This window comes from Nonomuraea sp. NPDC026600 (genome assembly GCF_040638335.1).
GTDB lineage: Bacteria > Actinomycetota > Actinomycetes > Streptosporangiales > Streptosporangiaceae > Nonomuraea.
Map to the genome: position 1 here is coordinate 498,419 of NZ_JBEZYD010000003.1, position 115,343 is coordinate 613,761.

General features: G+C 70.5%; 98 protein-coding genes, 1 tRNA gene and 1 riboswitch (2 of these 100 running past the window's edge). Of the genes, 26 read left to right on the forward strand and 73 right to left on the reverse strand.

Annotation, left to right across the window (positions count from 1 at the left end; genetic code table 11):
- From AB0F17_RS09425 to mraZ, 18 genes are all read right to left on the reverse strand, one after another.
- A protein-coding gene (locus tag AB0F17_RS09425) for a hypothetical protein (RefSeq protein ID WP_358018881.1) crosses the window boundary here: on the reverse strand, positions 1-1,074 show its beginning. It extends 1,272 nt beyond the left edge of the window; the window shows 1,074 of its 2,346 coding nt (coding positions 1-1,074); it begins with the start codon at positions 1,072-1,074; its stop codon lies off the left edge, out of view.
- Between the two features lie 41 nt (positions 1,075-1,115).
- Positions 1,116-1,988: a DivIVA domain-containing protein gene (locus AB0F17_RS09430; RefSeq protein WP_358018883.1), complete on the reverse strand. Its 873-nt coding sequence runs from the start codon at positions 1,986-1,988 to the stop codon at positions 1,116-1,118.
- A gap of 107 nt (positions 1,989-2,095) precedes the next feature.
- The gene (locus tag AB0F17_RS09435; RefSeq protein ID WP_214637662.1) at positions 2,096-2,389 is read right to left on the reverse strand and encodes a YggT family protein; all 294 of its coding nucleotides are present in this window, start codon (positions 2,387-2,389) and stop codon (positions 2,096-2,098) included.
- A gap of 80 nt (positions 2,390-2,469) precedes the next feature.
- A complete protein-coding gene (sepF, locus tag AB0F17_RS09440; protein ID WP_358018886.1) occupies positions 2,470-2,970 on the reverse strand; it encodes a cell division protein SepF in 501 nt (166 codons plus the stop codon).
- A gap of 142 nt (positions 2,971-3,112) precedes the next feature.
- Positions 3,113-3,829: a YggS family pyridoxal phosphate-dependent enzyme gene (locus tag AB0F17_RS09445; RefSeq protein WP_358018889.1), complete on the reverse strand. Its 717-nt coding sequence runs from the start codon at positions 3,827-3,829 to the stop codon at positions 3,113-3,115.
- Positions 3,830-4,147: 318 nt separating this feature from the next.
- A complete protein-coding gene (gene ftsZ, locus AB0F17_RS09450) occupies positions 4,148-5,560 on the reverse strand; it encodes a cell division protein FtsZ (protein WP_358018892.1) in 1,413 nt (470 codons plus the stop codon).
- 446 nt (positions 5,561-6,006) lie between these two features.
- On the reverse strand, positions 6,007-6,669 hold the full coding sequence (locus AB0F17_RS09455) for an FtsQ-type POTRA domain-containing protein (RefSeq protein WP_358018895.1): 663 nt from the start codon (positions 6,667-6,669) through the stop codon (positions 6,007-6,009).
- Between the two features lie 178 nt (positions 6,670-6,847).
- Positions 6,848-8,248 (reverse strand): UDP-N-acetylmuramate--L-alanine ligase, encoded by a 1,401-nt coding sequence (murC, locus tag AB0F17_RS09460; protein ID WP_358018898.1) that lies wholly within the window; start codon positions 8,246-8,248, stop codon positions 6,848-6,850.
- Positions 8,245-9,321 (reverse strand): undecaprenyldiphospho-muramoylpentapeptide beta-N-acetylglucosaminyltransferase, encoded by a 1,077-nt coding sequence (gene murG, locus AB0F17_RS09465; protein ID WP_358018901.1) that lies wholly within the window; start codon positions 9,319-9,321, stop codon positions 8,245-8,247. The genes murC and murG overlap by 4 nt, the downstream gene beginning before the upstream one ends.
- Before the next feature lie 12 nt (positions 9,322-9,333).
- A complete protein-coding gene (gene ftsW / locus AB0F17_RS09470; RefSeq protein WP_358019308.1) occupies positions 9,334-10,566 on the reverse strand; it encodes a putative lipid II flippase FtsW in 1,233 nt (410 codons plus the stop codon).
- A 59-nt stretch (positions 10,567-10,625) separates the two neighbouring features.
- Positions 10,626-11,990 (reverse strand): UDP-N-acetylmuramoyl-L-alanine--D-glutamate ligase, encoded by a 1,365-nt coding sequence (gene murD, locus AB0F17_RS09475; RefSeq protein WP_358018904.1) that lies wholly within the window; start codon positions 11,988-11,990, stop codon positions 10,626-10,628.
- Positions 11,990-13,048: a phospho-N-acetylmuramoyl-pentapeptide-transferase gene (gene mraY / locus AB0F17_RS09480; RefSeq protein WP_358018907.1), complete on the reverse strand. Its 1,059-nt coding sequence runs from the start codon at positions 13,046-13,048 to the stop codon at positions 11,990-11,992. The genes murD and mraY overlap by 1 nt, the downstream gene beginning before the upstream one ends.
- Complete coding sequence (gene murF / locus AB0F17_RS09485) at positions 13,045-14,529, reverse strand: UDP-N-acetylmuramoyl-tripeptide--D-alanyl-D-alanine ligase (protein ID WP_358018910.1); 1,485 nt, start codon at positions 14,527-14,529, stop codon at positions 13,045-13,047. The genes mraY and murF overlap by 4 nt, the downstream gene beginning before the upstream one ends.
- The gene (locus tag AB0F17_RS09490; protein ID WP_358018913.1) at positions 14,526-16,058 is read right to left on the reverse strand and encodes a UDP-N-acetylmuramoyl-L-alanyl-D-glutamate--2,6-diaminopimelate ligase; all 1,533 of its coding nucleotides are present in this window, start codon (positions 16,056-16,058) and stop codon (positions 14,526-14,528) included. The genes murF and AB0F17_RS09490 overlap by 4 nt, the downstream gene beginning before the upstream one ends.
- Positions 16,059-16,098: 40 nt before the next feature.
- Positions 16,099-18,456 (reverse strand): penicillin-binding transpeptidase domain-containing protein, encoded by a 2,358-nt coding sequence (locus AB0F17_RS09495; RefSeq protein WP_358018916.1) that lies wholly within the window; start codon positions 18,454-18,456, stop codon positions 16,099-16,101.
- 185 nt (positions 18,457-18,641) lie between these two features.
- Complete coding sequence (locus tag AB0F17_RS09500) at positions 18,642-19,166, reverse strand: hypothetical protein (RefSeq protein ID WP_358018919.1); 525 nt, start codon at positions 19,164-19,166, stop codon at positions 18,642-18,644.
- Positions 19,150-20,121 (reverse strand): 16S rRNA (cytosine(1402)-N(4))-methyltransferase RsmH, encoded by a 972-nt coding sequence (gene rsmH, locus AB0F17_RS09505; RefSeq protein WP_358018922.1) that lies wholly within the window; start codon positions 20,119-20,121, stop codon positions 19,150-19,152. The genes AB0F17_RS09500 and rsmH overlap by 17 nt, the downstream gene beginning before the upstream one ends.
- A 214-nt stretch (positions 20,122-20,335) precedes the next feature.
- On the reverse strand, positions 20,336-20,767 hold the full coding sequence (gene mraZ / locus AB0F17_RS09510) for a division/cell wall cluster transcriptional repressor MraZ (protein ID WP_358018925.1): 432 nt from the start codon (positions 20,765-20,767) through the stop codon (positions 20,336-20,338).
- Between the two features lie 474 nt (positions 20,768-21,241).
- Between mraZ and AB0F17_RS09515 the strand changes: the two genes are divergently transcribed.
- From AB0F17_RS09515 to AB0F17_RS09525, 3 genes are read left to right on the forward strand one after another with little or no spacing between them, the layout of a single operon-like run.
- Positions 21,242-22,219: a MoxR family ATPase gene (locus AB0F17_RS09515; RefSeq protein ID WP_358018928.1), complete on the forward strand. Its 978-nt coding sequence runs from the start codon at positions 21,242-21,244 to the stop codon at positions 22,217-22,219.
- Entirely contained in the window at positions 22,216-23,478 is a 1,263-nt protein-coding gene (locus AB0F17_RS09520; protein ID WP_358018931.1) for a DUF58 domain-containing protein, read from the forward strand. The genes AB0F17_RS09515 and AB0F17_RS09520 overlap by 4 nt, the downstream gene beginning before the upstream one ends.
- Entirely contained in the window at positions 23,475-25,904 is a 2,430-nt protein-coding gene (locus AB0F17_RS09525; RefSeq protein ID WP_358018934.1) for a DUF3488 and transglutaminase-like domain-containing protein, read from the forward strand. Before AB0F17_RS09520 ends, AB0F17_RS09525 begins: the two co-directional genes overlap by 4 nt.
- A 74-nt stretch (positions 25,905-25,978) precedes the next feature.
- Here AB0F17_RS09525 and AB0F17_RS09530 read toward each other — a convergent pair whose 3' ends face one another.
- From AB0F17_RS09530 to AB0F17_RS09540, 3 genes are all read right to left on the reverse strand, one after another.
- Entirely contained in the window at positions 25,979-26,374 is a 396-nt protein-coding gene (locus tag AB0F17_RS09530) for a DUF3040 domain-containing protein (RefSeq protein WP_358018937.1), read from the reverse strand.
- 203 nt (positions 26,375-26,577) lie between these two features.
- Complete coding sequence (gene dinB / locus AB0F17_RS09535) at positions 26,578-27,819, reverse strand: DNA polymerase IV (protein ID WP_358018940.1); 1,242 nt, start codon at positions 27,817-27,819, stop codon at positions 26,578-26,580.
- Between the two features lie 42 nt (positions 27,820-27,861).
- Complete coding sequence (locus tag AB0F17_RS09540) at positions 27,862-28,581, reverse strand: methyltransferase domain-containing protein (RefSeq protein WP_358018943.1); 720 nt, start codon at positions 28,579-28,581, stop codon at positions 27,862-27,864.
- A gap of 231 nt (positions 28,582-28,812) precedes the next feature.
- Here AB0F17_RS09540 and AB0F17_RS09545 point away from each other — a divergent pair, with 231 nt between their 5' ends.
- Positions 28,813-29,526, forward strand: a complete 714-nt coding sequence (locus AB0F17_RS09545) for a hypothetical protein (protein ID WP_358018946.1) — start codon at positions 28,813-28,815, stop codon at positions 29,524-29,526.
- 325 nt (positions 29,527-29,851) lie between these two features.
- On the opposite strand, the gene nusB is transcribed toward AB0F17_RS09545, so the two are convergent.
- From nusB to AB0F17_RS09560, 3 genes are read right to left on the reverse strand one after another with little or no spacing between them, the layout of a single operon-like run.
- Entirely contained in the window at positions 29,852-30,262 is a 411-nt protein-coding gene (gene nusB, locus AB0F17_RS09550) for a transcription antitermination factor NusB (protein WP_358018949.1), read from the reverse strand.
- A 1-nt stretch (position 30,263) separates the two neighbouring features.
- Positions 30,264-30,824, reverse strand: coding sequence for an elongation factor P (efp, locus tag AB0F17_RS09555; protein ID WP_358018951.1), 561 nt, complete (start codon positions 30,822-30,824; stop codon positions 30,264-30,266).
- A gap of 24 nt (positions 30,825-30,848) precedes the next feature.
- Positions 30,849-31,898, reverse strand: coding sequence for a Xaa-Pro peptidase family protein (locus AB0F17_RS09560; protein WP_358018953.1), 1,050 nt, complete (start codon positions 31,896-31,898; stop codon positions 30,849-30,851).
- A 144-nt stretch (positions 31,899-32,042) separates the two neighbouring features.
- Between AB0F17_RS09560 and AB0F17_RS09565 the strand changes: the two genes are divergently transcribed.
- Complete coding sequence (locus tag AB0F17_RS09565) at positions 32,043-33,878, forward strand: glycoside hydrolase family 9 protein (RefSeq protein WP_358018956.1); 1,836 nt, start codon at positions 32,043-32,045, stop codon at positions 33,876-33,878.
- A gap of 29 nt (positions 33,879-33,907) precedes the next feature.
- Here AB0F17_RS09565 and AB0F17_RS09570 read toward each other — a convergent pair whose 3' ends face one another.
- The 4 genes from AB0F17_RS09570 to AB0F17_RS09585 form a co-directional block, all read right to left on the reverse strand.
- Positions 33,908-35,584: a protein kinase gene (locus tag AB0F17_RS09570; RefSeq protein ID WP_358018959.1), complete on the reverse strand. Its 1,677-nt coding sequence runs from the start codon at positions 35,582-35,584 to the stop codon at positions 33,908-33,910.
- 264 nt (positions 35,585-35,848) lie between these two features.
- Complete coding sequence (locus AB0F17_RS09575) at positions 35,849-36,154, reverse strand: hypothetical protein (RefSeq protein WP_358018962.1); 306 nt, start codon at positions 36,152-36,154, stop codon at positions 35,849-35,851.
- Positions 36,155-37,617: 1,463 nt separating this feature from the next.
- Positions 37,618-37,694: transfer RNA gene (locus AB0F17_RS09580), tRNA-Met, on the reverse strand.
- A gap of 53 nt (positions 37,695-37,747) precedes the next feature.
- Complete coding sequence (locus tag AB0F17_RS09585; RefSeq protein WP_358018965.1) at positions 37,748-38,788, reverse strand: LLM class F420-dependent oxidoreductase; 1,041 nt, start codon at positions 38,786-38,788, stop codon at positions 37,748-37,750.
- Positions 38,789-38,892: 104 nt separating this feature from the next.
- On the opposite strand from AB0F17_RS09585, the gene AB0F17_RS09590 reads away from it, so the two are divergent.
- On the forward strand, positions 38,893-39,780 hold the full coding sequence (locus AB0F17_RS09590; protein WP_358018968.1) for an endonuclease/exonuclease/phosphatase family protein: 888 nt from the start codon (positions 38,893-38,895) through the stop codon (positions 39,778-39,780).
- 49 nt (positions 39,781-39,829) lie between these two features.
- On the opposite strand, the gene AB0F17_RS09595 is transcribed toward AB0F17_RS09590, so the two are convergent.
- The 11 genes from AB0F17_RS09595 to AB0F17_RS09645 form a co-directional block, all read right to left on the reverse strand.
- Positions 39,830-40,408, reverse strand: a complete 579-nt coding sequence (locus AB0F17_RS09595; protein ID WP_358018971.1) for a nucleotidyltransferase family protein — start codon at positions 40,406-40,408, stop codon at positions 39,830-39,832.
- The gene (locus AB0F17_RS09600) at positions 40,405-41,496 is read right to left on the reverse strand and encodes an XdhC/CoxI family protein (RefSeq protein ID WP_358018974.1); all 1,092 of its coding nucleotides are present in this window, start codon (positions 41,494-41,496) and stop codon (positions 40,405-40,407) included. Before AB0F17_RS09600 ends, AB0F17_RS09595 begins: the two co-directional genes overlap by 4 nt.
- Positions 41,489-42,559 carry a VWA domain-containing protein gene (locus AB0F17_RS09605; RefSeq protein WP_358018977.1) on the reverse strand — a complete coding sequence of 357 codons (1,071 nt, stop codon included), beginning with the start codon at positions 42,557-42,559 and terminating at the stop codon, positions 41,489-41,491. The genes AB0F17_RS09600 and AB0F17_RS09605 overlap by 8 nt, the downstream gene beginning before the upstream one ends.
- A complete protein-coding gene (locus AB0F17_RS09610; RefSeq protein ID WP_358018980.1) occupies positions 42,552-43,418 on the reverse strand; it encodes a MoxR family ATPase in 867 nt (288 codons plus the stop codon). Before AB0F17_RS09610 ends, AB0F17_RS09605 begins: the two co-directional genes overlap by 8 nt.
- A 93-nt stretch (positions 43,419-43,511) precedes the next feature.
- Positions 43,512-43,964, reverse strand: a complete 453-nt coding sequence (locus tag AB0F17_RS09615; RefSeq protein WP_358018983.1) for a PH domain-containing protein — start codon at positions 43,962-43,964, stop codon at positions 43,512-43,514.
- A 20-nt stretch (positions 43,965-43,984) separates the two neighbouring features.
- Positions 43,985-44,455, reverse strand: coding sequence for a 6,7-dimethyl-8-ribityllumazine synthase (gene ribH, locus AB0F17_RS09620; RefSeq protein WP_358018986.1), 471 nt, complete (start codon positions 44,453-44,455; stop codon positions 43,985-43,987).
- Positions 44,452-45,669, reverse strand: a complete 1,218-nt coding sequence (locus tag AB0F17_RS09625; RefSeq protein WP_358018989.1) for a bifunctional 3,4-dihydroxy-2-butanone-4-phosphate synthase/GTP cyclohydrolase II — start codon at positions 45,667-45,669, stop codon at positions 44,452-44,454. Before AB0F17_RS09625 ends, ribH begins: the two co-directional genes overlap by 4 nt.
- A complete protein-coding gene (locus AB0F17_RS09630; RefSeq protein WP_358018992.1) occupies positions 45,666-46,325 on the reverse strand; it encodes a nicotinamide mononucleotide transporter family protein in 660 nt (219 codons plus the stop codon). The genes AB0F17_RS09625 and AB0F17_RS09630 overlap by 4 nt, the downstream gene beginning before the upstream one ends.
- Positions 46,322-46,912, reverse strand: a complete 591-nt coding sequence (locus AB0F17_RS09635; protein ID WP_358018995.1) for a riboflavin synthase — start codon at positions 46,910-46,912, stop codon at positions 46,322-46,324. Before AB0F17_RS09635 ends, AB0F17_RS09630 begins: the two co-directional genes overlap by 4 nt.
- Complete coding sequence (ribD, locus tag AB0F17_RS09640; protein WP_358018998.1) at positions 46,912-48,342, reverse strand: bifunctional diaminohydroxyphosphoribosylaminopyrimidine deaminase/5-amino-6-(5-phosphoribosylamino)uracil reductase RibD; 1,431 nt, start codon at positions 48,340-48,342, stop codon at positions 46,912-46,914. The genes AB0F17_RS09635 and ribD overlap by 1 nt, the downstream gene beginning before the upstream one ends.
- A gap of 102 nt (positions 48,343-48,444) precedes the next feature.
- Positions 48,445-48,575: riboswitch (FMN riboswitch) on the reverse strand.
- Between the two features lie 114 nt (positions 48,576-48,689).
- On the reverse strand, positions 48,690-49,499 hold the full coding sequence (locus AB0F17_RS09645; protein ID WP_358019000.1) for an oxygenase MpaB family protein: 810 nt from the start codon (positions 49,497-49,499) through the stop codon (positions 48,690-48,692).
- Positions 49,500-49,768: 269 nt separating this feature from the next.
- Between AB0F17_RS09645 and AB0F17_RS09650 the strand changes: the two genes are divergently transcribed.
- Genes AB0F17_RS09650 through AB0F17_RS09670 form a run of 5 tightly spaced genes read left to right on the forward strand, consistent with a single transcriptional unit; the run spans position 49,769 to position 55,636 of the window.
- Positions 49,769-50,770, forward strand: a complete 1,002-nt coding sequence (locus tag AB0F17_RS09650) for an ABC transporter permease (RefSeq protein ID WP_358019003.1) — start codon at positions 49,769-49,771, stop codon at positions 50,768-50,770.
- Positions 50,771-50,779: 9 nt separating this feature from the next.
- Positions 50,780-52,564 (forward strand): ABC transporter substrate-binding protein, encoded by a 1,785-nt coding sequence (locus AB0F17_RS09655; RefSeq protein ID WP_358019006.1) that lies wholly within the window; start codon positions 50,780-50,782, stop codon positions 52,562-52,564.
- A 53-nt stretch (positions 52,565-52,617) separates the two neighbouring features.
- Positions 52,618-53,598: an ABC transporter permease gene (locus tag AB0F17_RS09660; RefSeq protein ID WP_358019009.1), complete on the forward strand. Its 981-nt coding sequence runs from the start codon at positions 52,618-52,620 to the stop codon at positions 53,596-53,598.
- Positions 53,598-54,611 carry an ABC transporter ATP-binding protein gene (locus AB0F17_RS09665; RefSeq protein ID WP_358019012.1) on the forward strand — a complete coding sequence of 338 codons (1,014 nt, stop codon included), beginning with the start codon at positions 53,598-53,600 and terminating at the stop codon, positions 54,609-54,611. The genes AB0F17_RS09660 and AB0F17_RS09665 overlap by 1 nt, the downstream gene beginning before the upstream one ends.
- A complete protein-coding gene (locus AB0F17_RS09670) occupies positions 54,608-55,636 on the forward strand; it encodes a dipeptide ABC transporter ATP-binding protein (RefSeq protein WP_358019015.1) in 1,029 nt (342 codons plus the stop codon). The genes AB0F17_RS09665 and AB0F17_RS09670 overlap by 4 nt, the downstream gene beginning before the upstream one ends.
- A 338-nt stretch (positions 55,637-55,974) precedes the next feature.
- Here the strand turns inward: AB0F17_RS09670 and rpe are convergent, their stop codons facing one another.
- The 22 genes from rpe to pyrR all read right to left on the reverse strand — a co-directional run bounded on the left by rpe (position 55,975) and on the right by pyrR (position 83,109).
- Complete coding sequence (rpe, locus tag AB0F17_RS09675) at positions 55,975-56,643, reverse strand: ribulose-phosphate 3-epimerase (RefSeq protein ID WP_358019018.1); 669 nt, start codon at positions 56,641-56,643, stop codon at positions 55,975-55,977.
- A 196-nt stretch (positions 56,644-56,839) separates the two neighbouring features.
- On the reverse strand, positions 56,840-58,657 hold the full coding sequence (locus AB0F17_RS09680; protein WP_358019021.1) for a transcription antitermination factor NusB: 1,818 nt from the start codon (positions 58,655-58,657) through the stop codon (positions 56,840-56,842).
- A gap of 8 nt (positions 58,658-58,665) precedes the next feature.
- Positions 58,666-59,595, reverse strand: coding sequence for a methionyl-tRNA formyltransferase (gene fmt / locus AB0F17_RS09685; protein ID WP_358019024.1), 930 nt, complete (start codon positions 59,593-59,595; stop codon positions 58,666-58,668).
- 2 nt (positions 59,596-59,597) lie between these two features.
- Positions 59,598-60,146: a peptide deformylase gene (def, locus tag AB0F17_RS09690; protein WP_358019026.1), complete on the reverse strand. Its 549-nt coding sequence runs from the start codon at positions 60,144-60,146 to the stop codon at positions 59,598-59,600.
- Between the two features lie 26 nt (positions 60,147-60,172).
- Complete coding sequence (locus AB0F17_RS09695; protein ID WP_358019029.1) at positions 60,173-61,510, reverse strand: hypothetical protein; 1,338 nt, start codon at positions 61,508-61,510, stop codon at positions 60,173-60,175.
- A gap of 38 nt (positions 61,511-61,548) precedes the next feature.
- On the reverse strand, positions 61,549-63,054 hold the full coding sequence (locus tag AB0F17_RS09700) for a hypothetical protein (RefSeq protein WP_358019032.1): 1,506 nt from the start codon (positions 63,052-63,054) through the stop codon (positions 61,549-61,551).
- A gap of 49 nt (positions 63,055-63,103) precedes the next feature.
- Complete coding sequence (locus tag AB0F17_RS09705; RefSeq protein WP_358019311.1) at positions 63,104-65,407, reverse strand: primosomal protein N'; 2,304 nt, start codon at positions 65,405-65,407, stop codon at positions 63,104-63,106.
- Positions 65,408-65,511: 104 nt separating this feature from the next.
- Positions 65,512-67,710, reverse strand: a complete 2,199-nt coding sequence (locus AB0F17_RS09710) for a LuxR C-terminal-related transcriptional regulator (protein ID WP_358019035.1) — start codon at positions 67,708-67,710, stop codon at positions 65,512-65,514.
- Positions 67,711-67,847: 137 nt separating this feature from the next.
- The gene (gene metK, locus AB0F17_RS09715) at positions 67,848-69,035 is read right to left on the reverse strand and encodes a methionine adenosyltransferase (RefSeq protein WP_214637707.1); all 1,188 of its coding nucleotides are present in this window, start codon (positions 69,033-69,035) and stop codon (positions 67,848-67,850) included.
- Between the two features lie 119 nt (positions 69,036-69,154).
- On the reverse strand, positions 69,155-69,547 hold the full coding sequence (locus AB0F17_RS09720; protein WP_358019038.1) for a hypothetical protein: 393 nt from the start codon (positions 69,545-69,547) through the stop codon (positions 69,155-69,157).
- Positions 69,548-69,573: 26 nt separating this feature from the next.
- Positions 69,574-70,791 (reverse strand): bifunctional phosphopantothenoylcysteine decarboxylase/phosphopantothenate--cysteine ligase CoaBC, encoded by a 1,218-nt coding sequence (gene coaBC / locus AB0F17_RS09725; protein WP_358019041.1) that lies wholly within the window; start codon positions 70,789-70,791, stop codon positions 69,574-69,576.
- 8 nt (positions 70,792-70,799) lie between these two features.
- Complete coding sequence (gene rpoZ / locus AB0F17_RS09730; protein WP_214637710.1) at positions 70,800-71,069, reverse strand: DNA-directed RNA polymerase subunit omega; 270 nt, start codon at positions 71,067-71,069, stop codon at positions 70,800-70,802.
- 5 nt (positions 71,070-71,074) lie between these two features.
- A complete protein-coding gene (gmk, locus tag AB0F17_RS09735) occupies positions 71,075-71,647 on the reverse strand; it encodes a guanylate kinase (protein ID WP_358019314.1) in 573 nt (190 codons plus the stop codon).
- Positions 71,648-71,786: 139 nt separating this feature from the next.
- A complete protein-coding gene (mihF, locus tag AB0F17_RS09740) occupies positions 71,787-72,110 on the reverse strand; it encodes an integration host factor, actinobacterial type (RefSeq protein ID WP_214637712.1) in 324 nt (107 codons plus the stop codon).
- 1,123 nt (positions 72,111-73,233) lie between these two features.
- Positions 73,234-73,932 carry an orotidine-5'-phosphate decarboxylase gene (gene pyrF / locus AB0F17_RS09745; protein ID WP_358019044.1) on the reverse strand — a complete coding sequence of 233 codons (699 nt, stop codon included), beginning with the start codon at positions 73,930-73,932 and terminating at the stop codon, positions 73,234-73,236.
- Positions 73,929-74,906, reverse strand: coding sequence for a dihydroorotate dehydrogenase (locus AB0F17_RS09750; RefSeq protein ID WP_308127197.1), 978 nt, complete (start codon positions 74,904-74,906; stop codon positions 73,929-73,931). Before AB0F17_RS09750 ends, pyrF begins: the two co-directional genes overlap by 4 nt.
- Positions 74,907-75,049: 143 nt before the next feature.
- Positions 75,050-75,901 (reverse strand): dihydroorotate dehydrogenase electron transfer subunit, encoded by an 852-nt coding sequence (locus AB0F17_RS09755; protein ID WP_214637714.1) that lies wholly within the window; start codon positions 75,899-75,901, stop codon positions 75,050-75,052.
- A 55-nt stretch (positions 75,902-75,956) separates the two neighbouring features.
- A complete protein-coding gene (gene carB / locus AB0F17_RS09760) occupies positions 75,957-79,253 on the reverse strand; it encodes a carbamoyl-phosphate synthase large subunit (protein ID WP_358019048.1) in 3,297 nt (1,098 codons plus the stop codon).
- Complete coding sequence (carA, locus tag AB0F17_RS09765) at positions 79,240-80,346, reverse strand: glutamine-hydrolyzing carbamoyl-phosphate synthase small subunit (protein WP_358019051.1); 1,107 nt, start codon at positions 80,344-80,346, stop codon at positions 79,240-79,242. The genes carB and carA overlap by 14 nt, the downstream gene beginning before the upstream one ends.
- Entirely contained in the window at positions 80,343-81,629 is a 1,287-nt protein-coding gene (locus AB0F17_RS09770) for a dihydroorotase (RefSeq protein WP_358019054.1), read from the reverse strand. Before AB0F17_RS09770 ends, carA begins: the two co-directional genes overlap by 4 nt.
- Positions 81,626-82,543: an aspartate carbamoyltransferase catalytic subunit gene (locus AB0F17_RS09775; protein ID WP_358019057.1), complete on the reverse strand. Its 918-nt coding sequence runs from the start codon at positions 82,541-82,543 to the stop codon at positions 81,626-81,628. Before AB0F17_RS09775 ends, AB0F17_RS09770 begins: the two co-directional genes overlap by 4 nt.
- Positions 82,540-83,109 (reverse strand): bifunctional pyr operon transcriptional regulator/uracil phosphoribosyltransferase PyrR, encoded by a 570-nt coding sequence (pyrR, locus tag AB0F17_RS09780; RefSeq protein WP_358019060.1) that lies wholly within the window; start codon positions 83,107-83,109, stop codon positions 82,540-82,542. Before pyrR ends, AB0F17_RS09775 begins: the two co-directional genes overlap by 4 nt.
- A 237-nt stretch (positions 83,110-83,346) precedes the next feature.
- Between pyrR and AB0F17_RS09785 the strand changes: the two genes are divergently transcribed.
- The 5 genes from AB0F17_RS09785 to AB0F17_RS09805 all read left to right on the forward strand — a co-directional run bounded on the left by AB0F17_RS09785 (position 83,347) and on the right by AB0F17_RS09805 (position 88,866).
- Positions 83,347-84,591: an arginine deiminase gene (locus tag AB0F17_RS09785; protein ID WP_358019064.1), complete on the forward strand. Its 1,245-nt coding sequence runs from the start codon at positions 83,347-83,349 to the stop codon at positions 84,589-84,591.
- A gap of 3 nt (positions 84,592-84,594) precedes the next feature.
- Positions 84,595-85,530 carry a carbamate kinase gene (gene arcC / locus AB0F17_RS09790; protein ID WP_358019067.1) on the forward strand — a complete coding sequence of 312 codons (936 nt, stop codon included), beginning with the start codon at positions 84,595-84,597 and terminating at the stop codon, positions 85,528-85,530.
- Positions 85,531-85,548: 18 nt separating this feature from the next.
- Positions 85,549-86,973, forward strand: a complete 1,425-nt coding sequence (locus AB0F17_RS09795) for an amino acid permease (RefSeq protein WP_358019070.1) — start codon at positions 85,549-85,551, stop codon at positions 86,971-86,973.
- On the forward strand, positions 86,970-87,836 hold the full coding sequence (locus tag AB0F17_RS09800) for a universal stress protein (RefSeq protein ID WP_358019073.1): 867 nt from the start codon (positions 86,970-86,972) through the stop codon (positions 87,834-87,836). The genes AB0F17_RS09795 and AB0F17_RS09800 overlap by 4 nt, the downstream gene beginning before the upstream one ends.
- A gap of 535 nt (positions 87,837-88,371) precedes the next feature.
- On the forward strand, positions 88,372-88,866 hold the full coding sequence (locus AB0F17_RS09805; RefSeq protein ID WP_026214021.1) for a transcriptional regulator: 495 nt from the start codon (positions 88,372-88,374) through the stop codon (positions 88,864-88,866).
- A gap of 538 nt (positions 88,867-89,404) precedes the next feature.
- Here the strand turns inward: AB0F17_RS09805 and AB0F17_RS09810 are convergent.
- Complete coding sequence (locus AB0F17_RS09810; protein WP_358019076.1) at positions 89,405-89,932, reverse strand: hypothetical protein; 528 nt, start codon at positions 89,930-89,932, stop codon at positions 89,405-89,407.
- A 186-nt stretch (positions 89,933-90,118) separates the two neighbouring features.
- Between AB0F17_RS09810 and AB0F17_RS09815 the strand changes: the two genes are divergently transcribed.
- Entirely contained in the window at positions 90,119-90,400 is a 282-nt protein-coding gene (locus AB0F17_RS09815) for a hypothetical protein (RefSeq protein ID WP_358019079.1), read from the forward strand.
- 589 nt (positions 90,401-90,989) lie between these two features.
- On the opposite strand, the gene AB0F17_RS09820 is transcribed toward AB0F17_RS09815, so the two are convergent.
- From AB0F17_RS09820 to AB0F17_RS09830, 3 genes are all read right to left on the reverse strand, one after another.
- Complete coding sequence (locus tag AB0F17_RS09820) at positions 90,990-91,436, reverse strand: SAV_6107 family HEPN domain-containing protein (RefSeq protein ID WP_214637724.1); 447 nt, start codon at positions 91,434-91,436, stop codon at positions 90,990-90,992.
- 1,025 nt (positions 91,437-92,461) lie between these two features.
- The gene (locus AB0F17_RS09825; protein ID WP_214638051.1) at positions 92,462-92,653 is read right to left on the reverse strand and encodes a ferredoxin; all 192 of its coding nucleotides are present in this window, start codon (positions 92,651-92,653) and stop codon (positions 92,462-92,464) included.
- A 7-nt stretch (positions 92,654-92,660) separates the two neighbouring features.
- Complete coding sequence (locus AB0F17_RS09830; RefSeq protein WP_358019082.1) at positions 92,661-93,851, reverse strand: cytochrome P450; 1,191 nt, start codon at positions 93,849-93,851, stop codon at positions 92,661-92,663.
- A gap of 101 nt (positions 93,852-93,952) precedes the next feature.
- Here AB0F17_RS09830 and AB0F17_RS09835 point away from each other — a divergent pair, with 101 nt between their 5' ends.
- Positions 93,953-94,561 (forward strand): helix-turn-helix domain-containing protein, encoded by a 609-nt coding sequence (locus tag AB0F17_RS09835; protein WP_358019084.1) that lies wholly within the window; start codon positions 93,953-93,955, stop codon positions 94,559-94,561.
- 24 nt (positions 94,562-94,585) lie between these two features.
- On the opposite strand, the gene AB0F17_RS09840 is transcribed toward AB0F17_RS09835, so the two are convergent.
- Positions 94,586-96,664 carry an alpha-galactosidase gene (locus AB0F17_RS09840; protein ID WP_358019087.1) on the reverse strand — a complete coding sequence of 693 codons (2,079 nt, stop codon included), beginning with the start codon at positions 96,662-96,664 and terminating at the stop codon, positions 94,586-94,588.
- A 71-nt stretch (positions 96,665-96,735) separates the two neighbouring features.
- Between AB0F17_RS09840 and AB0F17_RS09845 the strand changes: the two genes are divergently transcribed.
- Together AB0F17_RS09845 and AB0F17_RS09850 are read left to right on the forward strand one after the other, a co-directional pair.
- The gene (locus tag AB0F17_RS09845) at positions 96,736-97,899 is read left to right on the forward strand and encodes an ROK family transcriptional regulator (RefSeq protein WP_358019090.1); all 1,164 of its coding nucleotides are present in this window, start codon (positions 96,736-96,738) and stop codon (positions 97,897-97,899) included.
- Positions 97,899-99,656, forward strand: a complete 1,758-nt coding sequence (locus AB0F17_RS09850; protein WP_358019093.1) for a glycoside hydrolase family 36 protein — start codon at positions 97,899-97,901, stop codon at positions 99,654-99,656. The genes AB0F17_RS09845 and AB0F17_RS09850 overlap by 1 nt, the downstream gene beginning before the upstream one ends.
- On the opposite strand, the gene AB0F17_RS09855 is transcribed toward AB0F17_RS09850, so the two are convergent.
- Genes AB0F17_RS09855 through AB0F17_RS09870 form a run of 4 tightly spaced genes read right to left on the reverse strand, consistent with a single transcriptional unit; the run spans position 99,639 to position 105,014 of the window.
- Positions 99,639-101,222 carry a hypothetical protein gene (locus tag AB0F17_RS09855; RefSeq protein ID WP_358019096.1) on the reverse strand — a complete coding sequence of 528 codons (1,584 nt, stop codon included), beginning with the start codon at positions 101,220-101,222 and terminating at the stop codon, positions 99,639-99,641. The two genes, AB0F17_RS09850 and AB0F17_RS09855, sit on opposite strands and share 18 nt — an antisense overlap.
- A gap of 59 nt (positions 101,223-101,281) precedes the next feature.
- On the reverse strand, positions 101,282-102,481 hold the full coding sequence (locus AB0F17_RS09860; protein WP_358019099.1) for a hypothetical protein: 1,200 nt from the start codon (positions 102,479-102,481) through the stop codon (positions 101,282-101,284).
- A complete protein-coding gene (locus tag AB0F17_RS09865; RefSeq protein ID WP_358019102.1) occupies positions 102,478-103,284 on the reverse strand; it encodes a hypothetical protein in 807 nt (268 codons plus the stop codon). The genes AB0F17_RS09860 and AB0F17_RS09865 overlap by 4 nt, the downstream gene beginning before the upstream one ends.
- Positions 103,281-105,014, reverse strand: coding sequence for a glycoside hydrolase family 97 catalytic domain-containing protein (locus AB0F17_RS09870; RefSeq protein ID WP_358019105.1), 1,734 nt, complete (start codon positions 105,012-105,014; stop codon positions 103,281-103,283). Before AB0F17_RS09870 ends, AB0F17_RS09865 begins: the two co-directional genes overlap by 4 nt.
- A gap of 310 nt (positions 105,015-105,324) precedes the next feature.
- Here AB0F17_RS09870 and AB0F17_RS09875 point away from each other — a divergent pair, with 310 nt between their 5' ends.
- Genes AB0F17_RS09875 through AB0F17_RS09895 form a run of 5 tightly spaced genes read left to right on the forward strand, consistent with a single transcriptional unit; the run spans position 105,325 to position 110,528 of the window.
- Positions 105,325-106,746 carry a sugar ABC transporter substrate-binding protein gene (locus AB0F17_RS09875; RefSeq protein WP_358019108.1) on the forward strand — a complete coding sequence of 474 codons (1,422 nt, stop codon included), beginning with the start codon at positions 105,325-105,327 and terminating at the stop codon, positions 106,744-106,746.
- Positions 106,743-107,642 (forward strand): sugar ABC transporter permease, encoded by a 900-nt coding sequence (locus AB0F17_RS09880; protein WP_358019111.1) that lies wholly within the window; start codon positions 106,743-106,745, stop codon positions 107,640-107,642. Before AB0F17_RS09875 ends, AB0F17_RS09880 begins: the two co-directional genes overlap by 4 nt.
- Before the next feature lie 9 nt (positions 107,643-107,651).
- Positions 107,652-108,554 carry a carbohydrate ABC transporter permease gene (locus AB0F17_RS09885; RefSeq protein WP_358019113.1) on the forward strand — a complete coding sequence of 301 codons (903 nt, stop codon included), beginning with the start codon at positions 107,652-107,654 and terminating at the stop codon, positions 108,552-108,554.
- Between the two features lie 3 nt (positions 108,555-108,557).
- Positions 108,558-109,541, forward strand: a complete 984-nt coding sequence (locus AB0F17_RS09890; RefSeq protein WP_358019115.1) for an aldo/keto reductase — start codon at positions 108,558-108,560, stop codon at positions 109,539-109,541.
- A 9-nt stretch (positions 109,542-109,550) separates the two neighbouring features.
- Complete coding sequence (locus tag AB0F17_RS09895; RefSeq protein ID WP_358019118.1) at positions 109,551-110,528, forward strand: aldo/keto reductase; 978 nt, start codon at positions 109,551-109,553, stop codon at positions 110,526-110,528.
- Here the strand turns inward: AB0F17_RS09895 and AB0F17_RS09900 are convergent.
- The 3 genes from AB0F17_RS09900 to AB0F17_RS09910 all read right to left on the reverse strand — a co-directional run bounded on the left by AB0F17_RS09900 (position 110,431) and on the right by AB0F17_RS09910 (position 114,850).
- Positions 110,431-111,018 carry a class I SAM-dependent methyltransferase gene (locus tag AB0F17_RS09900; protein ID WP_358019121.1) on the reverse strand — a complete coding sequence of 196 codons (588 nt, stop codon included), beginning with the start codon at positions 111,016-111,018 and terminating at the stop codon, positions 110,431-110,433. The genes AB0F17_RS09895 and AB0F17_RS09900 overlap by 98 nt on opposite strands.
- Before the next feature lie 11 nt (positions 111,019-111,029).
- Complete coding sequence (locus tag AB0F17_RS09905) at positions 111,030-113,384, reverse strand: penicillin acylase family protein (protein WP_358019124.1); 2,355 nt, start codon at positions 113,382-113,384, stop codon at positions 111,030-111,032.
- A 191-nt stretch (positions 113,385-113,575) separates the two neighbouring features.
- Positions 113,576-114,850, reverse strand: coding sequence for an alpha/beta hydrolase (locus AB0F17_RS09910; protein WP_358019127.1), 1,275 nt, complete (start codon positions 114,848-114,850; stop codon positions 113,576-113,578).
- 238 nt (positions 114,851-115,088) lie between these two features.
- Between AB0F17_RS09910 and AB0F17_RS09915 the strand changes: the two genes are divergently transcribed.
- Positions 115,089-115,343, forward strand: the 5' end (the start) of a protein-coding gene (locus tag AB0F17_RS09915; protein WP_358019130.1) for a histidine kinase. It continues 1,107 nt past the right edge of the window; 255 of the gene's 1,362 nt are visible here — the first part of the coding sequence; its start codon is at positions 115,089-115,091; the stop codon falls past the right edge of the window.

Here is a 115,343-nt window from a genome sequence, read left to right on the forward strand (position 1 = left end):
CCCCGCCCCGGACCGGCTCGACGATGGCTGGCCGCCTCTGGACGGACCGGAACCGGGCTGCCCGGACGACGGCTGACCGCCCCTCGACGGACTCGCCCCGGACTGGCCGGACGATGGGTGGTCGCCCCTGGACGGGCCGGACGGCGGCCGATCGGACCCGGGCTGGCCGGACGGCGGCATGGTGGTGATGTAAGGGGCGAGCCTCGGGCCTGCGGAAGGGTCGGCGGCCGGGGGTTCCGTGCCGGGCCCCGGAGTGGCGGGCTTTCGCGTGCCGCTCGACGGGGCGGGCTCCGCCGGGGGGCGGGCGAACCATCCGGTCGGCTCGGCCGGGTCCGGGGCGGGGGTGGAAGCCTTCGAGTCGGGCTTCGGCTGGGCCGCACCGGCGGACACCGGGGGGCGCAGGTCGCGTGTGGGCCCGGGCGCCTCGGCCCGGAGGTCCGCGGGGACCCTGGGAGCCGGCGAAGGCTCGGAGCCGGGCTTGGGGGTGACGGCGGGCTCAGGGCCGCCGGGCTTGGGGGTGGCAGCGGGCTCGGGGCCGGCGGCAGGCGGCAGCTGCCGTCCGCCGAGCGCTGCGTCCGGCAGGCACGCCGTGCAGGGCGTGAAGCCCTCCTCGCGCGCCTCCTCGTACGTGAGCTCCTCTTGATCCCGTCCGATCAGCTGGCGGCAACCCGGGACGTGGTAGCGCTTGCGCCCGGGGATCACCAGGACCAGCGCGTCCGGGGAGATGCCGCGCACCGCGGGACGGCGTTGCGCCGGTGCGGTGACCGTCTGCTGGAGCGTCGGTGGACGCGGCGACGGCGGCGCTCCCAGGGGGGCACCCATGGGGCCCTGCTGGGTCTGGCCGTGCGGCAGGCCGACAGGCGTGAGCCCCACCGGCGGGGTGGCCGGCGCAGCGGCCCGCCCACCACCGGGAAACAGCTCGTGACGCCGCAGCAGCGCCCCGATCACCAGGAACAGCGCGGACAGCACGCTGACCACGATGGACCACATGATCAGGAACGGCTTTGCCAGAACGAAGCCCGCGATCAGCAGAACAACCGCCGCGAGCACCAAACCAGCACTGATTAGGATCACAAAGGGCTCTTTCGAGTGACGGGTCCAGTTGACCCGCTACTTTACCGGCGGTCGTTGTGCGGACCGTCACCGCCGGGGAAAGCGCCCTGCGGGGATTCACCGCCGAAGGGGTTGGGACCACCGGGCAGAGGCTGCTGACCACCCTGAGGCACCGCGTGCGACATGGCCGGAGCAACCGCCGAAGGACCGCCGCCCGTCATGACGGGGAAGCCACCGCTGCCTTCCGCGGAGACGTTCAGCTCGGCGAGCTGGTTCTCCAGGTAGAGCTTGAGGCGGCTGCGGTATTCGCGCTCGAAGCTGCGCAGCTCCTCGACCTTGCGCTCCAGCTCGTCGCGGGTCTGGACGAGGGAACCCATGGCCTGACGGTGACGCTCCTGCGCGTCGCGCTCGAGCGTCTCGGCGCGGGCGCGGGCGTCGCCGATGACCTGCTCGGCCTGGCGGCGAGCCTTGGTCAGGATCTCGTCGGCCTCGCGGCGGGCGCGGGTGACGGTCTCGTCCGCCTCGCGGCGGGCGTCGGAGATCGCCTGGTCGGCGGTCTGCTGGGCCAGCGCGAGCACGCGGGCCGCGGTGTCCATGTTGTCCTCGGCCGGAGGCATGTTCATGACGGGGACCGGCTGGGGCTGCTGCTGCGGCTCGGGGGCCCGCATGGGCTCCGGCTGCGGCGGCGCCATCATCTCCGGCTTCGGCTGCTCCTGCACCGGCGCGGAGGCCATGGGCATGCTCATGCCCCCGGGCACCTTCCCGCGCAGGCACTCGGCCAGCTTCGCGCGGAGCTCCTCGTTCTCTTGGATCAGGCGGTCAAGCTCAGCCTCGACTTCGTCGAGGAAGGCGTCGACCTCTTCCTCGTCGTAGCCCGGCCGTAGCCGGGTGGTACTGAACTGCTTGTTCCGCACATCAGCGGGCGTCAGCGGCATCTTTTGGTCTCCTTGGCGCGCTTGGAGTCTGTCCGGAGGGACGGTTAACCCGAATCACTTCAGCGCGGACACGAGTTGGATCACGACCGGGGGAACACGGCCCTCCGTCACCGCGCGCCCAGTGATCCAACGATCTGGATCAAGATCAGAACAACGATGAAGAGGACAGTGAAGCTTAGGTCAAAGGCCACCGTACCCAACCGGAGCGGGGGAATGAAACGGCGGAGGAACTTGAGAGGTGGGTCGGTTGCGGTGTATGTGGCCTCGGCAAGCACCAGCACGACGCCCGAGGGGCGCCACTGCCTGGCGAACGCCTGAACCGTCTCAAAGATCATCCTGCCGATGAGCAGCACCAGATACAGAGACAGGACTACGACCAAGATCTGACTTACGATCCCCACGGCCTGGCCGCGCCTCCACTTCTGATGCGCCCGCCCGGCCTCGGTGAGACCGGGTTGGGTGCGATAGACATACAGAGACTCTAACTCTGGTTGAAGAACCCGCGTTCCGCGATTCGAGCCTTGTCCTCGGCGGTCACCTCGACATTGGCTGGGGACAACAGGAACACCTTGTTGGTAACACGTTCAATGCTGCCATGTAGGCCAAAGACCAGACCTGCCGCGAAATCGACCAGGCGTTTTGCGTCGCTGTCAACCATCTCGGTCAGGTTCATGATGACCGGGGTGCCGTCGCGGAAGTGCTCGCCGATCGTCCGGGCCTCGTTGTAGGTCCGGGGATGGAGCGTGGTGATGCGCGCCAGATCGGTCGTACGGCGCTCCAGGACGGTCGTGGATGGCCTCGGCGCGGGGACCCCTGCATCGGGCTCATCGTCGCGGTCCTGGACCGCTACGGCCCGCTCCTCGCCGGTTCGCGGGGGCTCATCCTCGTAGGCGTACTCGTCCGGGTAGGTCTCGTACCTCTCGTAGCGGTCGTCCTCCACGAGACCGAGGTAGACCGCCATCTTGCGCATCGCGCCGGCCATCGCTACGTCGTCCTCCTGCTCATGGTCGCACTCGCTCGGGCCTGTCGCCGGGTCCGAGGCGGCAGCCGTACCCCCTTGGAGCTCACCGCTGATCGACCTCTACTGGGTAGTGGCGGGCCTGTAAGACCCACTTGACGGGACATTACCTGACGAAGGGCTTGCGACGACCGAGCAACGCCGTACCGACCCGAACGTGTGTCGCGCCATGCGCGACGGCCGCGCCGAGGTCATCGCTCATGCCCGCCGACAGCATCGTGGCATGGGGGTGGCGCTCCCGTACGGCGGCGGCCAACTCTCGCAGCCGGGCGAACGCCTTGCCCGGCTCCTCGCCCAGCGGCGCCACGGCCATCACCCCGCCCAGCCACAGGTGCGGAGCCGCGGCGATCAGGTCGGCGAGCTCGGGCACGTCCGCGGTCCTGGCGCCGCCTCTGGCCGGGTCGTCGTCGAGCGCCACCTGTACGAGGCAGCCGACCTGGCGCCCCTGCTTGCCGGCCTCGCGGCTGATCACCTCGACCAGCCGGGCCCGGTCGACCGAATGGATCACGTCGGCGTAGGAGACCACGGAACGGACCTTGTTGGTCTGCAACTGGCCGACGAAGTGCCAGGTCAGCGGCAGGTCCTGGCATTCGCGCGCCTTGGGGGCGGCCTCCTGGTCGCGGTTCTCGCCGACCTCGCGGACGCCGAGCTCGCACAGGAGGCGGACGTCGGAGGCGGGGTAGGTCTTGGTCACGGCGATCAGGGTGACCTCGGCGCGATCACGCCCGGCCGCCCGGCACGCCTCGCCGATCCGCTCCTGCACCTCCGCCAGCGCGGCCGCGATCTCATCCCGCCGCGTCCGCCGTCTCTGGTCCGCACTCACGCTCACGTCCACCTCTTCGTTCGGCTCGTGTGTCTCTGTGCCGCAGGCGCGCCTCCCGTGTGGTGCGGCACTCTTCTTTCCAGTACGGCAAGCCCGGTGGGCCCCACCCGCCGCACGGGGCCGGGGGCCTCCAGGAAGACGGCCGCTGACCCCGCACGGGGCCAGCCGCCGTGACGAGGTACGTGAGTTCGATCACTCCGGCACCCCGGGCCGACGCGATGAGCGACTCCCCGAACCGGCCCCGAACGCGGCTGCGCCGCTCCATTCCCCCGGTGAGGCCCGTGAAGGCCGGTGAGGAAGGAGCGGCGGAGAGTCGGGCTACTTGAGGAAGTCGGGGACGTCGAGCTCCTCCTCCTGCTCTTCGAAAACCACCGGACGGCGTTTGGCGGGCTCCGACATGCGGGAGGTGATGGGCGTGGGCGGATTGGTGGGCTCGGGCGTGGGGCGAGGGATCGAGACGGGGCCGGAGGGCTCGTCGGCGATCGCCTCGTGGACCGGCTCGGGCGTGTTCTCCACCGGGCGCACCGGCTCGGGCCGATGGTCGGCTCGGAAGTCGGACCGGTGGTCCGGGCGAGGCGGTTCGGGGTGGAGGTCGGCGCGGGGCTCCGGCCTGAAGTCGGGACGCGGTTCGGGACGGGCCTCGGGGCGCGGGTCGAACCGCTGCGGCGCGGGCTCGGCCTTCACGCTGGGCACGCTGGGCCGTACCGGCGACGACACGGGCGGGGCCGCGGGCGCGGCGGCCGGCCGGCTCTGCGGACGCGGCAGCGGCTTCTCCACCGGCGGCGGCACGTCGTCGAACCCGGCGGCGATCACGGTGACCCGCACCTCGTCGCCGAGCGCGTCGTCGATGACCGTACCGAAGATGATGTTGGCGTCGAGCGCGGCCGCCATCGACACGAGCTGGGCGGCCTCGTTGATCTCGAACAGGCCGAGGTCGGAGCCGCCGGCGATCGACAGCAGCACGCCGTGAGCGCCGTCGATGCTGGCCTCCAGCAGCGGGCTGGAGACCGCCATCTCGGCCGCGGCGACCGAGCGGTCGTCACCGCGCGCGTGGCCGATGCCCATCAGCGCCGAACCCGCGCCGGACATGACCGACTTGACGTCGGCGAAGTCGAGGTTGATCAAGCCGGGCGTGGTGATCAGATCGGTGATGCCCTGCACACCGGACAGCAGCACCTGGTCGGCCGCCTTGAACGCGTCGAGCACGCTCACCTGCCGGTCGGAGATCGACAGCAACCGGTCGTTGGGAATCACTATCAGGGTGTCGACCTCGTCGCGCAGGGTCTCGATCCCGGCCTCGGCCTGGGAGGCCCTGCGGCGGCCCTCGAAGCTGAACGGCCGGGTCACTACTCCTATCGTGAGCGCGCCGAGCGATCTGGCGATGTTCGCCACGACGGGCGCGCCGCCGGTGCCGGTGCCGCCTCCCTCGCCCGCGGTCACGAAGACCATGTCGGCCCCCTTGAGGACCTCCTCGATCTCCTCACGATGGTCTTCGGCCGCCTTGCGCCCCACATCGGGGTTGGCGCCGGCACCCAGCCCGCGCGTGAGCTCACGGCCCACGTCGAGTTTGACGTCGGCGTCACTCATCAGCAGCGCCTGGGCGTCGGTGTTTATCGCGATGAACTCGACGCCCTTGAGTCCCTCCTCGATCATCCGGTTGACGGCGTTCACTCCGCCGCCGCCAATGCCGACGACCTTGATGACCGCGAGGTAGTTCTGCGGTGCTGCCACGACGAGGGGCCTTTCCGCTCGTTGACTTGCCATTTCGGTGCGGATCGTCTCCGCGTTCGCTTGCTTCGTTAACTCTCAACCTCAAGTTGAGATTCAGATTTATGTCAACCTGAGGATTGATACGGACAGTAGGAGTTACGCTCCAGGCGGGTCAACTAACCGCGCCGCAAGCACGTCCGGCGTGTCGCGGGCTGTCCGTTTCGCTCCGTCGTCACGCCTGGTCGGGTCCTCCTCTGCCACGCGCCGTGTTAAGGCTCTCACGCCGGGACCCCCATCCCGGACAGGCTCGGCCATCGTCCGGCGGCACGTTTGGCGCACTTTGACGGGCGCGTCGCCCTTTATGCGACGCATGTCCCCTAGGACGCCCCAACCCCACCCGCGGATCACGCCGGTGGCGAAACCCGGCCTCGGCCCCAGCGGCTCCCGTGACGGCGCTGGAGCCGGGCTCACTTGAGCGTCACCACGTCGGGTGAGCTCACGTCATAGACGTCGGCCTTGCGCCGCAGGAGCGTCGCCAGGATGCGGGCCTTGTCCGCGCCCCGGTCGGACCCGCCCCAGACCACGCTGCGGCCGTCGGAGAGCTCCAGCGACACGCCCTCGGGTGAGGAGGCGCGGACCAGACGTACCTTGGCGGCGAGATCGTCGGGCAGCGACTGGATCACCTGGAGCGCGGCCATGGTCGTGGGGTCTCCGGCGGCCGGGCGGTCCAGCTTGAGCGTCGGCAGGCCGGGCGGGACCATGTCCTTGATCTCGATGACGACGCCCGTCTTGTCGATCAGCGCCGCCTTCCCCCCGGCCGTGACCGCGGCGACCGGCTCGCGCTCGACCACCTCGATCCTCAGCGTGCCCGGCCAGACCCGGTCGACCTTGGCCGAGGCGAGCTGCCTGATCTTCATCACGCGGCCCTCCACCCCGGCGAGGTCGACGGTGGCCAGCGGGTGCAGCTGGGGCACTCCGGCCTGCTGTTCGATGCGCTCAGCAGGCACTGTGACATTTCCCACGATGTCGATCGAACGTACGCCGAGCACAGGTGAGAAGAACACCAGCCAGGCGGCGGTGCCGACCACTCCGGCGGTCAGCAGTGCCAGGAAAGCGTCGCGCGCCTTCATCGCCCTCCCAAGGTCACCCGCCTCGCGCAACCGACACGCCGTGCGCCACCGAACCTACGCCGCCCACGGCCACCACCGACGGCGCCACGCCAGAACCACCACCGGGCCGACCACCCACCGGCCGGCCGCACACGGGCCACCGGCCGGGCGGGAGCACGGACCCTGAGGGACCGCGGTGTCATCCGGCGGAGAGCTCCGCGAGGATCTGCGGGCCCAGCTCCGTCACGTCGCCCGCCCCCATCGTCAGCACGATGTCGCCATCCCGGGCCCGGCCCGCCACCAGGGCCGGCACGGAGGCGCGGTCCGGAGCGTAGACCACCTGCGAGGCGGGCAGCCGCACGCGGCCCGCCACCATGGCGCCCGAGACGCCGGGCTCGGGGTCCTCACGGGCCCCGTAGACGTCGAGCACGATCGCCTCGTCGGCCAGCCCGAGCGCCGTCCCGAACTCGTCGGCGAAGAACCTGGTGCGCGAGTAGAGATGCGGCTGGAAGACCGCGATGACCCGCCCGCTGCCCGAGTAGGAGGCCACCACGTCACGCGCGGCCCGCAGGTCGGCGGCCAGCTCGGTCGGGTGGTGGGCGTAGCTGTCGAACACCGCGACCCCGGCCGCCTCGCCCTTGGCCTCGAAGCGCCGCTTGGCCCCGGTGAAGGTCGCCAGCCCGTCTCTGATCTCCTCGAACGGCAGCCCCAGCGCCACGGCCACGGCGACCACGGCGGTGGCGTTGAGCGCGTTGTGCGCCCCGGGGACGGCCAGCCTGACCTCGCCCATGCCCTCGATGGTGAACGTAGTGCCGAACCCGTCGGGCCGGACATCGCTCACGCGGTAGTCGCCCGTCTCGCCGTACGTGATGACCTTGAGGCCGCGCGCCCGCGCCACGTCGGCGAGCTCCGCCGCGCCGGGGTCGTCGGCGCAGACGATCAGCAGCGACCCGATGCGCTCGGCGAAGCGGGCGAAGCTGTCGTGCACGGCCCGCGGATCGCCGTAGTTGTCGAGGTGGTCGGCCTCGACGTTGGTCACCACGGCGATGTCGGGCGCCAGCATGAGGAACGAGCCGTCGCTCTCGTCGGCCTCGGCGATGAACACCTCGCCCGACCCCTCGTCGGCCCCCAGCCCGGTGGTGACGAGCTGGCCGCCCACGCAGTAGGACGGGTCGGCGCCGCACTTCTCCAGCGCCACGGTCAGCATCGAGGCGGTGGTGGTCTTGCCGTGGGTGCCCGCGACGGCGACGCCGGTGCGCCCGGCCATCACGGAGGCGAGCGCGGCGGCCCGCGGGATGATCCGCAGCCCCTGCTTGAGCGCCTCGCCCAGCTCGGGGTTGGAGTCGCGGATCGCGGTGGACACCACCACGGTGTCGACGTCCCTGATGTGGGAGGCGGCGTGGCCGATGTGCACGATCGCACCCAGCTCGCGCAGCTCGCTCACCTGCTCGGTGCTGCGGGCGTCACTGCCGGACACGCGCACCCCGCGCTTGAGCAGGATGCGGGCGATCCCTGACATCCCCGCGCCACCGATGCCGATGAAGTGCACGCGCCCCAGCTCTTCTGCGGCGACGGGATCGACCAGTTTGACGAGACTCATCGGGCTATCTCCAACACTTTCCTGGCCAGAATGATATCGGCGTCCTTCCGCCCGAGTCTGGAGGCGGCCTCCGACAGGGCCACGACCCGCTCGGGACTGTGGAGCACCGGAAGGACGTTGCGGACGATCCAATCAGATGACAGGTCGGCGTCGCCGACCACGAACCCACCGCCGCCCGCGGCGATGCGCTCGGCGTTGATCCGCTGCTCGCCGTTGCCGTGCGGCAACGGCACATAGGCGGCGGGCAGCCCGACCGCCGTGAGCTCGGCGCAGGTCAGCGCGCCGCTGCGGCACAAGGCGAAGTCCGCGGCCGCGTACGCGAGATCCATGCGATCGACGTAGGGCAGCAGGACGTATTGGGGGTCACCCGGCGGCGGCTCGCGCTCGACGGTGTTCTTGGGGCCGATCACGTGCAGCACCTGCACCCCCGCCGAGCGCAGGATGGGCGCGGCGGCCAGCGCGGCCTCGTTGAGCGACCTGGCCCCCTGGGAGCCGCCGAACACCAGCAGCGTGGGCCGGTCGGTCTGCAGCCCGAACCAGGAGCGCGCCTTGTCGCCCATCGACAGCCGGTCGAGCGAGACGATCTCGCGGCGCAGCGGGGTGCCGATGTATTCGGCCTTGCCCAGCACGTGATCGGGGAAGCCGGTGAAGACGTGGTCGGTGAGCCGGGCGCCCAGCCGGTTGGCCAGGCCGGGCCGCGGGTTGGCCTCGTGTACCACGATCGGCAGGCCGCGCCGCTTGGCCGCCAGGTAGGCGGGGGTCGCCACGTAGCCGCCGAAGCCCACCAGGACGTCGGCCTGGACCCGGTCGAGTATCGCCGCCACCGCGTTGACCGCCCCGGCCAGCCGTCCGGGCACGGTCAGCAGCCGCGGCGTGATCGCCCTCGGCAGCGGCACGGCCGGCACCAGCTCGAGCTCGTATCCTCTGGCCGGGACCAGACGGGTTTCGAGCCCGCGTTCGGTGCCCACGCAGGTTATGCCGATGCGCTGGTCAAGATGGCGCAGCGCGTCCGCAAGGGCGAGAGCCGGCTCGATGTGCCCGGCCGTCCCGCCACCGGCGAGGACCACCCTCATGTCGGTCACTCCCTAACGTCTCACTCGGCCTTTGGTCGTTCCCCCCAGGCCAAGCCAGCTTAGGGCCCGTGCGGCCGGTCCGGGGCCACGAGCCGCCAGAGCCTCACGCGCGCCCGGCTCGCGTTTCGCGAAGGACAACAGCATCCCCAGGGCCGCGAGAGTGGGCAACAGCGCCGACCCCCCGTAGGAGACGAGCGGCAGCGGGATGCCGGTGATGGGCACCACGCCGAGGACCGCGCCCATGTTGACGATGGCCTGACCGACGATCCAGGCCACGATGGCGGCGGCGGCGAGCCGGACGAAGGAGTCCTTGACCCGGGAGGCGACCCGCAGGCCCGCGTAGCCGAGCAGCCCGAACAGCACCACCACGATCAGGGTCCCCATCAGCCCGAGCTCCTCGCCGAGGATGGCGAAGATGAAGTCGCTCTCGCCGTGGGGCAGCCAGCTCCATTTCGCCCGGCTGCTGCCCAGGCCGAGCCCGAACCAGCCGCCGGAGCCCATCGCGATCTGCCCCTGCACGGCCTGGTAGCCGTCGCCCTGCGCGTCGGCCCACGGGTCGAGGAAGGCGCCGATGCGCGCCATACGGTACGGCTCCACCTTGATCATGATCAACGTGGCCAGCACGGCGAGCGACAGGATGCCGCCGAACAGCTTCACCGGCGCGCCCACCACCCACAGCAGCGACAGGAAGACAAGGAACAGCACCAGCGTGGTGCCCAGGTCGCGGCCGAGCATGACCATGACGGCCAGGAGCACGGTGCCCGGCATGAGCGGGATCAGCAACTGCCGCCACTCGATGCGGCCGTGCCGCGCCCTGCGGGCCAGCAGGTCGGCTCCCCACAGCGCGAGGGCCAGCTTGGCGGGCTCCGACGGCTGGATGCTGTACGAGCCGATGTCGATCCACCGCTGCGCGCCCAGCTGGGACGTGCCGATGAACAGCACCATGACCAGGCCGATGAACGACAGCGCCATCATCGGGTAGCCCGCCCAGCGGAAGAACTTGTGCGGCAGCCGCGAGCAGGCCCACATGAGCAGCACGCCCAGGCCGGCCGACAGCGACTGCTTGGCGAACCAGGTGAACGGGTCGCCGGTCTTCACCATCGCCTCGATGCTGGAGGCCGACAGCACCATCATCAGCCCGAGCGCGAGCAGCAGCCCGCTGCAGCCGAGGATGAGGTAGTAGGTCGTCAGCGGCTTCTCCAGCAGCTCCTTGACCACGGCGAGCTGGTCGCGGATCCAGCCGATCGGCCCCTCGACCGCGCTCTGCGGTGGCCGCTCCGGAGCCTGCGGCGTGGTGGTCGTGCTCACGTGGCCGCCTCCAGGCCGCGTACGGCTCGCGCGAAGGCCTCCCCTCGGGCCGGGTAGTTGGCGAACATGTCCAGCGACGCGCCGGCCGGGGACAGCAGCACGGTGTCCCCTGGGGAGGCGAGCCTGGCGGCTTCGGTGACGACACGGTCCATCGCACCAGTGTCTTGGGCGGAGATGTCCACGACGGGGACATTCGGCGCGTGTCGCGCCAGAGCTTCCGCGATCCGGGCGCGATCCACGCCGAGCAGCACGGCGCCGCGCAGCCGAGGCGCCGCCCGGCGTACCAGGTCGTCGACGTCGGCGCCCTTGAGCTGGCCGCCCGCGATCCACACGATCGAGGGGTAGGACGACAGGGCCGCGGCGGCGGCGTGCGGGTTGGTGGCCTTGGAGTCGTCGACGTAGTCGACCTCGCCGACCCGCTCGACGTGCGCCATGCGGTGCGGGTCGGGCACGAAGTCGCGCAGGCCCTGCCGTACGGACTCGGTGGGGACGCCGAGCGTGCGGGCCAGCGCGGCGGCGGCCAGCGCGTTGGCCACGTTGTGCGGCGCGAGGGGGCGCACGTCGGCGAGCGTCGCGAGCTCCTCGGCGGACTCGGCGGGGTTCGGCACGAACGCCCGGTCCACCAGCAGGTCCTCCACCACGCCGAGCTGGCCCGGCTTGGGCGAGAGCAGCGTGAAGCCGACCTTGTCCGGGTAGGGCGCGGCGAGCCGGGTCGCCTCGGGGTCGTCGGCGTTGTAGACGACGGTGCCCGCGCGTTCGAAGATGCGGCCCTTGGCGGCGGCGTAGGCCGCCATCGAGCCGTGCCAGTCGAGATGGTCGGGCGCCACGTTGAGTATCGCGGCGGCGTGCGGGGCGAGCGTGCTGGACCAGTGCAGCTGGAAGCTCGACAGCTCGACGGCCAGCACGTCGTACGGCTCCGCGACGGCTTCGACCACGGGCACGCCCACGTTGCCCACGGCCAGCGCCTTGCGCCCGGCGGCGAGCAGGATGGAGGTGAGCATGCGCACGACGGTCGTCTTGCCGTTGGTGCCGGTCAGCGCGAGCCACGGAGCCGCCTGGGCGGGCCGCAGCCGCCAGGCCAGCTCCACCTCCCCGACCACCTCGACGCCCGCCTCCAGGGCGGCGGCGATCAGCGGGTGGTGCGGCGCCCAGCCGGTGGTGACGAGCCGGGTGACGCCTTCCGGCAGCTCCATCGGGCCGAAGCGCACCTCGACGCCGAGCCCGGCGAGCTCGGCGGCCACGGCGCGCCGGCGTTCGTCCTCGGCGCCCTCGACCACGACGACGGGCTCACCCCGCGCGGCGAGTACCCGCGCCACGGCGGTGCCCGACACGCCGAGCCCGGCCACGCAGGTGAGGGTCATTACTTGGGCATCCATTCGACGTAGAACAGGCCGAGCCCGAGGGCCGCGCACAACATGGCGATCAGCCAGAAGCGGACCACGATCGTGGTCTCGGCCCAGCCCTTGAGCTCGAAGTGGTGCTGCAGCGGCGCCATCCTGAACACCCGTTTACCGGTCATCTTGAAGAAGCCGACCTGAATGATCACCGACATCGTGATGATCACGCACAGCCCGGCGAGGATGATGAGCAGCAACTGGGTGCGGGTGGTGATGGCCAGCCCGGCCAGCACGCCGCCCAGGGCCAGCGAGCCGGTGTCGCCCATGAAGATCTTCGCGGGCGGGGCGTTCCACCACAGGAACCCGATCAGCGCCCCGAGCACGGCCGCGGCCACCACGGCCAGGTCGAGCGGATCTCGTACCCAGTAGCAGTTGGGGCCGAGCTGGTCGATGCAGTTGTTGCGGAGCTGCCAGTTGCCGATCAGCACGTAGGCGCCCAGCACCACCCCGGTCGCGCCGCTGGCCAGGCCGTCGAGGCCGTCGGTGAGGTTCACCGCGTTGGAGAAGCCGACGATCATGATGAGGACCCAGATGGTGAAGCCCACGAGGCCGATCGACGGCGGCCCGAAGTCGCGCAGGAACGACAGCCGGGGCTCGGCGGGGGTGATGCCGTAGACGTTGGCCTGCCGGGTCACCAGCACCGCGAAGATCGCGCCGACGACGAGCTGGCCGAGCGCCTTGGCGCCGCTGCGCAGGCCGAGGCTGCGCTGCTTGTAGATCTTGATGAAGTCGTCGAGGAAGCCGACCGCGCCGAGCCCGGTCATCAGGAACAGCACCAGCATCCCCGAGGCGGTCGGCGGCGCCAGTGTGGCGAGGTGGGAGGAGCCGTAGGCGAGCAGCGACGCCAGCACGATCACGGTGCCGCCCATGGTGGGCGTGCCCCGCTTGGCGTTGTGCCCTGACGGGCCCTCCTCACGGATCTCCTGGCCGTAACCGCGCCGGGAGAACAGCCGGATGGCCAGGGGTGTCCCGAGCATCGAGAGGATCAACCCCACCGCACCGGCGATGATGATGTCGGTCACTGCCTGGCCCCCCCGAGCAACAGCTCGGCCGTCCGCTCCAGGCCCATCGCCCGGGGCCCCTTGACCAGCACCGCGTCACCCGGACGCAGCCATCCGGCCAGCTCGGCCGCCGCCGCGGCGGCGTCGGGCACGTGCAGGATGCGCGTCTGCTGCGGGTGCGCGGGACCGCCCACGGGGAACGGGGGCCCGCCGGCGGCGGGCGGGAACGGCGGTGCGCCCGCGAGCGGTGGGCCCGCGGCGGAGGCCTCCTGGGCGGCCGCGTAGGCGCCCTGCAGCACCGGCTGGGCGTCGGGGCCGGCGACGATGAGGCCCGCCAGACCCGAGCCGCCCGCCAGGCGGCCCAGTTCCTCGTTCAAAGAGTCGCTCTCCTCGCCCAGCTCGCGCAGGGCGGCGATGACGGCGAAGCGGCGGCGGCCCTTGCCGAGCACGCCGAACGCCTCGAACGCGGCCCGCATCGAGTCGGGGTTGGCGTTGTAGGCGTCGTTGACGACCGTGACCCCGTCGGGCCGGTCGGTGACCTCCATCCGCCACCGGCTGACCGGCGTGGCCTCGGACAGCTCCGCGGCGATGGTGGCGACGGGCAGGCCGAGCTCGTAACCGGCCGCGGCGGCGGCCAGGGCGTTCTCCACGGCGTGCGCGCCGTACAGCTTGAGCCGGACCTGTCCGGAGCCCGAAGGGGTGCGCAGCGTGAACGAGGCGCGCCCGCGTTCGTCGACGGTGACGTCCTCGGCGCGGATCGCGGCGGCCTCGGACCGGCCGAACAGCGTGACCCTGGCCTCGGTGCGCGAGGCCATCTCGAGGACCAGCGGGTCGTCGGCGTTGAGCACGGCCACGCCGGTCCGCGGCAGCGCCTCGACCAGCTCGCCCTTGGCCTTGGCGATGGCCTCCTTGCCGCCGAACACGCCGATGTGCGCGGTGCCGACGTTGAGCACCACGCCGATCTGCGGTGGCGCGATGCGGGCGAGGTCGGCGATGTGGCCGATGTTGCGGGCGCTGAGCTCCAGCACCAGGTAGCGGGTGTCGGCGTCGGCCCTGAGCACGGTCAGCGGGTGGCCGAGCTCGTTGTTGAACGAGCCGACGGGCGCGATGGTCGGCCCGATCCGCGCGGTCAGCCTGGCCAGGAGGTCCTTGGTGGAGGTCTTGCCGGCCGAGCCGGTCACGCCGATCACGGTGGCCTGGGGCAGCGCGGCGACGTGGGCCCTGGCCAGGTCGGCGAGCGCGGCGGCGGCGTCGGGGACGATCACCGTGGGCGCCTCGACCGGCCTGGTGGCCAGCACGGCGACGGCGCCGGCCCGGATGGCCTGGGCGGCGAAGTCATGGCCGTCGACCCGCGCGCCCTTCAAGGCGACGAACAGGGATCCCGGTTCTACGCCCCGCGAGTCGATCACGACGGGACCGCGCACCACGGCGCGAGGGTCGGCCATGCCCGACAGGGCGCCCGAGGTTATCTCGGCGATCCTGGCCAGAGGCAACGGGATCATGCGTGCTTCCTGCTTTCCTTACGTGCGTCGATCGCTCCGGCGACCACTTCGCGATCGTCGAAGGGGATCACCTCGCCTGAAACGTACTGGCCCTGCTCGTGACCCTTGCCCGCCACGACGATCACGTCGCCGCGCCCGGCCCGGCCGATCGCCAGGTCGATCGCGGACGCGCGGTCGGGCTCAATGATCACATGAGCGCGGTCATGCTGCGGAACGCGGAGCGCTCCCTCCATCATCGCGGCCAGAATGTCCAAAGGGTCCTCGGAACGAGGATTGTCGCTCGTGAATATGGCCACATCGGCCAGCCGCGCGGCGGACTCGCCCATGACCGGCCGCTTGCCCGCGTCGCGCTCGCCGCCGCAGCCGAGCACGACGACCAGTCTGCCCGCGGTGACCTCGCGCAGCGAGCGCAGCACCGACTCGACCGCGGCGGGCTTGTGCGAGTAGTCGACGATCGCCTGGAACTCGTCGCCCGCGTCCGTGATGCGCTGCATGCGGCCGGGGACGCCGGTGAGCGTGCCGACGCCGTGGACCGCGGTCTGCAGCGGCACCCCGGCCTCGACGAGCGTGACGATCGCACCGAGGGTGTTGGCGACGTTGAACGGGCCGGGCAGCGAGATCTGCGCGTCGGCCTCGACGCCGCCCGGACCGGTCACCCGGAACGTGCTGCCGTCGGCGCCCAGCCGCACGTCGAGCGCGCGCCAGGCGGCTTCGGGCGCGCCCAGCGCGGAGAAGGTGGTCATCGGCACCTTCGCGATCGACAGCAGCTCGCGGCCGTAGGGGTCGTCGAGGTTCGTCACGCCCAGGCGGGCCAGATCGGGCTGGAAGAGCCTGGCCTTGGCGGCGAAGTAGTCGTCGAAGTCCTTGTGGAAGTCGAGGTGGTCCTGCGACAGGTTGGTGAACAGGGCGACGTCGTAATGGAGCCCGTCGACCCGGCCGAGCGCCAGGGCGTGGCTGGAGACCTCCATGGCCGCCGCGGTGACGCCCACCTCGCGCATGAGCGCGAACAGGCCGTGCAGCTCAGGGGCCTCAGGGGTGGTGAGCCGGGGCTCGAAGCAGAGGTCGCCCGCGCGGATCTCGACGCCGCCGACCAGCCCTGTGCTGTGGCCCGCGGCGCGCAGGCCGGCTTCGAGCAGGAACGTGGTGGTGGACTTGCCGCTGGTGCCGGTGACGCCGAGCAACTGGATGTGGTCGGCCGGCCGGCCGTACACCCAGGAGGCGACCTGCCCGAGCACGGCCCGGACGTCGGGCACGACGAGGACGGGCAGGCCGGTCGCGGCGGCGGCCGCGCGGCCGCCGGGATCGGTCAGGACGGCCACGGCGCCGCGCGCCATGGCCTCGGCGGCGAAATCGGCGCCGTGGGACTGATTGCCGGGCAAGGCCACGTAGAGATCTCCGCGCCGGACCTGGCGGGAGTCGATCGTGACACCGGTGAGCGGGGCATGTGGCGACCGCGACGTGCCGGAATCGGCGTCGAGCATGGTCGCCAGCCCGGTCAGCGGGCGGGGCGGACTGGTCGTTGGACGCATAGACGACGGGGGACGCACGGCGGCAGCGTACCTTCCCTGGTCACTGTCCCGCGCCCGCCCGGACCGCGGGCGCGGTCGAGCCGGTCGGCGGAATCTTCTTGCTCTTGATGGCGAACGTCATCACGTCCTTGAAAACGGGGGCGGCGACCTGGCCCCCGAAGTGGTCTTTCTTCGGATTCTGCAGCACCGACAGCACGACGAGCCGCGGCGCGTCGGCGGGGGCGAATCCGGCGAACGATGCCGTGTAGCCGTCGTAGCGGCCGAGCTGCGCGTCATAGCGGTTGGCCGTGCCGGTCTTGCCCGCCACCCGGTATCCGGGGATGGCGGCCAGTTCGCCGGTGCCTTCGGCGCTCACCGCGGTCTCCAGCATGGTGGTGATCTCCTTGGCGGTTCTGTCGCTGACCACCCTGGTCTTCTTACCGGGAGCGGACGGTACGAACCTGCCCGAGGCATCCGTGCTGCCCGCGACGATCTGCGGCTCGATCTTGACGCCGCCGTTGGCGATGGTCTGGTAGACGCTGGCCATCTGCAACGCGGTCACCGAAACGCCCTGCCCGTAGGCGATCGTGCAGCTCTGGCTGCCCGACCAGTTCTTGTAGTTGGGCAGCAGACCGGCCTCCGCGTTCGGCACGCCGCCGCCCGGCTGCGCGCCGAAACCGAAGGCTTTCAGCATCTGGTAGAGCCGCTCGCTGCCGACCTTGCGCGCGGCCATGATGGTGGCGACGTTGCTCGACTCGGCCACGGCCTGGCGGTAGGTCATCGGCTCCGGCTTGTGCGGGTGCGCGTCGTGCAGCACCCGGTCCGCGCACCTGATGTTGTCCTTGACCTGGAAGACCGTGTCGGGCGTGACGGCCCCGGCCTCCAGGGTGGCGGCGGCGGTGATCACCTTGTTGGTGCTGCCGGGCTCGAAGACGTCGGAGGCGGCCCGGTTGATGTACTGGGCGGCGGGGGTGTTGCGCCAGTTGTTCAGGTCGAGTTCGGGGGCGTTGGCCATGGCGATGATCTGCGCGGTGCGCACGTCCATGACGATGACCGTGCCGCTGCTCGCCGCGGAGTCGGTCACCTGCTTGGCCACCGCCTGCTGGGCGGCCCACTGGATGTCGCGGTCGATGGTCAGCCGCACGTCGGCGCCGTCGACGGGGACCGTGCGCTGGCTGCTGGTCATGGGGATGCGCTGGCCTTCACGGCCCGTCTCGACGCGCTGCTCGCCGTCGCGCCCCTTCAGCAGGGTGTTGCGCGCCTGCTCGATGCCGCCCAGGCCGCTCTGCTCGTCGCCGACGAACCCGATCAGGCTGCCCGCCAGGTCGCCTCCCGGGTAGACGCGGCGGTAGGTCTTCTTCGCGGTCAGCGCGGGCACGCCGGACTTGAGCAGGCGGCCAGCCACGACCGGGTCGACGTCTCTGGCCAGGAGCTGGTAGCGGGTGTCGACCCTGGCCAGCTTGGCGGCCATCTCCTGCGGGGTCCTGCTGAGCTGCGTGGCGAGCACGGCGGCGACCTTCGCCCGGACCGTGTCCTTGATCTTGGTGGGGTCGATGGCGATCTCGCGGGCCTCGACGGTGACGGCCAGCGCGTGCCCCTTGACGTCGGTGATGGTGCCGCGCTTGGCCGGGATGTCCTCGGTCTGCGTGCGCTGGCCCACGGCCCGCGCCTCGTACACCTTGGAGTCGAGGCCCTGCATCTGGATGAGCCTGCCGCCGAAGATCGACAGGATGAACGTCATGCCGATCAGGCCGATGTTGATGCGCCTGCGCGGGTTGCCCAGACGCAGCACGGGCGGCGGCTTGGGCGGGCGCGGCGGCGCGGGGGGCCTGCGGGGCGGCCCCCCGCCGCCGCGCCGCCCGAAGCTCTGCGCGCGCGTGCGCTCATCCTCACCGGTACGGCGAAGCCTGGCGTCGTCCCGGCGATCCTCGTCTCGGGAGCGCCGGACGTCACGGGGGGCTTCTTCGCGGGTACGGCGGAGCGGGCCGTCGTCCTGGCGGCCCCGGGACCGGTCGTCCCTGGCCTGCGGGACGCGGCCACCGGGGCGTTCGGCCTCCGGGCGCGGGCGTCCGGAGCGCTGGCGGGCACGGTCCTTGGCGGCGTCGTCCCCGTCGGGCCTGGAACGCCACCTCGGCCCGTCGCCACCCGGCCGGGGACGCCCGCCGGGCCCGTCCCCGCCGCCCGAGCGCGACCGCCCACGCGAACCCTCGTCCTCGCGAGAGCGCCCACGCGAAGCGTCACCATCACGAGGCCGGTCGCGCTCGTCGCCACGTGACCGGCTCCGCGGGCCGTCGGACTCGTCGCCGCGGCCGCGGCCGCGGCCGCGGGACCCGTCAGCCGGGTCCTGCGGGCGCCGGGCGCGGTCCTCCGCGTCGTCGCGGTCGTCGTCCCTGCCGAAAGGGCCGAAGGGGAGGTCCAACGGGTCTGGCTGCTTTCTCGGCTCTTTGGGTGGATTGTCGGGCCGGCCCGCCCCCTCCGAGCGAGCCGACCCCGCCTGCCGGCCCTGCCGCCCCGGCCCTCCCGGGGTACGGCGAGCGGCGCCGGGCCCTCCCTGAGAGCCGGCGCCGCCGCGGCCGGGACCCTGCCCCCTGCCGCCTGTGTCTCTCACCGTCCTGGGTCCACCTGACCGTTGACGGCGCCGTCGTCGGTCAGGACGTTGGGCTTGTCCCAGTCACGGTGCTGACCCTGCAGCTCGGCGTTGTCGGCGAGCTGCTGGGGGCCGGTGTTCTTCTCGTTCGCGAGCTTGGCCTCCTCGTTGGCCTGCCGCGCCACCGCGATCTCGTCACGCAGGTTGGCCGCGGTGATGGAGTCCTGCGCGAGAACGGTGTTGAGCAGCAGCAAGCTCACCAGGCCACCGCACATCAGCCCGACGACGAGCAGCACGAACGGAGCCCGCTGGCGCCCGCGCGACGGACGTCGCTTGAGTGCCGGGCGCATCCGCTCGGAGCTCGCCGGGATCTCGCCGTCGCCGGGACCGGTCGTCTCCGGTCCGCCGGGGCGTGATCGCGGGATGGGCTTGGACTGGTGAGGCACGCCGGGCCTGCGCGGGCCGGTCTTGGGTGCCGTCTTCAGCGGGACGCCGCGGACGGCCGCGGTCCGCCTGCTCTCCTGCTCAGTCCTGGTGGTCAACACGGATCCTCTCTGCCGCCCGTAGCCGGGCCGAGGTCGCCCGCGGGTTGCGGGCCACCTCTTCTTCGCTTGGGAGCTCAGCTCCCCTCGTCAACAGGCGGAACCGCGGCTGATGAGCCGGCAGCGGGACAGGCAGCCCGGGGGGGCCGGTGTCCTTGGTTCGCGCCGCGAGGACCTGCTTGGTGAGCCGGTCCTCCAGGGAGTGGTAGGAGAGCACGACGACTCGCCCACCGAGCACGAGCGCGTCGAGTGCCGCGGGCAGCGCCGCCTCCAGGGCGGCGAGCTCCGCGTTGACCTCGATGCGCAGTGCCTGAAAAGTTCTCTTGGCGGGGTTGCCCCCGGTGCGCCGAGTGGCGGCTGGAATGGCCTGACGAACGATCTCGGCCAGCCGCTTAGTCGACGTTATGGGGTCCTTGGCCCTTTCCTTGATAATTAGGCCAGCGACACGCGGTGCGAACCGTTCCTCTCCGTAAACACGGAGGATGCGGGTTAGCTCCGCAGCCGAGTAGGTATTGACCACCTTCTCCGCAGTGAGCTCTTGATCCGTATCCATCCGCATGTCGAGCGGAGCGTCATAGGAATAGGCGAAACCGCGTTCGGCCTCGTCGAGCTGCGGCGAGGACACCCCCAGGTCGAACAGCACCCCGTCGATGGTGTCCCGGCCCGCCTGGGCGAGCACGTCGGGCAGTTCGTCGGACGAGGCGTGGACCAGCGTGGTCCGCTCGGCGTAGGGGGCGAGCCTGCGCGTGGAGAACTCGATCGCGAAAGGGTCGCGGTCGATGCCGATCAGGTGAAGAGACGGATGAGCGGCGAGCAGGGCCTCCGAGTGGCCACCCAGGCCGAGGTTGGCGTCGACGACGACGGCCTCCCGGCCGGTCAGCGCCGGAGCCAAAAGCTCCAGTACGCGGTCGAGCATGACCGGAACGTGACCGCCTGTGCCTGTGTTGTCGTACATCTCCAACCCCCCTCTCGCGTCCTTGCTCGCGGACGACGCGTCCGGACGATCATCGGCCCACCTGGCCCCCACCCGGCGCCGTCCGGCCAGGTCCCCATCCGCACCCTCTTCGTGGAGCCTGCCACCTGACACCGGGGAAGGTGCATCAGCGGGCGGGCAGTGGTTGCGGGTGGAGACCTCGCCGAACGACATCTCCGACGGATCGACCGTGGCTCTAGAGAATCCCTGGCAGCACCTCCTCCGACAAATCGGCGAACGCCTGCTCCTGCGCGTCGAGATAGGTATCCCAGGCTTGGGCGTCCCAGATCTCCAGCCGGGTGTTGGCCCCGATGACCGCGCAGTCACGCACGAGGCCCGCGTATTGGCGCAAGCTCTGCGGGATCGTGATGCGCCCCTGCTTGTCAGGCGTCTCGTCGGACGCGCTGGCGAAGAAGACGCGGCTGTAGTCGCGCACCGCCTTGGCGGTGACCGGGGCGGTGCTGAGAGCCTCGGTAATGCGCTGGAACTCCCCTACGGGAAAGACGTAGAGGCATCGCTCCTGGCCTTTGGTGATCACAAGACCCTCCGCCAGCTCCTCACGGTACTTAGCCGGCAGGAACAGCCGTCCCTTGTCGTCCAGACGCGGCTGATGGGTGCCGAGGAACATCGGCCCCACCTCCCGTGCCTAGCGAAGCGCTCAGCGCTGGCGCACCGGGCCCTCCACTGCGCACCACCATACTCCACTTCTCCCCACCGTCAACTGATTCCACCGCGGTTCGTCACCCGCACGCCGCGAGTTACCGCAGGTCAGAGCCATGAGGTCGGGTGGGGGGCGCCGGGGCGCGGCCCAACCCTCATGGGCGTGTCGAGGGTTGAAACGACCATGGAATTAGCGGATCGCGCGCTGCGGGAAGCGCCGCGTGGTGGAAAGTGGAGCGCGCCGTCAGGGCGACTGTCACGAGATTCGACCCCGTATGCCACAAGAACCGGAACCTTGGGCAGGTTCTCTGGAATATCGGTAAAAGTCGCTCCAGAACCCGCAGCGTCGTAGGGTCGTACACACAATGGAAAAGGAATGGCATGGCTCCCGCTATCGCACTCTCACGTGCGGGACTGCCGTAGCACTTCTCATGGAGGCCTGGTGGCAGTAACCCATGACGTCCCGAGCCGGCTCGATGAGCTGGTCTCCACCGCGCACCGGATCCGGCAGGCCATCGAGTCGGTGATCGAGGGCAAAGGGGACGCCGTCCGCCTCACACTGACCGTCCTGCTGGCCGAGGGCCACCTGCTGATCGAGGACGTGCCGGGGGTCGGCAAGACCATGCTGGCCAAGGCGCTGGCGAAGTCCATCGACTGCCCGGTCCGGCGCATCCAGTTCACGCCGGACCTGCTGCCCAGCGACATCACCGGAGTGAGCGCCTACAACCAGCAGACCAGGGAGTTCGAGTTCAAGCCGGGACCCGTGTTCGCCAACATCGTGGTGGGCGACGAGATCAACCGGGCCTCGCCCAAGACGCAGTCGGCGCTGCTGGAGTGCATGGAAGAGCGCCAGGTGACGGTTGACGGGGTGACCTACCAGCTCGACCTGCCCTTCATGGTGATCGCCACCCAGAACCCGATCGAGATGGAGGGCACCTACCCCCTGCCGGAGGCGCAGCGCGACCGCTTCACCGCGCGGGTCGCGATGGGCTACCCGGAGCCGGCGGCCGAGCTGGAGATGCTCGACGTGCACGGCGGCACCCCGCCGCTGGACAAGCTGGAGCCGGTCGCGACGACCGCCGAGGTGCGCGCGCTGATCGACGCGGTACGCGGCGTCTACGTCTCGCAGCCGGTCAAGAAGTACGCCATCGACCTCGCGGTCGCCACCCGCCACTCCCCCGACCTGCGGCTGGGCGCCTCGCCGCGCTCGACGCTGCAGCTGGTCAGGGCGGCCAGGGCGAACGCGGCGCTGTCCGGGCGCGACTACGTCATCCCGGACGACCTGCAGGAGCTGGCCGTGCCGGTGCTCGCGCATCGGCTGCTGCCCAGCATCGAGGCCCAGGGCCAGCGCCGCCTGCCGGAGCAGGTGGTGGCCGAGCTCGTCCGACGTGTGCCCGTGCCGGAGACGCGAGCGTCGTGAGAGACGGACTGCGGGCGCTGACCTCCAGGGGACGTTCGTTCCTGGCCTCCGGGGTGGCCGCCATGCTGATGGCCTTCCTGCTGGGCGAGAACGACCTGTTCAGGATCGGGGTGCTGGTGACGGCGCTGCCGCTGCTCGCCGCGATGGTGGTGGCGCGCACCCGCTACCGGCTGAGCTGCGCGCGGCGTCTCGACCCGGCCAGGGCGGAGGTGGGCGGCGAGGCGACCGTGACGCTGCGTCTGGAGAACGTCACCCGGCTGCCCACCGGGCTGCTGCTGATCGAGGACACCGTGCCGTACGCGCTGGGTGTGCGGCCCCGGTTCGTGCTGGACCGGGTGGAGTCGCGCGGGGTCCGGGAGATCGACTACCGGGTCCGCTCCGACCTGCGGGGCCGCTACACGATCGGCCCGCTGTCGGTGCGGATCACCGACCCGTTCGGGCTGGTGGAGCTCACCCGCGGGTTCACGATCAGCGACACCCTGGTGGTGACGCCGCAGGTGGTGGCACTGCCCCACGTACGGCTGTCGGGCGAGTGGACCGGCGGCGGCGACAGCCGCACCAGGAGCGTGGCGGCGGCGGGCGACGACGACGTGGCCCCGCGCGAGTACCGGCAGGGCGACGACCTGCGCCGGGTGCACTGGCGCTCCACCGCCCGCCGCGGCGAGCTGATGGTGCGGCGCGAGGAGCAGCAGTGGCAGAGCCGCGGCGCGCTGCTGCTCGACACGCGCCGCTACGCCCACCGCGGCGAGGGCCCGCGCTCCTCCTTCGAGGTGGCGGTCTCGGCCGCCGCCTCGATCGGCGTGCATCTCGCCCATGAGGGGCTCGGCCTGCGGCTGGTGACCGACCAGGGCGCCGAGCACCTGACCGACAGCGGGCTGAGCTGGTCGCTGCTCGACACCCTCGCGGTGGTACGCAACAGCACCGCCCGCTCGCTGGAGATGGGCGTGTCCGCGCTCCGTCAGGGCGGCGGCGACGGACTGATCGTGGCGGTGCTCGGCTCGCTGGACCCGGAGGAGGCCAGGGAGCTGGCCAGGCTCCGGCACAGCAGCATCACCGGGGTGGCCGTACTTCTCGACGTGAGCACATGGGACGGCGGCGAGCCCGGCTCCACGGAGAACTACGCGGCGGTGCAGGGAGTGCTCGCCGGTTACGGATGGCGCATCGTGCGGCTGCCCGCCGGTGTCTCGGTCGCCTCCGTCTGGCCGGACGCCGCCAACCGCGGCAGGTACGCGCTCAGCCCGGCGGGAGGTGCGGCATGAGGCTCTCGATCGCCGCGGCGGTGGCCACGTTCTGCGCGGCCGTCATGCTCTATCCGCTGTTCCAGGGCGGCTTCTGGTTCTGGGGGTCGCTGGGCGCGGTGCTCTCGGTGATGTGCGCCGGCCTGGTGAGCGGGCGGCTGTCGCTGCCCGCGTGGGCGGCGGCCCTGGTGAGCGTGGCCGCGCTGTGGATCTACCTGACCCTGGCCTACGCCTCCGACAAGGCGTGGGCATGGATGGTGCCGACCAAGGGGTCGGTGGTGGAGCTGGCCAAGCTGCTGGGCACCGGCTGGGCCGACATCCAGCGGTTCGCCGCGCCGGTGCCCGCCACCGAGGGCATTGCGCTGCTGACGGCCGGCGGCGTGGGGCTCATCGCGATCGTGGTGGACCTGTTCGCCGCCCGGTTGCGGCGCGCGGCGCTGGCGGGGCTGCCGATGCTGGCGCTGGCGACGGTGCCGGCCACGATCCTGCCGGATCCGATCAGCTGGCCCGCGTTCATCATCGCCGCCCTCGGCTTCACCAGCCTGCTGATCGCCGACGGCCGCGAACGCATCGGCCACTGGGGCCGCGCGGTGCTGGTCAGGCGGACCCGCATCGCCACCTCGCCGGTGCCGGGCGCCGAGCGCGAGACGGCCGACACGCGGGGGCTGCGCCTGTCGGGCAAGCGCATCGGGTTCGCCGCGATCGCGCTGGCGGTCCTGGTGCCCGCGGCGCTGCCGGCGATGGAGCCGGTGTCGTTCTTCAGCTTCGGCGTGGGCGGCAGGGGCTCGGGCAAGGGCAACTCGATCAGCATCCCGGACCCGATCGCCGGCCTGAAGGGCCAGCTGGAGCTGCCGGAACGGCGCACCGTGCTGTCCTACACCAACAGCGATGACAAGCCCCGCTACCTGCGGATCTACTCACTCGACACCTTCGACGGCGAGAAGTTCGGCATGACGGAGCCGAAGGGCGCGCCGGACGACAAGACGGAGAACGGCCCGCTGCCCACTCCGCCCGGCCTGTCTCCGGCGACCAAGGTCTCGAACGTGACGACCAGGATCCAGATCAGCGACGAGGTCGAGGGGCTGGTGTTCCTGCCCCTGCCGTACCCGGCGCGGCAGATCCGCATCGACGGCGACTGGCGCGCGGACGTCGGCACGCTGATGGTCTTCTCCACCAAGGACGAGGCCGCCGGCCTCGGCTACGACGTGCTCACCACCGAGCCCGACGTGACCTCGGACCAGCTCGACGCGCTGCCGCAGGCCAGGGCCGCGGCCAGCGACCCGCGTTACCTGAAGGTGCCGGAGAACCTCCCCTCGGAGATCAGAGACCTGGCGCTCAAGGTGACGGCGAACGCCCGTACGAGCTACGAGGCCGCGGTGAAGATCCAGGAGTTCTTCACCAAGACCGGCGACTTCACCTACAGCCTCAAGACGCAGGGCTCCGGAAACTCCGCGCTGAAGGACTTCCTGCTGCGCAGCAGGGCGGGTTACTGCGAGCAGTTCGCCGCGTCGATGGCGCTGCTGGCCAGGATCACGGGCATCCCCGCCAGGGTGGCGATCGGCTACACGGGAGGTACGAAGGTCGGCGACAGGTGGATCGTCGGCACGAACGACTCCCACTCGTGGCCGGAGCTGTACTTCGACGGCGTGGGCTGGCTGCCGTTCGAGCCCACTCCGACGGGCTCGCTCGGCCAGGGCAGCGCCCGGGTGCCCGCCTACACGCAGCCGCCCCCCCGTTCGACGGGTGACGACTCCACGCCGACGCCCGGAGCGACCAGCTCGGCCGACGACTCACCGCTCAACCCGCAGAACCGGGAGAACCCCCGCGCACTCGACCGCGAGGCCACCCTCGCCGACAACGGGCTGCCCGCCGACGACTCGATGCCGCTGATCGGCAAGCTCGGCATCGGCGCGGGCGTGCTCCTGCTCATCCTGCTGATCCCGGCCGGGATACGGCTGGTCACCAGGAGCAGGCGGGTCCGCGCGCTGAGCTGGAAGGTGTCCGAGCCGTCGGACGAGGTGACGGCCAAGGTGGTGGCGGGCAGCCACCCGTCCGTGGCGGCCGCCTGGGCGGAGCTGGACGACGTGCTGTTCGACTACGGAATGGCCCGCCGGCCCAGCGAGACACCCCGGGCGCTGGCGCGGCGGCTGACCGAACAGTATGAGTTCGACGCCGAGTCGGCCGCGGCCGTCTCGGCGATCGCCTCGGCGGTCGAGCGGGCGCTGTTCGCGCGGGACGTCGGCGAGCTCGCGCCGATGCGAAAGGACCTGCGGAGGGTACGGCAGGCGCTGGCGGCCACGGTGTCGCGCTGGCGGCGGGTGCGGGCCCTGCTGCTGCCCCCGTCGACGCTGCGGCGGCTACGGCTGATGGGCGAGCGGGTGCTCGACGGATTCGACCGGCTGGAGAACATCAGATTGCGGCGGACGGCGGCCCAGAAGGGCTCATGACCGTCTGACTCGACCGTGCGGTCGTTCCCCCTCGCGGGGGGCGGCCGCACGGTCGTCTGGAGGCTCTTTCGCGCTCAGCGCTCGTCGTGACGACGGCGCCAGCGCTCTTCCATGCGCTCCATGAAGCTGCCACGGTTGCCCCGGCGGGCCGGCTTGCCCGGAACGGACGCGCCCGAGGCGGGCGCGGCGTCGCCGAACCCGTTCATGCGTTTCCAGCTCGACAGACCCCACAGACACGCGGCGAGCATGACCACGAAACCGCCGACGCCGAGCGGAATCAAATTGATCACTACGCCGACCATCAGCAGGACGACGCCGAGGGCAAAGCCGATGGAGGCCTTGATGAGGCGACGCTTGTAATGGCTGCGCGGGTCACTGATCCTTACGGTGTTGGCCCACTTCGGGTCCTCGGCGTAGAGGGCCTGCTCGATCTGGTCGAGCAAGCGCTGCTCGTGCTCAGAGAGCGGCACGGCGCCTCCCAAGGACGGCCCCAGGACGGGGAAGACGGCAACGGACGACACGGGGTGTCCGAACCTCGCGGTCGGTTATCCCCAGAATACGAGGCTGTAGGCGTGGGCGAAAGCAAACGCCCAACGCAGACCAAACCGGAGGTGACGTCATGACTCCATTGTGGGTCATCCGCCGCCCCTCCCCAGAAATCCTGACATTGACGTCATGCCTCCATTTCATCAAGTCTGCCGCGTACAAGCGACGCTGGGAGCACCGCATCAGGACCAAATCTTCGGATCGCCCGATCCATGGCTTGCTCGGCCTCCCGCCAGCCGGTCTCCCGATCGCCCAGGCCGAGCTGGCGCGAGGCCGAATCGGCGGGGCGGAGGTTCTCCATCCTGACCCCGACGAGGCGCAGCCGCACCCGCTCAAGCCCTGCCGCCTCGAAGAGCTCGCAGGCCGTCGCGTAGATCTCCTGGGCCACGTCGGTCGGCTCTCTGAGGGTCCTGGACCGGTTGATGGTGGAGAAATCGGCGCGGCGCAGCTTCACACTCACAGTCCTGCCCACGTGGCCGGCCTTACGCATCCGGGAGGCCACGCGCTCGGACAGACGCAGCAACTCGCGTTTGATCACTTCGGGGTCGTCGATGTCGGCCGCGAAGGTCTCCTCGTTGCCGATGCTCTTGTCGGGCACGTGCGCGGTCACCGGGCGCTCGTCGCGGCCCCAGGCCAGCGCGGCCAGATGGCCTCCCACGGCCTGTCCCAGCTCGCGCCGGAGGGTCGCGACGGGGACCCTGGCCAGATCGCCGACCGTGCGGATGCCGAGGCGCACCAGAGACTGCTCTGTGCGCTCACCGACGCCCCACAGCGCCGACACGGGCAGCGGGTGGAGGAAGTCCACCACCTCGCCCTCGGGCACCACCAGGAGGCCGTCTGGCTTGCACTGCTTTGAGGCGAGTTTCGCCACGAACTTGCTGCTCGCCACACCCACCGAACACGTGATGCCGTGGCGCTCCAGCACCTGGGCCCTGATCATCGAGGCGATCGCGACGGGCGAGCCCAGTCTGCGCCGGGCACCGCCGACGTCGAGGAACGCCTCGTCGGACGCGATCGGCTCGACCATCGGGGTGATCGCGTGGAAGACCTCCATGACGCCCTTGGAGACCTCGGAGTATTTGCCGTGGCTGGGCGGGATGATCGTGGCCTGGGGGCACATCCTGCGCGCCCTGCTCATCGGCATCGCCGAGTGCACGCCGTAGGACCTGGCCTCATAGGTGGCGCTGAGCACCACGCCGCGCCCGGCCGGCGAGCCGACGATCACCGGACGCCCCCGCAGCTCCGGGCGGTCGAGCAGCTCGACGCTGGCGAAGAAGGCGTCCATGTCGACATGCAGGATCGGGCAGCCGCTGTCATCGACCCCGGTCTGTGGAGCGGGGCCGATGCCCGTGATCTGCTTACGAGACACGCCACCATTCTATCCGAACACGCGTTCTATGGTAGGAGCTGGTCAGCCACGATGGCCGAGGACGTGGAGCTGAGTGGCGATGTCACGCAGCACGGGATGGGCGGCGGCGGCCTGTTCGAGAGCGACGAGGGCCTCGGCCGCGCCCGGTTCGCCGTCGACCAGCCTGCTGGGCACCAGGTCGGCGAACACCCGCACGCCGTGCACCTCCCCGACCGTGAAGCCGGTCGCGGCCAGCAACTGGGAGAGCGTCTCGGCGGTGTAGCGGCACGGCGTGGGGTCGCGGTCGCCCCAGCTTCCCCGCGGGTCGCTCAGCACGGCCCTGGCCTCGTCGAACTGCCCCGCGAGCGCCCGGTGGATGGCACTGGCCACCGGGTTGGCGGCCAGCACGCTGACCGCGCCGCCCACGCGCAGCACCCCGGCCACGGCCGTCAGCGCGCTGATCGGGTCTTCCACGTATTCGAGCACGCTGTGGCAGAGGACCAGGTCGACGCTGTCGTGGTCGAGCAGGTCGCCCAGGTCGGCGGCGTCGCCCTGCAGGGCGCGTACGCCCACGCCCTTCTCCTTGGCCCTGCGCTCCAGCGCGGCCAGCGAGTCAGGACTCGGGTCGACCACGGTGACCGTGTGGCCCAGCTCGGCCAGCGGCACGGCGAACCCGCCGGTCCCGCCGCCGGCGTCGACGATGTCGAGATCATCACGCCCCGTGGCGGCCGCCCGCTCGGCCAGCACCGCCCGCAGCGCTTCCCAGACGACGGCGGTCCGCACCGCCGGAGTCCTCGTGACGCCTGCGGCACGTCCTTCAGCACGCAACGTCGGCTCGCCTCCCTTTGCTCCACGAACCTGTCCCCGGCTTCGCTCCCACAACCCCGCCCCAGACTACGCGGTGTGGGAGATCGCCCGCTCCGCCTCCTCCCTTCCAGGATCGCCGAAGCGCGCCCGCGAGTGGCGTCTGATGCGGTGGGGTCAGCAGCGACTTATCTACATTCAGAGGGAACTATGAGGATTTTGTGGCGAATCTCGCTGTTTGCGGTGGTGCTGGGGTCGCTGCCGGCCGTACCGGCTCAGGCGGAGACGGCGGGTGAGGAGTACGGCGCGTACTCGCGTATGACGTCGCGCAGCGCCGGTCAGTTCTGGGCCGATGGGAAGGCGGCCGGGCAGTGGGCCTGGAAGCCGCTGTCGGCCACCACGTCGGAGATCAGCTGGGGCGACCCCGCCAAGTGGCCGCCGAGCTACGCGGAGAAGTTCGTCCACGACGGCGGCTGGGTCATGCTCGACGGCTGGCGCGACAACGGCACCTACTACCGCCTGCGGATCACCAAGGAGCAGATCGGCGACGCCACGTGCGGGAACCTGCGCACGCTGGCCACCAACGGCCGGCAGCACTACGTGAAGTGGGACATCCCCAGCCAGACCTACTGCCTCAAGGCGTGGGGCACCATCACCGAGGAGTCGTCGGGCAAGGTCGTCGACTTCGGCCACACGCAGATCTGGTCGCCGCCCGCGCCCTGCGCCAACCCGAAGTACGGCACGCTGACCTGCGTCAAGCAGTGGGAGTCCTGGTGGGACAACCAGGGCCGGCCCGGCAAGCCGATCACCAGGAAGCTGGAGCGCGACCAGTTCATCGCCCGGGGCATCGGCATGGCCTTCGCCATCCGGCAGTACTTCCCCAAGGAGTGGCAGGCCGACGCGCACTCCGACTGGACCTGGTAGGACACCGGTGCCCCGCCGGCTGGGATGGACCGGCGGGGCTCTTGTGGGGCGTCGGCGCCCATGGCCGGCGCTGAGTTCCTGACGCGGGACGGGACCGGGGCGGGTGGGCTCCTGTCGAAGCCGCACGGTCAACCAGGCGCCGGCAGGCGCCGAACGGCTGACCGTGCGGTGTACACGTCCCTCGCCTAGCGCAAGCCGTGCAGGCCGCGTGTCTGGAACGTACCTCGCCCATGTGTACGGCCTTCGGGGCAGAAGTAGAAACTTCTTCTACCCAGAGGGGCAGGGATCCCCCGGCGGTAGAACCGGATTCACCTGAAGAGGGTGTCTAAAGGGTGATACTTGGCTTCAGCTGCTTGAAGCGAGCCAGCAGCCCGTTCACGAACTGAGGTGACTCGTCCGTGGACAGCTCGGCCGCCAGGTGCACCCACTCGCTGATGACCACGCCCTCGGGGACGTCGGGCATCCAGAGGAGCTCGTAGGTGCCGCCGCGCAGCAGGTTGCGGTCGACCGCGGGCATGCGGTCGAGGGTCCAGCCTTCGGAGTAGGTGGTGATGAGCTCGTCGATGCGGGCCTGGTGACGGGCGACGCCCTCGACGATGGTCGAGGTGTATTCGTTGACCGGGGGGTCCTGCCGTTCGACCCGCTCGGCGAGGATCCGCAGCGGATCCTCGCTGCGGAGTTCGGACTCGAAGAGGATGTCGAGCGCGCGACGGCGTGCTTTGCCTCGTGCCGACACCTCAGGCCCGGCCGAGGTATTCGCCGCTGCGCGTGTCGACCTTGATCTTCTCGCCGGTGGTGATGAAGAGCGGGACCTTGACCTCGGCGCCGGTCTCCAGCGTGGCGGGCTTGGTGCCGCCGGTGGAGCGGTCGCCCTGCAGGCCGGGCTCGGTGCTGGAGATGGTCAGCTCGACCGCCGCGGGCAGGTCGATGTAGAGCGCGGAGCCCTCGTTGAAGGCGATCGTGGCCAGGGTGTTCTCGAGCATGTAGTTGGCGGCGATGCCGACCGTCCGGGTGGGCACGTTGACCATGTCGTAGGTCTCGGTGTCCATGAAGACGAAGTCGTCGCCGTCCTTGTAGGAATACTGCATCTCGCGCTTGTCGACGTTGGCCACGTCGACCTTCACGCCGGCGTTGAAGGTCTTGTCGACGACCTTGCCCGAGAGCACGTTCTTGAGCTTGGTGCGCACGAACGCGCCGCCCTTGCCCGGCTTGACGTGCTGGAACTCCACAACGGCCCACAGCTCACCGCCGTCGAGCTTCAACACCATGCCGTTCTTGAGGTCGTTGGTCGTCGCCACTCGTATTCTCCCGCGTGTGGCCGCTCAAAGGACGAGCAGCTCCTTGGTCGTCTTCGTGAGGAGTTCCGGGCCGCCCGTGCGTGTGACAAGGGTGTCCTCGATGCGAACACCGCCCCGGTCCGGAAGGTAGACCCCCGGCTCGACGGTGACAGGAACTCGATCCTCTAGTCTACCGGTCCGCAACGGGCCGAGGAACGGGTCCTCGTGGATCTCCAGCCCGACGCCGTGACCGAGCCCGTGCCTGAAGTGACCGCCGTGGCCGGCCGCCTCGATGACCGAACGGGCGGCCGCGTCCACCTCCTTGGCCGTCGCCCCCGGCGCCAGGGCCTCGCTGCCCGCGCGCTGCGCGTCGGCGACCAGGTCGTAGATCTCCCGCTGCCAGGCGGCGGGGCCGCCCAGGGCCACCGTACGCGTCATGTCGGCGTGGTATCCCTGGTAGCAGGCTCCGAAGTCGATGGTGATCAGGTCGCCGGTGCGCAGCTCCCTGCCGCCGGGCGCGTGGTGCGGGATGGCGCCGTTCTCGCCCGCCGCGACGATGGTGGCGAAGGCCGGCCCGTCGGCGCCGAGCTCGATCATGCGGGCTTCGAGCAGCCGGGCGACGTCCCGCTCGGTGACGCCGGGGCCGATGTTGCCCGTGACGTCGGCGAACGCCTGGTCGCTGATCGCGCAGGCCGTACGGAGGAGCTCCAGCTCGTCGTCGTCCTTGACCGCCCGCAGCAGCTCCACGAGCGGCTCCAGGGGCACCGGCCCGCTCTCCAGCAGGCTGCTCAGCCGGTTGAACGTCGCCACGGTCATGCTCGCCGCCTCGATCCCGATGCCGGGCGCGGCCAGCCTGGCCGCCACGTCGGACGCCTCGACGGCCGCCACGTCCAGCCCGCGCGTCTTCTCGATGTAGCGGTTGTCGGTCACCAGCAGCGCGGAGCCGTCGGCCTTGATGAGCACGGCGGCGTTCGAGCTCTCCAGCCCGGTGAGGTAGCGCACGTTGACGCCCGAGGTGACGAGGATCGCGTCGACCTCGCGCGCGGGCAGCATTTCCGCGACCCGCGCCCGGCGTTCCGGATAATTGACGGTCATTTCGTCAATGTACGTGTATTAACCCTCGCGCCACTATTGACCTCCCCTGTCACACGCGAATACCGTGCTGAACGCTGTTCACATAATTCCATGGAGCGCCCCATGATGAGGTCCGCCTTAGCTGTCGCCTTGACCGTTCTGACCATGGGGAGCACCCCGGCGGTAGCCGCACCGCCCCCACCCGGTCATATCCGGGTCGATCAAGTGGGTTTCGCACCCGCCGAGTCCAAGCACGCCTTCCTGATGACCCGCGCGGGGTCCGCGGGCGCCCGCTTCAGCGTCGTCCGCGACGACGGACGCGAGGTGCTCAAGGGTACGGCGGGCAGCGACCTGGGCTCGTGGAACGGCACGTACAAGCACGTGTACGGCCTGGACCTCACCCCGCTGAAGGAGCCGGGCCGCTATCGGGTCAAGTCGGGCACGATGACCTCCCCCGCCTTCCAGATCGCGCCCACCTCGCCCACCTCGAAGATCCTCACTTTCTTCGAAGGGCAACGGGACGGCGGTCGCAGGCACCGCAACGACAAGGCCGCCTCGGTCTATGACTGGCCGGTGTTCACCGGGCCGGACACCGACGAGATCAAGGGCAAGCTGACGAAAATCGGCGGCCCCGTGAACGTCGAGGGCGGATGGTTCGACGCGGGTGACTATCTCAAGTTCACCCACATCCTGGCTTATGTCGACACGCTGCTCTGGGCCTCGGCACGGGACGGCGGACCCGACCAACGCCTCAACCGCGAAGCCACCCACGGCCTGAAATATCTGGACAAAATGTGGGACGGCGCTTCTAAGACCCTCTACATCCAGGTCGGCATCGGCGCGGGCAACGAGGAGGCCTCCTACGTCGGCGACCACGACGTCTGGCGGCTGCCCGAGTCCGACGACTCCTCCCGGCACCGCTTCCTGCGCAACCGGCCGGTCTTCCGCGCGGCCGGCCCCGGCAAGCCGATCAGTCCCAACCTGGCCGGCCGTACCGCGGCGGCCTTCGCGCTGGCCGCGCAGGTGGAGCCGTCCCACGAGCGGGCGGCGGCGCTGCTGGGCAAGGCGGCGGCGGTCTACGCGATGGCCAAGACGGAGAAGGTGGGGCAGCTCGTCACGTCGCTACCGCACGCCTTCTACCCGGAGAGCGCCTGGCGCGACGACATGGAGCTGGGCGCCGCCGAACTGGCGCTGGCGGCGCTGCGGCTGGGCGACGACCGGGCCGAGGGCTGGCTGGAGAAGGCGGCGCACTGGGCCGGGCAGTACCTGGAGCACGAGGCCGGGGACGACACGTTCAACCTGTACGACGTGAGCGCGCTAGCCCACACCGACCTGATCAAGGCCATCCGGCAGGCGAACGCGTCCAGCCCGGTGCAGGCCATCGAGGTGATGGGCCCCGACGGGCAGCCGGCACTGGTCGGCACGTCGGGTCAGGAGCAGATCTCCGATGGGCTCGCCGTCTCCGAGCAGCAACTGGTGGACGATCTACGGGCGCAGCTCGAGATCGGTTCCGCGCGGGCCGGGAAGGATCCGTTCCGTGCGGGGGCCGCTTACACCGAGTTCGACGCGGTGCCGCACGCGTTCGGGATGGCGGCGACGTCGCGGCTGTACCGGTCGGTGAGCGGGGACCGGACGTATGACGCCTTCGGGACGCGGCAGCGCGGGTGGGTGTTCGGCGCCAACGCGTGGGGCGTGTCGTTCGTCGCCGGGGCGGGTGAGAACGCGATCCGCTGCCCGCACTACCAGATCTCCGACATCACCAGGAAGCCCGCCACGGGGGCCGTGGTGAACGGGCCGAACGACGCGTCGCTGTTCCACGACGGGCTGGGCGACCATCTGGAAGGGATGGTGCCGTGCCCATCGGACGGCGTGGACCGGTTCGCGCCGTTCACCGGGCGGGGCAGCCGGTTCGTGGACGATGTGCGGTCCTGGCAGGCGTCGGAACCGGCGGACGACTTCGCGGCCATCGGCGTCTACGCGCTGACGCTGATGTCGCGATAGCCGCCGCCGGTCGCCGCCAGTCGCCGGAGTCAGAGTTTCCAGTCGTTGAGGAAGTCCGCGAGGGGTCCGGAGGAGGGGACGTCGCCCTTCTCCTGGGCCTTGCGGAGGTCGCGGACGACGCCCGCGATCTGGTTGAGCGGCGGGTCGTCGTGGTCCTTCAGGGACTTCCTGGCGACCTTCCTGATCTTTTCGTGGGCCTTTCTGGCCACGCCGGGCTCGATGTCGCCGATGGCCTCCTGAGCCGTCACGGCCTTGTCGAACTCACCCAGCCACTTCAGCCAGCCTCCGGTCGGGACGCTGTTGGCGAGCGTGCCCTTGGGGGTGGGTGTGGGGCCTCCGGGATCGGTGGGGAGGGGCGCGACGGACGTGCTCGGTTCGGGGGTTTCGGTCGGCTCCGGCGCCGGGGCGCTGGTGGTGGGCGTCGGCGAGGGTGTCGGCCCGGCCACGGGCTCGCCGCGTGATCCCGACCAAAGGATCAGGCCCACGGTGACCGCCGCGATCGCGGCCAGAGCCACGGCCAGTTGCACGAACAGCCGGCGGTTGGGCGACGGACCGGGTGGCGGCGCGTCGTAGATCGCGGTGTCGCCCTTGCGCGGACCGCCACTGTCGTGAAACACACCGGGAGGCATGGCCTGAGTATCACCGATGCCTGGGCCGCTCAGGTGGGCGATCGGCTGGCCGGACTGTGGCGCGACATCCGGGTAAGGCGTGATCTGACCCGTCCGGGGTGCGCCGCCCGGGTGGGACATGGCCTGACCCGTCTGCGGTGCGCCGCCCGGGTAGGACGCGGCCTGACCCGTCTGGGGTACGCCGCCCGGGTAAGGCGTGGCCTGACCGCTCTGGGGCGCCGGGTGAGGGATGGCCTGGGGGCCCGTGGCCGGGTGGGACTGCGGCGCTGTGGACTGGCCGGGCTGGGGCCGAGGTGGCCGGGCGATGGCGGCCAGCGCTCTGCGTACCGGCTCGCCACCGGCCGGCCGGGCGGCGGGGTCCTTGGCCAGCATGGCCAGCACCAGCCGGTCCAGTTCGGCCGGCACCTCCGCCCGATGGCTGCTCGGCGGGGCGGGCTCCGCGTGCAGGTGCAGCTCGCCCACCTCTTCCGGCGACCCCTCGAACGGCGGGCGCCCGCACAACACCTCGTAACAGACACACCCCAGCGCGTACAGGTCGGCGGCGGCCTCCCCACCGCGTCCGTCGATCACCTCGGGCGCCCGATACCGTACGCCGTCATCCGACGGCACCTGCCCGGCCAGCCCGAACCCCACGACCTTGAGCACCCCGCTCCCGGCCCGCCGGAAGCTGTCGGGCCCGATCTGGCCGTGCACCACCCCGGCCCGGTGCGCCGCCTCCAGCCCCGCGGCCGCCTGCCCGATGAGGTCGCAGGCCTCCACGAGGGGCAGCGGCCCCTCCCCTGCCACCTCCTCACCGAGGCTCTCCCCGGTGAGGAACTCCATCACCAGGAACGGCGCCCCCTCGTGGTCGCCCACGTCGAGCACCATGGCCACGTTCGGGTGGATCACCCGGGCCACGGCCTGGGCATGCTGCCGGAGCACCTCGGGCGTGGCCGCCCGCGTGTCCAGCATCTTCACGGCCACGGTCCAGTCGGCGCGCTGGTCGTACCCGCGCCACACCTCACCCGTCGGCCCGCTGCCGATGAGCTCATCAAGCCGGTACCGGCCGGCGACCAAAGACGGCGTCGCGTCGGACATATCTCCGCCAATAACTCAGAAACGGCAATTTCCGCCCCACACTAGGCCCCCAGGGGCCCCAACCGCCCCACAACACGGCCCGAAGGGATCGGCTCCGGCACAGTCGGCGCCGGGACCCGGTCGCCACCTGTCAACCCACCGGGTCGCGAAGGCGTCTCACAATCGCGAGGAGGCGCCATGAGTTATGGAGCAGTGCGAATGACGGCGGTCAAAGAACGTGACGGTCCAGGACGTTCGCCGTACGACATATGACGGGCCCGGGCATCACGCCCGGGGCGCATCGTCCTCGGGCCAATCCTCGGCGTAGATCAGCGCGAGCTCCTGCCACACCTCTTCCACCGGCCGTCCCTGCACCCGCGCGAGGTGCCGTACGAGCAGAAGGATGAGATGCAGGGAGGCCATCGCGGCGACCTCCCGTGGAACGTCGTTGATGACCCGGCTGATCACCTGCAGGCCGACGGGGTCGCTGGTGTCGCCGCTCTCCCGTGCTTCCAGAGCGACGGTGACCATCGCCAGCACGGCGTTCATGTGCTCTTTAAGGAAAGCGCCCCGCTGAGGGCTGCCTGTCATGACTCATACACCTTCCGGCATGGAGGGGTAGCGCCCTTGGGCGCCCGAACCAGCATGCCGTCTCAGCCGGTGCGATGCGCATCGATTCGCCCAGGAGAGCGCTTGCCGTCCCGGACAGTCTTTCTCACCCGGCACCCACGACGCGAACTCCCGTATGCCCGGATTCGGTCGCGCGCCGACGACCGACACATCCGAAGCCGACACGAAAAACGCCCGCCCGACCGGAGAAGAGCGGGGCGCATTGTGGCCGGGGCAGAATTCGAACCTGCGACCTCTGGGTTACAAGCAGGCCGCCAGACGCTTGAGGCTGCTCACCGGATCGCGCGCGATGGCGTCTGAACTGCAACGACCCCCACGAGTCGCCTCCTCGCGTCCCACCTGTCGCACGCGACCGTCACACGTTTTGGCACCGATCCGGCTACCGTGCGGCGGTGATCCATACTGCTACTTCAACTGATCGTAGTTGTTCCCCCCACCTGCGTGAGGAACATCCGCCCACGGCCTTGTCCGCGGGTTCTCCCCCACGAGCGTGGGGAGCCCGACGCTGCCGCCACGCGGTCAGGGCGTCGGCGGTTCACCCCCACGTGGGGGTGAACCGGCTGCCCGAACGATCGATCGTGTGTTTAAGCACTGGTCCCCACGCCCGTGGGGGTGAACCGGACGCGTTCGCTGACCTGTCCGCGCGGGAGAACTGATCCCCACGCCCGAGCGTGGGGAGCTCCCGGCTTCAGGATGTTCGGCATGTCCTCCCACCGGTTCACCCCCACGAGCGTGGGGAGCTCGACCTCGCCACCCGCCGGGGTCGTCACCTTCACGGTTCACCCCCACGAGCGTGGGGAGCTCACTTCGTGAGCAGCCATAATAAACGCGACCTGCGGTTACGCGCATGTCGGGGTTTGTCGCGGCACGACAGGCTCCGCCAGCGAGCTTGGCAAGCAGCGTCGCATAGCGGCCACCAAACCGGTACCAGACGCGGACAGGAAGCGTCGCCCCCGCTCCCGCCCCCGGCTCCACCACAGCGAAATCGTACGCATGCCGCCGCCCCTCTGGCACGAAGGCCTCCATGCAGGCATGCATGCGACGCGGACACTAACTACTTCAACCAAAAATCTCATGAGCCTGATAGCGCGGGCCACGAGTTGTAGGCCTTGGAGATCGAGGTCCGGGCGAGTGATCATGGCCGTCAACTCCGGCCAACAAGCGGCCGCAAGCGCCGACCGTAAGGGGGTTGCGCGCCGAAGGCGCGCCCGAGGAAAGCGGTCCGAGCGAAGCGAGGCCCTTCAGGGGTCGGGGCTCGGCCCGACTGGAAGCTGGCGTCTGAGCCCCAAGCGCGAAGCGCACAGACGAAGTCCTTTGTGCGCCGGCACGGCGCCCCTAGAAACACAGCCCGAGCGAAGCGAGGCCCATTGTGCTTGGACGCGCAAAAAGGCCCTCCAGGATGATCCTGAAGGGCCTTTTCGTCTTGGTAGCGGGGGCAGGATTTGAACCTACGACCTCTGGGTTATGAGCCCAGCGAGCTACCGAACTGCTCCACCCCGCGTTGCAAGAGAAAGACTATCGGATCCCCGGGAGTGCTTCGGCCGCCCGAAGGGGTCAGGAGGCAATTTCCTTGATCTGCTCGATCAGCTTCACCCGATCTTCGTGGGTAGCACCGAACGGTGCGATGTTGAGCGTCGTCACCCCCGACTCCTTCATCGCCGCCACCCGGTCCCGCACGAACCCCTCACTCCCGATGAGCGACATGCTCTCCAGCAGCTCGTGCGGCACCAGCGCCGCCGCCTCCGCCTTCTTCCCGTCGAGGTACAGCTCCTGGATCGCCTCCGCCTCCTGCTCGTAGCCGTAGCGCCGGGCGAGGTCGTTGTAGAAGTTGCGGCCCTTGGCGCCCATCCCGCCGATGTACAGCGCGGCCATCGGCCGGCCGAACTCCAGCAGCCCCGCCACGTCGTCGCCGATCGCCAGCGACGCCTGCGCGATCACGTCCAGCTCGCCGAGCTCGTCCTGCCGCTTGGCCCGCCCGGCGGCCAGCGACGGGCCCCACACGTCGGCGGCCTTCTCGGGGACGTAGAAGATCGGCTCCCAGCCCTCGGCGAGCTCCGCGGCCAGTTCGACGTTCTTGGGGCCGATGGCCGCGACCACGATCGGGATGCGGGGGCGTACCGGGTGGTTGATGAGCTTCAGCGGCTTGCCGAGCCCGGTCCCCTGGTCGGGGGGCAGCGGCAGCGTGTAGTGCTTGCCCTCGAACTCCAGCCGCTCGCGCCGCCACACCCGGCGGCAGATCTCGATGATCTCCCTCGTCCGGCCCAGCGGCGCGGTGTACGGCACGCCGTGGAAGCCCTCGATCACCTGCGGCCCCGACGCACCCAGGCCCAGCGTGAAGCGCCCGTCGGAGACGTAGTCCATACCCGCGGCGGTCATCGCCAGCAGCGTCGGGGTCCGCGAGTAGATCGGCAGGATCCCGGAGGCGATCTCCAGGCGCTCGGTCTTGGCGGCGATGTAGCCCATCTGGCTCACGGCGTCGAAGCTGTAGGCCTCGGCGACGAAGACGATGTCGAGACCCGCCTTCTCGTAGTCGGCCAGCTCGGCGACAGACTCCTTGAAGCCGCCGGAGTAGTTGAGTGCCATACCGATGCGCATGCCGGGCTCCCGATGAACCGAAGGATGAACCGAATGTTGTTCCGTTGCGACGGCAACAGGTTAGCGCGCCGCGTCCCCGGCAGCGAGCGGCTAGCCTGGGTCGAATGCTGAAGCGCGTCGTCATCGTCGTGGCAGCCGTGCTCGCCGTGAGCCTGGCGGGGCACCGGCTGATCCCGGTGCTGGGTGGGTTCACCCCGGTGATGGAGAGCCTGCTGCCTTGGTTCGGGCTCATCGTGCCGCTGCTGATCGTGGGGGCCCTCGTGGCCCGCTCCAAGGTGGCCACGGTGGCGGCGCTCGTGCCGGGGGTGGTGTGGGCGGCCATGTTCGGCGCCACGCTGATGCGCACCCCGCCCGGCGGGCAGAGCGACCTGGCGGTCGGCACGGTGAACGTGGGCGTCACCAACAACGCCTCGGGCGAGGCCGTACGCCGCATCGCCGAAGACCTCGACCTGCTGGCGGCGCAGGAGCTCACCAGCGGCGGCCCGGCCGCCAAGCAGCTCAACAAGATGTTCAAGTACCACTATCCGGTGAGCACTGTCGGCCTGTGGAGCCGCTACCCGATCACCGAGACCAAGCCGCTCGACGTCGGCATGGGCTGGCCGCGCGCGCTGCGGGCCGTGGTGGCCACGCCCAAGGGCAAGGTCACCGTGTACGTCATGCACCTGGCCTCCGCCCGCCCCGGCCAGACCGCCTCGCGCGATGAGTCTCTGGCCTCGGCCCGCAAGCTCATCGACGCCGACCCGAGCCAGCGGATCCTGCTGCTCGGCGACCTCAACACCGCCACCACCGACCGGGGCATGCAGGGGCTCACCCCGCCGCTGATCGACGCGCAGCTCACGGCGGGCGACGGTTTCGGGTTCACCTGGCCGTCGGAGTTCCCGGTCACCAGGCCCGACCACATCCTGTTCAAAGGGATGACGGCGACCAAGGCGGGGGTGGCCCCGGCGACGGGCAGCGACCACCGGGCCGCGGTGGCCTCGCTACGCCTCTGATCGCTACGTCTCAAAGCGCTACGCCTCTAAGCGCTACGTCTCTGATCGCCTACGTCTCTGATCGCGATGTCTCCAGGAGTGACAGATCCCCGGGCGTGTCGATGTCCGCCGGGTCGCCCAGGCCGTCGCACGGCACCTCGGTGACCAGCTCCGGATGCGCCTTCAGGAACGGCCGCGCGCCCACGTCACCCACGGCCAGCGCGGCGACCGCGCCGAAGTGGCGGCGGGCGATCAGCACGGGGTTCCTGCGCCTGCCGCCGTAGGTCGCCACGGCCACCTCGGCCTGGCCGGCGATCAGGGCACGGACCGCCTCCGGCCTGATGAACGGCTGGTCCACCAGCGCGATGACCACCGACTCCGCCTCCTCGGGCAGCGCGGCCAGCCCCACTCTCAGGGACGAGCCCATGCCCGTCGGCCAGTCCGGATTGCGCACCGTCACCGCCCTGCGCACCTGTACGGTCGCCGCGCCGAGCACGACCACCACGGGATGGCAGCCGCCCTCCTCCAGCAGCCGCACGCCCCGGTCCACCAGCCGTTCGCCCTCGTACTCGACCAGTGCCTTGGGCGTGCCCAGCCGGGCGCCCTGCCCGGCGGCGAGCAGCAGCCCGGCCACCCGGGAACCTTTCATGGCGTCTCCTGGTGGATGCGCCCCTCGGTGTGGGTCAGCGGCCGTCCCGAACCGCCCCAGCGGAGCTGGATCAGCTCGGCGGCGATCGACACCGCCGTCTCCTCCGGGGTCCGGGCGCCCAGGTCGAGGCCGATGGGCGACCTCAGCCGGGCCAGCTCGTCCTCGGTCAGGCCCGCCTCGCGCAGCCGGTCCAGCCGGTCCTCGTGGGTGCGGCGGGAGCCCATGGCGCCGACGTAGCCCGCGTCGGTGCGCAGCGCCACCTCCAGCAGCGGCACGTCGAACTTGGGGTCGTGGGTGAGCACGCAGATGACCGTGCGCTCGTCCACCTGTACCGAGGCCAGGTAGTCGTGCGGCCACTTGACCACCACCTCGTCCGCCTCGGGGAAGCGTTTGGGGGTGGCGAAGACGGGCCGCGCGTCGCAGACGGTCACGTGATAGCCCAGGAACTTGCCCACCCGCGCCACCGCCGCGGCGAAGTCGATCGCGCCGAACACCAGCATGCGCGGCGGCGGCGCGAAGGAGTGCACGAAGACCGCGAGGTCGTCCAGCCGCCGCTCGCCCTGCCCGCCGTAGTGCCTGATGCCCGTCGTGCCCTGGGCCAGCATGCCGCGGGCGTCGTCGTCGACGGCCTCGTCGAGGCGGTCCACGCCGAGCGTGCCCGAGGAGCGGTCCGGCCAGATGACGCGGCGGGCGCCCATCCGGCCGGGGCCGGAGACGATCGTGGCGACCGCCACGGGCTCGTGCGCGTTCACGGACGCCGAGATCTCCCCCAGCTCGGGAAACGTCTCGATCGAGACGGGCTCGACGAGGATGTCGATGATGCCGCCGCAGGTCAGCCCGACGGCGAACGCGTCGTCGTCGGTCACGCCGTACCTCTGCAGGACGGGGGTGTCGATCTCGGTGGCCAGCTCGAACACCGCGCCCTCGACGCACCCGCCGGACACGCTGCCGACCACCTCGTCGCCGCGTACCGCCATGGACGCGCCCGGAGCCCGGGGCGCGCTGCTGAACGTCTTCACCACCGTGGCGAGCCCGAACCTGAGCCCCGACCTCCACCAGGGCATGATCTCCGACAGCACATCACGCATGGGCGAGCCTCTCGCTCAGTTCCTCGAAGGCGGCCAGGCTGTGCCCGGCCACCAGATCGTCCAGGTACGGCAGAGCGGCTCGCATGCCGCCGGTCAGCGGCTGGTAGTCGGCGTACCCCTTGTGCGGGTTGACCCAGATGACCCGGTGCGCCTGCCGGGCCAGCCGCGCCATCTGCGTGCCCAGGAGCTCCGGATCGCCCCGTTCCCAGCCGTCGGAGGCGATCACCGCGATCGCCCCCCGCGCGCTGGACCGGGTGAGGTACTCTCTGAGCTCCTCGCCCAGCCTGGTCCCGCCGCTCCAGTCGGGCACGGCCTTGGAGACCTCGTTGAGCGCCGTGCCGGGGTCGCGGTGGCGCAGTTCGGTGGTGATCGGGGTGAGCCTGGTGCCGATCGAGTACACCCGGGTGGCCCGCGGTTCGCTCCTGACCAGGGCGTGCGCGAAGCGCAGCAGCGTCTCGGCGTAGGGCGCCATGGAGCCGCTGACGTCCACGAGCAGCACGACGCGGCGCGGCCTGGTGGCGTGCCGCTTGCGCCGCAACCGCGCGACGTCGCCCTTCCTGAGCGCGTCCCGGATCGTGCGCCGCTGGTCCAGGACTCCCCGGTGCGCGGCCGCGAACCGGCGCGAGCGCCGCTGCGCGCGCCGGGCGCGCAGCATCGACAGCATCCGGTGCACCTCCGCCCGCTCGGCCTCGGTCAGCCTGGCCACGTCCCGGTGCCGCAGGATCTCGGTGCGGCTGGCGGTGCCGGGCACGGCGTCCGCCTCGCCCTCCTGCTCGTCCTGGTCGGCCGCGGCGGTGTGCCGGGTGACGGTCGTGGTGCTCGTACGGCTGACCTTCGCGGTCCTGCCGCCGAAGTAGGCGGCGAAGCAGCGGTCGTACCTGGGCAGGTCGTCGGGGGTGGCGCAGAGCGTGAAGCGGCCGGCCCAGTAGACCTCGGCCGGAGCGGTCACGTCGAGGTGGTCCAGGGCCAGCAGCAGGTTGCGGGTCCGTTCGTGGTCGGCGGCGACGCCCGCGGCGCGCAGCGTCCTGGCGAAGCCCGTCATGGTCGCGGCCAGGTCATCCATGGTGGAGCAGCCCGTTGTCCAGGACGTTCTCGACGTCCTCGCGGTATTTCAGCGCGGCGCCCAGCGTGGCGGCGGCGCGGCCGGGATCGAGCTCCCTGGCGCCCAGCGTGAGCAGCGCCTCGGTCCAGTCGAGCGTTTCGGCGACGCCCGGCGGCTTGACCAGCCCGGCCCGCCGCAGCCGCGCCGCCGCCTGGGCCACCTGTACGGCCAGCGTCTCGGTGCAGTCGGGCAGGCGGCGCAGCAGGATCGCCACCTCTCTGTCGAAGTCCGGGTGCTCCAGCCAGTGGTAGAGGCAGCGGCGCTTGAGCGCGTCGTGCACCTCACGGGTCCGGTTGGAGGTGACGACGACCACCGGCGGCGTCTTGGCACTGATCGTGCCCAGCTCGGGGATGGAGATCGTGAAGTCGGACAGCACCTCGAGCAGGAACGCCTCGAACTCGTCGTCGGCCCGGTCGATCTCGTCCACGAGCAGCACGCTGGGCTGCGTCGCCACGGCCTTGAGCAGCGGCCTGGCGATCAGGAACCGGCGGTCGTAGATCTCGCCTTCGAGCCGGCTCACGTCGGTGATCCCGGCGGCCTCGGCGGCCTTGAGATGGAGCAGCTGGCGGGCGAAGTCCCAGTCGTAGAGCGCCTGGGCGGCGTCGAGCCCCTCGTAGCACTGCAACCGGATCAGCGGCGCCTTCAGCAGCGCGGCCAGCGTCTTGGCCAGCTCGGTCTTCCCTACCCCCGCCTCCCCTTCGAGGAACAGCGGCCGTCCCATCCTGAGCGCCAGGAACGCGGCCGTGGCCAGTCCCTCGTCGGCCAGGTAGGCGTGCCGGTCGAGCAGCTCGATGAGCTTCTCCGGAGACTCGATGTCCATTGCCCTGATTGTCCGCCGCAGCACGCCTTCAGGCTACGCGCCGCTCGGTCTTCGCGAGACTTCGCTGCTTCTTTCGGACGCGGAACCGCGGGCCTAGTCCTCCCGCGCCTCACCGCGCTCGCGGATCAGGGCCGCCAGTTCGGCTGTGGCCCGGCGGGCGCGGGCCTTCTCCGAGCCCTGGATGCCCATCGCGCCGATGCTGCGGCCGTCGGAGAAGTCCAGCTTGGGCCACGGCTCGCCGACCAGCAGCGTCACGTCCAGGACCTCCGGCCAGCTGTAGCGGTGCGTGCGGATGGCGTTGACGATCGTCAGGCCCGTCTCGTCGGCCTCGACCCGCACCCGGCCCAGCAGGTGCAGGACGAAGGCCACGAGGCAGCCGAACAGCACGAGCATGATCCGGTCCGGCAGCTGGAAAGGCTCGGCGATGAGGGCGGCCATCACCACCGAGCCTAGGACGACCAGCGTCGCGAAGCCGTACGCGACGATTCTCCCCCGGCGGGGACGCCAGGTGATGGGCAAGGACGGGGGAGGCAGCGGATCGGACACGAACGGAAACCTACCGCAGGTCAGTGGAGGTCCCGCAGGAGGAGTGCGGTCTCCAGCGCGGCGATGGTCGACTCATACCCCTTGTCCTCCTTGCTGTCCGGCAGGCCCGAGCGGTCTAGTGCCTGGTCGAGCGTCTCGCAGGTGAGTACGCCGTTGCCGACCGGGGTCTCCTCGTCGAGCGAGATCCGGGTCAGGCCAGCGGTCACCGAGTCGCAGACGTACGCGAAATGCGCGGTCTCGCCCTTGATGACCGCGCCCAGCGCCACCACCGCGTCGCAGCGGCGGGCCAGCGCCTGGGCGATGACCGGGATCTCCAGCGAGCCGGACACCCGTACGACGGTGGCCGTGGCGCCGCTGTCGTCGCACGCCTGCAGGGCCCGCGCGAGGAGCTGATCGGTGATCTTGGCGTGCCAAGAGGCGGCGACCACGCCCACCGTCAGCCCCGCCGCGTCCGGAGCGGCGGATGCCGCCGGACGTCCCTGCCCGCTCATGAAGCCTCCGAGATGTCATGGCCGAGGCGGTCGCGCTTGGCCTTCAGGTAACGCTCGTTGTAGGGGTTCATCGCCACCGGCATGGGCTCGCGGCCGAGCACCTTGATGCCATAGCCGTCCATGCCCTTGAGCTTGGCCGGGTTGTTGGTGAGCAGCCGCACGGACTTGACACCGAGGTCGGCCAGGATCTGCGCGGCGTTGGAGAACTCACGGGCGTCGACCGGCAGCCCCAGTTCGATGTTCGCGTCGACGGTGTCGCTGCCGTTGTCCTGCAGGCTGTACGCCCTGAGCTTGGCCAGCAGGCCGATGCCCCGGCCCTCGTGCCCGCGCAGATAGACGACGACGCCGCGGCCCTCCTCGGCGATCGCGGACATGGCGTGCTCGAGTTGGACGCCGCAGTCGCAGCGCAGCGAGCCGAACACGTCGCCGGTCAGGCATTCGGAGTGGGCGCGGACCAGGATGTTCTCGCCGTCGGACAGGTCGCCGTAGGCGAGCGCGATGTGCTCGCCGCCGTCGAGCGCGCTGGCGTAGCCGTAGGCCCGCCACATTCCGTACGCGTTGGGCACGTTCGTCTCGGCGACCCTGGTGACCATGCTCTCGGTCCTGCGCCGGTAGTCGACCAACTGCTCGATGGAGATGAGCGCCAGGTCGTGCTCGTCGGCGAAGGCCCGCAGTTCGGGCAGCCTGGCCATGGTGCCGTCGTCGTTGACGACCTCGGCCAGGACACCCGCGGGGCTCAGCCCGGCGATCCTGGCCAGGTCGACGGCGGCCTCGGTGTGGCCGCGCCGGCTCAGCACGCCGCCCTCGTGGTAGCGCAGCGGGAAGATGTGGCCCGGCCGGACCAGCTCGTAGGGCTCGGTCGCGGAGTCGGCGAGCGTACGGATCGTCCTGGCGCGGTCGGCGGCGGAGATGCCGGTGCTCACGCCGTCGCGGGCGTCGACGCTGATCGTGTACGCGGTGCGCAGCCGCTCCCGGTTCTGGAACACCATGAGGGGCAGGCCCAGCCGGTCCAGCTCCTTGCCCTCCATGGGCACGCAGATGACGCCGCTGGTGTGCCTGATCGTGAAGGTGAGCAGCTCGGGAGTGGCCTTGGAGGCGGCGAAGATGATGTCGCCCTCGTTCTCCCTGTTCTCGTCGTCGACGACCAGGACGGGCTTGCCGTCGCGGATGTCCTCGATCGCCCGTTCGACCGGGTCGAGAATGGTCTCGGTCATGACGCCACCACCAGGTCCCTGGGAGCACTCTGGTACTCCCTCAGCCACTTCACGAAGCCGATCAGCACGAGTACGAAGAACACGCCGTAGACGGCGCCGGAGACGACCAGCCCCGAGCTGAACGCCAGCGGCACGCCGACCAGGTCGACGGCCACCCACACGATCCAGAAGTCGACCAGCGCCCTGCCCTGCGCCCAGGTGGCGACCGCGCTGCCGACGAAGATGTAGGCGTCGGCGGCCACCAGGAACGCGCCCTTCGGCAGCGGCACGGCGGCTCCCCACGACAGGTGCGTGACGAAGAACAGCACGCCGACGAGCGCGGTGCCCAGCACCATCGCGGTGATGTAGCCGGTCCGCTCCCGCGCCGTGGCCGGCCGCACGGACAGCTGCTTGCCGTCCTGCGTGCCGCGCCGCCACGCCCACCAGCCATAGACGGCCAGCGCCCCGAACATCGCCTGCTTGAGCGCGTTACCGGTGATGTTCGCGTTGATCGAGGCGATGAACAGCAGCACCGAACCGGTCAACTGCACCGGCCACGTCCACATCGACTTGCGCATCGCCAGCAGGACGGTGCTCAGCGCGGCGATGTTGCCGACCAGGTCCGTCCAGAGGACGTGCGTGCCGAATACCTCGAATCCGGCGTCAGCCCAGTTCACTGCTTGCCCACCAGCCTTTCCACGTACTTCGCGATCACGTCGACCTCGATGTTCACCATGTCGCCCACTTCGAGCTCGCCCATCGTGGTCAGCTTCAACGTGGTGGGGATGAGGCTCACGCCGAAGCTGTCGTCGTCAACCGTGGTGACCGTCAGACTGATTCCGTCGATGGCGATCGAGCCCTTCTCCGCCACGTACCGGGCGAAGGACTCGGGGAGGGAGAAGCGGAGGTTGTCCCAGTTCGCTCCGGGTTCCCTGGACCGCAGGACGGCGGTGCCGTCGACGTGGCCCTGCACGATGTGGCCGCCGAGGCGCTGGTCGGCCCGTACGGCGCGCTCCAGGTTCACCGCGGAGCCCGCGTCCAGGGCGCCGAGCGAGCTGCGGTCGAGCGACTCCTTGATCACGTCCACGGTGAACACGTCGCCCTGGACGTCCACGACCGTCAGGCAGACGCCGTTGACGGCGATCGACTCGCCGTGGCGCGCGTCGGAGGTGACGATCGGGCCGCGGACGGACAGCCGTGCCGAGTCGCCCACCGCCTCGACGGCCACGATGCCGCCCTTTTCCTCGATGATTCCGGTGAACATCAACTCTCCTTGCGTGGTGGTGCGAGCACCGGCCGCGCGGTCAGCCGCAGGTCCGGTCCAATGGGGGAAATGTCGTCGAAGATCAGCCGGTGGGTCCCGGCGATGGTCGCCACGCCCGCGTCGCCGAGCGCGGCGGGCCCGGCGCCCAGCAGCGCCGGGGCCAGGTAGGCGATGACGCGGTCGATCAGGCCCTGGCGCAGGAACGAGCCCGCGAGCGTCGGGCCGCCTTCCAGGAACACACTGACGACCTGGCGCGCGGCCAGCTCACGGAGGAGCGCGTGCAGGTCGAGGCCGCCGTCGTGGCGGGGCAGCCGGATCAGCTCTGTCTTGTGACCGGCCTCGCCGAGACCGGTCTGGGCGCGGCCGGTCACGCCGGGGTCGGTCTCGCCGAGGTCGGTCTCGATGTCGTCGGCGATCGCGATGAGCGCGGGCGCCTCACCGTCGAGCACCCTGGCGCCGGGCGGGGTCCGCGCCTCGGAGTCGACCACGACCCGCAACGGCACCCGCGCGGCGGGCCTGGCCAGGCTCGGATCAGCCGGGCTCGGATCGGCCAGGCTCGGGTTGGCCGGGCTGGTCGGGCGGGCGGTGAGGCGTGGGTTGTCGGTGAGGACCGTGCCGATGCCGGCGATGATCGCGTCGGACTCGGCGCGCAGCCGGTGGACGTCGGCTCGGGCCTCGGGAGAGGTGATCCACTGGCTGGTGCCGTCTCGGGCGGCCGACCTGCCGTCGAGGGTGGCGGCGAACTTCCAGGTCACGTACGGCCTACCGAGCCGGGCGTACGTGAGCCACTCCGCGTTGACCCGCTCGGCCTCCTCGGCGAGCACCCCGAACTCCACGGCGACCCCGTGCCCGCGCAGCCTCGCGCCCCCGCCGGCGGCCTTCGGGGTGGGATCGGCGACCGCCACGACCACCCGCGCGATGCCCGCGTCGAGCAGCGCCAGGCTGCACGGCCCGGTCCGGCCGGTGTGGTCGCACGGCTCGAGCGTCACGTACGCGGTGCCGCCACGTGCCCGCTCGCCCGCCGCACGCAACGCGCCGACCTCGGCATGCGGGCCACCGGCGTAGGCGTGAAAGCCCTCACCCGCGACATTCCCGTCCGCGTCGAGCACGACGCAGCCGACCACGGGGTTCGGGCTGGTGGCCCCCCGCCCGCACCCGGCCAGCTCGACGGCCCGCGCCATGTGCACGGCATCAGGAACGATCGGCGCTTCGCGGACGGCCTGGGTGACGGCCCGCACCTTGGGAGCGGCGTGGGTGATGGCCTGCGCCTCGGGAGCGGCGTCGGAGACGGCCCGCACCTCGGGAGCGGTGGCCGACTGCGCCTCACGGACCTCGTCGGAGCGGACTTCGTCGGAGACGGCATGCGCTTCGCGTGCGGCATCGGTGACAGGGCGCGCCGAATGCGCGGTGTCCTCAGCGGGTGTCTCCACCCCGGGCCTCCTACTCGCCAGTAGCTCCAAGCCATGGCGGGCCCCGGGGGGTATGGCGGTGCGCGTACGCACCGTTGAGGCGCCCGGCTCAACACCGGACACCCGCGCGCTTCCTCCCATCCGGACTTTAACCGTCGGTCCCGGAATTTCACCGAGTCAACCGGCCGATGGCATCGGACGGGTCGCGGACTATCACCGCCGGTTCGGAATTTCACCGACCCCGGAGCACGCTAGCTCTCTTCTCACACCAGTCTGCCATGCCGGAAAAAGCGCATGCGAACCACCCCCCACTATGACAAACAAGCGCTCGCTTGGTCAACGGGTCCAGGGGCAAATGGGGCAGGATGTCAGGCGGCCATGAGGCGGCGGGCGAGCCGGGCGGCCGGGCTGTAACGGACCTGCGCCGGGACCAGCCCCAGCCCGGCGTGCAGCGCCCTCAGGGTGGCCGTCGCCCACAGGTCGCCGACCGGCGTGGCGGGCAGGCCGTACAGCCTCCTCGCCCAGCGTGGGAGCGTCGCGAACGCCAGCAGCGTCACCCCCGGCAGGACCGGCTTGAGCGGGGTGAGCAGCAGCGGGAGCGGCGCGTTGAGCGACAGGCGCAGCGGGTGCGCCGCCTCGGGGACGAACCGCAGGCCGGGGCGCTCCCCCTCGATGTAGTCATGCAACTCGCCCACCGTGCCGGGGACGGAGGCCGGGTCGAGGCCGACGACCTCGGCGGCCCGCCGCCATTCCGCCACGAACGTGTCCGCCTCGTCGTCCGTCAGCTTGACGCCGCCCCGGCGGGCCACCGACAGGTAGGAGTCGACCTCACCCACGTGCACCCAGCGCAGCGCGGCCGGGTCGTCGAGGCGGAAGCGCTCGCCCGTGTCGGGATCACACGCGGTCAGCGTGGCGTGGATCTTGCGGACCCGGCGGCCGGCCCGCTCGACCTCCTCGCTCGTGCCGTACGTGCGGACACGGACGAATTCCGTCGTGCGCACGAAACGCGACCACGCCTCATTCGGATCCATGAACGAGGAGTTCTGCAGTACGCCGCGCATCGCCCTGGGGTGCAGCCCCTGCATCAGCAGCGCACGGAACCCGCCTATCAGCAGGATCGGCTCGCCCATGACCCGCCAGGTCACCGAGCGGGGCCCGAAGAGCCCATGGTCCACCATAAGTGGACAGTTACCCAGGTGAGCCCGATTTCATGTCACGACAGCATCTTGCTTGTGCCTTGATTCCGTGATTAAGCAGGCTTTACCTATATAGATCATGACATCCCATATGGGAACGGGTCAACGGTATATATGGCACGACCGGGTCGACATTGCACAACGAAATAGTGAAGCCTTCGGAAACCATTGCCCCCGGGTGATCTGGCCTGCAAATGTGCCATATGGCCTGATACTTCCAGTTCTGGCATGTTGCTTGGGGGCCCTGTTAGATGACCACACCGACGTCCACCGCGCCAGAGATCGACGCGACGTCCGTGACCGAAACACCGGAGGCCGTGGGCCGCTCGCCCGGCCAGCTCATGTGGCTGCGCTTCCGGCGGGACCGTACCGGGGTCATCTCGGCCGTGATCGTGATCTTGTTCTTCCTGGTCGCCATCCTCGCGCCCGTCATCTCCGCGGTGTACGGCAAGGACCCGTACACCCTGTACGGCCAGGACCGGCCCGGACTGCTCAACGACTTCGGGTACGCGCTGGCGCCCAACGGCGGGATCAGCTCGGAGTTCTGGTTCGGCATCGAGCCCAACCTGGGCCGTGACGTGTTCATGCAGCTCGTCTACGGGATCAGGACCTCGCTGCTGATCGCGGTGGTGACGGCGATCCTCACGACCATCATCGGCGTCGTGGTCGGCATCGTCGCCGGGTACGCCGGCGGCAAGACCGACTACTTCATCGGCCGGGTCATCGACCTGATGCTGTCGTTCCCGCAGATCCTGTTCATCATCGCGTTCACGCCGGTGGTGGATCAGTTCCTGGTGCCCTCCAACGAGGAGACCCCGGTGTGGCTGCGGGCGGTCACGCTGACCATCCTGCTCACCGTCTTCGGCTGGGCCGGGCTGGCCCGGCTGCTGCGCGGCCAGGTGCTGTCGATGCGCGAGCGTGAGTTCGTGGAGGCGGCCAAGGTCACCGGCGCCTCCCCCGCCAGGATCGTGTTCAAGGAACTGCTGCCCAACCTCTGGACCCCGATCCTCATCCAGTCGACGCTGCTGCTGCCCGCCCTGGTCACGGCCGAGGCGGCGCTGTCCTTCCTGGGGGTCGGGATGGGCGAGCAGGTCCCCGACTGGGGCCGGATGTTCCTGCGCGCCACGCAGGTGTACCAGAACGACATCACTTACCTCATCTTCCCCGGCGTCGCGCTGCTGATCTTCGTCATCGCCTTCAACCTGCTCGGTGACTCGGTCCGCGACGCCTTCGACCCCAAGATCAAACGCTAGAGGAGAGAAATGAATCACCGCAAACGGTCGGCTCTCGCGGTTGTCGCGGCGGCCTCGCTGGCGTTGGTCGGCGCCTGCGCGCCGGGAAACGCGGGCGCTCCGTCGAGTGCCCCCTCCAGCGCGGGCGCCTCGTCGGCACCGGCGGCGGCATACAAGCCCCCGACGATCACCCTGGGCACCGCGGAGGACTCCAAGGGCCCCGCCATCCCGCCCGAGGGCGTGGTCAAGGGCGGCACCGTCACCATGATCGACCGCGATGACTTCGCCCACTTCGACCCGGCCCAGATCTACGTGAACACCGACGCGAACTTCGGCCTGCTCATCAGCCGCGGCCTGACCGGTTACAAGCGGCTCGCCAAGGGCGAGTACAAGCTGGTGGGCGACCTGGCCACAGACGCGGGCACGGTCTCCGACGGCGGCAAGACCTGGACGTTCACCCTGAAGGACGGGGTGAAGTGGCAGGACGGCAGCCCGATCACCTCCGCCGACGTGAAATGGTCCGTCGAACGGATGTTCGCCCCCTTCGTGACGTTCGGGCCGAACTACATTCAGACGTGGCTCACCTCCGAGAACTACAAGAAGGACTACCCCGGCCCGTACGCCGGCAAAGAGCTGGACAACATCGAGACCCCTGACGCCAAGTCCATCGTCTTCAAGTTCAAGACCCCGCACGCCGACGCCAACTACGCCTTCGCCATGGCCGGCTACAACATCGTGCCCAAGGCCAAGGACACCAAGGAGAAGTACGACAAGGAGCCCGTCTCCTCCGGCCCGTACATCATCAAGTCGCACGTCGTCGACAAGTCGCTCGAGCTGGCCCGCAACCCCAACTGGGACGCCGCCACCGACCCGATCCGCGGCGCGTACCCGGACGTGTGGAAGATGGAGTTCGGCCAGGAGGCCACCCAGGTGACCGACCGCCTGGTGGCCGACTCGGGACCCGACCAGACGGCGTTCACGTTCTACTCCAACACCCCCGCGGAGCGGCTGCAGCAGGTGCTGGGCGACGCCAGCCTGGCCGACCGCCGCATGATCAGCCCTTCGCCGTACGGCAACTACTACTACTTCAACCTTGACCGGGTGAAGGACCAGAAGATCCGCCAGGCGATCAACTACGCCTGGCCGGCCAAGCAGATCCAGCAGGCCCTGGGCGGCCCGCAGGCCGTGGCGCTGCCGACGACGATCCTCAACGAGAACACCACGGTCGGCTACAAGCCGTACGACCTGTTCGGGAAGCTGACCAAGCCCGAGGGCGACATCGAGAAGGCCAAGCAGCTGCTGGCCGAGTCGAGCAACCCCCACCCGACCATCGTCTACGCCTACAACAACCTGCCCACCCAGGAACCGGTCACCTTGGTGATCAAGAACGCCCTGGAGAAGGCCGGGATCAAGGTCGTGGCCAAGTCGCTGGACCGCAAGACGTACTACGACTCGATCAGCCAGACGAAGAACGAGTTCGACCTGTACTGGGGCGGCTGGGGCGCCGACTGGCCGTCCGGCTCCACCGTGATGCCGATCATCTTCGGCCCGGTCTCCGACGGCGGCCAGAACATGAGCCACCTCAACGACCCGACGGTCAAGGCCGAGATGACGAAGATCCAGGAGAACCCCGACATCGACGCGGCCAACGCGGCCTGGATGAACCTCGACAAGCAGATCCAGGAGACGATCACCCCGATGGTCGTGGCCGAGAACCGGATCGGCACCTTCCTGCACGGCTCCAAGGTGGGCGGCGCCGAGATCGATCCGCAGCAGTGGGTCGTCTCGCCGAACACCATCTTCGTGAAGCAGTAGCACCCCCGCTCCGGGCGCCGCCACGGCGCCCGGAGCACCCCTTTGGAGATCTCGTGCTTCGATTCCTGACCCGCCGCGTCATCGGCGCCGCGGTCATCCTCGTGATCATCTCGGGGGTGACCTTCTTCCTGTTCTTCGTGATCCCCGCCGATCCGGCGCGGCTCGCCTGCGGCAAGGTCTGCCCGCCAGAGACACTGGCGCAGGCCAGGCACAACCTGGGCCTCGACCATCCGGTCGCGGTGCAGTTCGTGTCGTGGCTCGGGGGGATCTTCGTCGGCCGGGACTACCCGGGCCTCGGCAACTGCCCCGCGCCCTGCCTCGGCTTCTCCTTCGTCAACCGGGCCCCGGTCTTCGAGACCATCATCGACCGGCTGCCCGTCACCATCGCGCTGACGGTCGGCGCCTCGGTGATCTTCCTGACGTTCGGCGTGGCCACCGGCATCATCGCCGCGCTGCGCCAGGGCAAGGCGCTTGACAAGATCGCCAGCATCTCGTCTCTGGTCGGCGCGTCGATGCAGATCTACTTCGTCGGCACGCTGGCCATGTACTTCTTCGTCTACCAGGCGCACGTCTTCCCGCAGCCCAAGTACATCCCGATCACCGAGGATCCGGTCGGCTGGTTCAACGGGCTGCTGCTGCCCTGGATCGTGCTGGCGATCATCTTCACCGCCAACTACACCAGGATGACCCGCTCCACGATGGTGGAGAACCTCAGCGAGGACTACGTCAGGACCGCCAGGGCCAAGGGCATGTCCGGCAGGAGCGTGGTGATGCGCTTCGCCCTGCGCGGCACGCTGACCCCGATCATCACCATCTTCGGCGTGGACCTGGGCCAGCTCATCGGCGGCGCGATCATCACCGAGACCACGTTCGGGCTGCAGGGGATCGGCCGGCTGTCGGTCCGCGCGGTCGACAACTCCGACCTGCCCACCCTGATGGCCACCGTCCTGGTCGCGGCGGGCGCGATCGTGGTGATGAACATCGTCGTCGACGCCCTGTACGCCGTCATCGATCCCCGCGTGAGGCTGAGCTGATGTTCCTTGAGGTCAACGAGCTCACCGTCGACTTCCACACCGAGGACGGCGTGGTCCACGCGGTCGACCGGCTCTCGTTCCAGGTGGAGCGCGGGACCACGCTCGGCATCGTGGGAGAGTCGGGCTCGGGCAAGTCGGTGACGAACCTGGCCGTGCTCGGCCTGCACAACCCGGAGACGGCGAAGATCTCCGGCCGCATCACCTTCGACGGCCAGGAGCTGATCGGCGCGTCCCGGTCCACGATGGAGAAGCTGCGCGGCGACCGGATCGCGATGATCTTCCAGGACCCGCTGACGTCGCTGTCGCCGTTCCACACGATCGGCGCGCAGATCGCCGAGGTGTACCGCAAGCACAAAGGCGTCTCCCGGTCGTCCGCGCGGGACCGGGCGATCGAGATGCTGGACCGGGTCGGCATCCCGCAGCCCAAGCTCCGCGTCGACGACTATCCGCACCAGTTCTCCGGGGGCATGCGCCAGCGCGCGATGATCGCCATGGCGCTGGTCTGCGACCCCGGACTGCTCATCGCCGACGAACCGACCACCGCGCTCGACGTCACCGTACAGGCGCAGATCCTCGACCTGCTGAGCGAGCTGCAGGAGCAGTCGGGCACGGCGATCGTCCTGATCACCCACGACCTGGGTGTGGTGGCCAACACCGCGCACAACGTGCTGGTCATGTACGCGGGGCGGGCCGTGGAGCGGGGCACGACGGCCGAGGTGCTGCGTGAGCCGCGCCATCCGTACACGTGGGGGCTGCTGGGCTCCATGCCCAGCCTGCGGCGCCCGGTGGACCTGCCGCTGGCGCCGGTGCGCGGCACCCCGCCCAGCCTGATCCACCTGCCGTCCGGCTGCCCGTTCCACCCGCGCTGCGACTACCTGAAGCTGCTGGGCAAGGAGGTGTGCGCCGGTGACCGGCCCGAGCTGTCGCCGGAACGCGGCCACGGCGACGCCTGCTACCTGACGCTCAAGCAGAAGGCGGAGCTGCGCGAACGACCTGTTGAGGAGACGAAGTGACGGAGAAGCTGCTGGAGCTGTCCGGGGTGGTCAAGCACTTCCCCGTCAGAGGCGGCTTCCTGGTCAAGCACCAGGTCGGCGTGGTGCACGCGGTGGACGGCATCGACCTGACCGTACACGCGGGCGAGACGCTCGGCCTGGTCGGCGAGTCGGGCTGCGGCAAGTCGACGACCGGCCGGCTGGCGGCCCGGCTGCTGGAGCCGACCGGCGGCAGCATCACCTACGACGGCCGCGACATCACCCACGCGGGCCGCCGCGAGCTCAAGCCGATCAGGCCCGAGATCCAGATGGTCTTCCAGGACCCGTACTCGTCGCTGAACCCCCGGCACACCGTCGGCTCGATCATCCGCGGCCCGATGGACATCAACGGCATCAACCCGGCCGGCGGCCGGGAGGCCCGGGCCAGGGAGCTGCTGGAGATCGTCGGCCTGAACCCCGAGCACTACAACCGCTTCCCGCACGAGTTCTCCGGCGGCCAGCGGCAGCGCATCGGCGTCGCCCGCGCGCTGGCCCTGGAGCCGCGGCTGATCGTCGCCGACGAGCCGGTCTCCGCGCTGGACGTCTCGATCCAGGCGCAGGTGATCAACCTGCTGCAGCAGTTGCAGCGGGACATGGGGATCGCGTTCCTGTTCATCGCGCACGACCTGGCGGTGGTCAGGCACTTCTCGCAGCGGGTCGCGGTCATGTACCTGGGGAAGATCGTCGAGATCGCGGACCGGGACTCGCTGTACGAGCGGCCGCGCCATCCGTACACGCACGCGCTGCTGTCGGCGGTGCCGGAAGCGGAGGTGGAGGGGCCCGCGCGGCAGCGCATCCGGTTGGCGGGGGACGTCCCGTCGCCGCTCAACCCGCCGTCGGGGTGCCGCTTCCGTACGAGGTGCTGGAAGGCGCAGGAGAAGTGCGCGGTGGAGGAGCCGCCGCTGGCGCGGCTGTCCGGCAACCGCGAGGGCCACCTGACCGCCTGCCACTTCCCCGAGGCCCCGACCACCCAAGGCGAAGACGTGGTCCTGGACGCGCTGGCCTGACCTCTCCATCCGTGCCCGCCCTGCTCACCGCGGCCCGGACGTCTTTCATCAGCGTTTTCTCGGCACCGGCCCGCTGTGTTCTCGCTGCGGGCCGGACCTCTTTCTCGCGCTGGCCCGCCATCTTCGCTGCGGGCCGGACCTCTTTCTCGCGCTGGCCCGCCATCTTCGCTGCGGGCCGGACCTCTTTCTCGCGCTGGCCCGCCGTGCTCTCCCTGCGGGCCGTACGTCTTTCACGAGCGTTTTCTCTTGTACGGCAAGCATGGGGAACCCGCCACCCGCCGACCGGGGCTAAGGGCCTCCAGGAAGACGGCCTCTGACCGGGTGGTGGCCGGGCGCCGTTACGCCCCGCCGGCAGCCCGTTCGGCCTGGGACCGGAGGGCCTCGACCGCTGCCGCCGGGTCGGCGGCGCCATAAACGGCGCTGCCCGCCACGAAGACGTCCGCGCCCGCCACCACACAGCGTTCGATGGTGTCCGCGTCCACGCCGCCGTCCACCTGGAGCCAGATCTGGCCACCGTGCCGCTCGATCAGGGCGCGCGCCCGGCGGATCTTGGGCAGCACCATGTCGAGGAACTTCTGCCCTCCGAAGCCCGGCTCGACCGTCATCAGGAGCAGCATGTCGATCTCACCCAGCAGGCCCTCAAAAGGCTCGATCGCCGTCGCGGGGTTGAGCGCGAGACCCGCCCTCGCGCCCAGCGAACGGATCTCGCGCAGCGTCCGCACCGGGGACTTCGCCGCCTCGGCGTGGATCGTGACGCTGCCCGCGCCCACCTCGGCATAGGGCGGGGCCCAGCGGTCGGGATCCTCGATCATGAGGTGGCAGTCGAGCGGCGTCGAGGTCGCCTTGAGCAGCGACTCGACGACGGGCAGCCCGAGGGTCAGGTTGGGCACGAAGTGGTTGTCCATGACATCCACGTGCAGCCAGTCGGCGTTGGGGACGGCTGCGGCTTCGTCGGCAAGCCTGGCGAAGTCGGCGGCGAGGATGCTGGGAGAGATCTGTAGGGCCATGATGCTCCGAGTCTATTGAACGGCGCCCACCCGAGTCGCCCGCAACCCGACCCCGAGCCTGACGAACCCCACAGCTCTCTCTGGCCTCTCTGGTCGAGGCGCCTCAGAGGGGGCGCTTGCGCAGGAGGGCAAGGACCGGTTGAGGCGCCTCAGAGCGGACGCTTGCGCAAAAGCGGCAAGGACCGGTTCAGGTACCTCAGAGCGGACGCTTGCGCAAGAGGGCGAGGAACATCGCGTCGGTGCCGTGACGGTGCGGCCAGAACTGGGCGTACGGACCGTCGCCCAGCCCGTCGATCTCCGGCAGGTAGTCACGCGCGTCGAGCTGCTCCACGTCATCACGCCGGCCGGTGACATCACCGACGACGACCCGGGTCTCGGCGAGGTGCGGCGAGCAGGTGACGTACGCGACGACCCCGCCGGGCCGTACGGCGTCGAGCGCGGCGTCGAGCAGGCGCCGCTGCAGCCGGCCCAGCTCGGCGATGCCCGCGGGATCGCGACGCCACCGCGCTTCAGGGCGACGGCGCAACGCTCCCAGTCCGGTGCAGGGCGCGTCGAGCATGATCCGGTCGAACGTCCCCGGCCGCCAGGCAGGCTCGGTCCCGTCAGCGGTGACCACGGCGGCGTCCCGGGTGGTCTGCCAGACCAGCCGCGCCCGGTGATACTGCACGTCGGCGGCCAGCAACCGCGCCCCACCTGGATAAGCCACCGCCCGACCACCGGAACCCGGCCGATCGCCTGAGCCCACCCCGGCGTTGGACCCGGCATCGTCACCCGAGCTCGCCCCGGCGTTGGACCTGGCATCGTCGCCCGAGCCCGCGCTCCCGCTGAAACCCGCACCATCACTGGCGCCCACACGATCGCCGGAGGCCGCGAGGTCGCCGTAGGTGGCGATGGCGTCGAGGAGGCCGGCCTTGCCGCCCGGCCCGGCGCACATGTCGAGCCACAGCTCGTCCCGGCCGTCGAGCGGCACGCGGGTCAGGGCGAGCGCCACGAGCTGGCTCGCCTCGTCCTGGACGGCGGCGCGGGTCTCGGCGACCGCCGGGATCCTGCCAGGGTCGCCTTCCGTCAGGTAGGCGGCGTACGGCGAGTAGCGGCCGGGGTCGGCGCCGCTCTCCGTCAGCTCCTCGACCGAGCTGCGGCCTGGCCTGGCGACCAGCGTCACCAGCGGCCGCTCGTTGTCGGCGGCGAGCAGGTCGGCCACCTCACCGGCCCGGCCGCCCAGAGCGTCGCGGAACGCGCTCACGATCCACCGCGGATGACTGTAGGCGACGGAGAGGTGCCCGGCCGGGTCGCGGGCCTCGTCGGGGGCCACGATCGGGATCCACTCGTCGATGGTCCGTGACCCGATCTTGCGCAGCACGGCATTGGCGAACTTGGCGGCACCCGCCCCGATCCGCAGCCGTACGAGATCGACCGTGGTGCCGACGGCGGCGTGCGGTGGGACTCGCATCCTGAGCAGTTGGTGGGCGCCGAGCCGCAGGGCGTCACGCACGTCGGGATCGGGCGCCCGGTCGACGCACATCTCGATGATCGCGTCGTAGGTCCCGAGCCCGCGCAGCGTCCCGTAGGCCAGCTCGGTCGCCAGCGCCGCGTCACGCCCCTTCACACCGCGCTCGCGCAACAGGCGCGGCATCAGCAGGTTGGCGTAGGAGTCGCGCTCGTCGACGGCCCGCATGACGTCGAAGGCGGCATTGCGCGCCTGATCACGCGCCGGCCCTCGCGACCGGCCACGCGCCTGCCCGCGGCCACCGCCGCGACCAGCCTGGCCACCGTCCTGACCGCCCCGGCCACCGCCGTGACCGGCCGAGCCGCCCTGACCACCCCGAGCGCCGCCTTGACCGGCCGGGCCGCCGCCCTGACCGCCCCGGGCACTCCCCTGGCCGGCCGAGCCGCCCTGACCGGCCCGAGCACTGCCCTGACCGGCCTGGCCGCCCCGAGCACTGCCCTGACCGCCCCGGCCATCGCCCTGCCCGGTCGGCGTTCCCTCGTTGCGGCGGCGCGGGCCTTGTCCCATGTCGTTTATCACTCGAACCTGTCGTCGCTCTCAGGACGCACACCGCGCGCCCACTCCCCCGCGCTCATCAGCCGCTTCCCCTGCGGCTGGAGCTCGCCCAGCTCGACCGGGTAGGTCGCGGTGCCGACCAGCACGGTGTTCTTGGTGACGGCGAAGGCGCCGGGGGCGAGCGGCTCGGCCGAGGGGACGACCCGGATCGGGCCGAGCTTCAGCCGGTGGCCGCGGAACTCGCTCCAGGCGCCCGGGTTGGGCGTGCAGGCGCGGATGAGGCGGTCGACGCGCATGGCGGGCGCGGACCAGTCGACCCGGGCGTCGGTCACGTTGATCTTGGGTGCGACGCTGACCCCGTCGGCCGGCTGGGGACGGGCCTCCAGCTTGCCGTCGGCCACTCCGTCGAGCGTGGCCGACAGCAGCTCGGCGCCCGAGAACGACAGCCGTTCGAGCAGGGTGCCGCTGGTGTCGTCGGGCCGGATCTCCTCGGTGACGACGCCGTAGACGTCGCCGGCGTCGAGCTCCTTGACGATCTGGAACGTCGAGGCGCCGGTGATCGCGTCACCGTGCAGGATCGCGTGCTGGACGGGCGCGGCGCCGCGCCAGGCGGGCAGGATCGAGAAGTGCAGGTTGATCCAGCCGAGCCGGGGCACGTCGAGCGCGGACTGCGGCAGCAGCGCCCCGTAGGCGACCACGGGGCAGCAGTCGGGCTCCAGCCCGCGCAGCCGGTCGAGGAACTCGGGGTCGCCGGCCTTGGCCGGGCGCAGCACCTCGATGCCCGCCTCCTCGGCCAGCTCGGCGACCGGCGACGGGTGCAGCTTGCGACCGCGCCCCGACTGGGCGTCGGGCCGGGTGACGACCGCGACCACCTCGTGCCGTGGCGAGTCGATCAGTGTGCGCAGTGACGGCAGCGCCGTCTCGGGCGTGCCCGCGAAGACCAGGCGCATCGTCAGAGTGCCTTCCCGCCCGTGAAGTGCGGGGAGAACTTGACCGCGGGAACGGACAGGCCGCTCCACTCCGCCTCGCGGACGGCCTTCATCGCCAGCTTGCGCTGCTTGGCGTCCATCCGGTCGATGAACAGGATGCCGTCGAGGTGGTCGGTCTCGTGCTGGAAGCAGCGGGCCATCAGGTCGGTGCCCTCCAGCGTGACCGGCTCGCCGTACATGTCGAGGCCCTTGGCGACGGCGCGGATGGCCCGCGGCGTCGGGAACGACAGACCGGGGAAGGACAGGCAGCCCTCCTCGCCCTCCTCGTCGATGTCGGCGGAGAGGTCGAGGTCGGGGTTGATCAGGTGGCCGAGCTGCTCGTCGACGTAGTAGGTGAACACCCGCAGCCCGACGCCGATCTGCGGGGCCGCCAGCCCGGCACCGGGGGCGTCCATCATCGTGTCGGTGAGGTCTTTGACCAGCTTGCGGAGCTCCTTGTCGAAGTCGACGACCGGCGCCGCCGCGGTGGTCAGCACCGGGTCTCCGAACAGGCGGATCGACTGGATCGCCAAGGGGGTCACTCCGTTTCGTCAGTGGGTCAGCCCAGTTTAGTGTGCGCCAGCGATCGGACTTTCATCGCGGCTTTGCGGGCTGCCTTGACGACGGCCTTGTCGTCGTGCGCGGTGGCGAGCATGTCGAGCACCGCGATCGTGTCGGGGTGGCCGACGGCGGGCATCGCGCTGACGAGCCGGATGAGGTCCTCGCCCGGTTCGGGCGCGTCCAGGCGGCCCGCGGCGGGGGCGGACAGGTGCATGAGGGCGGCCAGCGAGTCGACCGCGATCCAGGTGTGGTCGTCGGTGCTGAGCGTGGGGGCGTCGAGGTCGCGGATGTGCAGCCAGGACGCGGCGTAGCGGCGCATCAGCGGCAGGCCGAGCGCCTCGCGGACGGGAGCCTCGGCCTCGGGCCCCAGCTCCTCCAGGATGGCGCCGACGGCGCCGCGCTGCCCCGCCGTGCCCTCCGCCGCGATCTCGATGAGGTCGTGCGCGGCCTGCGCGGGCGGACGGCGCTCCAGCCAGCCGGCGACGGCGCTCTGCGTGGCGGAGCCCTTGACGAGGGCCTCGACGAGCTCGGCGGCGGTCAGGTCGGCGAACACCTCCACCTCGGCCGTCGTCGGCGCGTCGTGCCCCTCGCGCAGCAGGTCCCTGCGGATGGCCCAGACACCGAGCGGGGTGAGCGCGGTGCGCCCGGCCGCGGTCTGCTCGACCAGGCCGCAGTAGGTCAGCAGCGACAGCGCGTCGAGCAACTCGGCGGGCAGCGAGGCGGCGAGCCTGCGCATCTCGACGGCGCCCGGCTCGCAGGCGACCTCGTGCGACTGCAGGATGCCCCTGGCGAGGTTGGCGATCGCGACGCCCGAACGTACGGAGTAGACAGTGGCCAGCATCTCGGCCAGGTGCTCGTCGACGACGGCCGAGCCGGTCAGCCCGTCGTCGGCGCGGTCGAGCACGTCCATGACCACGCCGTCCCAGAACTCCAGCGTGGCCTCGGCCGTGAGCCGCTCCGGCAGCGGCCCGCGCGAAGCGCGGCCGCCGGAGATCTGGAGCAGCCCGGTGTTGACGGCGACGATCCAGACCAGGCGCAGCCGGGCGGCGTCGATGCCGAGCTCGGCGGCGGCGGCGCGGGCGTCGGCCTCGGCCGGCAGCCCTTCCGGGGTGACCTCGCGGGTGCCGGTCCAGCTCATGAGCCGGATGGCGGCGGCGACGAGCGGCACCGTGGGGACGATCTCGGCCAGCTCGGCGTCGGAGGCCAGCAGGACGGGCGGAAAGGTCAGCGCCTCTTGCTCCGCCACAGGAGTCTCCTCAGGTGGCCATGGGGGCACGGCGGCCTGCACATCGATGAGCTTCCGCAGCTCGGCGAGGTCGAAGACATTGTTTGCCACCCCACGAAACTTACTGCACACGAGTCACATGAACGTACTCAACGGATGGCTCGGGAGCGCGCTTTGAAGGCGGCCTTGCGCGCGGCCTTGGCCACCGTGACGTCGGGCAGCGAGCGTCCGAGCAGCTCCAGCACGTCGACGACGTCCGGGTGGTCCACCCGCCACATCTCTTCGATGAGGTGGGCGGGCGGGCCGGAGGCGGACATGTTCTCGGCGAAGATCTCGGGGTCCTCTTCGGCCGCGGGCAGCGCCAGGGCCAGCATGTCGATGCTGACCCACAGCAGTTCCTCCTGGCTGAGGTGCGGGGCGGCCAGCCCTCTGGCGGTCAGCCAGTGGATGGCGTGCGGGCGCAGCTCCTGGTCCTCCAGGCAGGCGCGTACCTCGGGCTCCGCCTCGGCCCCGAGCCGGTCGACGATGGTCACCGCGATGCCGCGCGCCACGGCCGGGGCGCCGGAGGCGGCGGCGAGCAGCTCGGCCGCCGCCGTGACCGGGGTGCGCCCGGACAGCCAGCGGCTGATGTCCTCTTCGGCCAGCTCGGTGGGCATGCCGTCGAGCAGGCCCTCGATCAGCCCGGTCGCGTCGGCCTCGGCCAGGTCGGCGGCCTGCGGGGCGTCCAGGCCGAGCGTCAGGTAGTGTTCGCGCAGCCCCCACACCGTCAGCGGGGTGAGCCCGGCGGCGTCGCCCTCGACCACCACCATCCCGCACCAGGCCAGCCGGTCGAGCACCGCGCCCAGATCGGCGCCGCCCGCGTCCGCGACCTCCTCCAGGTAGTCGCCGATCACGGTGACGGGCACGGGCGCCCGCAGCCGGTAGAGCATGTCGAACAGGTCGTAGAGCTCCTCGTCGAGCTCGGCCGAGCCGGTGATCGTGCCGCGCGTGTCGCGTTCGACCACATGGGCGACGATCTCGGCCCACGCCTGGAGCGGATCGTCACCGACCTCGCGCCACAGCTCTTCTCGCAGCTCTTCGTACGGTCCTGCGTCTCCTCCGGCCAGGAGCGGCACGGTCGCCAGCTCGGCCACGAGCGTGTCGGACTCGGCCAGCCGTACGGCGGGCAGTGGGGCGCACCCCGGGCAGTCGCAGGGCGCCTCTCCCAGGTCGGGCAGCTCGCCCGAGGGGATGGCGACCGACTGCTCCAGCGACTCGGGACCGATGGAGCTGAACAGGCTCTTGGCCATGCCGAAGTTGGCCGTGTCGGCGAGCGCCTCGGGCATCTTCGGCTCGATGCCGGCGAGCTCCTCACGCATCGCCGCCGCGGTCTCCGCCTCGACCGCGCCGGACTGCTGCAGGTAGTCGACGAGGGTACGGGCGGCGGCGACGGTCTCCTGCGCGCTCTCGGGCGGCGCGATGACCTTGCGGGGGTAGATGGACAGCAGCAGCTCGTCGAAGGTCGCGGGAGTGAAGTCGCCCAGTTCGTTGACGTTGAGATAGTCGCTGGCGTAGTCGCAGAGCAAGCGGACCTCGTCCGCGTCCACCACGACGCCCCGCGCGCGCCCCCAGGCACGGAGGTCGTCGATGGCCTGGTTCACCCATTCGATCGACACAGGGGCACGCTAATGGCTGGCTTACAGATGAGCGAATCGGGGAAACCGCCTAAATCAGGTCGAGGGGGTCAACGCTCACCCGGACGACATCAGGCGCCTTACGCGCCGCGCGTACCCCGCTGGCCCCTTTGAGCGCGGCGGCCAGCGCGGCGCCGCCGCCGCGCGGAACGCGGATCATGGCGCGTTCCCGGCCCGCCTCGTCCACCGGAACGGGGCCGAGCACCTGCGCGCCGTCCGGCAGGCGCGTCTCGTCGAGCATCTGCCGGACCGCGGCGGCCGTACCCGTGAGCGTCGCCATCCGCACCGCGGGCGGGAAGCCCAGCTCGGCGCGTTCGGCCAGCTCGCGCTCGGCGTGGGTGATCGGGTCCCAGCGCAGCAGCGCCTGTACGACCGGCAGCCCGGCGTCACCGAGCACCACAACCTCGGCGCCGGGCCGGAGCAGCGCGGCGGCGTTCGTCCAGCGGCGCAGCGCCTCCTCGGCGGCCCGCAGGTCGGGCCGGCCGAGCAGCGCCCATCCGTCGAGGAGCACGGCCGCCGCGTAGCCGCCCTCGGCCACCGGCTCGGCGCCGGGCGTGGCGACGACCAGGGCGCGGGTGGCGGGCACGGTGGCGAGGACGCCGTCGCGGCCGGACGTGCGCACCGGGACCGACGGGAACGCCCTCCCCAGCTCCTCGGCGGTACGGCGGGCGCCCACGACGACGGCACGGAGGCGGCGGCCGCCACAGTTCGGGCACCGCCAACCGGCGTCCACGCGGCCGCACCAGCGGCAGTAGGGGGCGCTGTGACCGCCTCGGAGGCCGAGCGGGCCATGACAAGACGCGCTCTGCGCCCCCTCGCTCATGGAGGTGGGGTCACCGAGCATCTCAACGGATCCGCCACCGGAAGGTGCCCCTGCGGCCTTCGCCGCTCCGCGCCTCGTTCCTCCGTGTCCGTTTTTTGCCCCTCCGGCCGGCCTGCGGCCGGCCGTCGTCGCCACCGCGAGGCCCGGTACGGCGTGCGGCTCGTCCGCCTGGGCGCCGGGAGCCGTGGGGGTGCTGAGGCGGGTGGGCGGGAGCGCACAGCGGGCGGGGGCGCGGCAGTTCTGGCAGGCCAGTGCGGGCAGGTAGCCGCGCCGGGGCACCTGGACCAGCACCGGACCGGACTCCAGCCCCTGGCGCAGCGCCCGCCAGGCCAGGCTGGGCAGCCTCGCCTGCCGCGCGGCCTGGTCCTTGGCGAGCTCGGCGTTCTCTCCGGCGGGATGTACGCGGGGGGCGAGGCTCCTGATCGTGGCGCGGGCGGCGACGATCGGCCTGGCCCAGCGGCCGGCGATGAGCTGCGTGGCCTCGGCGGTGCGTGTGTAGCCACCGATCAGCATGGCCGCGCCCGTACGGTGGGCCCTCAGGGCGAGGACCTCGCGGGCGTGCGGGTAGGGGGCCAGCCGTTCGGCGTGAAGGTCGTCCCCGTCGTCCCAGATGGCCACCAGGCCGAGCGCGGCCACGGGGGCGAACATGGCGGCCCGGGTCCCCACCACCGCCCGTACCTGCCCTCTCAGGACGCGCAGCCAACGCCGGTAGCGTTCGGCCGGGCCCAGGTCGGCGGTGAGCGCCACGTGCATCCCGTCGCCGAGCACCCGGGTCAGCTCGGCGTCGGCCAGCGCCACGTCCTTGCCGTCGGGCACCACGACGACCGCTCCCCGCCCGCCGTCGAGCGTCGCCCGCACCGCCTCGGCCACCGCCCCGGCCCACCCCCTGGCGCCTGGCAGCGCCGACCAGACGGCCCTGGGCGCTCTGCCGTTCCGGAGCGCGTCGAGAAACGACGGCCCCATCGGGTAGTCGTCCCAGGGCCCGGCGGACGCGCGGTCAGACTCGTCCCCGGCCTCGGCCGCCGCACTCCGAGGTCCGCTTCCCACGGCCGGGAGACCGTGCCCGCTGTCCGCTCCGGCCGGAGTGCCTCCAGGCGTATCGGCGGGCTTCGGGGTGCTCGCCTCGGCTCTGGCATGGCGGGGTGGGATGGCCAGGCGGAGGACGTCGGCGAGCGTGCCCGCGTAGCGGTCGGCGACCGCCCTGGCCAGACCCGCGATCTCCCCGGTCAGCACCTGCTCGCCCGACACGACCCGTTCAAGGGCGGTGAGCTTGCCCGTGTGGTCGCTCTCCTCGACCCGTTCGAGCACGAACCCGTCCACCAACTGGCCCGCGAACCGCACCCGCACCCGCACCCCCGGCTCGGCCGTCTCGTGCATCGAGGCCGGCACCAGGTAGTCGAACGGCCGGTCGAGGTGCGGCAGCGGGTTGTCGACCGCCACCCGGGCCACCGGCCGCGAAGGAGCGGGGACCGGCGCTCCCTTGGCGGGCTTCGACGGCTCTACCCTCCGCACGGCGTCGAGCGGCAGGAGGGCATCGGAGTCGGTCACGCATTACGTCTACCAGACCCAGCCGGCAGGCAACGCCCGCGTACCTCTCGGACCAGTGGCCCTCGGGCTCAGCCGGCCCCCCGCTGCCGCCGCCCGATCACCCACGCGGCGACCTGACCCCGTCCGGAGAATCCGAGTTTGGCGAAAATGTTCTCCATGTGAGAGTCCACTGTGCGCCGGGCGACGAGCAGCCGCTGCGCGATCAGCCGGTTGGTCAGCCCGTCGGCGACCAGTTCGGCGACGTCCGCCTCGCGCGGGGTGAGCGGCGCCCAGAACGGCACGACCGCGACCGGAGGGGTGCCGCCCGCGGAGAGCGCCTCGGCGATCGCCTCCTCCGCCGACATGGCGCGGCCTTCCGCGACGGCCTTGCCGTACTGGCGACCGAGGGTCTCGCGTAGTTCCCGCTGGTCGGGGTCGCGTTCGGCGGCGAGGATCGGCGCACCGAGCAGCGGGTTCGTCTCGTACCCCCACAACCGTCGCACCGCGCTCAGCAGCCGTACGGCGCGCGCGGGCCGCCCCTGGTCGGCGGCGAGCCGGCCGAGGACCTCGACGCAGAGTGCCCGCCCGAACGTGATGTGCAGTGACGCCTGCGCCCGCAGCGCCGCCGTGGCCAGGGCGTCCGCTTCCGTGTACTGGCCGGCCGCCCGCCGGACCAGGGCGAGCGCGAGCTCCGTCCAGGCCGCGGTGGCGCCGTCGCCTGCTTCCCGGCAGAGCGCGCGGGCTCGGGTGAGGACCTCGTCCGCCTCACCGGTACGGCCGGCGAGCATGAGCGTGACGCCCAGTTCGACGGTGGCGTCGACCAGGTGGACGCCGTCCTCGGGCGACAGGCCGTCGATGCTCTCGGTCAGGTGGCGTTCGGCCGCTGCCAGGTCGCCCTCGCAGAGGCTGACGGTGCCGCGCATCTTGGCCAGATGGCAGCCGCCGCGGGCGCCCAGGCGGGCCGCGGGCGCCTCGGCCTCGTCGAGTGCCTTGCGCGCCGCGGTCAGATCGCCCTCACCCGCCGCCAGATGGGCGACCCGCAGCAGGGCGCGGAGCCGTACCGAATCCGGGCACGAGGTGATGGGCAGCAGGCGCGCCAGGTAGCGACGGCCGTATCGGGCCGGCCCGCCGAACGCCCACAGGTGGCCCAGCCGCAGTCCCATCCTCAGCCCGCGCTCACGGGTGGCCGGGTCGGCGGCGAAGGACTCGAGCGCGGCCCACAGGTTCGCCCAGTCGCCGCCCGGCCACTCGGCGCCGAATGTCTCGGCGACGGCGTAGTAGTGCTCGCGGTGGCGTGTCCGCAGCCGTTCTCGCTCGCCGGTGCCCTCCAGGCGGGCGGCGGCGAACTCGCGCACGCTGTCGGGCATGCGGTACGCCGTGCGCCCCTCGTCCCGCTCCCTGGTCACGATCGACTTCTCGACCAGCGCCGCCAGCGTGGGGCGCACCCGTGCGACGGGCAGCGCGCCGCCGGAGCAGACGGCCTCGGCCGCATCCCGCTCGAAGGTCCCCGCGAACACGGTCAGCCGCTCCCACAGCAGGCGTTCCGCGGGCGAGCAGAGCTCATGGCTCCACGCGATCACCGCCCGCATGGTCGAGTGTCCACCCCGCGGCACGCCCGCCTCCGGCAGCGTCAGCAGTGCGTCCACGGGCAGGTGGCGCGCACGGACCGCCACCAGCTCGATGGCCAGCGGGATGCCCTCCAGCCGACGGCAGACCTCGGCGACGGCCGCCGCGTTCCGCTCGGTGAGCTCGAAGCCGGGATCGACGGCCGCGATCCTGTCCAGGAGAAGCGACACCGACTCGACGCGCGCCACGTCGGCGGGCGCCGACTCTCCACCTGGTACGGCCAGCGGCCGCACGATGACCGCCTGCCCGCTGGGGACGCGCAGCGCCTGCCTGCTCGTGGCCAGTACGTGCAGGCCGGGGGCGGCGCGCAGCAGCGACCGTACGAGGCCGGAGCACGCGTCGGCCAGGTGTTCGCAGCCGTCGAGCACCAGGAGCTGGCGGCGGCGCGACAGGTGCGCGGTCAGGTCACCCGTGACGTCCAGGGTCTGGGCGATGAGCTGTTCGAGCGATTCGGGGTCGGTGTGCCCGGACAGCTCGACGAACTCGATGCCGTCGGTGAAGGCCCGCCGCATGAGCTGTGCCGCCCGGATGGCCACCCGCGTCTTGCCCACACCGGCGATGCCGGTGACGCTGACGAGGCGGCTGCGCTGGAACATCCGCCGGACGTCCGCGACCTCCTGGCGGCGACCCACGAAGCTGGTCGGCGTGGCACGCCATGGCATGATCCATTCCTCAGTTTCCGGAAGATCCAAGAAAACCACGTTACGTGCCCCCTGGTTCGCCTCCGGGGACGGCCCCTGCCGTGAACGCGCAGATGCCGCATCCCACAACCCGGGATGCGGCATCTAGTGGAATCGCGTCACAGACCGGCGGCGGACCTCAGCGCCTCGGCGCGGTCGGTCGACTCCCAGGAGAAGCCCTCACGGCCGAAGTGCCCGTAGGCGGCGGTCTCCGAGTAGATCGGGCGCAGCAGGTCGAGGTCGCGGATGATCGCGGCCGGGCGCAGGTCGAACACCTGGAGCACGGCGGCCTGGATCTTCTCGACCGGCAGCTTCTCGGTGCCGAAGCACTCGACGAACAGGCCGACCGGCTGAGCCTTGCCGATGGCGTAGGCGACCTGGACCTCGCAGCGGTCGGCGAGCCCGGCGGCCACGACGTTCTTGGCGACCCAGCGCATGGCGTAGGCGGCCGAGCGGTCGACCTTGGACGGGTCCTTGCCGGAGAACGCACCGCCACCGTGGCGGGCCATGCCGCCGTAGGTGTCGATGATGATCTTGCGACCGGTGAGGCCGGCGTCGCCCATCGGGCCGCCGATCTCGAACCGGCCGGTCGGGTTGACCAGCAGGCGGTAGCCCTCGATGTCGATGTCGAGGCCCGCGAGCACGGGGTCGACCACGTGCTCCTTGATGTCGGGCGTCAGCATCTCCTTGAGGTCGATCTCGGCCGCGTGCTGCGTCGAGACGACCACGGTGTCGAGGCGGACCGGCTGGTCGCCGTCGTACTCGATGGTGACCTGGGTCTTGCCGTCGGGACGCAGGTAAGGGACGGTGCCGGACTTGCGCACCTCGGACAGGCGCTGGGCCAGCCGGTGCGCGAGCATGATCGGCAGCGGCATCAGCTCGGGCGTCTCGCGGCACGCGTAGCCGAACATCAGGCCCTGGTCGCCCGCACCCTGACGGTCGAGCTCGTCGATGTCACCGTCGACGCGGTGCTCGTAGGCGTCGTCGACACCCTGGGCGATGTCCGGCGACTGCGCCCCGATGGACACCGACACGCCACAGGAGGCGCCGTCGAAGCCCTTGTGGGAGGCGTCGTAGCCGATTTCCAGGATCTTCTCCCGGATGACGCCGGGGATGTCGACGTAGGTCTCGGTCGTGACCTCGCCTGCGACATGGACCTGGCCGGTAGTGATCATCGTCTCGACGGCGACCCGGCTCTTGGGGTCGTCCTTGAGCATGGTGTCGAGAATCGCGTCACTGATCTGGTCGGCGATCTTGTCCGGGTGGCCCTCGGTAACCGACTCGGAGGTGAACAGGCGACGTGACAACTCAGTGGCTCCTCATGCAGCGGCTGCTGACGGACGTGCGGGCTCCGGCGACTGTACACCCCGGCCAGTGCCTCGCCGAAGTCTAGCCCTACCCACCGGCAAGTCGCGAAACGAGCCCTTCACAGGTCGGGCAGGGGATCGGGGGGCAGCGTCTCCGGCGCGAAGATCTCCGCGTCGGCGGCGGCGACCACGGCGGCGTACTCCTCCTCGAACTCGAAGGCCATCACGCCCAGTTCGATCACCGGCCCGGAAGCCTGCATGATCGGCCCGAGCCTCGTGTGGCGCGGGAACGTCGCGTGGACAGCGACCGGGCGGTCACTCCTGAGCATCCTGGTGGCGAGGACGGAGATGGCCTTGTCGGTGACCACGATCAGGAAATTGGCCGTGCCCTGCGGCCCTAAGGACGCCGTGCCCTGCGGTCCCAAAGACAGCGCGGGGAAGATGTAGCGGATCTCCCCCTGTTCGCCGAGCAACGTCCTGCAGCGATCCCTGACAGCGGAACTCACCGGCATCCCCCGCCCCCTTTTGTCCCCTTTGACTAAGTATCGGCAGGCGTTCGGGGATGCCGCAACCGGTTGGCGACTTGATCCCAGACGGCGTCGGCGACGTCGTCCTTGGGACCGCGCGGGATCTCCACCGGCTCGCCGCCCGTGACGAGCACGGTCGCGGCGTTGTCGGGCGTGCCGAAGGCCAGGTGGGGGCCCACCTGGTTGACGACGAGCAGGTCGCAGCCCTTGCGGGCCAGCTTGGCCTGTCCGTTGGCGAGCACGTCGTCGGTCTCGGCCGCGAACCCGACGATCACCTCGGGTTTTGGCCCACCGGCGTGTCGGCGCTCCCCCAACTCAGCCAGGATGTCCGGATTTTTCACCAGATGGAGGGGGTCGGGCTCGCCGTCGGACTTCTTGATCTTGGAGTCGTGCCGGGCGGCGGGCCGGAAGTCGGCCACGGCCGCCGCCATCACCACCACGTCCGCGGTGGCCGAGGCGGCCAGCACCGCCTCGCGCAGCTCGGCCGCCGACTCCACCCGGACCACGCCGGCCCCGGCCGGATCGGGCAGCGACACGTTGGCCGCCACCAGGGTCACGTGGGCCCCGCGGGCGACGGCCGTGCGGGCCAGGGCGTACCCCTGCAGCCCGGAGGACCGGTTGCCCAGGTAGCGGACCGGATCGATGGCTTCGCGGGTGCCGCCGGCGGAGACGACGACGTGCCGCCCGGCCAGGTCGCGCGGGCGCCCGGCCAGTACGCGCAGGCAGATCTGGAAGATCTCGGCGGGATCGGGCAGGCGCCCGGGCCCGCTGTCGGCGCCGGTGAGGCGCCCGACCGCGGGATCGATCACCACGGAGCCCCGCTCGCGCAGCGTCGAGACGTTGGCGCGGGTGGCGGGGTGCTGCCACATCTCGGTGTGCATCGCGGGCGCGAACACCACCGGGCAGCGCGCGGTCAGCAGCGTGTTGGTGAGCAGGTCGCCCGCCAGGCCGTGGGCGGCCTTGGCGAGCACGTCGGCGGTCGCGGGGGCCACCACGACGAGGTCGGCCCGCTGGCCGATCCGCACGTGGGGCACCTCGTGAACGTCGTCCCACACGTCGGTCGTCACCGGGTTGCCGGACAGCGCCGCCCAGGTGGGCTCGCCCACGAATCGCAGGGCGTCGCGGGTCGGGACGACCCGCACCTCGTGCCCGGACTCGGTGAAAAGGCGCAACAACTCACACGCCTTGTACGCGGCGATGCCCCCGCTGACGCCCAGGACGACCTTCATTTAACGGGTCAGACCGCGCCTTCGATGGGCTCGGCGTTGAGCAGGCCCTCGGCGACCTCGCGCAGCGCGATGGACAGCGGCTTCTCCTGCGCGTGCGTCTCGACCAGCGGCCCGACGTATTCGAGCAGGCCCTCGCCGAGCTGGGAGTAGTAGGCGTTGATCTGGCGGGCACGCTTGGCCCCCATGATCACCAGGGAATACTTGCTGTCGACGATGTCGAGCAGCGCGTCGATCGGCGGGTTGGTGATGCCCTCTGCGACCGGGGCAATTCCTGCCACGATTGTCAGACCTCTCGGTTGGTGGTTTTGATGACCCCCTGAGGGTCAGTCATCAAGGCTATCAGCCGGCGGCACACCTCTTTGACACTCGTGTTCACCAGCGTGAGGTCGAACTCCTTCTCGGCCGCCATCTCGACGTGTCCGGCCTCCAGGCGGCGGGCGATGACGTCCTCCGGCTCGGTGCCGCGGCCGCGGAGCCGCTTCTCCAGCTCCTCCCAGGAGGGCGGGGCCAGGAAGACCAGGAGGGCCTCCGGCATGCTCCGGCGTACCTGCCTGGCGCCTTCCAGGTCGATCTCGAGCAGCGTGGGCATGCCCGCGGCGAGCCGGTCGAGCACGGCCGCGCGCGGCGTGCCGTACCTGTTGCCCGCGAACTCCGCCCACTCGAGCAGCTCACCCGACTCCACGAGCCGGTCGAACTCCTCGCCGTCGGCGAAGAAGTAGTGGGTCCCGTGCACCTCACCGGGCCGGGGCTTGCGGGTTGTCACCGAGACCGACAGCCACACCTCAGGGTGTGCCCGCCGGAGCTCGGCGACGACCGTTGACTTACCGACGCCCGACGGTCCGGACAGGACCGTCAGGCGCCGCTCGCTTGAGGGGAGGAAGTCGCCGAAGCTCGTTCCAGATCCGACTGCCTCATCGGCCCAAACATTGCCGGACTTGGACCTGTCGGTCACTTCCTACCCCCCGTTGAACCCGCGCTTTCGTGTGGAACCGAGATTAGCTCTCGTTGCCACCGAACTCGCGCTCGAGGGAGGCCCTCTGGTTCGCACCGAGACCCCGCACGCGGCGGGACTCGGCAATGGCAAGCCGCTCCATGAGCTGCTTGGCGCGGACTTTGCCCACGCCTGGGAGCGATTCCAACAAGGCCGACACCTTCATCTTGCCGATGACGTCGTCGGTCTGCCCATCCTTGAGCACCTCAGCCAGAGAAACCGCGCCATGCTTGAGCCGGTTCTTGACCTCGGCACGCTCTTTACGGGCCTTGGCAGCCTTTTGCAGGGCTGCGGCGCGCTGCTCAGGGGTCAGGGGAGGAAGAGCCACGCCGGGTCACCTCGAATTTCTGTCGATGTACTCGGACGGGAAGGGAAACTAGCTGGTCATCGCCCCCTAAGCAACGTCAAACCCAGTTTCTCTCCTTACAAAATCCACTTCATCACTCTCTGTATCTGGAAAACTACAGACTGCTGATCAAATCGCCTTCACTTCCCGCTTCTTCCTTACACACAGGAAGCGCGGCCGGGGTACGATGATGATCACCTACCCGTCAGGGAGAGGTGTCCGAAACGTGCGCGGGATCGGGTCCGAAACCCCGTCCGAGGTGGGCGTCCGCGCGCGCTGCGGGAGTGTTTTCACGATCGTCTACGGTCGATGTGAGGCATCCCCGGGCACCGCCAACCCTCCGGGGAGGCGCTCACCGTGCGTACACGGCCACCCGCCGTGACACGTGTCCGGAGGGCGGCCTGACGGCGGCCTGTCATGGACGAGTGGCACCCGGAGAGCCAGAGTCTCCGCCATTCGCCGTACGTGGGCCAAGGTCTCCTCGGCTCGCCGAAGATGGGCCGGAGACACCTCGGTTCGCCGTACGCAAGCCCGATTCACCTCGGCTCGCCGTAGGCGGGTCCGAGTCTCCTGTGCTCGCCATAGGCGGGTCCGAGTTCCTCGGCCGCCATACGCGGGGCCGAACCGCCCTACGCGGGCCGCGTCGCCATGGGCCCGAGCCGTGCCCGCATGCCCCGCGGTGGCGCGCAGGGCACCACCGCACGACGTCCGGCCGACCCGGCACCGGGCTGATGCTTCACGACCAGAGTGGCCGCCTGCCCAGCCCATGCGGCGGCCCGAGCCACACGCGGCCGGTCGGCCCGCCAGAAGGTGGCGCGCCTGGACATCGGCGCACGACGTCCAGGCGGCCTTACACGGGGCTGTACGCGCACCACGGACGGGAGCGACTGCCCGGCTCGCCAGGAGTCCGAGCCCCACACGACCGCGCGTGAGCAGTCCCCTCACGCCCTCACGGACCGGCCCCACGAATAGGCGCTCGCCCTCACAGACGGGCCCTCACCCTCACGAGCGGCCCCTCACAGACGGGCCCTCACCCTCACGAACGCCCCCGCGTCCGGACGCCTGGACCGTTCGCAAGCGGCCCCATGAAGGGCGCCAAGGGCCCTCAGGAGGGGCTCGTGCGGCGCAGCGAGGACGCGATGGCGGCCGCCGTGGCGCCCGGGTCCGGGGAGGCGGTGATCGGGCGGCCGATGACCAGGAGGTCGGCGCCGTCCGCCAGCGCCTGTTCGGGCGTCGCGACCCGCGCCTGGTCCTGGGTGTCGGCCCCGGCCGGCCGTACACCGGGTGTGATGAGCGTGATCCCCGGCCCCACCTCCGACCGTAGGTCGACGACCTCGTGCGGCGAGCACACCAGGGCGGTGGCCCCCGACTCGACCGACAGGGCGGCCAGGCGGCGGACCGCGTCCGAGGCTGGGCCCGCGAGCCCGATGCGGCTCAGGTCGGACTCCGACAGCGACGTCAGAACGGTGACCGCCGCGATCTGGGTGTCCGGGGCCGCCTCGACGGCCGCGCGGATCATCGCGGGGCCGCCCGCCGCGTGGACCGTGAGGATGGCCGGGCGCAGGCGGGAGACCGCCTTGGCCGCGCCGGCGACCGTGTTGGGGATGTCGTGCAGCTTCAGGTCCAGGAAGACCTGTACGCCGCTCGCACCGCGGACCGAGGCGATCACGTCGGGGCCGTAGCGCAGATAGAGCTCCAGCCCGATCTTCACCGTGGTGACGTGCGGTGTCACCAGGGCGGCCCATCTGGCGGCGGTCTCCAGGTCGGGGGCGTCGAGGGCGACGGCAATGGGTGCGGGCGTCAAGGGGAGCTCTCCTCGGAGTCGACGAGCAGGTGCCGGGGAGCGCTCCCCGGCGGACGGTGGGCCAGGCCGACCGCGTCGGCCAGGCGCTGGAAGCCGCGTGCCCTCAGCAGGTCCTCAAGCTCTCGCTCGATGCGCAGGCACGCGTAGGGGTCGTGGAACAGCGCCGTCCCCACTCCGACCGCGCAGGCGCCCGCCAGGATGAGCTGGAAGGCATCCCTGCCGGTCGTCACGCCGCCGACGCCGATCAACGGCACCCCGGGCAGGGCGGCGTGCACCTGCCACACGCACCGTACAGCGAGGGGAAGGATGGCCGGTCCCGACAGCCCGCCGGTCACGGCCGCGAGCGAGGGGCGCAGCGCCTCGGTGTCGATGGCCATGCCGAGCGGGTTGTTGATCATGGACAGCGCGTCGGCTCCGGCGTCGACGCAGGCTCGGGCGACCGACACGATGTCGGCCACGTCGGGGGCGAGCTTGGCGACCACCGGCACGTCGTACCGCATGATGGAGCGCACCGACGCGATCACCTCGGCGGCGGCGCTGCCCTCGCGGGCGAAGACCCGGCCGCGGTCCTCGATGTTCGGGCAGGACAGGTTCACCTCCAGCGCCGTGACACCGGGCGCGTCGGCCAGCCTGCGGGCCAGCGCCGAGTACTCGGCCACGGTGCCGCCGCCGATCGACACGATGGTCCTGATGCCGCGCTGGGCCAGCCAGGGCAGCTCGCGTTCGAGGAAGGCGTCGATGCCGGGGCCCTGGAGGCCGACGGCGTTGAGCATGCCCGAGGGGGTCTCGGCCATCCGGGGGGTGGGGCGGCCGGCGCGCGGGGCCATGGTGATCGAGCTGGTGGTCAGGGCGCCCAGGCGGTGGAGGTCGAAGAACTGGGCCAGCTCGCGGCCCGAGGCGGCGCAGCCGGCGGCGGTGGTGATGGGGTTGGCCAGCTCGACGTGCGCCAGGAAGGTCCGCATATCTACCGACACGTCAGGTCACCGCCGCAGAGAGAACAGCCACCGGAAAGAAGTGACCGCGCCCCTGAAAACGCGAGCGCCGTAGAGGGCTGAGGTCCTTCGGGGGACGCGAGCGCCGTACGGAGCGGGGTCCTTCGGGGCGCGGGCCGCAGGGGTCAGCCCGCATGGCGAGCACCGCCCCCGGGCGCCCCCAGCGCGTCGAACGGGATCGTCCCCACGTCCTCGAACCGCACCCGCTCCCCCCGGAACACCGGCCCCTCGGCGCAGGCCCGCACCATCCGGGTCACCCCGTCGTCGCCGATGACCGGCAGCACGCACGTCATGCAGACCCCGATCCCGCAGGCCATCGCCTCTTCCACCGCCACCTGCACCGGGATGTCGAACTCCATCGCCACCGCCGTGACCGCCCGCAGCGTCTCCATGGGCGCGCACGCGTAGACCACGTCCGCCCGCGTGTCGGCGATCACCGCGGGCAGCGCGTCGGTCACCCGGCCGCGCAGCCCGAGCGAGCCGTCCTCGGTGGTGAGCGTGGTGGTCTGGGCCATCCGCCTGGCCCGCATGGCGCCGAACACCCGGTCCGCGCTGGCCCCGCCCAGGACGAAGTCGACCCGGCAGCCGCGTTCGATGAGCTGGTCGGCCACCGGGAACAGCACCGCCGAGCCGTACTCGGAACCGACCAGCACGCAGTGGACCGGGTCGCGGGGCAGCGGGAAGGGCCGTCCGAGCGGGCCGACGAGGTCGATCGTGTCACGCGCGCGGCGTTCGGCCAGCCACGCGGTGCCGGGCCCGCGCACGGTGAAGACGAGCTCCACCGTGCCGCCGTAGTCGGGCTTGACGTCGTGGATGGAGAAGGCCCGCCGCGTCACCATGGACGTGTGGGCCCCGCCCACGGCGACGGACACGAAGTGGCCGGGGCGGTAGCGCTCGGCGATGCCGGGCGCCACCACGGTCAGCGCATGGTAGGCGTCGACCCGGCGCGTCGTCAGCACCGTGCCCGTCACCTGCACCGGGGTGCCGGCCAGTCCTCTTCACCTCCCGCGGGAGCCTGCCGTCGATCGAGCCCTACGCCCCTGCCGCCCGCAGCGCCCGCGCGTGCTCCTGGAGGGACCGTACGCCGACATCGCCCCGCACGATGGCCTGGATGCCCGCGGCCGCGGCGGCGAGCCCGGCGACCGTGGTGATGCACGGAATGCCGCGCAGCACGGCGGCGGTGCGGATGTCGTAGCCGTCGAGCCGCGGACCCGACTGGCCCGGACTGCCGAACGGCGTGTTGACGATCAGGTCGACCTCGCCGTCGAGGATGTACTGCACACTGGTGGGCTCACCTCCGGCTCCGGGCCCCTCGCTCTGCTTTCGCACGATCTTGGCATGGACACCGTTGCGGCGCAGCACCTCAGCGGTCCCCTCGGTGGCCAGGATCTCGAAACCGAGGTCGGCCAGCGCCCGCACCGGGAAGATCATCGCACGCTTGTCCCGGTTGGCCACGGACACGAACGCCCGGCCCTTGGTGGGCAACTCGCCGTAGGCGGCCGCCTGCGACTTGGCGAAGGCGACGCCGAAGGACTCGTCGATGCCCATGACCTCGCCCGTGGAGCGCATCTCGGGGCCGAGCACGATGTCGACGCCGCGGAAGCGGTTGAACGGCAGCACCGCCTCCTTCACCGCGATCGACGCCTCCAGCGGCAGGGTGCCGCCGTCTCCGGTGGCGGGCAGCATGCCCTCCTCCCGCAGCGAGGCGATCGAGGTGCCCAGCATCACGCGGGCCGCCGCCTTCGCCAGCGGCACCGCTGTCGCCTTGGAGACGAACGGCACGGTACGGCTGGCGCGCGGGTTGGCCTCCAGGACGTACAGGACGCCGGCCGACATGGCGTACTGGACGTTCAGCAGCCCGCGGACCCCGACGCCGCGGGCGATGCCCTCGGTGGCGGCGCGGATGCGCTTGATGTCGTTGCTGCCGAGCGTGATCGGCGGCAGCGCGCACGCCGAGTCGCCGGAGTGGATCCCGGCCTCCTCGATGTGCTCCATGACGCCGCCCAGGTAGAGCTCGTCGCCGTCGAACAGGGCGTCCACGTCGATCTCGATGGCCTCGTCGAGGAACTTGTCGACCAGCACCGGATGGCCGCCCTCCTGGGCCGCCATGTAGGTGGTCAGGGTCGCGTCGTCGTAGACGATGGCCATGCCGGCGCCGCCGAGCACGTACGAGGGCCGCACGAGCACGGGGTAGCCGATCTCCTCGGCCACGGCCAGCGCCTCGGCCACGGTCGTCGCGGTGCCGTGCTTGGGCGCGGGCAGCTGCGCCTCCGCGAGCACCCGGCCGAACGCGCCGCGCTCCTCCGCCAGGTGGATCGACTCGGGCGAGGTGCCGACCACGGGCACGCCCGCGTCCTTGAGCGCCTGCGCCAGGCCGAGCGGCGTCTGCCCGCCGAGCTGCACGATCACGCCCGCGACCGGGCCGGTCTGCTGCTCGGCGTGGACGACCTCCAGGACGTCCTCCAGGGTGAGCGGCTCGAAGTAGAGCCGGTCGGAGGTGTCGTAGTCGGTCGAGACCGTCTCCGGGTTGCAGTTGACCATGACGGTCTCGAACCCGGCCCGCGACAGCTCGAAGGAGGCGTGCACGCAGGCGTAGTCGAACTCGATGCCCTGGCCGATGCGGTTCGGTCCGGAGCCGAGGATGATGACCTTCTCCCGCTCGCCGTACGGGACCTCGTTCTCCTCGTCGTAGGTCGAGTAGAGGTAGGGGGTCTTGGCGGCGAACTCGGCGGCGCAGGTGTCGACCGTGTTGTAGACGGGCCGCAGGCCGAGCGCGTGGCGCAGGTCGCGTACGCGCGCCTCGTCGATGCCGCGGATCTCGCCGAGCTGCGCGTCGCTGAAGCCGTGGCGCTTGGCCCGCTCCAGCACCTCGGCGGTCAGCTCGGTCGCCTCGCCGACAGCCCGCGCCTCCTCGTCGAGCAGGAACAGCTGGTCGAGGAACCAGGGGTCGATGTTGGTGGCCTCGAAGAGCTCCTCGGCCGTGGCGCCGGCGCGGATGGCCTGCTGCATGGTGCGCAGCCGGCCGTCGTGCGGGACGCGCGACTCGTCGAGCAGCTCGGCCTTTGGCCGCGGGGAGCCGGTCCAGGAGAAGGAGGAGTCCTTCTTCTCCAGCGACCGCAGCGCCTTCTGCAGCGCCTCGGGGAAGGACCGGCCGATGGCCATCGCCTCGCCCACGGACTTCATGTGCGTGGTGAGGGTCTGGTCGGCGCCCTTGAACTTCTCGAAGGCGAACCGCGGCACCTTGACCACGATGTAGTCGAGCGTGGGCTCGAACGACGCCGGGGTCACCTTGGTGATGTCGTTGGGGATCTCGTCGAGCGTGTAGCCGATGGCCAGCTTGGCGGCGATCTTCGCGATCGGGAAGCCGGTGGCCTTCGAGGCCAGGGCGCTCGATCGGGACACGCGCGGGTTCATCTCGATGACGATCATGCGGCCGGTCGCCGGGTTGACCGCGAACTGGATGTTGCAGCCGCCGGTGTCGACGCCGACCTCGCGGATGACCGCGATGGCGACGTCACGCATGTTCTGGTACTCGCGGTCGGTCAGCGTGAGCGCGGGGGCGACGGTGACGCTGTCGCCGGTGTGGACGCCCATCGGGTCGATGTTCTCGATGGAGCAGACGATGACCACGTTGTCGCGCTTGTCGCGCATGACCTCGAGCTCGTACTCCTTCCAGCCGATGATCGACTCCTCCAGGAGCACCTCGGTGGTCGGCGAGGCGTCCAGCCCGGCCCCGGCGATGCGCAGCAGGGCGGTCTCGTCGTAGGCGAACCCGGACCCGACGCCGCCCATCGTGAAGGACGGCCGCACGACCACCGGGTAGCCCAGCTCCGTCGCGGCGGCCAGGCACTCGTCCATCGTGTGGCAGACGACCGAGTTGGCCGACTCGGCGTTCAGGCCGTGCTCGCGGGCGACCTTGGCGACGATCCCCTTGAACAGCTCGCGGTTCTCGCCCGCCTGGATCGCGTCGAAGTCGGCGCCGATCAGCTCGACCTCGTAGCGCTCCAGCGCGCCCGACTCGTGCAGCGCGACCGCGGTGTTGAGCGCGGTCTGCCCGCCCAGCGTCGGCAGCAGCGCGTCGGGGCGCTCCTTGGCGATGATCTTCTCGACGTACTCGGGGGTGATCGGCTCGACGTAGGTGGCGTCGGCGAACTCGGGGTCGGTCATGATCGTCGCCGGGTTGCTGTTGACGAGGATCACACGGAACCCCTCGTCGCGCAGCACGCGGCAGGCCTGGGTGCCGGAGTAGTCGAACTCGCACGCCTGCCCGATCACGATCGGCCCCGAGCCGATCACCAGGACGGACCTGATGTCATCACGCTTGGGCACGGCTCATGACCTCACAGAACTCGTCGAAAAGGTAGGCGGCATCGTGGGGCCCGGCAGCGGCCTCCGGGTGGTACTGCACGCTGAAGGCGCGCCCGTCGAGCAGGCGCAGCCCTTCCACGCAGCGGTCGTTGAGGTTGACGTGGCTGACCTCGGCCCGGCCGTAGGGCGTGTCGAACGGCTCGCCGAGCGGCGCCTCGACGGCGAAGCCGTGGTTGTGCGCGGAGATCTCCACTTTTCCGGTCCGTACGTCCTGCACCGGCTGGTTGACTCCGCGGTGCCCGTAACGCAGCTTGTACGTGGACAGCCCCAGGGCGCGGCCGAAGATCTGGTTGCCGAAGCAGATGCCGAAGAACGGCACCCCGGCCTCCAGCACCCGCCGCAGCGGCGTGACATCGACGGTGGCCGGGTCGCCCGGCCCGTTGGACAGGAACACCCCGTCCGGCTCGACCGCCATGATCTGCTCGAACGTGGCGCCGGCCGGCAGCACGTGCACCTCGCAGCCGCGCTCGGCCATCCGGTGCGGCGTCATGCCCTTGATGCCCAGGTCCACGGCCGCGACCGTGAACCGCTTCGCGCCGATGGCGGGCACGATGTAGGGCTCGGTCGTGGCCACTTCGGCGGACAGGTCGGCGCCCTCCATGCGCGGCGCCTGACGTACGCGCTCGATCAGGTCCTCGACCGGCGCCGCGGGAGCCGTGAAGATGCCGGCGCGCATGGCGCCGCGCTCGCGCAGGTGGCGGGTGAGCGCGCGGGTGCCGGGCATCGCGATGCCGACGACGCCCTGCTCCTTGAGGTAGTCGTCGAGCGAGCGGTTGGCCCGCCAGTTGGAGACCACGCGGGACGGCTCGCGCACGACGTAGCCGGCCACCCAGACGCGGCCCGACTCGGGGTCCTCGTCGTTGACGCCGGTGTTGCCGATGTGCGGGGCCGTCATCGCGACGATCTGCCGGTGGTAGGACGGGTCGGTGAGGGTCTCCTGGTAGCCGGTCATCCCGGTGTTGAAGACCATCTCGCCGAACGTCTCGCCCTCGGCGCCATAGGGGGTTCCGTGGAAGACGCGACCGTCTTCCAGAACGAGTAGCGCTGAAGTCACACCAGCTTCCCTTCAAGTACTGTCGGCTTGCCGCGCAGGAACGTCGCCACGACCCGGCCGGGCAGCGTCATCCCCTCGTACGGCGTGTTGCGGCTCTTCGACGCGAAGGCGGACGGATCCACCTCGGTGCGTACGGACGGGTCGTACAAGGTGAGGTTGGCCGGCACACCCACCTCGATCGGCTGTCCGTGCCCCGACAGGCGGCCGATACGCGCGGGCACGATCGACATGCGATCGGCGACGCCCGCCCAGTCGAGCAGCCCGGTGTCCACCATGGCCTCCTGCACCACGCTGAGCGCGGTCTCCAGGCCGACCATGCCCATGGCCGCGGCCGACCACTCGGTCTCCTTGTCCTCGACCGGGTGGGGGGCGTGGTCGGTGGCGACGATGTCGATCGTGCCGTCGGCCAGCGCCGCGCGCAGGGCCTCGACGTCGGCGCGGGTGCGCAGCGGCGGGTTGACCTTGTAGATGGGGTTGTAGGCGCCGACCGGCGAGTCCTCGACGAGGTCGTCGGTGAGCAGCAGGTGGTGCGGGGTGACCTCGGCGGTGATGTTCCAGCCCTTGGACTTGGCCCAGCGCAGGATCTCCACCGAGCCGGCCGTGGAGACGTGGCAGACGTGCAGCCGGGAGCCGACGTGCGCGGCCAGCAGGCAGTCGCGGGCGATGATCGCCTCCTCGGCGACGGCCGGCCAGCCGGTCAGGCCGAGCCGGCCGGAGACGACGCCCTCGTTCATCTGCGCGCCGCCGGTCAGTCTGGGCTCCTGGGCGTGCTGGGCGATCACGCCGTCGAACGCCTTGACGTACTCCAGGGCGCGGCGCATCAGCACGGCGTCGTCGACGCACCTGCCGTCGTCGGAGAAGACGCGGACCCGGGCGGCGGAGTCGGCCATCGCGCCGAGCTCGGCCAGTTGCCGGCCTTCCAGTCCGACGGTGACCGCGCCGACCGGCTGGACGTCGCAGTGGGCGAACTCGCGGCCGAGCCGCCAGACCTGCTCGACCACTCCGGCGGTGTCGGCGACTGGCGAGGTGTTGGCCATGGCGTGCACGGCGGTGTAGCCGCCGCGGGCGGCCGACTGGGTGCCGGTCTGCACGGTCTCGGCGTCTTCGCGGCCGGGCTCGCGCAGGTGGGTGTGCAGGTCGACGAGGCCGGGCAGCACGATCGCGCCGCCGCCGTCGATCCCCGGCTCACCGGCGAGCTCGGGCCCGATCTCGGCGATCACCCCGTCCTCGATCCGGAGGTCGACGGGCTCCCCGCCGAGGATCCTGACGTTGCGAACGATCATGCGGTCTCTCCCCCGAGGAGCAGGTACAGGACGGCCATGCGGATGGTCACACCGTTGGCGACCTGCTCGACGATGGTCGAGCGCGGCGAGTCGGCCACTTCGGCGGCGATCTCCATGCCCCGGTTCATCGGCCCGGGGTGCATCACGATGGCCTCGTCGGGCATCTTGGCGAAGCGGTCCCGGTCGAGGCCGTAGCGGCGGGAGTATTCGCGCTCGCTCGGGAAGTAGGCGGCGTTCATCCGCTCCTTCTGCACCCGCAGCATCATCACCACGTCGGACTTGGGCAGCACCGCGTCGAGGTCGTAGGAGACCGCGCACGGCCAGGTGTCGACCGCGACCGGCAGCAGCGTGGGCGGCGCCACCAGCGTGACGTCGGCGCCGAGCGTGGCCAGCAGCAGCACGTTGGAGCGGGCGACCCTGCTGTGCAGCACGTCGCCGACGATCGTGACCCTGCGGCCCTCGAGGCCGCCCAGGCGGCGGCGCATCGAGAAGGCGTCGAGCAGCGCCTGCGTGGGGTGCTCGTGGGTGCCGTCTCCGGCGTTGACGACGCTGCCGTGCACCCAGTTGGCCAGGCGGTGCGGCGCGCCGGAGGCGCCGTGGCGGATGACGACCGCGTCGGCGCCCATCGCCTCCAGCGTCAGCGCGGTGTCCTTCAGCGACTCGCCCTTGGAGACGCTGGAGCCCTTGGCGGAGAAGTTGATCACGTCGGCCGACAGCCGCTTGGCCGCCGCCTCGAACGAGATGCGGGTCCGGGTGGAGTCCTCGAAGAACAGGTTGACCACCGTACGGCCGCGCAGCGTCGGCAGCTTCTTGATGGAACGTTCCGAGACCCTCGCCAGCTCCTCGGCCGTGTCCAGGATGAGCAGGGCGTCGTCCCTGCTGAGGTCGCCCGCGGAGATGAGGTGGCGGTTCACTTGGCGTCCTCCTTCATGAGGAGCACGGCGTCACGCCCGTCGGTCTCCTGCAGGTAGACCTTCACCTTCTCGCTCTTGGCGGTCGGCAGGTTCTTGCCGACGTAGTCGGCGCGGATGGGCAGCTCGCGGTGACCGCGATCGACCAGCGTGGCCAGTTGCACGGCGGTCGGGCGGCCGAGGTCGTTGAGCGCGTCGAGCGCGGCGCGGACGGTGCGGCCGGAGTAGAGGACATCGTCGACCAGGACGACGATCCTGCCGTCGATGCCGTCGGGCGGCAGCTCGGTGTGACCGAGCGGCCTGGCGGGCTTGAGCCGGAGGTCGTCGCGGTACATGGTGATGTCGATCGAGCCGACGGGGATCTTGACGCCTTCGAAGCGCTCGATGCGGTCACCCAGCCGGCGGGCCAGAGTGGCGCCGCGGGTCGGGATGCCGAGGAGGACGACGCCGTCGGCGCCCTTGGTTCGTTCGAGGATCTCGTGCGCGATGCGGGTCAGCGCCCGATGGATGTCCGGGCCCTCCAGGACGGCCCTCGAATGGGGCGTCTGGTCGGACAGGAAGTCAGACACGGCAGAGCTCACCACCTTTCCCGCCTCACGGGACGGGTCTTAAAAGGGTGTTGGTCGGGACACACAGTACCAGGGGCTACCAGCCAGAACTTGGGCGGGCCACTGCCCGTGGCGCCCCGCGATTCGGTAATTTCCCGGCCTTTTCCGTGTTGGCACCGCCCGCGCGGGGCACGTCATCGGCATCGCGGGCGGTGCCGGCGCGTTGACGTCCGCCTGCTTCGAGGGGATACAGAGACAATGACCTTCCATGTCGACTCCGAGGTGGGCAAGCTCTACCAGGTGCTGCTGCACAAGCCGGACCTGGCGCTCAAGCGGCTCACTCCGACCAACAAGGACGCGTTCCTCTTCGACGACGTGCTGTGGGTGCAGCGCGCGATGGAGGAACACGAGGAGTTCCAGCAGGTGCTGCGGGAGCGCGGCGTCAAGGTCCACATGCTCGCGGACCTGCTCCAGGAGACGATCGAGATCCCCGAGGCGCGCAAGCACATCCTCGACGGGATCCTCGACGAGCGCTTCATGGGCCCGCTGGCCGTCGACGACATCCGCAACACGCTCGACGCCATGGACTCCAAGACCCTGCAGCTCTACCTGACCGGCGGCATCACCAAGCGCGAGATGGTCGAGGCCGGCTGCGACCCGAAGTCGATGTCGTACCACGCGGCCGGCGACGACGACTTCATCCTGCCGCCCCTGCCGAACCACCTGTTCACCCGCGACACCTCCTGCTGGGTGTACGACGGCGTCTCGATCAACGCGATGAAGAAGAAAGCGCGGATGCGCGAGACGGTGAACATGGAGGCCATCTACGAGTTCCACCCGACCTTCGCCGACGGGTTCGGCCGGCCGCAGAAGGGCGGCTACCACGTGTGGCTGCCCGGCCAGTCGGTCGCCCCGGCCACGCTGGAGGGCGGCGACGTGCTGGTCCTCGGGCGCGGTGTGGTGCTGATCGGGATGAGCGAGCGCACCCAGCCGCAGGCCATCGAGATGCTCGCGCAGCGGCTGTTCCAGGCCGGCTCCGCGCGGAAGATCATCGCCCTGAACGTGCCGAAGGCCCGCGCGTTCATGCACCTGGACACCGTGATGACGATGGTGGACGTGGGCGTGTTCACCAAGTACGCGGGGCTCGGCATGCTGGCCTCGTACACGATCGAGCCGGGTGACACCGAGAAGGAGCTCAAGGTCACCGACCACCCGCCGCAGGACATGCACCGCGCCATCGCGCGGGCCCTGGAGCTGGACGACATCAAGGTCCTCACTCCGCTGCAGGACGTCTACGCGGCCGAGCGGGAGCAGTGGGACGACGGCTGCAACGCCCTCGCCATCGAGCCGGGCGTGGTCATCGCCTACGAGCGCAACACCACGACCAACAACTTCCTGCGCGACAACGGCATCGAGGTCATCACGATCCGGGGCAGCGAGCTCGGCCGGGGCCGCGGCGGCCCGCGCTGCATGAGCTGCCCGCTAGAGCGGGACGGCATCTGACACATGAGGGTCATCGTCGCTCTGGGAGGCAACGCGGTTCTCCGGCGCAGCCAGAAGGCCGACGCCGAGCCGCAGATCGCCAACGTCGCCAACGCGGCCAAGACGCTGGCCAAGCTCGCGGAGAAGCACGAGCTGATCATCACCCACGGGAACGGGCCGCAGGTGGGCCTGCTGGCGCTGGAGAGCGCCAACGACCCCCGCCTGACCAAGCCCTACCCGTTCGACACGCTCGGCGCCGAGACCCAGGGCATGATCGGCTACTGGATGCTGCAGGCCCTGCAGAACGCGCTGCCCGGCCGTCAGGTGCTGGCCATGGTGACCCAGACGCTCGTGTCGGCGGTCGATCCGGCCTTCGAGAAGCCGACCAAGTTCGTCGGCCCCGTCTACGAGCAGGACGAGGCCGCCAAGCTGGTCAAGGAGTACGGCTGGACGGTCGCGGCCGACGGCCGCTACTGGCGGCGCGTCGTCCCCTCCCCCACCCCGCAGCGCGTGGTGGAGACCCGGCTGATCAGCAAGATGGTCCGCGAGGGGGTCGTGGTGATCTGCGCGGGCGGCGGCGGCATTCCGGTCATCCGCGACGAGCACGGCCGCCTGTCCGGCGTGGAGGCGGTCATCGACAAGGACTCCACGGCGTCGATGCTGGCCGAGGCGCTCGAATGCGACGCGTTCCTCATCCTCACCGACGTGCCGCGCGTGCTGAAGGACTTCGGCACCGCGCGGCAGAGCGAGATCGCGAACACCACCCCGCACGAACTACGCGCCATCGACTTCCCAGCGGGCTCCATGGGGCCGAAAGTGGAAGCGGTCTGCCGTTTCGTGGAGACCACCGGCGACATGGCGGCCATCGGCGAGCTCGGGCAGGCGGAGCAGATCCTGGACGGCTCCGCGGGCACGATCGTCACGCCGAACGCCCATTGGCCGCTCACCAGCACGCTTTAGGGCTCAAGGAGGTCTCGAGTGGCACTCGCCCAACGGCTCTTCCGTACCAAGCCCACTGAACAGATCGTGGCCGAAGGCGGCCACGGCGAGGGCGGTGAGCTGCGCCGCACGATGTCGCTGTGGCAGCTCACGCTGTTCAGCGTCGGCGCCACGCTCGGCACCGGCATCTTCGTCATCCTCGGCCAGGCCGTGCCGAAGGCCGGTCCCGCCGTCGTGCTGGCCTTCGTGCTGGCGGCGATCACGGCGCTGTTCTCCGCGCTGTCCTACGCGGAGCTGGCCGGCTCGATCCCGGTGTCCGGTTCGTCCTATTCCTACGCGTACGCGACCCTGGGCGAGCTCGTCGCCTGGATCTGCGGCTGGTGCCTCATGCTCGAGTACGCGGTGTCGGTCGCGGCGGTGTCCGTCGGCTGGGGCGAATACCTCAACTCCTTCCTGCACGGCCTGTTCGGCTGGTCGCTGCCCGATGCGATCACCCGCTCCCCCGGCCAGGACGGCGGCGTGGTCAACGTCACCGCGATCCTCATCGTGCTGCTGGCCACCTGGCTGCTGCTGCGCGGGGCCTCGGAGAGCGCCACGGCCAACGCCGTGTTCGTGCTCATCAAGATCGCCGTGCTGATCTTCTTCTGCGTGGTGGCGTTCACCGCGTTCAGGGCCGGGAACTTCTCGCCGTTCGCGCCCATGGGGGTCGCGGGCATCACGGCCGCCGCCTCACAGGTGTTCTTCTCCTACATCGGCTTCGACGCGGCCTCCACCGCCGGCGAGGAGGCCAAGAACCCCAAGCGCGACCTGCCGCTGGCCATCATCCTGTCCCTGGCCATCGTCACGATCGTCTACGTCCTGGTGGCCGTGGCCGCGATCGGCGCCATGCCGTGGACCGACTTCGACCCCGAGCGCACCGAAGCCAGCCTCTCCTACATCGTGAACCTCGCCACCGGTGCCACCTGGCCGGGCCTGATCGTCTCCTTCGGCGCGGTCATCGCGATCGCCAGCGTCGTCCTGACCGTCATCTACGGCCAGACCCGCATCCTGTTCGCGATGTCCCGCGACGGGCTCATCCCGCACATCTTCCAGAAGGTGAACCCGCGCCGCCAGGTCCCGATCGCCAACACCCTCATCGTGGCGGCGTTCATCTCGGTGCTGGCCGGGCTGGTGCCGCTGGGCCAGCTCGCCGAGGCCACGAGCATCGGGACGCTGTTCGCGTTCGCCATCGTCAACATCGGTGTGCTCGTGCTCCGCTACCGCAGCCCCAACCTGCCGCGCAGCTTCCGCACGCCGTTCTTCCCCGCCACTCCGGTGCTCGGCACGATCTTCTGCGTCATCGTGATGGCCGGTCTCGCCGGCGTCACCTGGCTGGCGTTCGGCCTCTGGATGCTGGTGGGCCTGATCTGTTACTTCCTGTACGGCTACAGCCACTCGCGGTTGAACACCGAGGTGCCCAGATGAAGTTCGAAAGCGTACTGGTCGGTTTCATCCCCGGGCCCAGGGGGCGTGACGGCCTGGCACTGGCCGTGCTCCTCGCCAGGCAGGCCAAGGCGCGCCTGCTGGTGGCGACCGTGCAGCCGCCCGTGTGGACCACGCCGGGGCCCGCCCGTGCCGACCTGAGCGAGTGGCGCAACTACCTGAAGGAGCAGGCGGACGCCACGCTCCAGCAGGCGCGGTCGCTCACCGGCGACGAGGCCGACTACGTCGTCCACGCCCACAAGGGCAGCGGGCGCGGGCTGGTGGAGCTGGCCCGCCGGCGCGCGGCCGACGTCGTCGTGATCGGCTCCGCGCCGCGTGGCGGCAAGGGCCGCATCTCGGTCGGCAGCACCGCCGACCAGTTGCTGCACTCCTCGTCGGTACCGGTCCTGCTGGCCCCGCGCGGCTACGCGGACGCGCCGACCTCGGCCTTCGAGCGGATCACCGTCGCCTACCGCCGGGGTCCCTGCGCCGACGCCGCCGTCCGGGACGCCGCCCAGACGGCGGTCACCCTGGACGTGCCCCTGCGGCTGGTCACGCTGGTGATCCGCGGCGCCCGCCGCGCCAAGGTCGAGGAGGACATGCTGACACGGCTCCGCGACCAGGTGGCGGCCGACCTCACCGAGGCGGCCAGCGGGCAGCGGCCGCACATCCGGGCGGAGTTCGAGATCCTGGAGGGCCGCGACGTGGCAGAGGCCATGGGGCAGACGTCATGGCTGCCGGGCGAACTGCTCATCTGCGCCTCCAGCAACGCGGGGCCGTTGCGGCGGGTGTTCCTGGGGGACACGTCGCTCAAGATCGTGCGTGCTGCCACATGCCCGGTCATGATCCTAACCCGTCAAGCCTGACCGCGGCACCACGCGCTTCGCCGCCCGTCGCCCCGCCGTCCGCCGGGGCGACGGCTGCCGGGGTTCATCGGGTCCGTCCGGCGTCCATCGTCGCGTGCCCGCCCGGCCGGGATGGCGCTTTTCCCGCCCTGCCGCGCCCTCTCGGCCGCTCGCCGCCGACCCTCCTCAGCCCCCTCTCACCACCCCTCACCTCGGCCTCTACGCGATCACTGACAGGGGATTCGGGGTGATTTCACCATGTATGTCACCGGGGCAAACAGTGACGAAGTATTGTTGCCAGTGGGACAAGAGGGGCGATTAAGTCGTTCCATCCCGGATCGGATTCGGCATCTTTTTTCCAATCAGCTTGACCTTAGGCGTCCACCCCTTTACCGTCACTGTGCGTAACCACACTGCGCGGCGTTATGGGGTAAACCCAGAGCCATGGCTACCGATGGTGCCGAGCCAGGCACCACACCCCCCGGTGGCCGGGGCATTCGCCGCAAGGGAGCACAATCTATGAGAGCGCTACATACGAGAGCCGGGGGGCCACACGATGCCGTCTGAGTACGCAAAGTCGCTGGGTGCACGACTCCGCGCCATCCGCACCCAGCAGGGGCTTTCCCTGCATGGAGTCGAAGAGAAGTCGCGTGGCAGGTGGAAAGCCGTGGTCGTAGGTTCGTACGAGCGTGGCGACCGCGCTGTAACGGTTCAGAAGCTTGCCGAGCTTGCCGACTTCTACGGGGTGCCCGTCTCCGAGCTGCTGCCCGGCGGTGCCGCGCCCAGCCCGCTCGGCCCGACACCCAAGCTTGTGATCGACCTGGAGCGCCTTGCGACGCTGCCGAAGGAGAAGGCCGGGGCACTCGCCCGTTACGCGGCCACCATCCAGAGCCAGCGTGGTGACTACAACGGGAAGGTCCTGTCGATCCGCCAGGAAGACCTGCGCTCCCTGGCCGTGATCTACGACAAGTCGCCCAGCGAGCTGACGGAGGAGCTCATCAGCTGGGGTGTCCTCGACGCGGAGGCCCGCCGAGCCGTCGAGTCCTTCTGACCACTCCTGTTTTCGGGGCGCGCCATGTGATCGGCGCGCCCCGCCTTCATGCCCTCTTTCGTACGACAGCACGAGGGGCGTACGTCAGGACGAGGGGCGTACGGGCAGCATGAGCGACGTACGGCAGCATGAGCGACGCATCGTACGGCGCCGCGAGGAACCCCCGCGCTCTGCCCCGGCAAGCATGGGAACCCGCCGACCACTGTGAGGGCCTCCAGCAAGTCGGCCTCTGACCGCACAGGACGAGCCGCCGTTTACGACGCCCACCCAGTACACGGGCCCTCGTCAACGAGCTTCCCTCGCCAACCGCCGCAGGCGGAATCCGCCTTCGCTTCGAGGTGTACGTCCACGGGCTTCGCACTCGGGGCCCGGGGAGACGCCGCCGGTGCTTGGGGTCGAGGCCGTACAACCGGTTGGCGGAGACGACACCGCGCACATCCGGTCGCAGGTCCACTCGCGCGCCTCTCAGATCCCACGCGCGCATTCACCCTCGCAGGGCCGGCCGCGCAAGTTCACCGCGCAGGCGCAGCCAGGTAGGTCAGTTGGGCGCGGCCACGAGCCGTCTGGCCAGGTCGGTGGCTGTCTGCTGGGTGAGGGCACCGCTGATCTCCAACACCCGTCCAGGGATCTGCTGTGTGATCGTCGGTGCGGTGATCACTTTGCCGTCGACGACGACCGCGAGTTTGTTCCGCGGAGCAGGCAGTTGGTAGAGCCTTGATGTCAGGTCGGAGAACGTGGGACCGTCGGTCTCGTTGAGCGTGACCTGGACTGTCCAGGTCGTCCCATAGGACATGGCGGCTGTTGCCTTCTCAGCTCTGATGTCTGCCATCCCTTGGCCGAGCTTGTAACAGGAGGAGCCGCCGAGAGCGGCCACCGTTCCCGGGGCACAGGGAACGGAGGACTCCTCAAGCACGGGCCGCAGTTCGAAGGACGCCGGCGGCGATTCGGGCCGGGGAGCTCCGGTCATCGCTGTGAGCACTCTGCCCGTCATGACGATGACGAGTCCGGCCAGCCCCAGAACGATGAACGTTGCCACGACGATGGCGATCACATGGACTCGCTTCACAGAACCCCCACAGAAGACCATCGTCCGGCGCCAAGCGCCCAGCACTCCGACTTCGATGGCACGAACCTAGCCGTCAGCAGATTTCCGTGACAATGATCAGCCTTCGATGGCAACGGAGCCCCAGATCGGGAGAGGGAAAGCGATCTCCGCCTGGCGATATCGAACTCCAGTTCGTATAATGGACCAATGCATCTCGACACGAAAGGCCTACCAGGACTGTGGCGACCGCCGATCGTCGAACATGCCGCGACGATGTTCCCGGCCACCGGCAACGGTGAGGCGCGATATCTGCTGGCGTGGGGCGATGCGGAAGGAGAACGGTGGGGCTTCCTGCTCTGGCCCCCGCACACGGTGAACACCGATGACGGCAGCGAGCACATGGGCCAGGCCCACTGGGTGCGGTGGCAAGACATCCGCCCAGTAGCCGGCGAGGACTACAGCACCGTACCGCTGTGCGATCCGATGTGAACGACCTCCTGCCGCGCCACCGAGGACATGCGGGCAGACCCGTCGGGACATCGTGTGTTGATCAAGTGGGGATTCGCACGCGCGCGAGTCGGGACCTGTAGGTCGGATCGGGACGCTTAGGACGAGCAGCTCAGCGCGGCGACGAAAGCGGGACACGGGCTCGCCTTCGCCGCCGCGTGGTCGCATCTAGCGCATCCCCGCTCCAAGGGCCAGCATGGTCACAGCGTCCAGGATTCGGTCCGGCCCGCGTCGGCGCGTTCCGCACACTCGAGACGCCCGCCCCGCCTCCATCGGACCGGTGTGGCCACCCATCTGCGGGACGTTCGGCCTCACCTGCGCTGGCACTATCCGCGCGTACTTGCGGCGTCCCGCTTGCCTCCACCGGTCTGGCGTGGTCACCCATATTCGGGACGTGGGGCCTCGCGTGCATCGGCGTGTTCGCGCACGCTTGGAACATCTCGCTCCGCCGTTGCCGGTTTGGCGTGGTCGTACTTGGTCGAGGGTCCCTCGCCTGCGTCGGCGTGTTCGCTCGTGTTGGGGTTGTCCGGCTGCCCACTCGCCGCTGATGTCGGCGGCGCGAGCGGTGTGGTCAGCCGGCCAGGGGGACCTCGACCGGGAGTTGGGGTTGGGCGGGGACGCCCAAGATGTCCTGTACCACGGCGACGAAGGTGTCCGCCTCGGCCAGGAGCTCGTCCGCGTCGGCTGCGCTGACGCCACGGACCATGCCGGCCTCGGCGGCGGCGCGCTTGGCGGCGCTCACCGAGAAGTAGGCGGCCCACTCCGCGAGCCTGGGCTCCGCCTCTGGGAGCAGCTCCCAGGCGCTGCGCAGGCGGCGCCTGCGGCCTTCCATGGGGCGGGGGCGGGCGGCCAGGATCGCCGCCGCCGCTCGCAGAGCTGCCAGATGTGCTGCCACATATCGGGATGCCGGGGTGCGAGCGGTCGCCGCCTCCGCCAGGCAGGAACGTGAATCCGTCAGGTGTGCCCGAACCGCGGGCGACAGCCGGGGCCCCTGCGTATCGCCGAGCCGTTGTGCCATCTTGCGCGCCTCCTTGGAGTCATGGCGGCTCCCGACGTCTCCGCCGGTGGAGCCAACGTTCGCAGACTCCACCGACAATTCCGCCGGGCTGGCTGGACGAGGAGCTTCCCCACTCCCCGTCCAGCCAGGACGCGCCCACTCGTCTCCGCCGACGACAAGGACACGCCCTTCGCCCTGGAGCCTGATCGCGGGTCTCGCTTGGGGGAAGCGAACGGCCCGCGACCAGGTCCTACGACGTGAGCCGCGAGCCTCACGCCACTAGGTCGAACATAATTTCGATCACGCTCGGTGTCAACCTGTTCTACGAACACAGATTCGATCAACATGGGGGGCGAAAGAGCATACGCCCTTCGACGTGCGGATCCGCCCTGAGAGGGGCGCCGTCCTGAGAGGGGCGCGCCGGGTGGGGCCGTGTTGCGAGGGGGGCGCCGAGGGCCAGGTGTCGGGTCCGTGAAGCATGCAGGTGAGCAGAGGCAGGGCGAGTGGTCGAAGGCGCCAGGTCCCGCGCAGGACGTAGCGGGGTCGCGAGCTTGCGGCAGGGCACCGTGGCCAGATTGCCGCTGCCCACGAGTGACCGGTATGGAGGGCCGCAGTGACCGTTGACGCTACGACGGCCGACCTGAGCGCCCGTGGAGCGTGGCAGCTCAGCGTGGGACCGAGGGCCGTGGGGGCAGCCGGGCTCGGGGCGCGCGGCCGAGGGGCCGCAAGAGCTGAGGAGCAGAGGGCCGTGGAGCAAGCGGGCTCGGGGCGCGCGACCAAAGGGCCGCAGGGGCCGAGGGCGTGGACTCTGGAGCCAAGAGCCGAGGCGGCTATGGCGTGAGGGCCTTGGGGCGTGTGCCGTGGTGCCAGAGGCCGTGGGGTGTGGTGCGAGGCGCAGGGAGCCGCGTCGACGGCGGAGTGCTCCGGTCCGGCCAGGCCGTAAGACAATGCGGTCTGGCCAGAACGTAAGGCAAAAGAGAACCGCCGTCGGCGCGGTAATAACCGGCAAATCACGATAAAACGTGAAAAACGTACGGAATGGTGTCTCAGACCACCGAGATGGCCCCGGACGGGCACAACGTCACGGCGCGGCGGACGGCGTCTTCCAGCTCGGCCGGTGGGGTGGAGTCAAGGACCACCACCGTCCCCTCGTCCTCGCTCTGGTCGAATATCGCCGGCACCGTCAGCGCGCACATGCCCGCACCGATGCACACCGTCGTGTCTGCCTTGATCTCCATCATTGACCTACCAGGTGACAGGGAGGCGGTGCACTCCATAGATGCTCATGTCCGAGCGCATCGGCACCTCCTCCGGTGATACGGCCAAGCGTAGGCCGGGGAAGCGCCGCAGGAGCGCGGGGTAGCCGATGCGCATCTCGGCCCGGGCCAGTTGCTGGCCGAGGCACTGGTGGATGCCGTGGCCGAACGTGAGGTGACCGGTGGCGGGCCTGGTGAGGTCGAGGTGTTCGCCGTCCGGGAAGCGGGACGGGTCGCGGTTGATCACCGGCAGGTGGAGCATGACCGATTCGCCGGCCTTGATGACCTGGCCCTCGATCTCGACGTCGGCCAGTGCGCTCCTGAGCGGCCCGAGGTGGATGATCGTGAGGTAGCGCAGCAGTTCCTCGACGCCGTTCTCGACCGCGGACGGGTCGTCGCGCATCACGGCGAGCTGGGCGGGGTTGGTGAGCAGCGCGTAGGTGCCGAGGCCGAGCATGTTGGCTGTGGTCTCGTGCCCGGCCACCAGCAGCAGGAACGCGACGCCCGTAAGCTCCTCGTCGTTCAGCTCGCCGCTCTCGACCAGGCCGCTGAGCAGGTCATCCGTCGGCTTGGCGCGCTTGCGCTGGATCAGCCCGTAGAGGTAGGCGGAGATGCGGGTCATCGCGCCGATGGCGTCCTCGGCCTTGACCTCCAGGTTGACGAGCACCTTGGTGTCTTCCTGGAACTGCGCCCGATCCTCGTACGGCACTCCGAGCAGCTCGCAGATCACCAGCGACGGGATGGGCAGCGCGAACTCCTGCACCAGGTCCACCGGCTTGCCCGCGGCCTCCATGGCGTCCAGACAGGCCTCGGTGATCTCGGCGATCCTCGGCTCCAGCTCCTTCATCCGGCGCACGGTGAACTGGCCGGTGAGGAGCTTGCGGTAGCGGGTGTGCTCGGGCGCGTCCATCCGCAGGAAGAACCCGGGCGGAACGCGGAAGCCCCCCTCCCTCGCGAGCTCCATCCGGGCCGGGATCGGCGCGTGCATGCGCTCGGGGCGGTTGCTGAAGCGCGCGTCGGCGAGCACGGCGCGCGCGGCGGAGTAGCCGGTCACGAGCCACCCGAGGTGCCCGTCGGCGTAGGTCATGCGGTGGATCGCCGCTTTTGGCCGTAGCTCGGCGATTTCGTCGGGCGGATCGAAGGGGCGTTGGCGGGTGGTGGTGAGGGTCAGATCAGACATGCTGCGGTTCCCTTTCTCGTCGTCAACCTCTCCAGAAAACCTCATCCGTTGCAAAATTTCAATGGGTGCAACAAATGGAGATTGACGGTAAAGTTCGCGACATGGTGGGACTGCGGGAGCGTAAGAAACAGCGCACGCGCCGGGCGCTGATCGAGGCCGCGCTCCGGCTGTTCGACGAGAAGGGCTTCGAGGAGACCACGCTGGCCGAGATCGCGGCCGAGGCCGAGGTGTCGACGCGGACGTTCTTCAGCTACTTCGCCAGCAAGGAGGACGTGCTGTTCTTCGACGGCGAGTCGCGCATGGCGCTGGCCATGGAGCTGATCTCGTCCAGGATGCCCGGCGAGCACCTGGCGGACCTGCTGCTGCGGCTGATCCGAGCGAGCGTGGACTGGACCACCGACAACGAAGACGCCTTCTCGGTGGAGCAGGTGCCGCTGCGGATGCGGCTGATCATGACCGTCCCCTCGTTGCAGGCGCGGGCGCTGCACCTGCTGTTCGACAGCCAGCTCCGGCTGGCGCGGGCGCTGGAGGACGCCTTCCCCGACGAGCTCGACCACGTGGACGCGGCGGCGGCCGTGGGCGCGCTGATCGGCGCCACCAAGCTCGCGGTCATCGCCAGCATCAACCGTGGCGGGTCGCTGGAGCAGGCGGAGGAGGCGGCCATCCGCGCCGCCCAGCTCACCCTGCGCGGCCTGTCATCGATCGGCTGAACCAGGACCGAGCGCGCAAGCGGATCAATCGGCTGAACCAGGAGCGAGCGCCCGCAGGCGGATCAGCGTGCTGGCGTAGTCACCCGCGGGCAGGTCCGGCAGCAGGCCCGGCGACATGAGCAGGGCCCCGTGGTGCAATGCCCCGGTGTCCTCGTCGCGGTAGCGGCCGAGCGGGTCGAGCCCGGCCAGGCGGAGCGGCACGAGCGGCGTTCCGTGCGCGACGGGCCCCCGCCAGGCGAGGACGACCACCCGGTCGCCGTGGGTGTACTGCACGCCGTACTCGAGCCTGTCCTGCCGCCCGAGCTGGACGACGGGTCTGATCTCCTTGTAGCGGCCGACCAGCGCGGCGGCCTCGGCCAGCTCGGCGGGGGTCCACTTCAGCAGGTCGCCGCCGAGGCCGAGCGCGCCGGCCATCGCGACGTGGAAGCGGAAGCTCAGCGGGGTGACCCGGTGGGTGAGCGGGTTCGGGCTGTCGGTGACCCAGGCGGCCATCACGCGGGCGGGGTAGATCTGGCTGAAGCCGCGCTGGATGGCGATGCGGTCGTGGGCGTCGGTGTTGTCGGAGGTCCACACCTGGTCGGTACGGGCGAGGATGCCCAGGTCGGTACGGCCGCCGCCACCCGCGCACGCCTCGATGCGCAGGTGCGGATGGTCGGCGCGGAGCCGGTCCATGATCGAGTAGACGGCTCTGACGTGGTCGATCCAGAGCCGGTCCTGGTCGGCGGCGCCGGGCCGGCCCGCCTCGGTGAAGGCCCGGTTGAAGTCCCACTTCAGGAAGTCGACGCCGTGCTCGCCGACCAGCCGGTGGAGCCACTTGTGCGCCCAGTCCGCGACGTCGGGCCGGGCGAAGTTGAGGACGAGCTGGTTGCGCAGCAGCGTGCGCGGGCGGCCGGGCATGTGCAGCACCCAGTCGGGGTGCGCGCGGTAGAGGTCGCTGTCGGGGTTGACCATCTCGGGTTCGACCCACAGGCCGAAGCGCATGCCCAGGCCGTGTACCTCGTCGATGAGCGGAGCCAGCCCGTTGGGGAAGCGGTCCGGGTTCGGCCACCAGTCGCCGAGCCCGGCACTGTCGCCGGTGCGCCCGCCGAACCAGGCGTCGTCCATGACGAACAGCTCCACGCCGGCGCGGGCCGCGAGCGCGGCGAGCTCCTTCTGGTTCGACTCGGCCACGTCGAACCCGACGGCCTCCCAGGCGTTGTAGACGACCGGGCGCAGCTCGTCCGGCTTGGGCAGCACGTTCTGGGTGACGTGATCGTGCCAGCGGCGGCTGGCCCCGCCGAACCCGTCAGGGGCGTAGACGCCGGCGAACACCGGCGTGACCCACTCCTCCCCCGGTTCCAGCCGCCAGGTGAGGCCCTCGTGGCCGAACCCGCCCGTCCACCCCGCGCTCCCCGAGGGGGTGCGCGTGACCGTGATGCGCCAGCTACCGCTCCAGGCCAGCGCACAGCTCCACACCTCGCCGTGACGCTCGCCGGCCTCGCCGCCGTCGACGGTGAGCCAGGGGTTCGCGTGATGACTGGTCACCCCGCGTCTGCTGGTCAGCGTCGTCTCGCCCACGGTGAGGTCGGTACGGCGCAGCTGATGCTCGGCGCTCCAGCCGCCGGTGGCGTGGCTGAGCCGGTAGCCGGACAGCAACGGAACGCTCCATGCGGCCGAGTCGCACCGCAGGATCGTCACGGGCACCTCGGACCGCAGCCCGATCCACCGTTCCAGGACGTCACCGCGCACCCGGTAGTGCAGGTCCACCTCGAACGGCTGGACGGCGTCCCGGAAGCGGACCGTCAGGTGTCCCCCGTCGACCGTGTGACCGAGATGGCGCCAGTCGACGCCCCGGGCCCCGTCGGGGAAGGCGATCTGCAGTGAAGGGGTGCCGAAGCGGGCGCCCGCTTCGGTGCCGAGCTCCTCGGCCGCTCCCGCGCCGTCGAAGCTGCTCGCGGGGGGCGCCGCCGGCCGGGGCAGGGAGGCGGCCTGCTCCTCGGTCAGAACGGGCCCCCAGTGCAGGTGGACGGGCGTATCCTCGGCGTCGAGGCCGAAGACGTAGCTGGTGGTGGAGGTACGCAGCAGGTACGTACGGCTGGCGGCGTCGAAGGTCACCGAAGGCATGTCCGGAGCCTAGATCGACGTGCCCCTGGAATCAATTCTTAACGAAGTTAATTAGTGTTACGATGCCCATCATGCCCGCACCGCTCACCACTCCCGCGGCGGCCACCGTGTTCACCATGGTCCTGACGCAGGGGCCGGTCTCCCGGGTGGAGATCGCCAGGCGGACGGGGCTGTCGTCCGCCGCCGTCACCAAGGCGGCCCGCCCGTTCATCGAGGCGGGCTATCTGGAAGAGCTGGAGGCCACCGACCGGCCGGGCCCCGGCGCGGGCCGCCCGGCCAGCCCGCTGGCCATCAAGCCGGACCGGGAGTTCTTCACCGGCGTGAAGATCACCGACGACGAGCTCATCGGCGTCGTCACCGACCTGCGCGCCCAGGTGCTCGTCGGCGCGCGTCGCCCGCTGACGGCGATCTCGCCCGAGGGTGTGGTGGCGACGCTGGCCGACCTCGTGGCCGAGCTGCTCGCCGCCGACCCGGCCTACCGGCGGCGGTGTCACGCGCTGGGCCTGGCGGTGTCGGGTGACGTCGACAAGGCGCACGGCATGGTGCGCTACTCCCCCTTCCTCGGCTGGCGGCAGGTGCCGCTGGCCGAGTTGGCCGCCGCGGCGACGGGCCTGCGGGTCACGGTCGAGAACGACGTCAAGTCCCTCACCGTGGCCGAGCAGTGGTTCGGCGAGGGCATCGGCGCGTCGTCGTTCGCCCTGGTCACGGTGGGGGTGGGGATCGGCTGCGGGCTGGTGGTGAACGACCGGATCGTCGCCGGTTCGCACGGCGTCGCCGGGGAGATCGGGCACATCCCGGTCGGCGGCGAGGCGCCCGAGTGCCACTGCGGAGGGCGCGGCTGCGTCGAGGCGATCGCCGGGACCGCGCCCATCGTTACCGCGGTCCGCGAGGCCCTCGGCAACGCGGAGCTGACCATCGACGCGGCCATCGACGCCGCCCACGCGGGCGACCTGGCGGCGCGCGAGGTGTTCGCCAGGGCCGGGCACGCGATCGGGCTGGCCATGGCGGCCATGGCGAACCTGATCGGGCCCGAGCGCATCATCGTGACCGGCGACGTGCAGGGGCTGGCGGCCTACGACCTGTTCGAGGAGCAGATCAGCCGGTCGTTCGCGAGCCAGGCGTTCGGGGCGGCGGCCGACTGCCGGATCTTCCTGCGCCCCCGGCCGTTCGAGCAGTGGGCGCGCGGCGCGGCCTCGGTCGCCATCCAGACCTTCTTCACCCTCCAGGAGCGCTGATGACCGCGGCGACCGGGATCTGGCAGCCGCACGACCGCGCCCCCTCGGAGACCCGCGAGGTGCGCATCAGCGTAGGCGGGACGGAGCTGACGGCGACGGCCGCGGCCGAGCTCGCCTGGACCGTCGCCGAGGACGCCGACGGCGTCCACGAGCTGCGGATCACGCCTGACCGGCCCGCCGTCGTCCGCGTGGCGTGGCGGGTGCCGTGCGTGGCCGCGACGGCGTTCTGGGCGCCCGACGGCGGCGAGCACCGAGGACTGCCGCCGTTCTGGCGCAAGCCCCGGGTGGCCGCCCTGGAGAAGAACGCTCCCGTGGGATGCCTGGTGGGCGCCGGGGACGTGTCGCTGTGCACGTACGCCGTCGGCGAGGTGATCCGGCCGGTGCACCTCCGCACCGGAGTCGTGGAGGAGACCGGGGACTTCGGCTTCTGGGCCGAGCACGACGCCGATCCCGGCACCGGCCTGGTGCTGCGGCTGGATCTCACCGGACGGCACTTCGCCCGCACGCTGGCGGACGTGGCCGCGTGGTGGCGCGGCTCGGTGCGCGAGGTTCCCGAGGTGGCGCGGATGCCCGCCTACTCGACCTGGTACGCCATGCAGCAGCACGTCGACGCCGCGAGCGTGGAACGGCAGGCCGGTCCTGCGGCCGAGCTGGGCTGCGAGGCGATCATCGTGGACGACGGCTGGCACAGCGACGACCGCGGGCGCGGTTACGGGCACGTCGGCGAGTGGGAGCCGTCCGCCACGTCTTTTCCCGATATTTCTGGACATGTGGCGGCGGTCAAGCAGGCGGGGCTCGCCTACCTGCTCTGGTACGCGCTGCCGTTCGTCGGCCGCCACACCGCGCTCTGGGACCGCGTGCAGCCGTACTCGCTGGCCTACAAGGAGCACATGAACGCGGTCATCGTCGACCCGCGCTACCCCTACATCCGCGAGCTCCTCGCCGGCCACCTGACCCGGGCGATCCGGGAGTGGGGCATGGACGGCCTGAAGATCGACTTCATCGACCAGTTCGCCGTGGAGGACCCGCCCGAGCCGGGGCCCGAGGCCGACTGCGCGACCGTCAACGAGGGCGTGCGGCGGCTGCTGGCCCTGTTGCCCACGGACTGCCTGGTGGAGCTGCGCCAGCCGTACGTGAGCCCGGGGCTGTGGCCGTACGCGACGATGGTCCGCGCGTCGGACTGCCCGCTCAGCCCCGCGCACAACCGCCAGCGGACGGTGGACCTGCGCCTGATCGCCGGGCCGCTGGCCGTGCACGCCGACATGCTGATGTGGCACCCGCAGGAGACCCCCGAGCGGGTGGCGGCGCAGCTCGTCAACGTGCTGTTCGCGGTCCCGCAGATCTCGGTGGACCTCACCACGCAGACGCCCGCTCAGTTGGAGGTGCTGCGGTTCTGGCTGGGCTTCGTCAAAGAGCACGCCGAGGTGCTGCAGCGCGGCGCGTTCGAGCCGGCCCGGCCCGATCTGGTCTACCCGCAGGTCACGGCCCGTTCGGCGGGCACGGTCATCACGGCCCGCTACGCGCCGCTGCCGGTGGCCGTCCCGGATGCGGGCACATTGTGGCTGGCCAACGCCGACGACTCGGCCGACGTGCTGCTCCAGGCCGGCCACTCCGGTACGGCCCGCGCCAGGGTCCAGACCTGCCGGGGCCGTACGGTGAACGACGTGACGCTGGAGCTGTCCCCCGGCACGCACACGATCACGGTGCCCACGGGCGGGCTGCTCCGGCTGGACCTGGGCTCAGAAGCCGCCACGTAGGCGGTCGAAGAGCTGCGCCTCGTACAGCGAAGGCGGGAAGAGACCCGGCTGCCCGGCGCCCTCGATGTACCCGGCGGGCTGCGGGAAGGGGCCGTCCCCGGTGACCGTGCCCAGGCAGCCGATCGCGTAGTTCTGGGCCGTCGGCGGCTTCTGGACGATGAGCCTGCTGGTCGACACGTCGCACCGCCAGGCCACCGAGTGCGCCGCCGACCAGCCGTGCGAGGTGCCGTAGCGGCCCCGGTTGTACAGGCCCAGCGTGTAGTCGTAGTGCGGGTCGATGTCGCGGTGCCCGTCGTACAGCAGGCCCTGGGACCAGCGGCGGTGGCCCTCGCTGGAGTTCAGCGCGTACTCGGCCGTCCCGCGCAGGAACACCACGCCCGACACCGTGCTGTGCCCGTTGGAGACGAAGGCGTGCCGCGACTTGTAGGCGTGGCAGTCGCGGAACAGCACCTGCTGGGAGTACACGTAGGTGTTGAAGTTGTAACGCCTGCTGCCGGTGACGATGCTGACCGGGTCGATGGCGCGGCAGTTCTCGACGGTGGCGCGTGTGGTCTCCTGCGTGGCCACCCCGGACTGGGTGAAGTGCAGCATCGTGCAGTCGCGCACCCACGAGTCCTCGGTGCGCAGCAGCACGATCGCGTTGTAGGCGTGGTCCTCGTCCTGCTCGGGGTCGCCGTGGTACTCGATGTCCACGCGCAGCCGCTCCACACCCACCTGGGTGACGAGCCCGGCCCGGTCCCACTTGTAGACCGACGACTGGGACAGCGCCCGGTTCAGGTGGTTGTACACGGGCACGTCGATCTTCAGCCTGTTGCCGGAGATCTCGCGGATGTAGCGGTTGTAGATGATCGGGTGCTCGCCCACCTGCCACGCCGGGCCCACGTCGTGGCCGCCGTAGTCGATGGCCTTGAGCCACTCCTCCGAGCACGGGTGGTAGATCACGATGTTGTCGCCGGGACGCAACGACCCGGCGCTCGCCACCTCGAACTCGCGGGCGCCCACCTGCACGAAGTCCGTGGTGATGTCGGTGCGGGTGCCCGGCACCTCCCCCTTCCAGCCGCCCGCCGCAGTGCCGCCGACCACGATGACGTCGCGGTCCTTGGGGTTGTTGCCGGTGGCCTTGATGATCGTGTTGCCGGCCGGGTCCTCGCCGTCGCCGCTGCCGCGCAGGACCATGCCGTCGGCGCGTACGTACAGGGTGCCGGCGACCGGGTAGAGGCCGGGCAGCAGGAGCAGCGCGCCGCGCCGCTCGCGGGGCAGCGCGGCGATCTCGTCGAGGGCGGCCTGAACGTGCGCGGTGTTGTCGCCCTCGACCGGCCGGATGGCCTTGACCACCCGCACGTACGGGATCGGCCGCTCGCCGTTGCGGTATCCGGCGTGGCTGAAGTCGGGGATGCGGTTGCCTTCGGCGTCCTGCGCGTAGGCCAGCCGCCCGCGCCTGTCGTACGAGACGAGCTTGGACTGCCAGAGCGTGGTGGCGCCTGCGGGCGTGGCACCGGCGGCCGCGGCGATCGCCAGCGTGCCTCCAGCCACGAGCAATCCGCGTCTGCTGAGATCGTGTGCCATGGCCTCTCCTAAGGGGGTACGGCCCGCACCCGAGCAGGGCGCGGGCCGTTCGTTCGGGCTCAGCTGATGACGATCTTGTCGAGCTCGGGACCCCTGGCCGTGAGGCTGAAGAACCGGATCGTGTTGACCCCGGCCACCAGGTCCACCGGCACGGTCGTGGTCGTCACCGTGTCCTTGGTCCCGGTCATCGGCACCTGGATCGAGTCGGCCCCGTTGACGCTGACCGCGAACGTCTGCGCGCCGTCCACCAGCGCGTGCACGGTCAGTTGCCGGGTGCCGGTGGTCTCCGACAGCACGCCCTTGACCACGGCGTAGTCATAGACGTTGCCGCCGATGAGGATCACCTTGCGGCCGCCCGAGCAGACCGCACAGTAGGCGGGCTCGGCCGCGCCCTCCCAGACGTTGCCCACCCGCTCGGCCTCATAGGCACCCGGGCTCCGGTCCGGCGGCGGGAGCTTGACCGGCGGCGTCGCCGGGCCGAGCTGCCACGCCTTCAGATCCTTGACCAGCAGGTACGTCTCCTGCAGCCCGGCGCTCTTGATGCTGCGGTAGATGCCCCACTTGGGGCGGTTGTACTGCTCCTGGGTCCACCACAGGTCGATGTGCTCGACCTTCTGGTCGGCGATCGTCCGGCGGCCGTCCGCCAGGGTCCAGCGCATGTAGCCGTCGTCGCTCGACCTGAACTCCAGCGTGACGGTGACCCACTTGTTCTGGATCGGCTCCAGGTCGGCGGTGGCGAAGTCGTGCGAGGTGTTGTCCGGGAGCGTCCAGTAGCGGGCCGCGATCTTCTGCACTCCCCCGATGACCGGTAGCGAGATCTGCGCGATCGGGGTGCCGACGTCGGAGTTCTTCAACTGCCAGATGTGGGTGAACGAGGTGGTCGCGTCGAGGGTGTCCGGGATGTACATGCGATAGCTGATCCGCCAGGTCTCGTCCTTGCGGATCTCCAGCGGGGCGCCGTCGTGGTCGCGCATGCCGCGTACCTCGTTGCGCATGCGGTCGGAGCCGTCGCGGTCCTCCAGATGGGCGGTGAACTTCCAGGCGTCCTTGTCTGTGGAGACGTGCGGCTGGCCCTCGGGGTGGGAGCCGCGCCGGTCGTCCTCCAGCGCCTCGAACGCGTTGACGCCGTCGGTGCTCGGGTCCCAGCGCAGTTCCCAGCGGGACGGCCTCTGCGACGGGGTGGGCGCCGCGGTGGCGGGGGTGGCGGTCGCGATCAGGGCGAGCGTGGCGAGCGCGCCCGCCAGGCGAGTGATCCTCACGGGCGCTCTACCTCGTCGCTCTCGGCCGCGCCGGCCGTCTGCTGGTCCGCTCGCAGGTTCCTGATCAGCAGGTACGTGTTCTGCAGGCCGGAGCTGTTGATGCTGCGGTAGATGCCCCACTTGGGCCGGAGGTAGTCGGTGTCGGCGCGCCAGAGGTCGGTGTTGTCGAGGCGTTTGTCGACCAGCGTCGTCGAGCCGTCCTTGAGCGTCCAGCGCAGGTATCCGGTGTCCGAGGCCTTGAACTCGAAGGTGGTGTCGAGCCACTTGCCCTGGATCGGGGCCAGGTTCGTGTTGCCGACCTCGTGCGTCTGCTCGTCCTCGTCCCAGTAGCGAACGTTGATCTTCGGCGTGCCGCCCGAGATGGGCAGCGACATCGTGTAGAGGGGCGCGCCGGAGCCGGGCACCTTCATCTGCGCGATGTGGGTGAAGGAACTGGTCGCGTCGAGCGAGGTCGGGATGTACAGCTGGTAGGAGATGCGCCAGACCTGGTTCTTCAGGATCTTGAGGTACGCGCTGCCGCTCGTGCGCATGCCCTTGACCTCGTTGCGCTGCCGGTCGTCGCCGTCGCGGTCCTGGGTGTGCATGTCGAAGCGGTAGGCGTCGCCGGAGACGTAGATGTGGGTGACGCCGGGGTGGGAGTCGGAGCGGTCGTCCTCGATGCCCTCGAAGGCCTGCGCGACCGTCTGGTTGGCCGGGCTCGGGTTCCAGCGCTGCGTCCAGACGGCCGCTGTGGCCGAGGCGGGCGAGGTGGGTAACACGACGAGGGTGAGAGCGGCGAGGGTGCCGCTCAGGCGCTTGATCATGAGGTCTCTCTCCTCAGATGGAGGGTGAACCCGCCGTTGGGGGATACGGCGAGGTCGAGCTTGCCCCCGGCGGAGACAGTCGCCGTCTCGGCGAGGATGCCGTCGTCAGGGGCGTCCCGGTAGATCACGGCCGCCCACTCCCCCGCGTCCAGGAAGTCGAGCGGCACGGTGAGCGTGCGGGCCTCGCCCGACACGCCCGCGCCGACGTACCATTCGTCGCCGCTCCTCCTGGCCAGCAGGATGTGGTCGGCGGGGTCGCCGGAGAGCAGCCGCGTGTCGTCCCATGCGGTGGGAACGCCGGAGAGCAGCCGCAACGCCTCGGGCCTGGCCCGGTAGGACTCGATGCTGTCGGCGAAGTGCTGGACGCCCGATTCGAAGATCACCGACAGCGCGAGCTCGAATCCGGCGGAGATGGCGCGGACTGCGGTGAACGTGCACGGGGTGAAGTCCATCGGGCCCTGCACGTTGCGGGTGAACGCGAGCGACAGGTAGTGCGCGGGCGGATAGAGCGGCAGCTTGCCGGGCTTCGGCTTGATCCACTCGGCGCCCTTGACCGCCTCCGCGGTCATGAACTGCGGCCAGGTCCGCTCAGTACCACGCGGGATCGTGCCGCCGTGGAAGACGACCATGAGCTTCAGCCGGGCGGTGGCGGCCAGGATGGCGTCGAACCAGCGCATCCGGTCCTGACCGTCGGACTCGGTGAAGTCGATCTTGACGCCGACGGCGCCCCATTCCTTCCAGAGCGCGAGCTTCTCGCGGTGTTCCAGCTCGGTGTCGACGTGCTGCCAGTGCGACCAGAGCCAGACGCCGACGTCCCTGGCCGCGGCGTAGGCGATCAGCGCGGGCATCCATTCCTTGTTCCATCCGGCGTCGGCCAGCACGTACGGCCAGCCGTGCTCGGCCGCGAAGTCGACCCAGCGCTTCTGCGCCTCCAGGTCCCGCGTGGACGGCCCGTCGGACCACCACGACCAGGCCGCGGCGCCGGGCCGGATCCACGAGGTGTCGGCCACCGCCGAAGGCGCGGCCAGGCTGGTCACCAGGTCACTGGCCACGATCGTGGCCAGCTCGCCGATGATCATCGTGCGCCACGGCGTGACGAGCGGGCCGGCCGCCGTCACGTACGGGTCGGGCAGGTCGAGCCGGAAGGCGTGGCCGTCGAAGCGCAGCCGGGTGCCCGCGTAGCCGCTGTCCAGGTTCGACTCGGTGACGAACAGCCAGGTCTCGCCGATCTGGAAGAGCGACGGGTAGCCGTACAGGATGGGCTCGGCGTCGGCGACCTGAGTGTGCCGGTGGATCTCCTCGTAGTCGCAGCGCCCGTTCTCGTACGGCAGGAGCACCGCCCGAGCCTCCCCCGGCACCACATACTCCGAAATTTCGTCAATGACGGTCACCGGTCCGGTCCATGGGACCACGTATCGATAGGCCACGCCGTGGCCGCCGATCCGCACCTCCAGGTCCAGCCGGTGCGCGCCCTTGGTGAACGACAGCGTCCACTCCTTGGCCGTATAGCGGTGCTCGCGCCGCTTGCCGGTCACCGTGTCATAGGACTCCGTCACCTGCCTGGACGACAGCCCGTCGAAGGTCAGGCCCGTACTCAGGTCCTCGTGCGCGGCCCGCAGGCCCAGCCTGGAGGGGCGCACCACCACGCGACCGCCGCGCCGCACCTCCAGGGTCGGCTCGCCGTCGGCCGAGAGCGCGACCGCGACTTCCAGGTCTTCATCACTGAGCATCCAACTCGGCACAGGGCCCTCCAGAGCAGAGATAGGAGGACTCATCGGCAACCCGCTCGGGCGCGCCGGCTCGGACGAGCGGCACGTACCGGCCCGCTGAGCTCCTCACAACGTGCCTGAGCCTAGGTTGCAACCGATTGCAATTCAATTCTTGACGAAGTTAATTACCAGGTCTACGGTACGGCCATGTCCCACGCACCGGATGCTGACGGATCCACACATCGGATCTCTCTCGCCCGGCTCCCGGTCCAGCGCCCGGACGTGGCCGTGCCGGTGATCGAGCCCTTCCTCTGAAAGGCCCCCCATGGAGATGAACCGTCGCCAGATGCTGGCCCTCGCGGTGGCGGCGGCGACCGCGCCCGTACTGTCCGCCTGCGGCGACAGCCGTCAGTCGAAGCAGGCCGCGGCCCCGGTCAAGTCGGGCGCTCAAGTGATCGACCCGAATCGACCGGCCAGCGATGACTGGCCCTTCGAGGAGGCCGAGCAGCTCAACAACTCGCTGACCTGGCCGAAGACGGACGTTCCCGACCCGGCGTCCAAGGTCGTGATCACGCTGGCCTTCACCACGGACGCCGTCACCGAGGTACGCAACGCGCAGTTCGACTTCTTCTTCAAAAAGCGCCACCCGAACATCGAGATCAAGCGCGAGTCGGCGCCGTTCGACCAGTTCCTCACCAAGTACATGGCGCAGGCCGCCGGCGGCACGCTGCCCGACGTGCTCTACAACCACTACTCCTGGACGCAGAACCTCATCGCCAACAAGGTCCTGCAGCCGCTGGACGACTACATCGCCAAGACGCCCGAGTTCGACATGAACGACATCCCGCAGCGTGGGCTCGGCTACTTCAAGCGGGACGGCGCGCTGTACGGGCTGCCCACCGACATGGCGCCCAAGCTGCTCTTCTACAACAAGGACCTGTTCGACAAGGCCGGGCTGAAGTACCCGGACGAGAGCTGGACGTGGGACAGGCTCTTCGAGACGGCCAAGAAGCTGACCAGCGGGTCGGGGGCGGAGAAGATCTACGGCGTCTCGCCGATGCCCAAGCCGGCGCCGGATCTGAGCTCGGTGTACCTGATGCCGTACGGCGGGCGGTTCCTGGACGCGGCCGAGTCAAAGGTGCTGATCACCGAGCCGAACGCCAGGGACGTCATGGCCCGCTGGCTGGACCTGCTGCTCAAGGACAAGGCGGTGCCGAGCCTGGCCGAGCTGCAGTTGCTGGAGAAGGTCGATCCGTTCAAGTCCGGGCACGCGGCCCTGTTCCTCAACGGCGCCTGGGTCATGCTGGAGCTGTCCAAGCAGAAGGCGTTCAAGTGGGGCGCCACGCAGATGCCCAAGGGGCCGCAGGGCCGCACCACCCCGGCCGTCGGCAGCGCGCTGGTGATGGCGGCCTCGGCGCCGAACAAGGACGCCGCCTGGATCTACATGCACGAGTACCTGTCGGCCTCCGGCTACAAGTTCCGCCGGATCGCCGCGCCGGCCCGCCAGTCCGCGTGGGAGGACAACGCCAAGGCGCTGGGCATCCCGGCGGAGGAGGCGGACCTGGTCAAGAAGATCATGGCCGACTACGCCTCGGACGACGGCGTGCTGCGGCTGCCGGCCAACAAGAAGGTCGTGGACACCGCCATACCGATCTGGGAGCGGGCGCAGCTCGGCAAGATCGGCGTCGACGACGCGTTGAAGGAGATGGCCGGCAAGGTCACGCCGGTCCTCAGCGAGAACAAGATCGCATGACCGCGGTGAGCGCCCGCGGCACTCTGGCCCGCAGGGAGGCGCGGCGCTTCTACCTGTTCACCTCGCCGTGGATGATCGGGTTCGTGCTCTTCAGCGTGGGCCCGATCCTGGCCGCGATAGTGCTCAGCTTCATGAAGTGGAACCTGCTCCAGTCTCCGACCTGGGTGGGCCTGGCCAACTACGAGCGCATGATCAACGACCCCGAGTTCTGGGAGTCGATCGGGAACACCGTGGAGTACGGCGTGGGCGCGGTGACGCTCGGCGTGACGTTCACGTTCCTGCTGGCGCTGCTGCTCAACCAGCCGCTGCGCTTCCAGGGCCTGTTCCGTACCGTGATGTACCTGCCCTCGGTGGTGTCGGGCCTGGCCACCGCGCTGCTGTGGCTGAACATCCTGCACCCCGACTACGGGCTGATCAACAAGGTCCTGGCCTCGATCGGCATCCAGGGCCCCGGGTGGCTGGCCTCGCAGGAATGGGCCATCCCCGGGCTCGTGCTGATGAGCGTGTGGGGCGCGGGCAACACGATCGTCATCTACCTGGCCGGCCTGCAGGGCATCCCGAAGACGCTCTACGAGGCGGCCGAGATCGACGGCGCCGGGTGGTGGCGCCGGTTCTGGAGCGTGACGGTGCCGATGATGTCGCCGGTCATCTTCTTCAACGTGGTGACCGGGTTCATCGCCGCGCTGCAGAGCTACGTGCTCATCCTCGTCATGACCGAGGGCGGCCCCGGCAACGCCACGATGGTGCTGGGCCTCTACATCTACCGGAACGCCTTCGTCTACTTCGACATGGGGTACGCGGCCACGCTGTCGTGGGCGATGTTCGTGCTGGTCATCGCCGTGACCGCGATCCAGTTCAGCCTGGCCAGGCGCTGGGTGCACTACGAGTTCAAGTGAGGTACGCCGATGCTCGTCGAGACCGCGGCCAGGCCCGCGCGCACCAGGCCGGGGCCGCCCCTGACCGTGGAGCAGGCCGATCGGATCAGGCGGATCCGGCGCACCGGCGCCTACGTCCTGCTCTTCGTCAGCTCGGCGGTGTTCCTGCTGCCGTTCCTGTGGATGCTGACGACCTCGCTGAAGTCCGACGCGGACAACCTGGCCTTCCCGCCGCAGTGGCTGCCTGACTCCTTCCACTTCGAGAATTACGTCAAGGGCTGGTCGGGCTCGTTGCCGTTCACGAGGTTCCTGGTGAACACCATCGTGATCACCGGGCTGTCCATGGCCGGCAACCTCATCTCCTGCGTGCTGCCCGCCTACGCCTTCGCCAGGATGCGGGCGCCGGCGGCCACCATCATGTTCGGCGCGCTGATGGCGACCATGATGATCCCCCGTGAGATCACCCTGGTGCCGAAGTTCATCATGTTCTCCAAGCTCGGCTGGGTGGACACCTATCTGCCGCTGATCGTGCCGGAGTTCTTCGGCGTGGCGCTCTACATCTTCCTGCTGCGGCAGTTCTTCACCACGATCCCGCAGGAGCTCATCGACGCCGCCCGCATCGACGGCGCCTCGGAACTGCGCATCCTGTGGAGCGTCATGCTACCGCTGGCCAGACCGGCGATCGCGGCGATCTGCCTGTTCTCCTTCGTCGGGAACTGGAACCAGTATCTGGAGAACTCCATCTACCTCCGGTCGATGGACAAGATCACCCTCGCGCAGGGGCTGGGCATGTTCAGCGGCCAGTACGTCACCCAGTACAACCAGATGATGGCCGTCTCGATCATCTCTATGATGCCCATACTCATCGTCTTTTTCCTGGCACAGAAAACGTTCATCCGGGGCGTCACGCTCACCGGAATCGCTGGAAGGTAAGTTTTGAATTACGAACGTCAGCCGTACAGAAGGTGTGGCCGCAGCGGCCTGCTGCTCCCCGCGGTCTCGCTGGGCCTGTGGCACAACTTCGGCGGCGGCAAGCCGCTCGACAGCCAGCGCGCGATCCTGCACAAGGCGCTCGACCTCGGCATCACCCACTTCGACATCGCCGACAGGTACGGCCCGCCGCTCGGGGCCGCGGAGTCGACCTTCGGCACGATCTTCCGCCAGGACCTGCGCGGTCACCGTGACGAGATCGTCGTCACCACCAAGGGCAGCAACCCCATGTGGGACGGCCCCTACGGCAAGGGCAACTCGCGCAAGCACCTGCTCGCCACGCTCGACCGCTCGCTGGACCGGCTCGGCCTCGACTTCGTGGACATCTTCTACCTGCACCGCGACGACGACGCCACGCCGCTGGAAGAGCAGGTGAGCACGCTCGACCACATGGTGCGCACCGGCCGCGTCCTCTATGTCGGGGTCTCCAACTTCTCCCCCGAACGTACGGCGGAGGCCGCCCGGCTGCTGCGCGACCTCGGCACCCCGCTGGTGGTGCACCAGCCGGCGTATTCGATGATCCGGCGGGGCATCGAGGAGTCGCTGCTGGGCGTGCTGGAGCACGAGGGCATGGGCTGCGTCGTGTACTCACCGCTGGCGCAGGGCCTGCTGACCGACCGCTACCTGAACGGCATCCCGGCGGACTCGCGGGCGGCCGAGGGCCGTTTCCTCACGGCCGACCGGGTCACGCCCGAGGTGCTGACGTTCGTCCGCGCGCTGGGCGAGCTCGCCTCGGCCCGCGGGCAGACGGTGGCCCAGCTCGCGCTGGCATGGGCGTTGCGAGACCCGCGCATCACGTCGGTCCTGGTGGGCGCGTCGAGCCCCGAGCAGCTCGCGGCGAACGTCGCGGCCGTCGACCGGCTCGACTTCACCACCGACGAACTGGCCCAGATCGACCGGGCCATCAAGGAGGCAGGTGTCGATGCGTAGAAGCACACCGTGACTCCCTTACCCGCCCTCCCAAGGGTGGGCCTGGGCGGCGGACCTCTGGGCAACTACCTCCAGCCCATCTCCGACGCCCAGGCCCAGGCCGTGATCGACACGGCCTGGGCGGCCGGGATCCGCTACTTCGACACCGCCCCCTTCTACGGCCTCGGCCTGGCGGAGCGGCGCCTGGGCCGGGCGCTGCGCTCCCGCCCGCGGTCTGCGTACCTCCTGTCGACCAAGGTCGGCCGGCTGGTGAAGCCCGGCTCCAACGGCTCACGTGAGGCGAGCATCTTCGCGGTCCCCGACGATCACCATGTCGAGTGGGACTTCACCCGCGACGGCGTCCTGCGCAGCGTCTCGGACTCCCTGGACCGCCTCGGCCTGGACCGGATCGACATCCTGCTCATCCACGACCCCGACCGCCACTGGCCGCAGGCTCTGGACGAGGCGTACCCCGCCCTGGCGGACCTGCGCGCCCAGGGCGTGGTGCGGGCGATCGGCGTCGGCATGAACCAGTCGCGGATGCTCGTCGACTTCGTCAAGCACGCCGACCCCGACGTCCTGCTCGCCGCCAACCAGTGCACGCTCCTGCGCCGGTCGGCGTTCGAGGAGCTGTTACCCCTGTGCCAGGAGCGGGCCATCCCCGTCGTCGCGGCCAGCCTCCTGCACCGCGGTCAACTGACCACCCCACCCCCGGACGCCCCGGCGGACGTCCAGCGGATCGCCGCGGCGTGCCGGGACCACGACGTCCCTTTGACGGCCGCTGCCCTCCAGTTTCCCCTGCAGCACCCGGCGGTCCACTCCATCCTGATGGGCGCCCACGAACCAGCCCAGATCACCACCAACCTGGCCGCCCTGGACCACCCCATACCCGACGCGCTCTGGCAGGCCCTCAGCCCTGGCCCGGCTCTCGGTACACCAGCAGGTAGCGCCAGAACAGGAGACGGCGGATCAAGGCTCCGGGCAGCAGCGTCGCCGCCTCCGCCTTGATCTCCGGCAAGGTCATCATCGCCTTGGCGACCACCATCTCTTCCTCTTTCGCACCAGTCCTCGACAGCAGGCCCGCGACCGCGTTCACCGGCACCGCGCACAAGCTCACCGCGAAGTCCACCGGCGTGCTCTCCTGGTAGCAGCCGAGGATCGCCAGCACCCCACCGGGCGCGAGCGATCCACGCAACAGGCTCACCGTCTCGAACGGCACATGGTGGATGCTCGCCAGGCAGGAGACGAAGTCGTACCGGCCGCTCGGCAGCTCGGCCAAGGCGATGTCGGCCTGCTCGTACCGCACGGAACCCGGGATCGAGCGGGCCTCCTCGATGGCCGCCGCGGACGAATCGATCGCGTCGACTTCGAGCCCCCGCCCGGCCAGGCGGCGAGCGAACCGGCCGCTCCCACAGCCCACATCCAGGGCGGTACCGGCCCCTTCCGGAACCTGCTTCAGCAGAAGCGGATGATAGTGATCATTGTGATTGAACGACATGACACGCGAAGCTATCGCCCAGGCCCACCCGGCCGCAGCGTGATCCTGCTCGCGGCGTACCGTTCCACCTGGGCGCGGCTGTACAGGAGCGGGAAGTACTCGCCCGACCTCCAGCGTTCGGCCAGATCCCGGTAGTGCGGGCTCCGCGGATCGCCGGACTGGCCGGGAGCGTTGACCGCGCGGGAGTTGTCCCACTGACCGACGTCGAGCACCATCTTGAACGACGCTCCGGACGACTGCTGGTAGGTGGCCGGGTTGTAGGTGGAGGCGTCCACCGTGTACGCCGAGCCGCCCCGGGGGAAGGGCCCCACGTTCGCGCCGACGGGGCCGGTGAACTCGGTGTACTGCAGCGCCCCCCACTTCCACACTCGCGGGTCGGCGCCGAGCCGCCCGGCGACCTCGCGGTAGGCGGTGGCCAGTGTCGTGGCCAGCAGTTCGTCCCGCGCGGCCGTCCCACCGGACCCGAACCAGCGTTCCGGGTTCTCCAGCGCGTCGACCAGCAGGCGGGCATCGGTGACCGGGATGAAGTCCGCCACCGCCGGCGGCAGCACCGCGCGGCGGAAGGCCGGCACGAGATGACGCGAGAACCACGGCTCGAACAGGGCCGCCGCCGGCGAGTCCGCGTCCGCCGCCCCGTCATAGGAGCGGAGCAGCTCCAGCGCCCGCGCGGTGTCCGGATCCGTGCTCGTCAGGCCGGCGAGCACGCGTACGATCCGCTGGGCGGGCTTGGACACCTTGTCGGCCTGCAGGCGGATCGAGTCCGCGACCGAACTGCGCGGGCTCGACGCGAGCACCTCGTCGATCCGCTGTTCGCGGTAGGGGGGATCCCACTCGAACCCCACCTGCACGGGGTGGTTCGCGGGCAGGTCGAACTCGTTCGCCGAGGTGACCAGTCCCCGGCGCGGATTGTAGGAGCGGGGCAGGCGGGCGCCGTCGTAGAAGCCGTCCCATTCGTAGCGGCCGTCGCCCGGGACGGGCAACAGGCCGTCGTAGCCGGTGCGCTTGGGAGTGAGGCCGCCGGGCACCCAACCGATATTGCCCGATTTATCGGCGTAAACCTGGTTCTCGGGCGGCCCGCCCCAGGTGCTCATGGCCGTGGCGAACTCCCTGAAGTCGCGGGCGCCCATGTACGTCAGGCTGCCGAAGTAGGGCGACGTGCCGGGCTCCAGCCAGGTGGTGCGCAGGGCGTACGCGAGGTTGCGCTGCCGGTCGATCTTGAGCACCGGGCCGTGCCTGGTGAAGGGCAACTCCACCTCGACCGGCGCGCCGCCCGCGACCGGCATCTGCTCGGTCGTCGTCCTGAAACGCTCCCAGCCGTCGCCGTACCGGTACCTGCCCGGGTCATCGGGATCGAGCCGGTAGACATAGAGGTCTTCCTGATCGGTGCCGAAGATGGTCAGGCCGAACGCGACGGTGCCGTTGTGCCCTATCGAGATCCCCGGCAGCGCGGGTTCACCGGCCCCGATGACATCGAGCCCGGGCGCCGACAGATGGGCCAGGTAACGCAGAGAGGGCGCGGTCAGCGACCGGTGCGGGTCACTGGCCAGGATGGGGCGGCCCGTGGTGGACCGGCCCGGCGAGATGGCCCAGGCGTTGCTGCCTTCGGCCCCCGCGGGGTCGGCGGGGGCCAGGCGTAACGTGCCGTTCTCGACGACCACGCCCCGCGTGGCCAGGTCGTACGTCCGCAGCACGTCAACGGGCACGTCACAGGGGTCGAGCCCTTGGGGCAGGGCGACGGTCCGTTCGGGTTCCAGGCGCCACAGGGATCCGGCGGCCTCGATTCCCCCCGCGCAGACGAGCAGCGATCGGAGGACCTCGCTGAAGACGTTCTTGGAGATGCCGTGGCTTCTGATCCGCACCACGTCCTCCGGCCGCCAGAGCGCGGGCGCGTACCCGAGCTGCCGGAACTCAGGCGGCATACCCTCCGGATTCCGCGCGAGCCACCGTACGTAGGCGTTGATGCCGTCGGTGAAACGGGTCGCGGCCTGTTTCGCTCCGGGGCCGTAGCTCGACCATTCCCGGTCCATGTCTCCGCGATACAGGAACATCCTCGTCGCTTTGTCCTGCTCCACATAGGTGGAACCGAATACCCCGGACAGTTCGCCCAGGCCGCGCCGCCGCCAGAGGTCGATCTGGAACAGCCGGTCCCTGGCGGCGTTGAATCCCTGGGCGAGGAAGAGGTCATCGGTGTTCTGCGCGTAGATGTGCGGAACGCCCCACTGGTCCACCACCAGCTCGACCGGCTGCCTGAGCCCCGGAACGTACTGCTCCGTAGCCTGCCGTGACTGCGCCGCGACAGACGGCGCCGTCAGGCTCAGCACGAGTCCGGCGACCAGCGCCATTCCGGCACGCAGGCGTCTCCGCATGGCACAGCACCTCTCGTTCAACCCGTGCGGGGGTGTGAGCACCGGGACGGCGGCCTGCCCCCTCGCCGACTTCCATGACAGGACGCCTGCGGTGATTTCGGCCAGCGAATTCTGGACATTTAGGGGGCGCGGCGGCGGAAAAACCCCATGACCCCCCTCCGCACCTCACATATAGGGGGTGGGTAGGGGTGCTACGCGCACGTCTTCTGCTCGACGTCACACAGCTTGACCGCGGGGAAACGCGGCGACCGCTCGTTGAGCAGCGGCTGCGGCTTCGCGCGCAGGTGCAGGTCGAAGAACGCCGCCACGTACGTGCGGGTGATCTCCATGGAACGGGCCGGGGGCAGGTCGGTGTTCCGGTAGATGCCGATCTGTTCGCCCAGCACGGCGATGTCGGTGAACGAGACGTGCTCCGCCCCCGCCACCACGAGCCAGCGCTTCCATCCCGTCAGGTTCCGCCAGACGCCGTCCCACGAGACGTCCTGTCCACCCGGGCTGTGTTTCGCCTGCGTGCCCAGGAAGAGGAACGGCCGCGACAACCCGCTCTCCGGAACCGGGACGAACGCGGTGCCGTCGATGTCGATCCCGGCGCGTACCCTCGGGTCCTTGAGCATGGCGCCCACGGCGCTCGCGCCGCCCGCCGAGTGACCGGCCATCGCGATCCTGGTGGGGTCGATCAGCCCGGCGCTCTTCCATGGGGAGTGCGCGCGCGTCAGTTCGTCCAGCACGAAGGAGACGTCGGCCGCCCTGGTCGCTCCAACCTTGTCCCAGAATGTCTGGTTCTTCTCCTTGACCTCGCATGCCACACAGGTGGTGATCCGTCCGCCGGGGAAACTCGTCGCGGTCTCGTACGTGTGGCCGATGGAGACCACCGCGTACCCTCTGCTCGCCAGGTCCTCGGCCAGTGCGGTGAGCGAGCTCCGGGGCTCGGTGAAGCCGGTGGAGAGCACCACCAGCGGCAGGCTGCGCCGATGACCCGCGGGTTTCGCGTCGGTGGTCGCGTTGGTCCGCGTCTTGCTGAGCAGGTCGAGCGGCAGATCGGTTATTTCACCGTCCTTCATGAGAAGCTCTGATTCCTTGGGGGTCATGTACGGAGCCGTCTTCCCGCCACGGGATTTCGCCGGGTACCACAGGGAGACCATGAGCTCCCTCGCCTTCACGCTGGGCACCCAGGGGTCGGCGCGGGAGGTGTCCTTGAGGTACAGGGACGTGGTGCCGACCGGCTGGGAGCCGGTCGGTTCGGGGAGGTGCGGCGTGCCGCTGCGGAGGGATGCCAGACCGGCGGAGGCGGGCCTGGTGGAGGTGGGTTCGGCGGAGGTGGGCGACGGCGTGCGCGAGGGAGTGCCGGACCGGACTTGCCCGGCTGCGGACGCGGAGGCGCAGGAGGTGGCGGCCACGAAGGCGAGCAGAGCCGCGACGGCGGTGGCACCTCGGCGCGTTGCTCTCCGCGCGATCACATGACCCATGAGCTGTCGTCCTTCCTGATCGGAGCGGCCGCCTCGATGGAGTTCTCCACGGGCGGCCGATGGCAGCAAGCAAGCTATGCGCGCAGGAGATTCGCCCGCGTCGTCTGTCCTGCCGATATCGGCCCCTTCTTGAGGACGACCGCGGGCCGTGTCATCCCTGCGATGTACTCCTGGGGGACGTCGGGCCCGGTCACCGAGGCTGACGCGGGACGTACCGTGCCGTCGGGACAATGCATCAGTGACAGTGAGCGAACGACGTGGATGGTGGCAGCTTGGGCTGGATGCGCTGCGCCCTGAGCAGGAACCCGCCCGGCCCTCGCGCCGGGCCCTCCTCGCCGACCTGCTGCTCGCGATCGTCCTGACGGTGGTCGCGGTGGCCGCGACGGCGAGCATGACAGACGGTGGTCTCGGCCGCGTCGACGTGCGGCAGCACTCCATGATGGAGCCCTTGCGACTGCGGCCCACTCCTCAGCCACGAAGCCGCGATGTCCGG

What these genes read in the sequence shown, in the direction of transcription:
- AB0F17_RS09430 (WP_358018883.1), bottom strand. Translation starts at nt 1,988, where the DNA reads ATGCCGCTGACGCCCGCTGATGTGCGGAACAAGCAGTTCAGTACCACC.
- sepF (WP_358018886.1), bottom strand. Translation starts at nt 2,970, where the DNA reads ATGGCCGGCGCGATGCGCAAGATGGCGGTCTACCTCGGTCTCGTGGAG.
- AB0F17_RS09455 (WP_358018895.1), bottom strand. Translation starts at nt 6,669, where the DNA reads ATGAAGGCGCGCGACGCTTTCCTGGCACTGCTGACCGCCGGAGTGGTC.
- murC (WP_358018898.1), bottom strand. Translation starts at nt 8,248, where the DNA reads ATGAGTCTCGTCAAACTGGTCGATCCCGTCGCCGCAGAAGAGCTGGGG.
- murG (WP_358018901.1), bottom strand. Translation starts at nt 9,321, where the DNA reads ATGAGGGTGGTCCTCGCCGGTGGCGGGACGGCCGGGCACATCGAGCCG.
- murD (WP_358018904.1), bottom strand. Translation starts at nt 11,990, where the DNA reads ATGACCCTCACCTGCGTGGCCGGGCTCGGCGTGTCGGGCACCGCCGTG.
- murF (WP_358018910.1), bottom strand. Translation starts at nt 14,529, where the DNA reads ATGATCCCGTTGCCTCTGGCCAGGATCGCCGAGATAACCTCGGGCGCC.
- AB0F17_RS09490 (WP_358018913.1), bottom strand. Translation starts at nt 16,058, where the DNA reads ATGCGTCCAACGACCAGTCCGCCCCGCCCGCTGACCGGGCTGGCGACC.
- rsmH (WP_358018922.1), bottom strand. Translation starts at nt 20,121, where the DNA reads ATGTACGACAACACAGGCACAGGCGGTCACGTTCCGGTCATGCTCGAC.
- mraZ (WP_358018925.1), bottom strand. Translation starts at nt 20,767, where the DNA reads ATGTTCCTCGGCACCCATCAGCCGCGTCTGGACGACAAGGGACGGCTG.
- AB0F17_RS09525 (WP_358018934.1), top strand. Translation starts at nt 23,475, where the DNA reads ATGAGGCTCTCGATCGCCGCGGCGGTGGCCACGTTCTGCGCGGCCGTC.
- AB0F17_RS09545 (WP_358018946.1), top strand. Translation starts at nt 28,813, where the DNA reads ATGAGGATTTTGTGGCGAATCTCGCTGTTTGCGGTGGTGCTGGGGTCG.
- AB0F17_RS09560 (WP_358018953.1), bottom strand. Translation starts at nt 31,898, where the DNA reads ATGACCGTCAATTATCCGGAACGCCGGGCGCGGGTCGCGGAAATGCTG.
- AB0F17_RS09565 (WP_358018956.1), top strand. Translation starts at nt 32,043, where the DNA reads ATGGGGAGCACCCCGGCGGTAGCCGCACCGCCCCCACCCGGTCATATC.
- AB0F17_RS09570 (WP_358018959.1), bottom strand. Translation starts at nt 35,584, where the DNA reads ATGTCCGACGCGACGCCGTCTTTGGTCGCCGGCCGGTACCGGCTTGAT.
- AB0F17_RS09575 (WP_358018962.1), bottom strand. Translation starts at nt 36,154, where the DNA reads ATGACAGGCAGCCCTCAGCGGGGCGCTTTCCTTAAAGAGCACATGAAC.
- AB0F17_RS09585 (WP_358018965.1), bottom strand. Translation starts at nt 38,788, where the DNA reads ATGCGCATCGGTATGGCACTCAACTACTCCGGCGGCTTCAAGGAGTCT.
- AB0F17_RS09590 (WP_358018968.1), top strand. Translation starts at nt 38,893, where the DNA reads ATGCTGAAGCGCGTCGTCATCGTCGTGGCAGCCGTGCTCGCCGTGAGC.
- AB0F17_RS09595 (WP_358018971.1), bottom strand. Translation starts at nt 40,408, where the DNA reads ATGAAAGGTTCCCGGGTGGCCGGGCTGCTGCTCGCCGCCGGGCAGGGC.
- AB0F17_RS09600 (WP_358018974.1), bottom strand. Translation starts at nt 41,496, where the DNA reads ATGCGTGATGTGCTGTCGGAGATCATGCCCTGGTGGAGGTCGGGGCTC.
- AB0F17_RS09605 (WP_358018977.1), bottom strand. Translation starts at nt 42,559, where the DNA reads ATGGATGACCTGGCCGCGACCATGACGGGCTTCGCCAGGACGCTGCGC.
- AB0F17_RS09610 (WP_358018980.1), bottom strand. Translation starts at nt 43,418, where the DNA reads ATGGACATCGAGTCTCCGGAGAAGCTCATCGAGCTGCTCGACCGGCAC.
- ribH (WP_358018986.1), bottom strand. Translation starts at nt 44,455, where the DNA reads ATGAGCGGGCAGGGACGTCCGGCGGCATCCGCCGCTCCGGACGCGGCG.
- AB0F17_RS09625 (WP_358018989.1), bottom strand. Translation starts at nt 45,669, where the DNA reads ATGACCGAGACCATTCTCGACCCGGTCGAACGGGCGATCGAGGACATC.
- AB0F17_RS09635 (WP_358018995.1), bottom strand. Translation starts at nt 46,912, where the DNA reads ATGTTCACCGGAATCATCGAGGAAAAGGGCGGCATCGTGGCCGTCGAG.
- AB0F17_RS09645 (WP_358019000.1), bottom strand. Translation starts at nt 49,499, where the DNA reads ATGGTGGACCATGGGCTCTTCGGGCCCCGCTCGGTGACCTGGCGGGTC.
- AB0F17_RS09650 (WP_358019003.1), top strand. Translation starts at nt 49,769, where the DNA reads ATGACCACACCGACGTCCACCGCGCCAGAGATCGACGCGACGTCCGTG.
- AB0F17_RS09655 (WP_358019006.1), top strand. Translation starts at nt 50,780, where the DNA reads ATGAATCACCGCAAACGGTCGGCTCTCGCGGTTGTCGCGGCGGCCTCG.
- AB0F17_RS09665 (WP_358019012.1), top strand. Translation starts at nt 53,598, where the DNA reads ATGTTCCTTGAGGTCAACGAGCTCACCGTCGACTTCCACACCGAGGAC.
- rpe (WP_358019018.1), bottom strand. Translation starts at nt 56,643, where the DNA reads ATGGCCCTACAGATCTCTCCCAGCATCCTCGCCGCCGACTTCGCCAGG.
- AB0F17_RS09680 (WP_358019021.1), bottom strand. Translation starts at nt 58,657, where the DNA reads ATGGGACAAGGCCCGCGCCGCCGCAACGAGGGAACGCCGACCGGGCAG.
- fmt (WP_358019024.1), bottom strand. Translation starts at nt 59,595, where the DNA reads ATGCGCCTGGTCTTCGCGGGCACGCCCGAGACGGCGCTGCCGTCACTG.
- AB0F17_RS09710 (WP_358019035.1), bottom strand. Translation starts at nt 67,710, where the DNA reads ATGCCATGGCGTGCCACGCCGACCAGCTTCGTGGGTCGCCGCCAGGAG.
- AB0F17_RS09720 (WP_358019038.1), bottom strand. Translation starts at nt 69,547, where the DNA reads ATGCCGGTGAGTTCCGCTGTCAGGGATCGCTGCAGGACGTTGCTCGGC.
- coaBC (WP_358019041.1), bottom strand. Translation starts at nt 70,791, where the DNA reads ATGAAGGTCGTCCTGGGCGTCAGCGGGGGCATCGCCGCGTACAAGGCG.
- AB0F17_RS09770 (WP_358019054.1), bottom strand. Translation starts at nt 81,629, where the DNA reads ATGATCGTTCGCAACGTCAGGATCCTCGGCGGGGAGCCCGTCGACCTC.
- AB0F17_RS09785 (WP_358019064.1), top strand. Translation starts at nt 83,347, where the DNA reads ATGACCTTCCATGTCGACTCCGAGGTGGGCAAGCTCTACCAGGTGCTG.
- arcC (WP_358019067.1), top strand. Translation starts at nt 84,595, where the DNA reads ATGAGGGTCATCGTCGCTCTGGGAGGCAACGCGGTTCTCCGGCGCAGC.
- AB0F17_RS09800 (WP_358019073.1), top strand. Translation starts at nt 86,970, where the DNA reads ATGAAGTTCGAAAGCGTACTGGTCGGTTTCATCCCCGGGCCCAGGGGG.
- AB0F17_RS09805 (WP_026214021.1), top strand. Translation starts at nt 88,372, where the DNA reads ATGCCGTCTGAGTACGCAAAGTCGCTGGGTGCACGACTCCGCGCCATC.
- AB0F17_RS09815 (WP_358019079.1), top strand. Translation starts at nt 90,119, where the DNA reads ATGCATCTCGACACGAAAGGCCTACCAGGACTGTGGCGACCGCCGATC.
- AB0F17_RS09820 (WP_214637724.1), bottom strand. Translation starts at nt 91,436, where the DNA reads ATGGCACAACGGCTCGGCGATACGCAGGGGCCCCGGCTGTCGCCCGCG.
- AB0F17_RS09825 (WP_214638051.1), bottom strand. Translation starts at nt 92,653, where the DNA reads ATGGAGATCAAGGCAGACACGACGGTGTGCATCGGTGCGGGCATGTGC.
- AB0F17_RS09830 (WP_358019082.1), bottom strand. Translation starts at nt 93,851, where the DNA reads ATGTCTGATCTGACCCTCACCACCACCCGCCAACGCCCCTTCGATCCG.
- AB0F17_RS09835 (WP_358019084.1), top strand. Translation starts at nt 93,953, where the DNA reads ATGGTGGGACTGCGGGAGCGTAAGAAACAGCGCACGCGCCGGGCGCTG.
- AB0F17_RS09840 (WP_358019087.1), bottom strand. Translation starts at nt 96,664, where the DNA reads ATGCCTTCGGTGACCTTCGACGCCGCCAGCCGTACGTACCTGCTGCGT.
- AB0F17_RS09845 (WP_358019090.1), top strand. Translation starts at nt 96,736, where the DNA reads ATGCCCGCACCGCTCACCACTCCCGCGGCGGCCACCGTGTTCACCATG.
- AB0F17_RS09850 (WP_358019093.1), top strand. Translation starts at nt 97,899, where the DNA reads ATGACCGCGGCGACCGGGATCTGGCAGCCGCACGACCGCGCCCCCTCG.
- AB0F17_RS09855 (WP_358019096.1), bottom strand. Translation starts at nt 101,222, where the DNA reads ATGGCACACGATCTCAGCAGACGCGGATTGCTCGTGGCTGGAGGCACG.
- AB0F17_RS09865 (WP_358019102.1), bottom strand. Translation starts at nt 103,284, where the DNA reads ATGATCAAGCGCCTGAGCGGCACCCTCGCCGCTCTCACCCTCGTCGTG.
- AB0F17_RS09870 (WP_358019105.1), bottom strand. Translation starts at nt 105,014, where the DNA reads ATGCTCAGTGATGAAGACCTGGAAGTCGCGGTCGCGCTCTCGGCCGAC.
- AB0F17_RS09875 (WP_358019108.1), top strand. Translation starts at nt 105,325, where the DNA reads ATGAACCGTCGCCAGATGCTGGCCCTCGCGGTGGCGGCGGCGACCGCG.
- AB0F17_RS09880 (WP_358019111.1), top strand. Translation starts at nt 106,743, where the DNA reads ATGACCGCGGTGAGCGCCCGCGGCACTCTGGCCCGCAGGGAGGCGCGG.
- AB0F17_RS09885 (WP_358019113.1), top strand. Translation starts at nt 107,652, where the DNA reads ATGCTCGTCGAGACCGCGGCCAGGCCCGCGCGCACCAGGCCGGGGCCG.
- AB0F17_RS09900 (WP_358019121.1), bottom strand. Translation starts at nt 111,018, where the DNA reads ATGTCGTTCAATCACAATGATCACTATCATCCGCTTCTGCTGAAGCAG.
- AB0F17_RS09905 (WP_358019124.1), bottom strand. Translation starts at nt 113,384, where the DNA reads ATGCGGAGACGCCTGCGTGCCGGAATGGCGCTGGTCGCCGGACTCGTG.
- AB0F17_RS09910 (WP_358019127.1), bottom strand. Translation starts at nt 114,850, where the DNA reads ATGGGTCATGTGATCGCGCGGAGAGCAACGCGCCGAGGTGCCACCGCC.